The 115,343-nt window shown below is 43.7% G+C and carries 106 protein-coding genes, 2 pseudogenes, 3 riboswitches and 1 other annotated feature (1 of these 112 only partly in view); of the genes and pseudogenes, 89 read left to right on the top strand and 19 right to left on the bottom strand.

Annotated features, from left to right (window positions below):
* The first annotated feature begins 61 nt into the window (after positions 1-61).
* The 5 genes from NYE25_RS11965 (at position 62) to NYE25_RS11945 (ending at position 5,107) form a co-directional block, all read left to right on the top strand.
* Positions 62-295, top strand: a complete 234-nt coding sequence (locus tag NYE25_RS11965; protein WP_188114651.1) for a DUF4227 family protein — start codon at positions 62-64, stop codon at positions 293-295.
* A 158-nt stretch (positions 296-453) separates the two neighbouring features.
* Positions 454-1,347, top strand: coding sequence for a site-specific tyrosine recombinase XerD (gene xerD / locus NYE25_RS11960; protein WP_340971710.1), 894 nt, complete (start codon positions 454-456; stop codon positions 1,345-1,347).
* A 227-nt stretch (positions 1,348-1,574) separates the two neighbouring features.
* Positions 1,575-2,753 carry a phosphopentomutase gene (gene deoB / locus NYE25_RS11955; protein WP_341060026.1) on the top strand — a complete coding sequence of 393 codons (1,179 nt, stop codon included), beginning with the start codon at positions 1,575-1,577 and terminating at the stop codon, positions 2,751-2,753.
* 45 nt (positions 2,754-2,798) lie between these two features.
* The gene (locus NYE25_RS11950; protein ID WP_076284512.1) at positions 2,799-3,623 is read left to right on the top strand and encodes a purine-nucleoside phosphorylase; all 825 of its coding nucleotides are present in this window, start codon (positions 2,799-2,801) and stop codon (positions 3,621-3,623) included.
* Positions 3,624-3,775: 152 nt separating this feature from the next.
* Positions 3,776-5,107: a pyrimidine-nucleoside phosphorylase gene (locus NYE25_RS11945; RefSeq protein WP_340971701.1), complete on the top strand. Its 1,332-nt coding sequence runs from the start codon at positions 3,776-3,778 to the stop codon at positions 5,105-5,107.
* 104 nt (positions 5,108-5,211) lie between these two features.
* Here NYE25_RS11945 and NYE25_RS11940 read toward each other — a convergent pair whose 3' ends face one another.
* Complete coding sequence (locus NYE25_RS11940; RefSeq protein ID WP_341145985.1) at positions 5,212-6,225, bottom strand: serine hydrolase domain-containing protein; 1,014 nt, start codon at positions 6,223-6,225, stop codon at positions 5,212-5,214.
* A 375-nt stretch (positions 6,226-6,600) separates the two neighbouring features.
* On the opposite strand from NYE25_RS11940, the gene NYE25_RS11935 reads away from it, so the two are divergent.
* From NYE25_RS11935 to NYE25_RS11875, 13 genes are all read left to right on the top strand, one after another.
* Positions 6,601-7,737 (top strand): D-alanyl-D-alanine carboxypeptidase family protein, encoded by a 1,137-nt coding sequence (locus tag NYE25_RS11935; RefSeq protein ID WP_231573502.1) that lies wholly within the window; start codon positions 6,601-6,603, stop codon positions 7,735-7,737.
* A gap of 175 nt (positions 7,738-7,912) precedes the next feature.
* The gene (gene spoIIAA / locus NYE25_RS11930; protein ID WP_042129729.1) at positions 7,913-8,266 is read left to right on the top strand and encodes an anti-sigma F factor antagonist; all 354 of its coding nucleotides are present in this window, start codon (positions 7,913-7,915) and stop codon (positions 8,264-8,266) included.
* Positions 8,263-8,718, top strand: a complete 456-nt coding sequence (gene spoIIAB / locus NYE25_RS11925; protein WP_042129726.1) for an anti-sigma F factor — start codon at positions 8,263-8,265, stop codon at positions 8,716-8,718. The genes spoIIAA and spoIIAB overlap by 4 nt, the downstream gene beginning before the upstream one ends.
* 11 nt (positions 8,719-8,729) lie before the next feature.
* Positions 8,730-9,485, top strand: coding sequence for an RNA polymerase sporulation sigma factor SigF (gene sigF, locus NYE25_RS11920; protein ID WP_042129724.1), 756 nt, complete (start codon positions 8,730-8,732; stop codon positions 9,483-9,485).
* A 98-nt stretch (positions 9,486-9,583) separates the two neighbouring features.
* On the top strand, positions 9,584-12,517 hold the full coding sequence (locus NYE25_RS11915; RefSeq protein WP_341145984.1) for a sensor histidine kinase: 2,934 nt from the start codon (positions 9,584-9,586) through the stop codon (positions 12,515-12,517).
* A gap of 40 nt (positions 12,518-12,557) precedes the next feature.
* The gene (locus NYE25_RS11910) at positions 12,558-13,220 is read left to right on the top strand and encodes a response regulator transcription factor (RefSeq protein WP_340971688.1); all 663 of its coding nucleotides are present in this window, start codon (positions 12,558-12,560) and stop codon (positions 13,218-13,220) included.
* Positions 13,221-13,424: 204 nt separating this feature from the next.
* Positions 13,425-15,023, top strand: a complete 1,599-nt coding sequence (locus NYE25_RS11905; protein ID WP_042190353.1) for a HAMP domain-containing methyl-accepting chemotaxis protein — start codon at positions 13,425-13,427, stop codon at positions 15,021-15,023.
* 41 nt (positions 15,024-15,064) lie between these two features.
* Complete coding sequence (cheB, locus tag NYE25_RS11900; protein ID WP_340971684.1) at positions 15,065-16,150, top strand: chemotaxis-specific protein-glutamate methyltransferase CheB; 1,086 nt, start codon at positions 15,065-15,067, stop codon at positions 16,148-16,150.
* A gap of 193 nt (positions 16,151-16,343) precedes the next feature.
* The gene (locus NYE25_RS11895; RefSeq protein WP_341145983.1) at positions 16,344-17,348 is read left to right on the top strand and encodes a helix-turn-helix transcriptional regulator; all 1,005 of its coding nucleotides are present in this window, start codon (positions 16,344-16,346) and stop codon (positions 17,346-17,348) included.
* 191 nt (positions 17,349-17,539) lie between these two features.
* Positions 17,540-18,946 carry an MFS transporter gene (locus NYE25_RS11890; RefSeq protein ID WP_341145982.1) on the top strand — a complete coding sequence of 469 codons (1,407 nt, stop codon included), beginning with the start codon at positions 17,540-17,542 and terminating at the stop codon, positions 18,944-18,946.
* A gap of 136 nt (positions 18,947-19,082) precedes the next feature.
* Positions 19,083-19,850: an ABC transporter ATP-binding protein gene (locus NYE25_RS11885; protein WP_341145981.1), complete on the top strand. Its 768-nt coding sequence runs from the start codon at positions 19,083-19,085 to the stop codon at positions 19,848-19,850.
* Positions 19,840-21,843, top strand: coding sequence for an ABC transporter permease (locus NYE25_RS11880; protein ID WP_341145980.1), 2,004 nt, complete (start codon positions 19,840-19,842; stop codon positions 21,841-21,843). Before NYE25_RS11885 ends, NYE25_RS11880 begins: the two co-directional genes overlap by 11 nt.
* A 19-nt stretch (positions 21,844-21,862) precedes the next feature.
* The gene (locus NYE25_RS11875) at positions 21,863-22,084 is read left to right on the top strand and encodes a hypothetical protein (RefSeq protein ID WP_341145979.1); all 222 of its coding nucleotides are present in this window, start codon (positions 21,863-21,865) and stop codon (positions 22,082-22,084) included.
* Between the two features lie 91 nt (positions 22,085-22,175).
* On the opposite strand, the gene NYE25_RS11870 is transcribed toward NYE25_RS11875, so the two are convergent.
* Entirely contained in the window at positions 22,176-23,183 is a 1,008-nt protein-coding gene (locus tag NYE25_RS11870) for an ABC transporter substrate-binding protein (protein WP_339266250.1), read from the bottom strand.
* A gap of 213 nt (positions 23,184-23,396) precedes the next feature.
* On the opposite strand from NYE25_RS11870, the gene NYE25_RS11865 reads away from it, so the two are divergent.
* The 6 genes from NYE25_RS11865 (at position 23,397) to NYE25_RS11840 (ending at position 31,259) form a co-directional block, all read left to right on the top strand.
* Positions 23,397-24,455: a FecCD family ABC transporter permease gene (locus NYE25_RS11865; RefSeq protein ID WP_042190334.1), complete on the top strand. Its 1,059-nt coding sequence runs from the start codon at positions 23,397-23,399 to the stop codon at positions 24,453-24,455.
* A 2-nt stretch (positions 24,456-24,457) separates the two neighbouring features.
* Entirely contained in the window at positions 24,458-25,492 is a 1,035-nt protein-coding gene (locus tag NYE25_RS11860; RefSeq protein WP_445667175.1) for a FecCD family ABC transporter permease, read from the top strand.
* A 43-nt stretch (positions 25,493-25,535) separates the two neighbouring features.
* On the top strand, positions 25,536-27,251 hold the full coding sequence (locus NYE25_RS11855; protein WP_341145977.1) for an ABC transporter ATP-binding protein: 1,716 nt from the start codon (positions 25,536-25,538) through the stop codon (positions 27,249-27,251).
* A gap of 42 nt (positions 27,252-27,293) precedes the next feature.
* The gene (locus NYE25_RS11850; protein ID WP_042190330.1) at positions 27,294-28,334 is read left to right on the top strand and encodes an NAD(P)/FAD-dependent oxidoreductase; all 1,041 of its coding nucleotides are present in this window, start codon (positions 27,294-27,296) and stop codon (positions 28,332-28,334) included.
* A gap of 141 nt (positions 28,335-28,475) precedes the next feature.
* On the top strand, positions 28,476-30,101 hold the full coding sequence (locus NYE25_RS11845) for a helix-turn-helix domain-containing protein (RefSeq protein WP_341145976.1): 1,626 nt from the start codon (positions 28,476-28,478) through the stop codon (positions 30,099-30,101).
* A 132-nt stretch (positions 30,102-30,233) separates the two neighbouring features.
* Positions 30,234-31,259 (top strand): iron-hydroxamate ABC transporter substrate-binding protein, encoded by a 1,026-nt coding sequence (locus NYE25_RS11840; RefSeq protein WP_341145975.1) that lies wholly within the window; start codon positions 30,234-30,236, stop codon positions 31,257-31,259.
* 143 nt (positions 31,260-31,402) lie between these two features.
* Here NYE25_RS11840 and NYE25_RS11835 read toward each other — a convergent pair whose 3' ends face one another.
* Positions 31,403-32,431, bottom strand: coding sequence for an ABC transporter substrate-binding protein (locus NYE25_RS11835; protein ID WP_256716301.1), 1,029 nt, complete (start codon positions 32,429-32,431; stop codon positions 31,403-31,405).
* Positions 32,432-32,534: 103 nt separating this feature from the next.
* Positions 32,535-34,121 (bottom strand): ABC transporter substrate-binding protein, encoded by a 1,587-nt coding sequence (locus NYE25_RS11830; RefSeq protein ID WP_341145974.1) that lies wholly within the window; start codon positions 34,119-34,121, stop codon positions 32,535-32,537.
* A 146-nt stretch (positions 34,122-34,267) separates the two neighbouring features.
* Between NYE25_RS11830 and NYE25_RS11825 the strand changes: the two genes are divergently transcribed.
* From NYE25_RS11825 to NYE25_RS11805, 5 genes are all read left to right on the top strand, one after another.
* On the top strand, positions 34,268-34,627 hold the full coding sequence (locus tag NYE25_RS11825) for a (2Fe-2S) ferredoxin domain-containing protein (protein WP_042190321.1): 360 nt from the start codon (positions 34,268-34,270) through the stop codon (positions 34,625-34,627).
* A gap of 167 nt (positions 34,628-34,794) precedes the next feature.
* Entirely contained in the window at positions 34,795-34,944 is a 150-nt protein-coding gene (locus NYE25_RS11820) for a hypothetical protein (protein ID WP_188114656.1), read from the top strand.
* A 168-nt stretch (positions 34,945-35,112) separates the two neighbouring features.
* Positions 35,113-36,267: an AI-2E family transporter gene (locus NYE25_RS11815; RefSeq protein WP_042190319.1), complete on the top strand. Its 1,155-nt coding sequence runs from the start codon at positions 35,113-35,115 to the stop codon at positions 36,265-36,267.
* A gap of 19 nt (positions 36,268-36,286) precedes the next feature.
* Positions 36,287-37,759, top strand: coding sequence for a carboxylesterase/lipase family protein (locus tag NYE25_RS11810; protein WP_341145973.1), 1,473 nt, complete (start codon positions 36,287-36,289; stop codon positions 37,757-37,759).
* 23 nt (positions 37,760-37,782) lie between these two features.
* Positions 37,783-38,187, top strand: coding sequence for a VOC family protein (locus NYE25_RS11805; RefSeq protein WP_339242789.1), 405 nt, complete (start codon positions 37,783-37,785; stop codon positions 38,185-38,187).
* 50 nt (positions 38,188-38,237) lie between these two features.
* On the opposite strand, the gene NYE25_RS11800 is transcribed toward NYE25_RS11805, so the two are convergent.
* Positions 38,238-39,734: an N-acetylmuramoyl-L-alanine amidase family protein gene (locus tag NYE25_RS11800; protein ID WP_341147720.1), complete on the bottom strand. Its 1,497-nt coding sequence runs from the start codon at positions 39,732-39,734 to the stop codon at positions 38,238-38,240.
* A gap of 207 nt (positions 39,735-39,941) precedes the next feature.
* Positions 39,942-41,006 (bottom strand): annotated as a pseudogene (locus NYE25_RS11795) (PstS family phosphate ABC transporter substrate-binding protein).
* A 335-nt stretch (positions 41,007-41,341) separates the two neighbouring features.
* A riboswitch (FMN riboswitch) is annotated at positions 41,342-41,490 on the top strand.
* Positions 41,491-41,616: 126 nt separating this feature from the next.
* Between NYE25_RS11795 and NYE25_RS11790 the strand changes: the two are divergent.
* The 7 genes from NYE25_RS11790 to NYE25_RS11760 all read left to right on the top strand — a co-directional run bounded on the left by NYE25_RS11790 (position 41,617) and on the right by NYE25_RS11760 (position 51,186).
* Positions 41,617-42,576, top strand: a complete 960-nt coding sequence (locus NYE25_RS11790; protein ID WP_076284531.1) for a DMT family transporter — start codon at positions 41,617-41,619, stop codon at positions 42,574-42,576.
* A gap of 303 nt (positions 42,577-42,879) precedes the next feature.
* The gene (locus tag NYE25_RS11785; RefSeq protein ID WP_341145972.1) at positions 42,880-44,631 is read left to right on the top strand and encodes a sensor histidine kinase; all 1,752 of its coding nucleotides are present in this window, start codon (positions 42,880-42,882) and stop codon (positions 44,629-44,631) included.
* 11 nt (positions 44,632-44,642) lie between these two features.
* On the top strand, positions 44,643-46,283 hold the full coding sequence (locus tag NYE25_RS11780; RefSeq protein ID WP_149647061.1) for a response regulator transcription factor: 1,641 nt from the start codon (positions 44,643-44,645) through the stop codon (positions 46,281-46,283).
* A gap of 109 nt (positions 46,284-46,392) precedes the next feature.
* Positions 46,393-48,096, top strand: coding sequence for a sugar ABC transporter (locus NYE25_RS11775; protein WP_341145971.1), 1,704 nt, complete (start codon positions 46,393-46,395; stop codon positions 48,094-48,096).
* Positions 48,097-48,343: 247 nt separating this feature from the next.
* Positions 48,344-49,234, top strand: a complete 891-nt coding sequence (locus NYE25_RS11770) for an ABC transporter permease (RefSeq protein ID WP_042129685.1) — start codon at positions 48,344-48,346, stop codon at positions 49,232-49,234.
* Between the two features lie 24 nt (positions 49,235-49,258).
* On the top strand, positions 49,259-50,137 hold the full coding sequence (locus NYE25_RS11765) for a carbohydrate ABC transporter permease (RefSeq protein WP_042190304.1): 879 nt from the start codon (positions 49,259-49,261) through the stop codon (positions 50,135-50,137).
* A gap of 2 nt (positions 50,138-50,139) precedes the next feature.
* Entirely contained in the window at positions 50,140-51,186 is a 1,047-nt protein-coding gene (locus tag NYE25_RS11760; RefSeq protein WP_341145970.1) for a glycoside hydrolase family 53 protein, read from the top strand.
* A 59-nt stretch (positions 51,187-51,245) separates the two neighbouring features.
* Here the strand turns inward: NYE25_RS11760 and NYE25_RS11755 are convergent, their stop codons facing one another.
* Positions 51,246-52,217: a glycoside hydrolase family 53 protein gene (locus NYE25_RS11755; protein WP_445667174.1), complete on the bottom strand. Its 972-nt coding sequence runs from the start codon at positions 52,215-52,217 to the stop codon at positions 51,246-51,248.
* A 295-nt stretch (positions 52,218-52,512) separates the two neighbouring features.
* Here NYE25_RS11755 and NYE25_RS11750 point away from each other — a divergent pair, with 295 nt between their 5' ends.
* From NYE25_RS11750 to NYE25_RS11730, 5 genes are all read left to right on the top strand, one after another.
* Positions 52,513-53,175 (top strand): stage V sporulation protein AA, encoded by a 663-nt coding sequence (locus NYE25_RS11750; RefSeq protein ID WP_341145968.1) that lies wholly within the window; start codon positions 52,513-52,515, stop codon positions 53,173-53,175.
* Positions 53,172-53,594: a stage V sporulation protein AB gene (locus tag NYE25_RS11745; RefSeq protein WP_341145967.1), complete on the top strand. Its 423-nt coding sequence runs from the start codon at positions 53,172-53,174 to the stop codon at positions 53,592-53,594. The genes NYE25_RS11750 and NYE25_RS11745 overlap by 4 nt, the downstream gene beginning before the upstream one ends.
* Before the next feature lie 671 nt (positions 53,595-54,265).
* Complete coding sequence (locus tag NYE25_RS11740) at positions 54,266-55,879, top strand: spore germination protein (RefSeq protein WP_341147719.1); 1,614 nt, start codon at positions 54,266-54,268, stop codon at positions 55,877-55,879.
* 127 nt (positions 55,880-56,006) lie between these two features.
* On the top strand, positions 56,007-57,341 hold the full coding sequence (gene lysA, locus NYE25_RS11735) for a diaminopimelate decarboxylase (protein ID WP_076284538.1): 1,335 nt from the start codon (positions 56,007-56,009) through the stop codon (positions 57,339-57,341).
* 145 nt (positions 57,342-57,486) lie between these two features.
* A complete protein-coding gene (locus NYE25_RS11730) occupies positions 57,487-57,918 on the top strand; it encodes a peptidylprolyl isomerase (RefSeq protein WP_042190291.1) in 432 nt (143 codons plus the stop codon).
* Between the two features lie 57 nt (positions 57,919-57,975).
* Here the strand turns inward: NYE25_RS11730 and NYE25_RS11725 are convergent, their stop codons facing one another.
* Complete coding sequence (locus NYE25_RS11725; protein ID WP_341145966.1) at positions 57,976-58,734, bottom strand: YwaF family protein; 759 nt, start codon at positions 58,732-58,734, stop codon at positions 57,976-57,978.
* 280 nt (positions 58,735-59,014) lie between these two features.
* Between NYE25_RS11725 and NYE25_RS11720 the strand changes: the two genes are divergently transcribed.
* Positions 59,015-62,458 carry a collagen binding domain-containing protein gene (locus NYE25_RS11720; RefSeq protein WP_341145965.1) on the top strand — a complete coding sequence of 1,148 codons (3,444 nt, stop codon included), beginning with the start codon at positions 59,015-59,017 and terminating at the stop codon, positions 62,456-62,458.
* Positions 62,459-62,539: 81 nt separating this feature from the next.
* Here NYE25_RS11720 and NYE25_RS11715 read toward each other — a convergent pair whose 3' ends face one another.
* Together NYE25_RS11715 and NYE25_RS11710 are read right to left on the bottom strand one after the other, a co-directional pair.
* A complete protein-coding gene (locus NYE25_RS11715) occupies positions 62,540-63,643 on the bottom strand; it encodes a sensor histidine kinase (RefSeq protein ID WP_341145964.1) in 1,104 nt (367 codons plus the stop codon).
* Between the two features lie 38 nt (positions 63,644-63,681).
* Positions 63,682-63,765, bottom strand: a pseudogene (locus tag NYE25_RS11710) (DNA-binding response regulator); the annotation flags it as partial.
* A 358-nt stretch (positions 63,766-64,123) separates the two neighbouring features.
* Between NYE25_RS11710 and mscL the strand changes: the two are divergent.
* From mscL to NYE25_RS11605, 21 genes are all read left to right on the top strand, one after another.
* Complete coding sequence (gene mscL / locus NYE25_RS11705) at positions 64,124-64,528, top strand: large-conductance mechanosensitive channel protein MscL (protein WP_076299560.1); 405 nt, start codon at positions 64,124-64,126, stop codon at positions 64,526-64,528.
* Between the two features lie 248 nt (positions 64,529-64,776).
* Positions 64,777-64,952, top strand: a riboswitch (FMN riboswitch).
* 216 nt (positions 64,953-65,168) lie between these two features.
* Positions 65,169-66,269 carry a bifunctional diaminohydroxyphosphoribosylaminopyrimidine deaminase/5-amino-6-(5-phosphoribosylamino)uracil reductase RibD gene (gene ribD / locus NYE25_RS11700; protein ID WP_341145963.1) on the top strand — a complete coding sequence of 367 codons (1,101 nt, stop codon included), beginning with the start codon at positions 65,169-65,171 and terminating at the stop codon, positions 66,267-66,269.
* 101 nt (positions 66,270-66,370) lie between these two features.
* On the top strand, positions 66,371-67,039 hold the full coding sequence (gene ribE, locus NYE25_RS11695; protein WP_341145962.1) for a riboflavin synthase: 669 nt from the start codon (positions 66,371-66,373) through the stop codon (positions 67,037-67,039).
* A gap of 62 nt (positions 67,040-67,101) precedes the next feature.
* Positions 67,102-68,355: a bifunctional 3,4-dihydroxy-2-butanone-4-phosphate synthase/GTP cyclohydrolase II gene (locus NYE25_RS11690; protein ID WP_076284543.1), complete on the top strand. Its 1,254-nt coding sequence runs from the start codon at positions 67,102-67,104 to the stop codon at positions 68,353-68,355.
* 36 nt (positions 68,356-68,391) lie between these two features.
* Positions 68,392-68,859 (top strand): 6,7-dimethyl-8-ribityllumazine synthase, encoded by a 468-nt coding sequence (gene ribH, locus NYE25_RS11685; protein WP_042194286.1) that lies wholly within the window; start codon positions 68,392-68,394, stop codon positions 68,857-68,859.
* Between the two features lie 135 nt (positions 68,860-68,994).
* Complete coding sequence (locus NYE25_RS11680) at positions 68,995-69,786, top strand: segregation and condensation protein A (RefSeq protein ID WP_042190275.1); 792 nt, start codon at positions 68,995-68,997, stop codon at positions 69,784-69,786.
* Positions 69,755-70,357, top strand: coding sequence for an SMC-Scp complex subunit ScpB (gene scpB, locus NYE25_RS11675; RefSeq protein ID WP_042190273.1), 603 nt, complete (start codon positions 69,755-69,757; stop codon positions 70,355-70,357). Before NYE25_RS11680 ends, scpB begins: the two co-directional genes overlap by 32 nt.
* Positions 70,358-70,543: 186 nt before the next feature.
* Positions 70,544-71,257: a DUF2953 domain-containing protein gene (locus tag NYE25_RS11670; protein ID WP_076284544.1), complete on the top strand. Its 714-nt coding sequence runs from the start codon at positions 70,544-70,546 to the stop codon at positions 71,255-71,257.
* 83 nt (positions 71,258-71,340) lie between these two features.
* On the top strand, positions 71,341-71,844 hold the full coding sequence (gene ytfJ / locus NYE25_RS11665) for a GerW family sporulation protein (protein ID WP_076284545.1): 504 nt from the start codon (positions 71,341-71,343) through the stop codon (positions 71,842-71,844).
* A gap of 166 nt (positions 71,845-72,010) precedes the next feature.
* Positions 72,011-73,210 (top strand): D-alanyl-D-alanine carboxypeptidase family protein, encoded by a 1,200-nt coding sequence (locus NYE25_RS11660; RefSeq protein ID WP_341052694.1) that lies wholly within the window; start codon positions 72,011-72,013, stop codon positions 73,208-73,210.
* Positions 73,211-73,245: 35 nt separating this feature from the next.
* Positions 73,246-73,911 (top strand): nucleoside recognition domain-containing protein, encoded by a 666-nt coding sequence (locus tag NYE25_RS11655; RefSeq protein WP_341145961.1) that lies wholly within the window; start codon positions 73,246-73,248, stop codon positions 73,909-73,911.
* 52 nt (positions 73,912-73,963) lie between these two features.
* Positions 73,964-74,452, top strand: a complete 489-nt coding sequence (locus tag NYE25_RS11650) for a spore maturation protein (protein ID WP_042190265.1) — start codon at positions 73,964-73,966, stop codon at positions 74,450-74,452.
* 66 nt (positions 74,453-74,518) lie between these two features.
* Positions 74,519-74,863 carry a peptidoglycan recognition protein family protein gene (locus tag NYE25_RS11645; protein ID WP_341052695.1) on the top strand — a complete coding sequence of 115 codons (345 nt, stop codon included), beginning with the start codon at positions 74,519-74,521 and terminating at the stop codon, positions 74,861-74,863.
* 20 nt (positions 74,864-74,883) lie between these two features.
* Positions 74,884-75,642, top strand: a complete 759-nt coding sequence (locus NYE25_RS11640; RefSeq protein WP_036676166.1) for a pseudouridine synthase — start codon at positions 74,884-74,886, stop codon at positions 75,640-75,642.
* Positions 75,643-75,762: 120 nt separating this feature from the next.
* Positions 75,763-76,284, top strand: coding sequence for a redoxin domain-containing protein (locus tag NYE25_RS11635; protein ID WP_042190261.1), 522 nt, complete (start codon positions 75,763-75,765; stop codon positions 76,282-76,284).
* The gene (gene resB, locus NYE25_RS11630) at positions 76,284-77,969 is read left to right on the top strand and encodes a cytochrome c biogenesis protein ResB (RefSeq protein WP_341145960.1); all 1,686 of its coding nucleotides are present in this window, start codon (positions 76,284-76,286) and stop codon (positions 77,967-77,969) included. The genes NYE25_RS11635 and resB overlap by 1 nt, the downstream gene beginning before the upstream one ends.
* Positions 77,966-79,228, top strand: a complete 1,263-nt coding sequence (ccsA, locus tag NYE25_RS11625; protein WP_042190256.1) for a cytochrome c biogenesis protein CcsA — start codon at positions 77,966-77,968, stop codon at positions 79,226-79,228. The genes resB and ccsA overlap by 4 nt, the downstream gene beginning before the upstream one ends.
* Before the next feature lie 77 nt (positions 79,229-79,305).
* On the top strand, positions 79,306-80,022 hold the full coding sequence (locus NYE25_RS11620) for a response regulator transcription factor (protein ID WP_036676174.1): 717 nt from the start codon (positions 79,306-79,308) through the stop codon (positions 80,020-80,022).
* Complete coding sequence (locus NYE25_RS11615) at positions 80,023-81,459, top strand: ATP-binding protein (RefSeq protein WP_341145959.1); 1,437 nt, start codon at positions 80,023-80,025, stop codon at positions 81,457-81,459.
* A 118-nt stretch (positions 81,460-81,577) separates the two neighbouring features.
* Positions 81,578-83,071, top strand: a complete 1,494-nt coding sequence (gene glpK / locus NYE25_RS11610) for a glycerol kinase GlpK (RefSeq protein ID WP_341145958.1) — start codon at positions 81,578-81,580, stop codon at positions 83,069-83,071.
* A 14-nt stretch (positions 83,072-83,085) separates the two neighbouring features.
* On the top strand, positions 83,086-83,301 hold the full coding sequence (locus tag NYE25_RS11605; RefSeq protein ID WP_188114657.1) for a DNA-binding protein: 216 nt from the start codon (positions 83,086-83,088) through the stop codon (positions 83,299-83,301).
* Between the two features lie 70 nt (positions 83,302-83,371).
* Here NYE25_RS11605 and NYE25_RS11600 read toward each other — a convergent pair whose 3' ends face one another.
* The 6 genes from NYE25_RS11600 to NYE25_RS11575 form a co-directional block, all read right to left on the bottom strand.
* A complete protein-coding gene (locus tag NYE25_RS11600) occupies positions 83,372-84,364 on the bottom strand; it encodes a 3-oxoacyl-[acyl-carrier-protein] synthase III C-terminal domain-containing protein (protein ID WP_042190247.1) in 993 nt (330 codons plus the stop codon).
* A 51-nt stretch (positions 84,365-84,415) separates the two neighbouring features.
* Positions 84,416-84,766 carry a hypothetical protein gene (locus NYE25_RS11595; protein WP_042190245.1) on the bottom strand — a complete coding sequence of 117 codons (351 nt, stop codon included), beginning with the start codon at positions 84,764-84,766 and terminating at the stop codon, positions 84,416-84,418.
* Positions 84,767-84,804: 38 nt separating this feature from the next.
* The gene (locus tag NYE25_RS11590; RefSeq protein ID WP_042129622.1) at positions 84,805-85,173 is read right to left on the bottom strand and encodes a carboxymuconolactone decarboxylase family protein; all 369 of its coding nucleotides are present in this window, start codon (positions 85,171-85,173) and stop codon (positions 84,805-84,807) included.
* A 10-nt stretch (positions 85,174-85,183) separates the two neighbouring features.
* Positions 85,184-86,827 (bottom strand): thiamine pyrophosphate-binding protein, encoded by a 1,644-nt coding sequence (locus tag NYE25_RS11585; protein ID WP_052404378.1) that lies wholly within the window; start codon positions 86,825-86,827, stop codon positions 85,184-85,186.
* A 118-nt stretch (positions 86,828-86,945) separates the two neighbouring features.
* Positions 86,946-87,041, bottom strand: a riboswitch (cyclic di-GMP riboswitch).
* A 192-nt stretch (positions 87,042-87,233) separates the two neighbouring features.
* A complete protein-coding gene (locus tag NYE25_RS11580; protein ID WP_042190241.1) occupies positions 87,234-88,484 on the bottom strand; it encodes a methyl-accepting chemotaxis protein in 1,251 nt (416 codons plus the stop codon).
* A 122-nt stretch (positions 88,485-88,606) separates the two neighbouring features.
* Positions 88,607-89,563 carry a helix-turn-helix transcriptional regulator gene (locus NYE25_RS11575; protein ID WP_341145957.1) on the bottom strand — a complete coding sequence of 319 codons (957 nt, stop codon included), beginning with the start codon at positions 89,561-89,563 and terminating at the stop codon, positions 88,607-88,609.
* Between the two features lie 344 nt (positions 89,564-89,907).
* Here NYE25_RS11575 and NYE25_RS11570 point away from each other — a divergent pair, with 344 nt between their 5' ends.
* The gene (locus NYE25_RS11570) at positions 89,908-90,570 is read left to right on the top strand and encodes an SDR family oxidoreductase (RefSeq protein ID WP_341147718.1); all 663 of its coding nucleotides are present in this window, start codon (positions 89,908-89,910) and stop codon (positions 90,568-90,570) included.
* A 72-nt stretch (positions 90,571-90,642) separates the two neighbouring features.
* Here the strand turns inward: NYE25_RS11570 and serA are convergent, their stop codons facing one another.
* Complete coding sequence (gene serA, locus NYE25_RS11565) at positions 90,643-92,235, bottom strand: phosphoglycerate dehydrogenase (protein ID WP_076284555.1); 1,593 nt, start codon at positions 92,233-92,235, stop codon at positions 90,643-90,645.
* Between the two features lie 246 nt (positions 92,236-92,481).
* Positions 92,482-92,712: a binding site (T-box leader), on the bottom strand.
* A 110-nt stretch (positions 92,713-92,822) separates the two neighbouring features.
* Positions 92,823-93,734: a hypothetical protein gene (locus NYE25_RS11560; protein WP_042190235.1), complete on the bottom strand. Its 912-nt coding sequence runs from the start codon at positions 93,732-93,734 to the stop codon at positions 92,823-92,825.
* A 115-nt stretch (positions 93,735-93,849) separates the two neighbouring features.
* Between NYE25_RS11560 and NYE25_RS11555 the strand changes: the two genes are divergently transcribed.
* Genes NYE25_RS11555 through NYE25_RS11545 form a run of 3 tightly spaced genes read left to right on the top strand, consistent with a single transcriptional unit; the run spans position 93,850 to position 95,647 of the window.
* Positions 93,850-94,443: a CPBP family intramembrane glutamic endopeptidase gene (locus NYE25_RS11555; protein ID WP_042190233.1), complete on the top strand. Its 594-nt coding sequence runs from the start codon at positions 93,850-93,852 to the stop codon at positions 94,441-94,443.
* Positions 94,440-94,808 (top strand): hypothetical protein, encoded by a 369-nt coding sequence (locus tag NYE25_RS11550; RefSeq protein WP_341145956.1) that lies wholly within the window; start codon positions 94,440-94,442, stop codon positions 94,806-94,808. The genes NYE25_RS11555 and NYE25_RS11550 overlap by 4 nt, the downstream gene beginning before the upstream one ends.
* The gene (locus NYE25_RS11545; protein ID WP_341145955.1) at positions 94,802-95,647 is read left to right on the top strand and encodes a metallophosphoesterase; all 846 of its coding nucleotides are present in this window, start codon (positions 94,802-94,804) and stop codon (positions 95,645-95,647) included. Before NYE25_RS11550 ends, NYE25_RS11545 begins: the two co-directional genes overlap by 7 nt.
* Before the next feature lie 97 nt (positions 95,648-95,744).
* Here the strand turns inward: NYE25_RS11545 and NYE25_RS11540 are convergent, their stop codons facing one another.
* Positions 95,745-96,653: a polysaccharide deacetylase family protein gene (locus NYE25_RS11540; protein ID WP_445667127.1), complete on the bottom strand. Its 909-nt coding sequence runs from the start codon at positions 96,651-96,653 to the stop codon at positions 95,745-95,747.
* 85 nt (positions 96,654-96,738) lie between these two features.
* Between NYE25_RS11540 and NYE25_RS11535 the strand changes: the two genes are divergently transcribed.
* The 22 genes from NYE25_RS11535 to NYE25_RS11430 form a co-directional block, all read left to right on the top strand.
* Positions 96,739-97,134 (top strand): hypothetical protein, encoded by a 396-nt coding sequence (locus NYE25_RS11535; protein ID WP_341145954.1) that lies wholly within the window; start codon positions 96,739-96,741, stop codon positions 97,132-97,134.
* A 263-nt stretch (positions 97,135-97,397) separates the two neighbouring features.
* Positions 97,398-98,012 (top strand): genetic competence negative regulator, encoded by a 615-nt coding sequence (locus NYE25_RS11530; protein WP_042190227.1) that lies wholly within the window; start codon positions 97,398-97,400, stop codon positions 98,010-98,012.
* 152 nt (positions 98,013-98,164) lie between these two features.
* Positions 98,165-98,860: a glutamic-type intramembrane protease PrsW gene (gene prsW / locus NYE25_RS11525; protein ID WP_042129603.1), complete on the top strand. Its 696-nt coding sequence runs from the start codon at positions 98,165-98,167 to the stop codon at positions 98,858-98,860.
* Between the two features lie 360 nt (positions 98,861-99,220).
* Positions 99,221-100,579: a germination protein YpeB gene (gene ypeB, locus NYE25_RS11520; protein ID WP_076284556.1), complete on the top strand. Its 1,359-nt coding sequence runs from the start codon at positions 99,221-99,223 to the stop codon at positions 100,577-100,579.
* 129 nt (positions 100,580-100,708) lie between these two features.
* Complete coding sequence (locus tag NYE25_RS11515) at positions 100,709-101,362, top strand: flagellar brake protein (RefSeq protein WP_341145953.1); 654 nt, start codon at positions 100,709-100,711, stop codon at positions 101,360-101,362.
* 207 nt (positions 101,363-101,569) lie between these two features.
* Positions 101,570-102,280, top strand: coding sequence for a (d)CMP kinase (gene cmk / locus NYE25_RS11510; protein WP_341145952.1), 711 nt, complete (start codon positions 101,570-101,572; stop codon positions 102,278-102,280).
* Positions 102,277-102,864 (top strand): lysophospholipid acyltransferase family protein, encoded by a 588-nt coding sequence (locus NYE25_RS11505; protein ID WP_042190219.1) that lies wholly within the window; start codon positions 102,277-102,279, stop codon positions 102,862-102,864. Before cmk ends, NYE25_RS11505 begins: the two co-directional genes overlap by 4 nt.
* Before the next feature lie 175 nt (positions 102,865-103,039).
* Positions 103,040-104,362, top strand: coding sequence for a 30S ribosomal protein S1 (gene rpsA, locus NYE25_RS11500; protein ID WP_256716304.1), 1,323 nt, complete (start codon positions 103,040-103,042; stop codon positions 104,360-104,362).
* 169 nt (positions 104,363-104,531) lie between these two features.
* Positions 104,532-105,857, top strand: coding sequence for a ribosome biogenesis GTPase Der (der, locus tag NYE25_RS11495; RefSeq protein WP_042190218.1), 1,326 nt, complete (start codon positions 104,532-104,534; stop codon positions 105,855-105,857).
* A gap of 12 nt (positions 105,858-105,869) precedes the next feature.
* Positions 105,870-106,487, top strand: a complete 618-nt coding sequence (plsY, locus tag NYE25_RS11490; RefSeq protein WP_042129592.1) for a glycerol-3-phosphate 1-O-acyltransferase PlsY — start codon at positions 105,870-105,872, stop codon at positions 106,485-106,487.
* Positions 106,480-107,520, top strand: a complete 1,041-nt coding sequence (locus tag NYE25_RS11485) for an NAD(P)H-dependent glycerol-3-phosphate dehydrogenase (RefSeq protein ID WP_341145951.1) — start codon at positions 106,480-106,482, stop codon at positions 107,518-107,520. The genes plsY and NYE25_RS11485 overlap by 8 nt, the downstream gene beginning before the upstream one ends.
* Positions 107,521-107,586: 66 nt before the next feature.
* Entirely contained in the window at positions 107,587-107,862 is a 276-nt protein-coding gene (locus NYE25_RS11480) for a stage VI sporulation protein F (RefSeq protein ID WP_042190213.1), read from the top strand.
* Between the two features lie 195 nt (positions 107,863-108,057).
* Positions 108,058-108,237 (top strand): DUF2768 family protein, encoded by a 180-nt coding sequence (locus NYE25_RS11475; RefSeq protein WP_042129589.1) that lies wholly within the window; start codon positions 108,058-108,060, stop codon positions 108,235-108,237.
* Between the two features lie 34 nt (positions 108,238-108,271).
* Positions 108,272-108,640 carry a 2Fe-2S iron-sulfur cluster-binding protein gene (locus tag NYE25_RS11470; protein WP_341052725.1) on the top strand — a complete coding sequence of 123 codons (369 nt, stop codon included), beginning with the start codon at positions 108,272-108,274 and terminating at the stop codon, positions 108,638-108,640.
* A gap of 30 nt (positions 108,641-108,670) precedes the next feature.
* A complete protein-coding gene (locus NYE25_RS11465; protein WP_341145950.1) occupies positions 108,671-109,417 on the top strand; it encodes a hypothetical protein in 747 nt (248 codons plus the stop codon).
* 635 nt (positions 109,418-110,052) lie between these two features.
* On the top strand, positions 110,053-111,531 hold the full coding sequence (gene spoIVA / locus NYE25_RS11460; protein ID WP_042129583.1) for a stage IV sporulation protein A: 1,479 nt from the start codon (positions 110,053-110,055) through the stop codon (positions 111,529-111,531).
* A gap of 376 nt (positions 111,532-111,907) precedes the next feature.
* A complete protein-coding gene (locus NYE25_RS11455) occupies positions 111,908-112,180 on the top strand; it encodes an HU family DNA-binding protein (RefSeq protein ID WP_036676223.1) in 273 nt (90 codons plus the stop codon).
* A 117-nt stretch (positions 112,181-112,297) separates the two neighbouring features.
* Positions 112,298-112,546, top strand: a complete 249-nt coding sequence (mtrB, locus tag NYE25_RS11450; protein WP_042190204.1) for a trp RNA-binding attenuation protein MtrB — start codon at positions 112,298-112,300, stop codon at positions 112,544-112,546.
* A gap of 94 nt (positions 112,547-112,640) precedes the next feature.
* Entirely contained in the window at positions 112,641-113,183 is a 543-nt protein-coding gene (locus tag NYE25_RS11445) for a hypothetical protein (RefSeq protein ID WP_341052729.1), read from the top strand.
* Between the two features lie 30 nt (positions 113,184-113,213).
* Positions 113,214-114,167, top strand: coding sequence for a heptaprenyl diphosphate synthase component 1 (locus tag NYE25_RS11440; protein ID WP_231573320.1), 954 nt, complete (start codon positions 113,214-113,216; stop codon positions 114,165-114,167).
* A gap of 3 nt (positions 114,168-114,170) precedes the next feature.
* Positions 114,171-114,923 (top strand): demethylmenaquinone methyltransferase, encoded by a 753-nt coding sequence (locus tag NYE25_RS11435; protein WP_341145949.1) that lies wholly within the window; start codon positions 114,171-114,173, stop codon positions 114,921-114,923.
* Positions 114,916-115,343 carry the 5' end (the start) of a UbiA-like polyprenyltransferase gene (locus tag NYE25_RS11430; protein WP_042190197.1) on the top strand. Its footprint extends 448 nt past the window's final position, so only the first 428 of its 876 coding nucleotides appear in the window; it begins with the start codon at positions 114,916-114,918; the stop codon falls past the right edge of the window. The genes NYE25_RS11435 and NYE25_RS11430 overlap by 8 nt, the downstream gene beginning before the upstream one ends.

Below are 115,343 nucleotides of genomic sequence, written 5' to 3'. Positions count from 1 at the left end.
TTTTGGTGCATAAGGTGAAGGACGAGCAGATCTTAACTGTATGTTAGAGGGAGGCGTCCATATGATCGTTTCTGTGCCCAAAACAGTTCGAAAGCTGTATTTTATGATCATGTTTGTGGCTCTAAGCTATTTGCTCTACAGTGCTATGAGCTGGCTTGGTGAATGGATCAGTCCGATAGAGAATTATGGAATTCCTGAAGGCTCCGCTGTTCGGGCTTTTGATCATGCCGATCGTGGTGATGATGGTCTGGATACAAGACAGCGTTTGCGCTTCTATTACTGGTATGGAGAATGAAAGCTTCGCAGGAAGCAGGAACAAGCGAGAAGAATGTCGAAGAAAACAAGGTGGATTCATGCAGCGTATACTAAATGTACACATCTGCAGAACCCTCATGCTGAATGTGCTGCAGGAAGTCACTATGAGTAGCTGCGCCAGGACAGGAGCGTGAAATAATGAAGTCACACTTGCAGCCGTTTTTACATTATTTGTCCGGAGATAAAGGCTTGTCCCCGAATACACTGGAATCTTACGGTAGGGATGTATCGCAGTTTCTGGAGTTCGCTGAAGAGCGGGGGGCTAGTCAGCCTGATGAGATCCGAAGATCACATGTGATATTATATCTTGGCTCATTACGCGGAGCTGGTCGAGCAACAGCAACGTTGAACAGGAGCGCAGTGTCCCTCCGTGCTTTTTTTCATTATTTACTGAAGGAACGTTTGATTGAGCAGGATCCAACACTGGACATGGAGACCATGAAGCCTGATAAGAAACCTCCTATGGTGCTTACCATTTCGGAAATAGAGCAGTTATTGGCTGCGCCGGATGTAAGTACGCCACAAGGGATGCGCGATAAGGCTATGCTGGAATTACTCTATGCAACAGGCATTAAGGTCTCTGAATTAATCTCACTTAACGTGGATGATGTGCACACGGATATGAAATTTGCGCGTTGTACAGGAACTTCTGGCAAGGAGCGGGTAGTTCCCATTGGAACCCTTGCAGCTGAGAGTGTAGCGGCTTACACTTCACTTATGCGGGACAAGCTGCTTCGTGATCACCAGGAGGAAACAGCCATGTTCCTGAATAGTCTAGGGGGAAGATTAACCCGGCAAGGCTTTTGGAAAATCATAAAAAAATATGCACGGGAAGCAAACATTGAGCAGGATATTACCCCGCATACACTTAGGCATTCCTTCGCAGCCCATTTACTGGAAGGCGGAGCAGATTTGCGTTCCGTACAACAAATGCTGGGTCATGCCGATATTTCGACGACTCAGATTTATAACGGTATAGCCCGTAAGAATATGAAGGAAGTATATGAGAGCCACCATCCTAGAGCTCGATAATTCTGCTTTAAAGATGCTTTTTGTGAGTAAGATGGTTATGATGGAATCATACTGAAAGGATAGACTGGGGAATGATCCGCAGGTTATCTTTTAGCAGAAACGGATACCTGATAAGCGGTACATTGTATCGCTGACTTCGGAAGCGTATGTCTTCTGGAAGACGGTACAGCCGTTTCTTCTTGTTGGTACGAAAGAATATCTATATTAAAAAAGGAGTGAAGACAACTATGTCCTCATTTAAACGAATTGGTTTTATTGTTCTAGATAGTGTTGGTATCGGTGAAGCGCCAGATGCTGCGAATTTCGGTGATGCTGGGTCGCACACGCTTGGTCATATATTGGATCGTGTTCCTGGTTTGAAGCTTCCTAATCTCCAGAAGCTCGGGTTAGCTAATATTGCTTCGCTGCCACCGCTAGAGCCTGTAGCTTCACCAACAGGGTACTACGGCAAAATGCAGGAAGTATCTGTAGGAAAGGATACGATGACCGGACACTGGGAGCTAATGGGGCTGAAGATTGAGGTTCCTTTCAATACGTATCCTGACGGTTTTCCAGCAGAATTGATTGAGAAGTTCGAAGCGGCAACTGGTCGTAAGGTAATCGGGAATAAACCGGCTTCCGGTACGGAGATTCTTGTTGAATACGGCGAAGAACAAATGAAAACCGGTGCTTGGATTGTCTATACCTCTGCGGACAGCGTATTCCAGCTTGCTGCACATGAAGATATCATTCCACTCGAAGAGCTGTACAGCGCTTGTAAAATAGCCCGTGAGCTGACGATGGCTCCAGAATTCTCGGTTGGTCGCGTGATTGCTCGTCCATATGTTGGCGAACCAGGGAAATTCGTTCGGACGCCAAACCGGCATGACTATGCTGTGAAGCCGCCAGAACCAACGGTAATGAACGCGCTGACTGATATCGGTAAGGATGTTATCGCAGTTGGTAAGATCAACGATATCTTTACAGGAGAAGGAGTTACGGCTTCTTATCCAACGAAGAGCAATGAACATGGAATCGAAGTTACTATTGAGCAGCTTCGTCAACCGTTTGACGGTTTCCTGTTTACGAATTTGGTGGATTTTGATTCTTTGTATGGACATCGTCGTGACCCAGAAGGATACGGCCGTGCACTGGAAGTGTTCGATCAGGCCCTGCCTGAAATTCTATCTACGCTCGGTGAAGATGATCTATTGATTATTTCTGCAGACCATGGTAACGATCCGATCCATAGTGGAACTGACCATACCCGTGAATATGTACCGCTCTTAATCTATAGCCCGCGGTTTAAACATCCAGAAAGTTTGGGCATTCGTGAAACCTTCTCTGATGTAGCTGCAACCATTGCTGATAACTTTGGTGCGAAGGCGCCGCAGTATGGGACAAGCTTTTTAGCGAAACTGCAATAAAAGGGTTGTGGGTTGCTCCACAACATCAATGAAGGAGGATCATCCATGAGCGCATTAACTCAAAAAGAAATTCAAGAAGCAGCTATTTATATAAAAGACAAATGTCCGGTGGCTCCGGAAATTGGATTGATCCTTGGTTCAGGCCTCGGTGTGCTTGCAGACCTTATTACTGATGGAGTAAGCATTCCATATGATGAGATTCCTCACTTTCCTGTGTCTACTGTAGAAGGACATGAGGGCGAGCTATTAATTGGTATGATCGAAGGCCGCCGAGTCGTGATGATGAAGGGCCGCTTTCATATGTATGAGGGTTATGGACCGGAGGTAACGGCATTCCCTGTACGGGTTATGAAAGAGCTTGGTATAGCGAGTTTACTAGTAACGAATGCAGCTGGTGGAGTGAACACAGATTTCACGCCGGGTGATCTTATGCTTCTTACGGATCATCTTAATATGACTGGGCGGAATCCTTTAATAGGACCTAATGATCCTGCACTTGGTGTGCGCTTCCCAGATATGTCGACCGCCTACAGTCGCCGCCTGATCCAGGTAGCCAAGGAAACGGCAGCTCAGCAGAATTTCGAGTTCAAAGAAGGCGTATATGCAGGTCTATTGGGACCTTGCTACGAAACGCCTGCTGAAATCGTAATGCTTCGTACGCTAGGTGCCGATGCTGTGGGCATGTCTACTGTATCGGAGACCATTGTTGCTCGTCATGCAGGTATTGAGGTTTTGGGCATCTCCTGTATTACTAACATGGCCGCGGGAATCCTGGATCAACCTCTCAATCATGAAGAGGTGATGGAAACTGCAGAACGTGTGCGTGAACGTTTCTTGAAACTGGTCTTAGGCTTTATTCCGAAAATGTAATTTCGGGCACTGCATTTTGAATTACTGGGAGGTCATAATTATGACACAAGTGATTAAATTTAAGCCATTGACGCATGAACAGGTAGTTAATTTAACTAAACCAAAATATATCGGATTTGCTCGCGCAAATGTCCGTGAAATGCAGGTGTAAAATGAGAGCTGTCGACATTATTCAGAAAAAAAGAGACGGTGGAGAGCTGAGCCGTGAGGAAATATCCTTTCTAATTCAAGGCTATAGTAAAGGTGAAGTTCCTGATTATCAACTTTCCGCTTGGGCCATGGCGGTTTATTTTCAAGGCATGAACGCACGGGAGACCGGTGATCTAACGATGGAAATGGCGATGTCCGGTGATCAAGTGGATCTGAGCCCAATCGCAGGCATTAAGGTTGATAAGCACTCCACAGGTGGAGTGGGAGATAAAACCACCGTGGTGCTTGCACCGTTGGTAGCCTCTGCTGGAGTACCGGTAGCGAAGATGTCCGGCCGCGGACTTGGGCATACAGGAGGTACACTTGATAAGCTGGAGTCGATCACTGGCTTTTCTATAGAGATGGATCGCGAGCGTTTCTTTGATCAAGTAGGGGAGATCGGAGCTGCCGTGATCGGCCAGTCGGGCAACATTACACCCGCTGACAAAAAGCTGTATGCCCTTCGGGATGTAACAGCAACTGTTGAATCCATCCCTCTTATTGCAAGCTCAGTGATGAGCAAGAAGATTGCAGCGGGTGCAGACGCCATTGTACTGGATGTCAAAACCGGCAGCGGTGCTTTTATGAAGACGCTTGATGATTCAATTGCGCTTGCCCAGGCTATGGTGGATATCGGCACCCATTTGGGTCGTAATACTGTTGCCATCATCAGTGATATGGATCAGCCACTGGGTTACGGGATCGGAAATGCGCTGGAAATTAAGGAAGGAATCGAGACCTTGAAGGGTCACGGTCCTAAAGATTTGCAGGAAGTCTGCCTTATTCTGGGCAGTCAGATGCTTGTTCTTGGCGGTAAAGCCAAGGATGAAGCGGAGGCTCGTTCGATTCTGATGACACATATTGAAGATGGCACAGCGCTGGAGAAATTCAAACAGATCGTGAGTGCGCAAGGCGGAGATGTTTCACAAATCGATGATCCGGAGAAACTCCCTGCTGCTAAACGATTCATTGAAGTGAAAGCGAAGACTAAGGGTTTCATTGAGGGGATTCAAGCAGAAGAAATCGGCATTGCTGCTATGCTGCTTGGTGCAGGACGTGAAACCAAGGAATCTGTAATAGATTTGGCTGTAGGTATTCAACTCTCTAAAAAAGTTGGAGATGCTGTAGAGATTGGTGATACACTTGCAGTATTGCATATCAATGATGCCAGTGATAAGAAAGTAGAGGAAGCTGAGGGTAAGGTGTTAGAAGCTTACCGTATTACTTCTGAATCGGTTCCACCATTGCCATTGGTGTTCGCGCTTGTTACGAAGGATGGAGTAACACGGTACTAGCCAAGGAAATGTAATTATTGTCATGACAAAGACCTGAAATAGACAGTACAATAGCGAGCCTCCCGTATTAGGAGGCTTGCTGTTTTACGTTTTTGACGAAGCAGCTACAAATGCTTATCGATAAGATTGAAAATCTGAGAAGCCCCGCTGCTTGTATTACATAATACGACCACAGTCTCTCCACTAGCCGGATAGATAGCCGATCGGAAGGAAACACCGGGATCGTATCCCATAATGTGAAACTTGAACACTTTTTCTTCTCGGAGGGTGATCCATACACCATAACCATAATAGCCTTCACCATTCACATGTATGTGGGGAGTAAGCAACAATGAAGTGAGTACTGGACTCAAAAGGGTATGGTTCATTAGCCCGTTCCAGAATAACTGCATGTCGGGAGCAGTTACGAAAGCTCCACCGTCAGCGCCTCCTTTTACCGGGATTGAATAGATGTTGCTTCTCCAGCTACCGTTCTCTTCCTCTATGTATCCTAGTGCACAGTTGGCTGGTAAGGCATCTAACGTAAAGTAACCGGATTGCTCCATTCCGCAAGGCTTAAAGATGTGAAGCTCCACATAATCGGAAAAGGACATTCCACTCAATTCCTCCACCAGAAGACCTAGCACGATATATCCGGCATTGTTGTAGTGAAAACGTTCACCAGGGGTCCACATCATGGGGAGGTTTCTAAACATCGGTACAAAGTCTTCCAGTTGCCGTAAAGTGTACATAGGTTGTGTCTTCCACAGTTCTTCGAAGTCATCCATGATTGTTTCATCAAAATAATCTGGAATCCCAGAGCTATGCGTAAGTAACTGATGTATGGTGATTTCAGAACTAAAGAGAGGGAACTCTACCTTCTTCAGATAGTCTGATAATCTGCTTTCGAAAGAAATCAATCCCCTTTCGACCAGTTGACAGACGGCAATTGCTGTGAATATTTTACACCCGGAAGCGATCCCGAACCGAGTATGAATATTATTTTCGCGCTTATCCGACTTATTGGCATAACCGTGACAGCTGCTGGCGATTTCTTTATCATATTGTTTTGCTAGTACTACGCCTGAGAAATCGTTCTGTTTTGCTTCTGTCTCAATATAAGTTTCAAGTGGGTTCATTCGTATATTCACTCCTCTGTAAGACAGTATAGGTTCTTAGTTAACATTCGTGAAAGTCTACGATTTACCTTTAAAAGTCCTAAAATGAGAGCTAAAAAAATGGAAATACTTTAAATTTGAAATATTATTTAATCTCCCCTATAATAAAAATGCTCTGCAACTGCTGCTGGGCTTTTTTTAATTGATGACATCCTTACTTCTTGAGATAAATAATTGTGGTTATTTCCTTAAAAATGGAATAATTTTCACCCTTTCTGACGAAACTGGAACACAGTACCTGTGATATGAAGGTTAACGTTCAGGAGGGGAACCATTGTGAGAAAAATGCGTTTTGCTGTGCTTGTGCTCTGTATCGCTGTATCGGTTCTAGGACCTATGTCAGGCGCTTATGCAGAAGAAAAAACCAAGGACTCTGGCAGTAATGCTGCCGCTGTAGACCTCGCACCGGGAGCACGTTCTGCTATTTTGATGGACGCTGGTACCGGAACTGTTATTTATGAGAAGAACAGCCATGATAAGCTGCCTCCCGCAAGTATTACGAAGATTATGACGATGTTACTAACGGTGGAAGCGCTGGATGAAGGAAGGCTGCAGCTGACTGATAAGGTGCGAACAAGTGAATATGCGGCTTCTATGGGCGGATCGCAGATTTTTCTGGAGCCTGGTGAAGAAATGTCGGTAGACGATATGCTTAAAGGTATCGCTATGGCTTCTGGTAATGATGCTTCTGTGGCGATGGCGGAGAAAATAGCTGGTTCAGAGAGTGCTTTTGTCGATCTGATGAATAAACGTGCAGAGGAACTGGGTCTAAAAGATACCCATTTTGCCAACTGCAACGGTCTTCCAGCCGCCAATCACTATTCCTCAGCTTACGATATTGCGGTCATCAGTCGTGAGCTTTTGAAGCATGATCAAATTATCAAATATACCGGTTCCTATCAGGATTACTTACGTAAGGATTCAACCAAACCGTTCTGGTTGGTGAACACGAACAAGCTAGTGCGTTTCTACACTGGTGCTGATGGTTTGAAGACAGGTTATACTGCTGAGGCAAAATTCTGTCTGTCCGCTACAGCAGCAAGAGATGGCTTACGTGCTGTCGCTGTTGTGCTAGGCGAGCCGAACACAAAGACGCGCAATAGTGAAGTGTCAGGCATGTTCGATTACCTGTTCTCGCAATATAAAGTACACACGATCCACAAAGAAGGGGATGCCATAGGCACCCTAAAGATTGAAAAGGGCGTAAAATCCGAGTTGCCGATAACGGCCAAAGAGACGTACAGTGTTCTTTTGAAAAAAGGTGTGACTCAAGAAGGCATTCGCCACGAACTAGTATTGCCGGAAAGCGTGAAGGCTCCAGTAGCTGAAGGTCAATCTGTGGGCAAGCTAGTGGTCTACCAAGGAACCCAAGTGATTAAGGAGTATGAATTAAAAGCAGGGGAAGCTGTGCCGAAAGCAGGCTGGTGGAAGCTCTTTAAGCGCACAACAGGCTCGATGTTCGGTGTAGATTAAAAACAGTTTTTTTGTAGATTACCCCCATGTACTCTGTAGATTCATAGGGGTTTTCTTCTAGTTTTGTCGTGAGGCAGGATTCCTGATTTGCCGCGTAGAAAACCTTGTCCTTGAAGGGAATAGGTACTGTCTTTCAAGGTCAGTTTTCAAAGCAACGAAGAGGAGAGTGGCAAGCATGAATTCTCATGTGGAGATGGAGCATCACAGGGGTGTGTTGATTGTCCGTTTATCAGGGGAGTTGGATCATCACGCAGCCGATTTTGTAAGAATGGATATGGATGAAGCGATTATGCGTGGTCAAGTATCGCATTTGGTTCTTAGTCTTAAGCATCTGCAGTTTATGGACAGTTCAGGCCTAGGCGTGATTCTGGGAAGGTATAAACTGATCCACAGTAAAGGTGGAAAAATGGTTGTGTGTGATGCAACGGCACCTGTGAAGCGGCTGCTGGAAATGTCAGGCCTGTTCAAAATCATGCCCCTATATGACGACGAGAGTACTGCACTCTCGGATTTGGAGGTTGCGTTATGACAAATAGTAAGGCTGGTAACTTCATGAACGTGCAGTTCGCTGCACGCTCGGAGAACGAATCGTTCGCACGTGTAGTCGTAGCGGCGTTCGTTTCCCGGCTTGATCCTACGATGGACGAGCTGAATGATCTGAAGACAGTCGTGTCGGAAGCGGTCACCAACTGTATTATTCATGGGTATGATAGTGATCCGGAAGGTATTGTGACCATTTCGGCATCGCTGGACAACGAAACGGTACATCTAACCATTGAGGATCAAGGACGGGGCATTGAGGATTTGGAGCTGGCGCAACAGCCGCTGTATACCTCTAAGCCAGAGCTGGAGCGGTCGGGCATGGGCTTTACTATTATGGAGAATTTCATGGATGAATTTGAAGTCACTAGTGAACCGGGACACGGTACTTCTATCTCAATGAAGAAAACCATCGTCTCGAAAAAAGCTTTATACAATTAGGGGTTGGAGCCATGGATGCAGAGTCAAAAAAAGCTCCGCCGACCTATTTGGACGATGCGGAGGTCAAACGTCTTATCGCGCTCAGTCAGGCCGGAGATAGTCTTGCCCGCGACACGCTTGTAAGCTGTAATATCCGACTGGTCTGGTCGGTAGTACAGCGGTTTATGAACCGCGGGTATGAGCCTGACGATTTGTTCCAGATCGGTTGCATTGGACTCCTGAAGTCCGTTGATAAATTTGACCTCAGCTATGAGGTCAAGTTCTCCACTTATGCGGTGCCGATGATTATCGGTGAGATTCAGCGTTTCCTTCGTGACGATGGCACCTTGAAGGTCAGTCGTTCCCTTAAGGAAATGGCTAATAAAGTTCGTAAGATGAAGGACGAAATGTCTAAAACGCTTGATCGTCTGCCTACGATTGGTGAAGTTGCGGAAGCGTTAGGGGTTACACCCGAAGAAGTGGTATTCGCGCAAGAAGCCAATAAACCACCGACCTCTATCCATGAGACGGTGTTTGAGAATGATGGAGATCCGATCACGCTGATTGATCAAATCGCTGACGAATCACAGGAGCGTTGGTTCGATAAGCTGGCATTAAATGAAGCTATCGGAGGCCTCAGTGAACGTGAACGTCTGATTGTTTATCTTCGCTACTATCGTGATCAAACGCAGTCGGAGGTCGCCAGTCGCCTAGGGATCTCTCAAGTACAGGTATCCCGGCTGGAGAAGAAAATATTGCAGAATATCCGTGAGCAGATTGCTCAGTAGGATAAAGTTATTCATGTAATGACGCTTGTAAAATAGCGAATTAGAACAAAAAGCCGCCCCGAAAAAGGGGGGGCTTTTTATGTGGAGGTGATCTCAATATGCATTCACTCGGCGACGAGAATGTGATCACATGGTCTATGGATATGGAAGAAAATCTACTGACGATGTCGAGAATTTTAGAGGAATGGGTTGGTTGCACAAGTAAGACTAAACCGCACAGCCCTAGTTTTTTACGGGAACTTGTGAATGTAGTGGATCGTGATCGATATGATGCTTACATGGAAAGATTAAATGCTGGTCATATCAGTAGTCTTGAGTATCGGATGCAATTACCTACTGCAGGACTGAAGTGGGTTCAAAATATCGGCACGCCTATCCTAAATAAGGAGAACAAGGTCTGCCGAATAGATGGGGTTATGCTGGACATTACTGAACAAAAAACGGCACAAATTCAATTAGAAAGCACATTTTCTTTGTATCAACAGATGTTCTCTAATCTAGATGTGGCGGTTTGGTCTTACGATTACGTATCTAAGAAAGTGTTATTTATATCGGATGCCATTCTCAATATCACCGGTTATTCCGTTGAGCAGGCGAAAGAGGATGACTTTTGGCTTCGTATTGCACATAAGGAAGAAAATCCCTTGTTTCATGAGATCATATCATCGGTTGGTCAAGGGATTCCACAACTTAGTGAATATCGAATCATCCACGCAAGTGGTGAGCCTCGATGGCTACAGGTCAGAATCATACCTAGTCTAGATGAATCCCAAGCGGTGGTTCGGCTAGACGGGATCTTGGCAGATATCACTGAAAGAAAGTTAATGAAGGAGGCATTACTCAAAAGTGAACAGCGCTATAAATCCTTATTTGACTATAACTCAGACGTCGTATGCGAGGTGAATCTGCAAGGTAATATTTTGGCAATCAATTCTGCAGCAGAGCAAATTACTGGAGAAGCTTTAAATATGGTCGGAGAGAACTTGTCCATCATGAATCTATTTGGAGTAGAAAATATACCGAGGATGTCGGATTTTTTTGAAAGAACAGTACGGGGATCTGCTCAGCACTATGTTGTTGCCTCTTCGCGTAAGGATGGATCAGTGAGCCACTGGACTATGAAAAATATCCCTATTTATGTGAATAGTCGTATTGTGGGTGCTTTTGTGGTCGCTAAAGATATAACATCAACAGTAGAAGTAGAACATAAGCTGGCACAGCGTGAAGCAGAGTACAGACTTATTATTAATAACATGAAGGATATGATGGGGGTTCTGGATCAGAAAGGAAATTTTATTGTAGCTTCGCCTTCCTGCGAAACTCTAATCGGTATTCCTGTAGGTCTAATCAAAGACACTACGATACTTAAGTATATTGATCCAGATGAGCAAGAAAGCTTGCGAGAACAAATATCAAATATTTTTCGGACAAAAGCAAGCAAGATGTTTTACAATCGTTTTATTCACACAAAAGGTTATATCTTAAATTTAGAATGTCTTGCTACTCCCGTTCTAGGTGAGGATGGAGAAGTAATGAGTATCGTAATTGTAGCAAGAGACATTACTAAGAGAGTCCAAATGGAAAATGAATTAAGGGAAAGCGAGGAGTTCAATCAGCAGCTGATCAAGATGTCGCCTGAAGCGGTTGTTCTGCATAGCGATTATAAGTTTGTTTATGTAAATTTCTCTTGTCTTGGATTATTTGGAGTTAGCGATGAGAATCAACTGATCGGTAAAAATATTTTCAAGTGGGCGCATCCAGAGTATCTGACGCTAACGAAAGAACGCATGCGAGAGATCTATAAAGAACCCTATAAGATCTTAGTTCCTATTGAACAAAAGGTCGTACGTTCAGATGGGACGATTATCGATGTAGAGGTAACAGCTAGCTCCATTTTGTACAAAGGAAAAGTCGCATGTATCTCTATATTTAGGGATATTAGTGATCGAAAAAAAGCAGATGAGGATAGACAACATACAGAGCAGATTATTCGAGAGAGTGAGGAACGGTATTTTCGCCTGCAAACGAGTCTCGATCAGTTCTCCGAAGATCTTTTTGGTGTGATGAAGATTAGTCATATGGAACAGCGGTTACTTAGAGAAGTCAGAGAAACTCTGCAGATAACAAATATAAAATTTATCGCAGTTGAATCCAACCATGATAAATTATGTGAAATTATCGAGACGGAGCAAGGGTATTCACTCAAGATCGGGGAGTCCCGAGGAAAGAGCTACTTGCTATCGATTAACGAGAAGACGCTTTTACTAGAAATCAGTTCTATTCGAGTGTGGCTGGAGACGATTACCCGTTATGTCAGTGTTCTCTTTGATCATTTTTTGCTTATCGAAGATTTAACGAAGGATCTTGAGCTAGCGGCTTCTAAGCAAGTGGCCCCTACATGGCTTCTTCGCTTTATGTTTAATTTATCAGAGAATGAGCGAAAACGGCTTGCTCAGGATTTACATGACTCAGCGCTCCAAGAACAGATTATCTGGTATCGTAAGCTGGATTTTCTTTTAGGTGAAAGGTCCATTAATGGGGAACTTAGAGAACAACTAGAACAGATCTCAGAAGGTTTACTTGATGTTATTTATCAACTGCGGATTATTTGTAACGAGCTCCGACCTCCTGCATTAATCAATGAAGGTCTTATCTCCTCGCTGGAGACGTTGTTTGAATTTACGCAGCTACGTACCAACTATCAGATTTATTTCGAGTCTGAAGGATTCACGCATAAGTTAGATGATGAAGTGCTTATAGGTCTGTACCGTATTGTGCAAGAGCTTTTAGCTAATGCAGCAAAGCACTCTTTTGCGACAGAAGTCCACATCACCTTAGTTAGTGAAGACAATCATATTCATTTGGATTATAAAGATAACGGAATCGGAATGAATTTATTTGGTGAGGATTCACTTACAAGTATGGGGATTTATGGGATGAAGGAAAGGGTTCGAAGTATGGATGGGTCAATAGTATTCCGATCGCCAGATAAAAAGGGATTAGCGGTCAATATATCTATACCTACAGATTAATCATGCGGCATAACAATTGGATAGAGGGGTAGTCATAGGCATGATTCAAATATTGTTAGTGGATGATCATCCATCTGTTATGGAAGGGACTAAAATGATATTAGAGCAAGAGGGAGACATGAAGGTTACTCTAGCTAATTCAGCGGATGAAGTGCTTGAAATGGTGAGTAGTCATTCCTTTGACGTAATGTTATTTGATCTTCATATCGCGGATGTGAATGGGATTGATTTGGCGAAGCAAGTATTAACAATGAACGCGGATGCGATTATCTTAATCTACACCGGATATGAATTTACTAACAAATTTAACCTGATGATCGAATCGGGGATCTTTGGTTTTATCTCAAAAACAACCAATAGAGAGCAGTTGATTACAGCGGTAAGATGTGCATTAAGAGGGGAAGTCATTCTACCGCGGACCTTAGTCAAGCAGTTAAGAAAAGTACCGCCTAAAGGATTAGAAATCAATGATGAACAAACAACCTCCATGATTAGCAAAAGGGAACATGAAATGCTGACGGAAATCGCAAAAGGAAAAAGTAATAAGGAAATAGCGGAGATTGTGCTTATGAGTCAGCGGTCACTAGAATATAGTTTAACGAATTTGTTCCAAAAGCTAAATGTGAAATCTAGAATTGAAGCGGCTATTAAAGCTAAACGGCTCGGAATATTGAAGGAATCAGATTTTACTAATTCATTGTGAAAATACGTAACAACCCTATAGATTGAAATCCCGATCACTAGATAGTGAGGCGGGATTTTTTGTTTTGCGCGTCATTGCGGAGGTACGCAATAATTTTGCGTGATCACGCTATTTATTTTCGGTTACCATATTCTTCTTACCGTTTATGATGAAATAGTTCCTAAGAATTACTAAAAATTGACTAACGTAATGAGGTGCAGAAGGATGAAATGGTTTTATAATTTGAGAACAGCAGTGAAGCTAATCTCAGCATTTGTGTTGGTATCAGTCATTTTATGCTTTGTAGGATTCTATGGAATAAGTAATTTGAGTAAGATGGATGAGTCCATCGAGGATATGTATAAAAATCGCTTAACACCGATTGCCTATCTCGGTGAAGCGAATGAACTTTTTTTAACGAATAGAATAAACATCCGGGATATAAATACGATGGCCCAAACCGAGGTGAAGAAAAAAGAATATCGGGATAAATTACATAAGAATGTCCAAAGCATTGAAGACATCATGAGTAAATATAGTAAGACAAGATTGAGAGAAGAAGAATTAGAGAAAATGAAGGATTATCCTGAGATCTGGCAACGCTATACCACCAGCGTGGATCATGCAATTGAATTGGATAAGAAGATCATTAGTAATGAAGAATATACGAATTATTTGCTGACAGGAGATTTACAGCTGGCCACTACGGAGATGACCGATTTCTTGCAAGGTTTAATTGACATCAATATGAAGCAGGCACAGGAATCCAGTGATAACGCCAATGAATTATATCAATCCTCTCGGTTGATTACCTTTAGTGTTACTATCATTGCACTTTTAATCAGCGTGGGTTTTGGCTATCTAATCTCGCAAATTATAGCACGGCCTCTTAATCAAGTGATGCGCCTGCTAGGTAAAGTAGCCAACGGAGACTTAAGCGAAACTTCGAATCTAAATTCTAAGGATGAGATCGGAAAACTTGCGAATTCTGTGAATGAAATGGTTCTGAACTTAAGGCATACTGTGGGGGGGATTTTGTCCTCTGCGGAAAGTGTCTCGGCGGCAGCACAGCAAATATCAGCAAGTACTGAGGAAGTAGCTAGCGGCAGTATGAGTCAAGCCACTGCAGCGCAAACGATGAATGAGTTGTTCCGAGAATTGTCTGAAGCGATTAATTCAGTAGCTCAGAGTGCAGAGCAAGCCTCAGAGCTGTCAGATCATACGATGCGTATTGCTCAGGATGGAGGTGCGGTGGTTACTGACTCCATTCAAGGGATGACGTTACTTAACAACCAAATGTCTAGACTAGAAGAAGGCTCAGATAAAATTGGCGAGATCATTGCGGTCATTGATGATATTGCAAAACAGACCAATCTGCTGGCTCTTAACGCAGCTATAGAAGCGGCTCGTGCAGGTGAACAGGGCCGAGGTTTTGCCGTTGTAGCGAATGAAGTAAGAAAGCTAGCAGAGCGGAGCAGTGAGGCTACTAAGCAAGTCACGGACATAATTAAAGAAATGCAAAAAAATACACACCAAAGTGTGAATGCGGTAGTCGAAGGCGTAGCTTTTTCACAAAAAAATGGGGAAGCCTTTGATCATATTCTCTCTATGGTGAACGATACCGCTCATAAAGTAACAGAAATCGCTGCTGCCAGTGAAGAACAGGCCGCGCAGTCATCAGAGGTGTTGTACTCGATTGAGAGCATATCGGCAGCAACGGAAGAAATGGCGGCAAGCAGTAGTGAAACGGCAACAACGGCTAATGCATTAGCACAGCTTGCGGAGGAACTAAATGCACTCGTATCTATTTTTAAAGTTAAATAAACAGTGTCATGGGGATCATCATTGATAGGAGAGGAGAAGTAGTGCAAAAGTTAAAGGTGCTCGTTGTAGCTACTTCAGTAATGATGCGTAAACAGATCTCGAACCTTATTGCGGAGGATTCAATTATCGAGGTCATTGGAGCAGCTCGAAATGCATCCGAAGCGGTTAGTATGGTTCAAGAATTCAAGCCTGATGTCGTGACGATTGATATAGAAGTGCCAGAATTGAATAGTTTAGTAGCGCTCTCTAGTATTATGTCGCAACGTCCAACCCCTATCCTTATCCTAAGCTCGGGATCAAAGGATGGAATAACAGCAACTATCACAGGTCTACAGAACGGAGCTGTAGATTTTATATCCAAGCCCACTCAAATCCATGGACCTGATTTATCCCAAATAAAAGACGAGCTAATATTCAAAATTAAACAAGCTGCTCAAATTCCTTTGAGAACCCTTATCCTTAACAATATTACTGTTTCGAAAGTGATGACAGGACTACAGGCAGAAGACAATTCCAAGAACGGATGTACGGAAGAATTCGATCAAATCGTAGCCATAGGATGTGGAGTTGGTGGTCCGAAGGCGCTTGAAATCGTAATTAGCTCGCTCCCGGCAAACTTCCCATATCCTTTATTAATCGTTCAGCATATGCCACCCAAGTATACGAAAGTATTAGCAGAACGATTGAATCGATTCTCAAGTGTACGGGTGGTTGAGGCGAAAGATGATCAATTGGTACATGGTGGAACGGCATATATCGCACCTGGTAATTGTCATATGACCGTAGTTCAGCAAGGGCAAGTATGTAGAATCAAACTTCACAAGAAAGCTTCAGTGAACGGATACCGTCCATCCATTGATGTATTGTTCGAATCGATTTCTGGACTGAAAATCTTGAAGCAGCATTTGATTCTAATGACCGGAAGGGGAAACGATGGCGCGAGAGGCATGCTGAATGCCAAACAAGCTGGCGCCCAATCTACCCTTGTAGAGTCGCAAGAGACTTCGATTGTAAATGAAATGCCTGAAGCGGCGGTTGAGCTCAAGTGCGTGGATTATGAAGTTCCTTCATTTTTGTTAGCCTCGAAGATTATGGAGGTTACGGGGATGTTGGACGAACAAATTTGATGAATAATCATTACCATAGGCGTTGGTAGGAGGAAAATCCACCAACGCTTTTTTTATGTAAACCTAGGGTTTCATCCCAAGTGGGGATAAAATTCCTATAGATCTATTCCATGTTGACACTTCCAAATGATAACGATTATCATTTGAGTTGTGAATGGCTTTATTTGTATTGGCGAAGAAGGAGAGGCTTTCGATGGCTTTAAAAATATTGAATTTGGAGATTCATGATCTTTTTGAACAATTTACAGAGCGGATAGAAGGGCATGTTGAGCACAACCAGTGGGAACAACGTCTTACCATACCCTCGCATATCGGTCAGGGAAGCATTACACGTACGCGGATTCGTCCAGGTATGGAGATCATGTATACGGATATAACTTACGAACAAGATATGAAGCTCTACATTCAGGAAGCTTGTCCGTTATTCGAACTAAGCTATAACGTGAGTGGAGAAATCTATTGCGAATGGAACGGCAAGGAAAGTCACACGGAGAAACAAACAGGCAATGTTCTTTTTTTAGAGGATGTTCAGGTGTATGAAGAGAAAAAAGCTGGTGTCTCCAATCAATTGTTAGAAATACGGCTAGCTCCTAGCGAACTGCTGTATTATGCCGGAGATCTAACGGAGAAACAACAGATGGAGACCTGGCTTAAACATCATCGTGGAAATATTGACCGTTATCCTGACACTGCGGCGATTCGAAAATGTGTCTTTGAAATGATCCATTGTACTTATCATGGAACATTGAGACGATTATATATGGAGAGCAAAGCGCTTGAATTTATCGCTTTATTTGGGGAGTCCGATGGTTACGGCTCTATGAGCGGGAGTATGACGTTCCGGCCTGATGATATTATAAATCTAAAGCGGGTACATGAGTTGGTGCAAATCCATTTCGAACAACCGCTGTCCATACGTGAGTTAGCCAAGCGGGTAGGCATCAATGAATTCAAGCTAAAAAAGGGTTTCCGTGAGTTATTTGGCATGACGATCTTCGAGCTTGTTCGTATAAAGCGGATGGAGAAGGCACTTTGGTACATGGAGGTAGAAGGTTTGAATATAGGAAAAACAGCCGTTTCGGTCGGATATAGTAATGTCAGCAATTTCACGACAACCTTCCGTAAGCACTATGGCTACAATCCAAGCGAGTACTTAAAACGTATCGAACAACAGAATTTGGAGCGAAATAGGATCTAGAAGGATTTGTACTTACAGATGGCTTCATGCAGTAGAACATAGGGTTCGGAATCGAACACTATATTCTGCCTGTTTGAGGTTTTTTTGTGTTTGCTCCCTTATCAAGGAGTAAACCTCCCTTAACAGGTAGAGAAAAAGACTATTCTAATTGATAATCATTATCATAGATTTCATGAAGAGGTGGTCATACAATGCAAGAAGTTGATTCGCGACGTTGGTATGCGCTATGGGTTATTCTACTTCCAACATTACTCATTTCATTGAATACTTATATGATTCAAGTCGCTCTTCCATTAATGCAAAATCGCTTGAATGCGAGCTTCTCTGAAGCACAGCTTATCGTCACCGGATTTTCGCTAGGATTAGCTGTGGCGTTGATCATTAGTGGTAAACTTGGGGATATACACGGCAGAAAACGGATGCTGATTATCGGAGTGAGTGGATTTACGATTATGGCAGTATTGGGTGGTTTGACCTCAGATCCGACACTTCTGATTGTTATTCGCATCATACAAGGTATGGCAGCTGCGCTTATCCAGCCTCAGGTTTTGTCTACACTTCAGGTCAGCTTTCTGCCAAAGGAAAAGGGGCTTGTTTTCGGTATTTATGGTGCAATGATTGGCATTGGATTCGCTTTCGGATTTATTCTCGGAGGCACTATTGTGAATTGGAATACGTTCGATCTTGGTTGGCGAACGGTATTTTTTTTCAATGTGCCCTTCGGACTTCTCGTCCTGCTGTTAATGCCGATTGTTCCTGAAACAAGAGCCGAGCAGACGCACAATATTGATTGGACGGGAAGCTTCCTACTGCTGATCGGTTTGTTTCTGCTGATCTATCCGTTATCTGAGGGACAAAAACAAGGATGGCCCTTGTGGATCTCAGGCTGTCTAATTATAGCTTTATTCGTGTTGTTTACTTTTATCTGGGTTGAAAATCGGAAAGGAAAGCAGGGGAATTGTCCATTAGTCGATCTGTCTATTTTCAGACATAGAACATTTAGTATAGGTCTGGCGACCGTGCTTGTCCTTTATCTAGGCATGTTCTCCTTCTTTTTTGTTTTAAGCTACTATATGCAATTTGGCTTACACTATAATGTTCAAGATACAAGTTTGGTTTTTTTGGCTATAGGTATAGGTTTTTTTCTGACTTCCCTGATATCATCTCGAATGGTCAGAAGATGGAGGATGAGTGTACTTAAAATAGGTGCACTGATAATGGGATGCTCTAGTTTATTACTTATATGGGAGCTAAATGTGGATGCGACGCATCTGCTGGGCGCACGAAATATTTTAATATTATTGATATATGGCTTCGGTCTCGGCATGGCTACTACACCATTAGTCAACGTCACGCTCAGTTCAGTACCAGCAAGGATTACGGGCACAGGATCAGGTCTGATCACTACATTTATGTATTTAGCAAACTCGTTAGGGGTGGCTCTAATCGGTATTTTGTTCTCCACTTCGTTGAAACATTCTCTTTTGGAAGCAGATTTATCGGATTATGTAAGGGCGTTTTCCTTCTCACTGGCAGCTATCGGAGGACTTGCTTTTACTGGTTTTGTTTGTCTTTGTTTCTTGCGAGAGCGGAAATGATAGAGGAGGAATCAAGTTTTCTTGTTTTGTGAGCAATCTAACAACCGTTCTCTTCACTTAGTTTTATAGTATTTACAGGAATAACATAATTCCATTTAATGTTAATCCTCCAAGCTATGAAGGGGACGGTGCGAGCATGCCTATTCTAGAGGTAGAGAGTCTCTCAAAAGAATATAAAGGCAAGGGCAAAATGAATGTGTTTCGGGCGCTAAACGGCATAAGCCTGAGTGTGGATAGCGGAGAGCTTGTAGCGATTATGGGGCCTTCGGGGAGTGGTAAAACGACGCTGCTGAACATCCTTAGCGGGATCGACACGGAATATAGTGGGGTAGTCCGGATTGCAGAGACTAGTATAAGCGAGATGTCTAAGAACGAGCTTGCACTGTTTCGCCGGCAGCGAATGGGGTTCGTTTTTCAAGATTACAATCTGCTGGATAGCCTGACCCTACGGGAAAATATAATGGTGCCCATGGTTCTGGATGACCAAGAGGGAGACGACATCAATACCAAGACAGATGAGACGTTATTGCTCTTTGATCTGGGCGAGGTGAAGGATAAATATCCGTATATGGTTTCAGGAGGACAGCAACAACTAGCGGCGATTAGCAGAGCGATTATTAATGATCCGGAGGTGATCTTTGCGGATGAGCCAACGGGGAATTTGGATTCCAAATCCTCAAGTATAGTGATGAAGACCTTCGCCAAACTGAATGCTCTGAAAGGAGCAACGATTGTGATGGTCACGCATGATCCTTTTGCGGCCAGCTATTGTAATCGCGTGCTCTTTATCAAGGATGGGAAGGCTCTATTAGAGATTACTAGGGACAATAAAGAGCGGAGAGCATTTTTTGATAGGATTCTGGAGAGTCTGGCCTTCATTGGAGGGGGAGAAGATGACCTTTAGGAGAATGGCTATTCAGATTTTTAAGGCGAACCTTAGAAGGTATTTGTTATTTTTCCTATGCAGCAGCTTTACGATTATGGTCTTTTTCGCCTTTTACTCCCTGTACACGAACCCTGATTTTAATGACCCCTATCAAGTAAATGGAATGGTGTCTGGTAATTTATATGCTCCTTTTTTGGTTATGAGAGTGTTTGCTGTTCTATTTATTGTATATGCGCAAATGGCCTTTTTGAAATTTAGAAAAAGCGACTTTGGGCTGTTAATGGTTCTTGGAATGACGAGCCACAATATCCGTAAAATTATTTTGTTAGAAAATAGCTTGATTGCATTAGCTTCGATTCTCACGGGTTTAGGTGCAGGGACGGTCTTCTCCGGTCTTTTCTTCTTCATCATCTCGTTGTTTGTTAATATAGGGGGCAGTTCTTTTTCACTTACGCTGGAAAGTTATCTGTATACCATTAAATTCTTCGGGATTATTTACATAGCTGTGATTGGAATCCAATTAATATTAACGCTGAGATACAACATTGTACGCCTTCTAAAAGAATCCAGAGCCGCAGAACGTAGCCTTCTTCATGGTAAAATCACAGGGATTATCGGAGTCGTATTACTGGGGATCTCCGTTTATGATATGATTACAAATTACAGTCCAGATGATGCCCGTATGATGTTGATCAATCTGGGAGTAAGTATGGTGGGTGTCTATTTGCTGCTGTCAGGTCTTGGTGACTGGATGAAACTTTTTATATCGCGATCAAGCAGAACCTATCACAAGCACCTGCTGTTTAGTTCCAATTTGATCTATACCCTTGGTCGCTCCAAAATAGTGCTTTCTCTTATCACCTTCCTCGTCCTCATCACGATTTCTCTAAGCGGTATTATTTTTTATTTGACCTGGAATGCTGAGGATATTCCTGTTGCAAACAATCCATATGATATTGCCTATGCAGAAGTATTCGGGAAAAATAGTATCTCACCAAAAATACTAAGCGAGATCACGGATCATGGCGCCACGCCGCTGCTTTCACACCAAAAGCTGGAGTATATCGACTTGTTTAATTTCAAAATATTTCTGGACCAGAATATAAATGCATTAATAGGCAGTGATTATCATGTGGAGAAAGATCACTTTTTTAATCTTGCCTTAGTTGCTCGAGGAGAAGAATGGAAGAATCAAAGACCAGAGATGCCCAGCTTCGAAATGAAGCTTTCTTCCGGGAATCATACGTTGTACTCACAAGGACTTATATTTAAAATGCTATTTAACCCTGTGCCGAATCTTATGAATGGTCTTCATGTCATTGTTAACGAAGAGGATTATATGGCGCTGAAAGCGGAAAATAAAAAAGCGATCGGTAACCTTCAGCTCTTGAATTTTAAGGATTGGAAAAAAACTGCGGATATAGATGCTAAGTTAAATGCCGCTTTAGCCAAATATAACAAAGACAATACAGAGTCCTGGTATGGCAATGAGCGGCAAGAGGCGCTCGTATTCTCTACGAAGTCTAGAATAAGTGACTATCTACAGTTACAGGAGTCTGGCCGATTCGGAATCTTCGTAATTTCATTTGTTGGTTTAATATTTTTCGGCGCCTCCGGGATAGTACTGCATTTCAGTATTCAGACCGATTTAGAGCGTGAGAGGATCAAATTCAGGAAGCTGAACAAGATTGGAATTACTTCTAAGGACGTGGATCGCATTATAGGCGGCCCTTTAAAAGTGCTGTTTTTTCTCCCGTATGCATTAGGTATTGCATTGTCTTCTTTTTATGTTGTTAGTTCTTCCAGGGTTGAAATGTCTACAGCTCTGGAGCCGATGTGGTTTTGTTTGTTGGTAGGCGGAGCGTATCTTTTATTTCAAGTCCTCTTTTATCGTATATACACCAAAATATACACTCGCAATATGCTGGCTCATATCGGACTGCTTGATGTTCCCACAACGAATAATACAAGATGTAAATTTAATTCCAATTATGATAATATTAACAAATAAAATCGTGGGGGGATTCCATTTGAAAAAGATTTTTTCCAGAATTGCAGTCGCATTAATGATCTTGATCCTTGTTGCGATAGTCACTTGCTTTTATATTGGTGAATTCACCTATGCGTATGGATTAATTTTGGTGCTGTTTTTCGTATTTGCGGGGATGGGGCAGCTCTATAAGCTTAAAAATGATGAGTATATGTACAAAAAATTAAATAACACTGAAGAGTATAATGAATATACTAGATGATATAAATTTAATAGAAACTTCTTATGTATAACCAAAACACCCCACTTTAGGCGATGCCTAATAAGTGGGGTGTTTCTTTATGTGTCTATTCTTATTTCTTACCGTTGCGCTCAAGAATCATATCAACGAACAGATCGATTTGTGCAGTAATGGCAATAGGATCATAGCGATAAAAAGTATCAAAATCGTTGTAGAACAGATGGTCGTTCTTCGCAGCAGCAAGTCCGTTCCAAACGGGTGATTCCTTCAGCTCTTTCAGCTTATCACCTTTTTTATCAGGATCATAAGTAGTTAGGAACATGTAATCCGCTGCATATTCTGGTAACAGCTCCATGGATAGCTGCAGTGTTTGGTTGTCATTGCTGTTCTTAGTAGGCATTTTCAGCTTAAGTGCATTATAGAGGGCTTGTCCACCACGGCCCGCATTGTTACCGAAGGTCCATAGCTCACCTTTGTCAGTCAGCTCATAAATTCCGAATGTATCATTTTCATTCACGACACCTTTAAGCTTTTCGCGGCCTTCAGCAGCCTTTTTCTCAAAGTCAGCAATGAATTGCTCAGCTTTATCAGGTGCTCCTACAATATCTCCAAACAGTTTTACGGTTTCATAGATGTTCGTAGCAGTTCCGTATGGAATATGAATGGTTGGAGCGATTTTGGATAAAGCATCATAGTTGTCATCGTACATAACTACAATTAGATCAGGTGCAAGTTCTAGTGCTTTCTCAGCATTGACTGGAGCACCAACATCTTGTGTGTTTTTGAGCAGGTCTTTCAAGAAGGGGTTATCAAAAGTACTAGGTTCAACGCCTATGACGTTAGCTCCAACGGAGAGTAATTCCCCACCATAATAATCTGTAACGATCCGCTGAGGTTTAACTGGGATTTGAACAGTACCTTTAGTAGTTTCATAGCTGCGCATTTCGGCAGCGGAAGCATCAGGAACAGCTGTTGCCTCTGCACTCGGGGCTGTTGTTGCTTCAGTTGTCGCTGTTGGTGTATTAGATGAAGCCTTGTTGTTTCCCCCGCAAGCCGTCACAAATACAGACAATAACATTACGAGTGCCAGGATGGGGAAAAGGGTCTTTCTTTTTAGCATGGTAAACCTCCCTAAGTATATGTACCAAATGATAATAATGAGAATCATTATCATCATTATTATCAATTTGAACTGTATCAAAGCTTAGAATTTCTGTCAATGCAATAAATTAAATGGTACCAATTAAATCTATCTATTGCCAAACCTAGGAAATGTAATTTACAATAGTCTAATGATAATGAGAATCAATTTCACAGAAATAGGGTGGCATTCATGAATCAACAGATAACTACCAGGATAGGAGCCGATAAAGGAGTAGTTAAACGAGAATTTCGTTCACGTCCTTGGGCGGCAACATTAATCTTGGTCGGCGGTCTGGCGCTATTATTATTAGGAATCGCTGTTTCCGTCTCCTTCGGTGCAGCAGATATTAAGCTGTCTGTGGTATGGTCAGCTGTGTTTCACTTTGATCCGGAGATCATGGATCATCAGATTATTAGAGAATTAAGATTACCTCGTGTACTTGGCGGAGCAATGATAGGGGCTAGCTTTGCAGTTGCAGGTGCCATTATGCAAGGGATGACGCGAAATCCATTGGCTGATTCAGGTCTGATGGGTATCAACTCAGGCGCAGGATTTGCGCTTGCACTATGTTTTGCTTTTTTTCCAAATTTATCGTTTATGTATTTGATTCTATATTCTTTCGTGGGTGCCGGCGTAGGCGCGGGTGTCGTATACGGAATAGGATCACTTGCTAAGGGAGGATTAACTCCTGCTCGTTTGGTGCTGGCCGGTGCTGCTTTTAGTGCACTTTTGTCTGCGCTGAGTGAAGGGGTAGCTTTATATTTTCACATCGGTCAAGATTTAGCCTTCTGGTACGCGGGAGGTGTGGCTGGAACGAAATGGATCCAACTCAAAATCATGTTCCCTTGGATAGGGGCCGCTTTAATTGGTGCAATGGTAATCTCTCGATCGATCACGATGCTCAGTTTAGGTGACGATGTTGCGAAAGGTCTAGGTCAGCGTACAGGGCTTGTGAAGTTGGCAGGTGCATTAATCGTATTGATTTTGGCTGGATCATCGGTTGCCGTAGTTGGTGCAGTTGGTTTCATTGGACTAATTATTCCGCATTTGACACGATTTTTTGTGGGTGTCGATTACAGATGGATTATTCCTTGTTCAGCGATCCTCGGCAGTCTACTTGCTGTATTTGCAGATTTAACTGCGCGGATGATTAATCCACCTAATGAAACGCCACTTGGAGCTATTATTGCACTGATTGGTGTACCATTCTTCCTTTATCTTGCACGTAAAGAAAGGAGGGAGCTGTAATGATGGAAAAGACGACATTCGGTTCCTTCGAAGCCGCCAAAAATAAACGGGGCTTAATTATCATGATTTCTTTGGCGGTACTAATTGTGATTGCTTTTATTATTAGTATGAATACAGGTTACATACGTTTGACTCCTATGGAGTTGATTAATACATTGTTCGGTAAAGGAACCGACAAGCAGGAGTTAATCTTGTTTCAGTTTCGGCTGCCACGTATTGTGATTTCCGTTCTAATTGGGGCAGGTCTGGCTGTATCCGGTGCTGTGATGCAGGGCGTCTTTCGTAATGCGTTAGCGGACCCTGGTATCTTAGGGATTAATGCTGGTGCAGGAATTATGGTTATGCTGTTAATCTCTTTTTACCCTACGGCAACCGCGGCTCCAGTGTATCTGTTGCCAATGGTAGCGTTCGTCGGTGCGGGGCTTACAGCTGCCTTAATCTATGCTCTAGCTTATAAACGGCATCAAGGAATATCGCCTATGCGTCTACTGTTGACTGGTGTAGCTGTCGCAGCTGGGATGAGTGCAGCTATGATCGTGCTTACGCTAAGGCTTGATCCAGAAAAATACCAATTCGTCGCTACTTGGCTAGCAGGCAGCATTTGGGGAACAAGCTGGAAGTTTGTACTGTCACTCCTACCGTGGATTCTTATTCTGGTGCCTTATGTCATCTATAAGTCAAGGGTGATGAACGTACTGAATCTAGGGGAGCAGACCGCTGTGGGACTTGGTGCCGCAGTAACGAAGGAACAATTTCGGCTTCTTGCGGCTGCGGTAGGATTAGCAGCGGCGAGTGTCGCTGTCAGCGGTGGAATTGGTTTTGTGGGATTGGTCGGACCCCATTTGGCGAGACGGTTAGTTGGGCCGAAGCATCAACTCATGCTTCCGACTTCGGCACTGCTTGGGTCACTACTCGTTATTACAGCGGATACCATTGGACGCTGGATCCTCCAGCCGTCTGAGATTCCTACGGGTATCGTTGTAGCTGTAATTGGAGCACCATACTTTTTGTATTTGTTAGCCCGTACGAAATCTTGATGAAAGTAGGCTGATCTCTCACCAGAAGGAGCGAATTATTAACATGTTGCGTCGTTTTTTTGCTTACTATAGGCCCTATAAGGGATTGTTTATTCTTGATTTTTCTTGTGCTATTGCTGCTGCACTACTTGAACTGGTCTTTCCGTTAGCCGTTAACCGGGTAGTAGATGATATGCTGCCAAGCGGCAATTGGAGATGGATACTCTATTCATGCCTCGGCTTGCTGGGGATATATATTGTCAGTGCCTTTATGCATTTTGTCGTCACTTACTGGGGGCATAAGCTGGGGATTAATATCGAATCGGATATGAGAAAAAAGCTTTTTGACCGAGTTCAGAAGTTATCTTTCAATTTCTTTGACAACAACAAGACCGGCCATCTAGTATCCCGGATGACAAATGATTTGATGGACATCGGTGAGATTGCCCACCACGGTCCAGAGGATCTCTTTATAGCAGTAATGACGCTGCTCGGTGTGTTCGGCATTATGCTCAGTATCAATTGGCAATTAGCTATTCTGACGTTTGTGATCGTTCCGCTTATGATTTATTTATCCATGTACTTCAGCCGGAAAATGTCTAAAGCCTTCCACATTATGTTCGCGGACATTGCTGACTATAACGCACGTGTGGAGAACAATGTAAGCGGGATCCGCGTTGTGCAAGCTTTTGCTAATGAGAATCATGAAATTTCCCGTTTTGCGGTCAATAACGAACGCTTCCGTATAACAAAGCTGATGACCTATCGAATTATGGCTTGGAATTCATCCTTTAGCTTTGTTCTCATGAAACTGGTCTCGTTATTTGTTCTCGTATGCGGAACATATTTTGTAATCCAGAAGCAAATGACCTACGGTGAATTTATTGCTTTTGTGATGTTGTCCAATGTATTTTTAGGACCATTACAACAGATTAACTCGGTCATTGAGACCTATCCCAAAGGCATTGCAGGTTTTAAACGTTATCTCGAACTGCTGGAGACGGAGCCGGATGTTGATGATGCGATTGAGGCTAAGACAGTTCATGATCTTAAGGGGAATATAACCTTCCATGATGTGGCTTTCGCCTACAGCGATAAAGAGAACGTACTCCAAAATGTGAATCTGTCGATTCAAGCAGGAGAGACCGTTGCTCTGGTCGGTCCATCTGGTGCGGGTAAGACAACGCTTTGTAGTCTACTACCTCGCTTCTATGATGTAAGTGAGGGTAACATTAGCATTGATGGAATTGATATTCGTTCCATGAAGCTTGAATCTCTTCGTTCACACATCGGGATTGTACAGCAAGATGTATTTCTGTTTGACGGAACCATCCGTGAGAATATCGCTTACGGGCGGTTGGGTGCCTCCGATGAAGAAATCTGGGAGGCAGCACGGCGCGCCCAACTGGAAGAGCTGATCAAATCCCAGCCTGCTGGGCTGGATACTATGATCGGGGAGCGGGGCGTTAAGCTCTCTGGAGGTCAGAAGCAGCGGCTGTCCATTGCCCGGATGTTCCTGAAGAATCCAACGATTCTCATTCTAGACGAAGCCACATCGGCGTTGGATACCGAGACGGAGTCCGCAATTCAGGAAGCACTTGCGGAGTTGTCACAAGGTCGTACGACGCTTGTTATAGCTCATCGATTGGCAACGATCAAGAATGCCGACCGTATTGTTGTTGTTGCGGAAGGTGGTATCGCTGAACAAGGCAGACATGAAGAACTGTTACAGACTACCGGAATTTACAGTCGACTACATGAGGCACAATTTGGAGCGTAAGAAGCTAAGGGCATCAATAGAATATACTTTTGGAGGGACATAATGAACAATCAACTGGAATTATACGATGTAACGATTATTGGCGGCGGACCTGCTGGGATGTATACAGCTTTTTATAGTGGAATGAGAGACCTCAAGACGAAGTTGATTGAAGCGAAGGATGAGCTCGGAGGAAGAATGCTTATTTATCCTGAAAAAATGATCTGGGACGTAGGCGGAGTAACGCCGACTCTCTGTCATCAGCTGATCGGGCAGCTCAAGGAGCAGGCGCAGACCTTTGAACCCACCATTGTGCTGGGACAGCAAATCATGAATCAAGAGAGACAGGAAGACGGGACATATATTTTAACCTCGTCTACCGGGGAACAACACTGGACACGAACCGTTATTCTGGCAATTGGCTACGGAATCCTACAAATGGCTAAGCTCGAAATCGAAGGTGCGGATCGCTATGAGGTGACGAATCTTCATTATACCGTTCAGGAGCTAGAGCCATTCCGTGGCAAAAGAGTGCTGATCTCCGGCGGAGGAGACTCTGCAGTAGATTGGGCAAATGAACTGGAGTCCATTGCAGCAAGTGTAACGATTGTGCACCGTCGTGAACAGTTTGGAGGTCATGAGAAAAATATTGTGCGGATGAAGGAATCTTCGGTCAATGTCCGCGTGCCCTATGCAGTAAGCCAATTACACAGCAGTAATGGGGAAACGATAGATCAGGTGACGATCAACCACATAGAGACAGGTGAATCAGAGCAATTTGAAGTGGATGCAGTGATCGTAAACCATGGTCTTAAGAGCGATTTTGGTCCGTTAAAAGAGTGGGGCCTTGATATGGGCGAATGGTGTGCGAATGTATCTGATAAGCTGGAGACCAATCTCCCAGGCATATTTGCAGCTGGTGACTTTGTGGATTATACAAGTAAGGTACGTTTAATTGCCGGTGCTTTCACCGATGCAGTTCTGGCGCTTAATAGTGCCAAGCTGTTCATAGATCCAACTGCGGCTAAAGTTGCTTATGTTTCTTCTCACAATGAGCGGTTCAAAGAGAAGAATAAGGCGCTTGGTGTCGTTGACGACCATTAATAGCGGTAAATTCTTAAGGAATAGGTTTGATTTTAATGTTGAGCGTATAGGGCTTCTTATCCATTTCGAGCGGAGAGAAGCCTTATGCGCCTTCTTTATATTTCAAGGTTTAATAGCCTGATGATCTGGAAGGGAGCAGGAATGAAACTATCTAATAATAACCCGGTTCACAGAATTTATATGTTAAAAGAGGCTGGGAAACGCCAATGCGGCGGTGGTCACTTCAGTAATCTCCAGATTGCCCAGTCCCCACTCTTCCTGACACCAATAGAAGCTACTGTTCTAATAATCATTGAAGGAGAGACAGTAGCTCTTAAAATAGGTGAAATTCTTTTTTTAAGCGCAGGTGCGACTTATCATATTAATGCTCCATTAGAGTCCGTTATCTCTGTTCTAGCAATCTCCTATGAGGTATATGGGCTAAGCAATAGCACGGAGCAAGAATTGGTCTATGGACTTTGCCGTGAATTTTTTCCGGTCAATGGGATCTTACCAGTACGTACGACGAATAAAATAACCCGCTTATTCAGCGAATTGGAAGACGTTGCTGCCAATAATTTAGAAGCACAGGCAGATAGAATTCAATCCTTGCTGCATCAGCTGCATCAACTGGTTGTAGAGGCTGATACTGAAGCAGACATTACGGATAGTTCATATTTCAGAATGCTCTCTTATATTCACCAGAACATCCAAAAGGAGATTACGCGAGAGATGATGTCTAGAATGATGGGATTTAATCCTCGCTATTTCTCAGTATGGTTCCGCAAGCAGACGGGGTGGAGCTTCACCGAATATGTAGCTCATTTAAGAGTGAATAAAGCGAAAAAATATTTGATGTCCAGCCAAGCAACAATCCAGCAAATTTCTCAAAAAGTAGGCTATTCAGATGGACTATATCTGAGCCGGAAATTCAAGCAAGTCACCGGGATGACTCCAACAGATTTCCGTTTGCGTCCCAAACCGAAGCGGATTGTAGCGTTGCAATTTTTCGGGGATTTACTTGCGCTGGGTGTGAAGCCTGTCGCGGTTGAAAAAGATGTGATGAACTACTCATTGCTTTTACAGCCGGAACTGGCGGATGTACGATCGTTTGAGTTGCAGGGATGTCCGGCGGAAGCGGACTTGTCTGGACTGGAAGCTGATATAGTCATTGCACCGACCTATCTGAGCCCCCGTCAGCTTAAATGGATGGAAAAGTTGGGTCCATTAGTTACGGTGGAATGTGATGAAATGGACCGCTTAGAACAGATTCGTTTATTCGGCAGACTGCTGGGAGAAGAGGAGAGGGCAGAAGCATGGATAAGACACTATCATTTGAAAATAGATTTGGCCAAGCAGCGCTTGTCCTCACTAATTGAATCTGGTGAAACGGTAGCGGTGTATGAGATTAGGCAAGATAACAGTATTTATATCTGGAATCATACAGCCCGAGGTGTGTACAATCTGTATCCAATGCTAGGGTTAGCTCCGCCGGACAAGGTAAGGTCAGATGTTCTGGAGCGGAATGATCATCTATGCATCTCACTGTCGGAATTGCCAATATACGCGGCTGACCATATGTTTGTGGTTGTATCAGGACGAGAGGACTGGATGTCGAGAACACGTAAACGCATTAGCAAGAGTGTGGTTTGGCGCAATCTTCCAGCATTCAGGAATGAACGCATATATTACCTCAAGCTTGAGGAATTTTGGGGCAGCGAAGGGCTTGCACTCGAACGTCAGTTGGAGATACAGACAGATTTGTTAATCGGCCATAAGTTAAGCTGACAATCGTCCATAGCCAAATTGATGTATTAGCGTGTATATATGTTTTCCCACGGAGACGTTATATTAAACATGGATCTAAATGATATTGATTATCAATATCACAAAAATATAAAGTCTCAAGGGGGATTTACATTGTACAGAGTAATATCGTTAAGAAAAACAAGTATGATAGCCGTTGTACTTACGCTGGTGCTAATGTTGAGCGCATGCGGACAAGCTGCTAATCAGGGGAATGCTCCAGCTAGCACGTCTGCTGAAGTGGCTAAAAGCACTAATGATTCTGTAGTTGCCAGCACGGAGACGGCTGCTGATGCAGAGTACTGGACATACGAAAGCGACAAAGGTCCGGTGCAGATCCCACGCAATCCACAAAGAATTGTAATTCCGGTACAAGACTTTATCGGTGATCTTCTGACGCTGGGGGTGACGCCCATTGCCGTAGCTGGGAATGACATCTTGAACCATCCATATTTCAAAGAGGCGCTTACAGGTGTAGAAGTAGTGGGCGATGACATGACGGTGTCCCTGGAGAAAATAACGAGCCTGGAACCGGATTTGATTATCACTTATCAGGAAGATACCTATGAGCAAATCTCCAAGATTGCTCCGACTGTCTTTATTCCTTGGGGCAAATACGACTATAAGGAACGATTGATCGAGATCGGGAAAATCTTGAACAAGGAGCAGCAGGCTGTAAAATGGGTGGCGGATTTCAATCAGAAGCTGGAAGCGAAGAAAGCGGAATTGGCCGATCTGATCGCAGCTGACAAAAAGGTGGCAATCTTTGAAATTGCCGGTAAAGAGCTGTATCTATACGGTTCGTCATATGGGCGTGGTGGAGAGATTATATACAACGGATTGGGGCTGCATGCACCTGATCTTGTCGAAGAGGTAGCCTTTAAGGAAGGCTGGGCTTCCCTTTCTCTCGAAACGCTGCCCGAGTATCTAGGAGAAGCTGATTATATATTCCAAGGCTTCAGCCGTGGTGTGGAGCAGGACAAGCTGGACATTCTGGACAGTGTCTTCTGGCAAAGTCTACCTGCTGTTAAGGCGGGTCATGTGTTCACTTACGATCTCAAAACTTATTATCTCTCTGATGCTTATGCGCTGGACAAGCAGCTGGATGAGATAGTCACGTTGTTGAAGTCCCTACAATAAGTTAAATTTGAAGCGTGAGATAAAAACACTCACAGATAAAACGCATTTAGATGCTTATAAGTTATCTTAGTAGGAATTTTGTACAACAATAAAGGGATGTCCGCTTAGCCGCTATGGCTTCGGACATCCCTTTTCCTCATGCATTATTTATTATTTATTAGCCAATCGGCCAGCTCTTCGGTCTGGGTTAATACCGCGATAGGGTCATAATACCAGGAACGTTCTTCTTTCCAAACATAGAGGTGTCCATTTTTGACTGCAGGAAGGTTGCCCCAAAATGAATCAGCCTTGTAATCAGCTTCTGTAAGGTTATTTGAGGTTAAGATAATATAATCTCCGGCATACTTAGTTAACGCTTCTTTAGATATTTCCGCCCATTGCTTCTCCATAATCTCCGCTGCTACTTCTGTAGGCGGCTTGCGACCAAGCGCTTGATAGATGGGCTGTCCGCCTCGGCCAAAGTTATCGCCATAGACCCAGATAGATTTTCCACCGTCTTCCATGATGGAGAAGGTTGCATCCGCCGGGAGGACCTTGTCCACTTTTGCTTTAGCTTCGGCTATCCGTTTGTCATAATCTGCAAGCCAATTCTTTGCTTCTTGTTCCTTTCCAAGGAGTTCTCCGAAATAGGTTAATTCTGCATGAGCATCTTTTAAATCCCCGTAAGGCACAATGATGGTAGGAGCAATTTTGCTAAGCGTTTCATAGCTTTCTGCTTGTCCCGAAATAATCAAGTCAGGATTTAGTGCGATGATTTTTTCAGGTGACATTTTACCGTACGCTCCTGTGTCTGTAACACCGGTAAGAGCCTCCTTATAATACATATTCTCTAAGGTCAAGCCTGGAGCTCCGATAGGAATGGTATCAAGAGCTATTAGACTTCCCAAGTATTCCTCAGCGACAATTCGTTTAGGATGAACAGGGATTTCAACATCACCTTTTACGGTATTTACTGTCTTGACAGCAGGGGTTTCAGCACTTTCTGCTTCTTGACTAGTTTCGGTTGGTGCTTGTGTTGCTGCTGTTGTATTACTGGTGTTACTGGTACCACCTGTATTCTCCACCGTAGTATTGGAATTTCCACAAGCTGATAGGACTAGAATTAACGTCAGCATGAAGGGAAATAGAAGCCAATGATTCTGTTTCGAAGTATTCTTTTGTAGATTATGCAATTTGTTGTTCCTCCTATGGTAATTGATTATCATTCTCAATAAGAACTTTACAATCTTCTCTGGTTATTTACTATGGACGAATATGATCTTCGTTTGTGCATATTTATGATGTCATCACACGCAGCAATTCTTTAAGCTGTGCTTGAGAAGACAGCGGATCAAATCCATAGAACATGTCACCCTGGTTCAAGATGTATACCCGATTGTTACGGACTGCATCTAACTGCTTCCAATCACGAGAACGCAGAAGGCGAGAGAGGCGTTTTCTTCCCTCAGAAGATGATGGGATGCTAGTGATAATAATATAGTCTGCAGGATAGGTTCCGATTTCCTCAATAGAAGACACTAGATACCCTGAATCCATGATTCCGTTCTCCATAATGATAGATGGTGGCTTGAATCCAAGATCTCCGTACAAAATCTGACACCCCCTACCGTAACTGCTACTGAAACAATAAGCTGCTCGGGAACTAAGCTCCCAAACGATAGCTGTCCCTCTTTCCGATCCTATCGAATGGTTCAGTTTCTTATTGGCAGCATGGCAGAGCCCATCGTAATGACCTAACCATTCTTCTGCTCGCTGTCGCCGGTTGACTACATCAGCGATCAAACCAAATTGCTCTCGCCAGCTCATTTGCATAAAGGGTAATTCAATGACCGGAGCAACTGGAGTCAGAATCTTATTCTCAGGAATATTGTAGCTGATAATGATATCTGGTTCTGCTAAAGCTATCGAATCAAATAGAAGGGAAGAGTTCCCTTCGTTCATCGTAAGTTGTTTGGAGGCTGGCACTTGCTCTAAGCTCCGATGCCAATCCGAATAAACACCGAGTTGAGGCATAATTTCCAGTACCCGTAGGATAGCTGTGTGATTGTAGTTTAAAGCAACAATTTTTTTGTTCTTATTCTGATAGGCTGTAGGTGAAAGACCCACAAGCTGCTTGAATTTACGGCTCAGATAAGTTCCTTCTTCATAACCAACCTCATGCGCCAGCGTTGTTAGATTTGGGGAACTGGTGAGGATTCGCTGCTGTGCTCTGCGGATTCTTAACAGTGTAATATAAGCGCTGAAAGTTTGACCCATAATTTTACGAAAGGTACGTGAGAAGTGTTCAGGGCTTACCCCAGCTAACGTAGCCATCTGCTCCCGAGTAATATCTTCGTTGTAATGAGCTTCTATGTATTCAAACACATTTTCAATCCAGCTTCCTGACGTCTCCTTTTTAGCAGCCAGTTCATGATGAAGATCCACGATGAATTGAGTGAATAATTGCTGGACCTTAAACGGTTTCCGATCATCGGGTTCTATCCAAGCACTGTAAAGCTCACCAGATAGTGCGATCAATTGTGTGGAGGCGTGGTGTAAGGCTGGGCTGCCATTTAGAAAATTTTGCTCTTGCCTATGGTTGGGCATACTGGTGTACTCTATCCACATCCCCTGTAACTGTTGCTCAGTCTTTAGCTTCAATTTTGAAGTTGCAGCAAAGGTCATGATGCTTCCGGATTCGAGGCTATGAAGTTCGCCATCTATCTCAAGCTGACCTTTACCTTCCCAGACAAACATAATACAGGAATTCGTAGCTGGGATGTTATCGGTTGCGTAGTGGGAAAGACTTGTTAGGCTACTAATCTTAACAGGCATATAAAAAGGATGGGAATGATGTGGCATCCCGCCGGATTGGATGGGCATGGTAAAATCGCTTCCTTTTTTCAATGATAATCATTCTCAATTATAGTATACCAGTCTTTCTTTCTATTGACTATAATGGCTCTTATGATAGTGTTTAGAATAATCCGCTAACGAATATTTTTAGGTATGAAAGGAATGGGGATTTCATGACAACTTGGAATTTACAAGGAACCGTAAGTCACTTGTTGATATGTAATGGTAGCAGCTGCAAGAAACACAAAGGTGAAGAGGTAGCTGAAGCGATAGAAGATGAGATTGAAAAGCAAGGTGCACAGAGTCTTATACATACAACGGTAACCCGTTGTAATGGTAGATGTTCAGATTCCTGCGTCGTGATCGCGTACCCTGAAGGTGTGTGGTATAAAGAGATCACACCTAAATCAGCGAAATCGCTAGTACGGAAGCATTTACAGGGCGAGAGACTTGAAGATCATCTGCTGTATACATATGATGGTCAGCTGATGGCTGCAAATGACAAGGGGGCTAAAGGGAAGAAGAAAAAATAGCTGTCTACTGATCGAAGCTTCGCAGCTAAGTGAAATCAAAGTAGAAATGATTGAAGTACCGTCAATGCGCTGGCGGTATTTTTTGTCTTTTCAGGAAAGCAACTTCGTTTCTTTTTGTTTAGTAGAGGATTATGATTGAATGAAAGGAAGATCTAGGGGGAATAGACATGTTTAAGAGGTTTACAGTGGATGATCATGCAGAAACGGCGCAGTTGTTTGCGGAATCTTTTTGTGAATTACATGAAGAAACTTTTCATACATATATGATGCTTGCGACTGAAGAATACAGTACTACGATTGCAGAATTCATGGCGTAGCAGATGCCGAAAACCCGGATTCTAACAAAGTATATCAATCGATGGATTTGTGGAGGCGGGCAGAATTGCGGATATCAAATTTGACTTGCGCCCCTAACGTTGACTATGCTATTAAAAAGTGAATAAAATAACACTTCATATAAGGTGGCGCATGGGGGAGAGGGTTCGATGGAGAGGCTGCAGGTGTGGCCGGGGAAGTTTAAAAAGTTTTTTCTAAACAATAAATTTGTGGTAACCTTACTTATTTTATTGTTAACTGGGGTAACTATCCTGGTGTTCTCAAAGATACCGTTTATTTTTACGCCTATATCTGTATTGCTGCACACGGTGGCTGCACCATTGTTACTATCCGGTATCGCTTATTACTTGCTTAATCCGTTAGTAGACCTAATGGGAAAAAGATTCAGGATGAAACGTGTGTATGCAATCATCATTCTTTATCTGTTAATTGCGGGTATTATTACGTTGATTCTGGTGATGGTGATTCCGATTCTTCGAACGCAATTATCTGGTTTGATTGACGATTTTCCAAGGTATAGTGACTTGATCCAGGAACGATTTATGAATCTAACGGGAAGCGAATTTTTTGGTCAAGTTCAAGATAGTATAGGAACCAACCTAAGTGAAATCACCAGTAAAATTACGGCTTGGGGCACTTCTTTTCTGAATAATGCGCTAACAGGTGTAGGGAGCTTCGTCGGAGCCGTTACGGAGATTGTGCTGGCGGTGGTGACGACACCGTTTATTCTATTCTACTTGCTTCGTGATGGAAAAAGATTGCCAGATTACATTTTGAAATTTGTACCTACCGCGCTCCAGCCGCAGACTCGGATGGTAATGTCGGAAATGAACGCCCAGGTATCTTCCTATATTCGAGGGCAAATTATAGTAAGCTGCTGCATTGGTGCGCTGCTCTATATTGGCTACTTGATTATTGGTCTGGAGTATTCACTTGTCCTTGCCATTGCCGCTGCTTGTACAGCAGTTGTTCCCTATTTGGGTCCGGCAATTGCTATTACACCAGCCTTAATTGTGGCCATGGTCACTTCACCATTTATGCTGCTGAAGATGATCATCGTTTGGACGGCTGTACAGCTGATTGAAGGAAAGTTTATCTCTCCGCAGATTATGGGCAAGACACTGAAGATTCATCCGATCACGATCATTTTTGTGATTATTTTTGCCGGTAAAATGTTTGGCGTTCTTGGCATTATCCTTGCAGTTCCTGGTTACGCGGTGCTCAAGGTTGTATTTACACATATTTTTCAATGGTTCCGGTTCCAGTCCGGATTGTATAAGCAGATTGAAGAGAATAAGGAATAATGTGGAAGGGTGAAATGTAATGGTAGGACCGATAGCAGTAACCTCTTATGGTAAGCTTCAAGGACGAGAGGAGGATGGCGTGAACGTTTGGCGTGGAATCCCTTTTGCCGCTCCACCAGTTGGAGAGCTTCGATTTCGTGCGCCGCAGCCACCAGAAGCTTGGAGCGGAATTAGAGATGCTTCTGATTTTGGTCCAGTTAGCCATCAGCCAGCGGATACGAGAGGTACGCGTTTCGGTGGCTTAACACCTCGTCATTCTGAAGATTGTTTATATTTAAATGTATGGTCACCTGCATCCCCAGGCGAGGCACTCCCTGTAATGTTTTGGATTCACGGGGGTACATTTGTGACTGGTGCTGGAAGTCAGCCACAGTTTGATGGCACTAGTTTCGCGAAGAATGGTAATGTAGTCTTGGTGACGATTAATTATCGACTGGGACCATTTGGTTTTATGCATCTGTCTTCGCTTGGTGATGGATTTGCGTCTAATCAAGGCTTGCTGGATCAAATTGCCGCGCTGGAATGGGTAAAGCTTAATATTGCCGCCTTTGGAGGCGACCCTCAGCGAGTTACGGTATTTGGAGAATCAGCTGGCAGCATGAGTATCGCTGCCCTTCTGGCTATGCCTGCTGCAAAGGGATTATTTACTGGAGCGATCATGCAAAGTGGGGCTGCTCAAACCTTGCCAAATCAGCAAGGGAAAGCTATTGCTGTAGCATTACTTACTGAACTAGGCATTTCTCCTGAAGGAGATACCAGCCTACTTAATACGTTCTCAGTGGAACAAATTATAGAAGCAGCCACAAGAATGACCATTAAATTAACGGGTGGTTCAATAGGCATGTTATTTCAGCCTGTCATTGATGGGGATACGCTTCCTGTAGATCCTGCACAGGCTGTGGCAGAAGGATCGGCCCAGGGGATTCCTTTGTTGATTGGAACCAATCGAGATGAGGGGAATTTGTTTTTCAGGGGAGAAACACCAGGTGCAGACTTTGATGAATCGCTCAAGGCGCTGGAGCAGATGATGGGAACTGGAAGTCTGGCGGAGGTTGCCAGCCACTATTCTTCTACATGGGAAGGACAGGCGGAGATTCTAACGGATCTATATTTCTGGGGAACCTCTATATCCTTAGCTGAGAATCAATTGGCCTATGCGCCTGTTTGGATGTATCGTTTTGATGGGACGGTCCCTGGCCATCCATTGTTAAATAAAGCTGTACATGGTGCGGAAATTGTCTATGCTTTTAACAATCTGTCTCATGTAACTCGCTTGGGTGCGGAAATTACACCGGCGATGCAAAAATTGGCTGAAAGTATGCATACGGCATGGATTGCCTTTGCTCATCGAGGAAACCCAGCTACATCTGAGTTATCATGGCCTGAGTATAATCTGGAAGAACGTCCTACACTGATCTTTGATGAAGAGATGCGAGTAACTCAAGATCCCGATTCAGAGAAACGCAAGAGAATTGTCTCTATTCTGGTTTGAGAAGTCTGAGGAGATGAACGGGGATGAAGGTCCAAGGATTTAATCATGTGACGGTAAATGTGAGTGATTTATCACGTTCATTGAATTTTTATACTGGTATTTTGGGTCTTCAGCTAATACACAAAGGGAATACAGATGCCTATCTGGAATGGGGAAGCGCATGGATTTGCCTCATTGAAAAGCCAGAATACACTGAATTAATGGGCAGTGTAATTGGTATAGACCATATTGCCTTTAGTATAGCGGAAGAACATTTCGAGGAGGCTGTACAGGTACTCCGTACCCACGAAGTACGAATCATTAGAGGACCTGTTAAAAGGGGAGTAGGCTGGACCGTCAACTTTCTCGATCCAGATGGGATTCAGTTAGAGCTACACACCTCTAATCTAAGAGAAAGAATGAGTGTTTGGAATAACAAACAAGAATAAAATAGAAAGGGGAGCTTCTTAGCCAATTGGCTAAGAAGCTCCCCTTTTTTCTATCGACCTAAATATTCCTTAATCCCTAGAACTACTGCTTCGGCTATCCTATTCTGAACATCTACCGTGAAGAGTAATGCTTCGTCCTTGGTATTACTTAAGTAACCACATTCTAATAAAATGGCTGGCATTTTAGTTTCTCTTGTTACATGATAATTTGCTTGACGAACCCCTCGATCCTGAAGACCTGTAGCAACAGTAAGATATTTATGAACGGTTTGCGCGAATAATAAACTATCTTTACGTGTGTAATAAGTCTCTGTGCCACTAGGATTGCTCTTACTGCCCACAGGGATACTATTGGCATGAACAGAGATGAACAGATCTGCTTTTACCTTATTGGCGAGGTTAGATCTGTCCTGTAGGGTCGGGTATGTATCATCACTTCGAGTGAGCACAACCTCGATATTTGGCTCTTTCTTTAGTAATTCTGCAATTTTTAGAGCTGTTGGCAAGGTGAAATCCTTCTCTTTCAGGTTACTTCCAGTTCCAGGATCTTTCCCACCATGCCCTGCATCAATAACGATTATCTTCTTGTCTGTGTTGCCGGTAGAAGGTGGAGGCGTTGTGACTGGTACTTCAGGTACAGTGGTTGCAGGAGGCGTGGTGCTTGTCCCATTTAGATCCACTATAATAAGTCCATCGTTAGCATTCGTCACACTGTAGTTATTCGCGCTGTTCAGATCAATAACGATCCGGATCGTAGATGGAGAACTACTGAATAATGAATAACGAATGGTTGAGACGTTAGGATATTCGGTAATCGTCAACTGTCCATTTTGGTTTTTTCCGACTGAAAGGTTCTGATGAAAGCTGTCGCCGAAGCTGGCGTTTGGTAAATCTACGACAATTCGGTCTTTATCTGTCATTGTGAATACATTTGGTGTTATACTGCCGTTCACCGCGATGATGAGCTTGTTATCAACGAAGCTAAGATTTGTGACTGCTGCCGTCGAGGTGTTTCCATCAGTTGTTGTGTTACCCTTCGATCCATTATCAGAGGGTGCGGTTACAGATGTGTCTGGAACATTAATTTCTGGATCGCTTCCGCCAATCTCCGGTACTGGAGAAGTTAAGTATACCGTTTTGGTCACATTATCCCAACCGACAGTAGTTCCTGTCTGTTCTCCAACAAATCTTAAAGGGACGAGGGTCGTGTTGCCACTGAGAAAAGGAGGGTTGTCCAGTTTTACCTGTTTCCCCGAAGCCTCTGCCATCGCATTATTCACGATAAGCTTTAATGTCGTTCCCTTTTGCTCAATGGTTGCAGTCTTGGTCACATTATCCCATTTCACGGTATAACCAAGCTGCTCCGTAACGAGGCGAAGTGGAACCATCACGCTTCCATTTACAATTTGAACCTGTGCTTCTTTTGAAATCTTAAGATCATTGCCATCTAGATTGATGTGTGTTTCTGCAGAGCCGGCATAACCAGTTCCTGGATGAACTAGCACCAACAAAAGCAGCAGTAACGCCAAAAAACCAAACTTCTTCATCTGCAATCCCTACCATCCCCGTTTCTTGGTTTCTAGCAATTCTTACTTTTTCTTCCTTTGATGCAGTTTCAGCGTATATAAATCTTAAACGACAATAGTTTCCAAAAGTTGCGCTCTTTTAGTGTGAAAAAGGAAAAATTTCGGTATGAAAAGCGAAAAGAGAGCTTTCCCAAACATTTGGGTTAGCTCTCTTTCCCTAACAATATTTTATTGCAAAGAAGTATAACCCGTTTTTTCTACCAATTCCTGACCTTGAGCAGATTGCATCCAATCTAGAAAGGGCTGAATATTGGGGTTGTCACTTCCAGCAGTCACAGCATAAAATTCTGTAGCCAAAGGGTACTGTCCACTGCGAATACTCTCTTTGTCGGGCTTAACACCATCGATGGCGAGTAGTGCAATTTCCCCACTTTGATTCATTTCTGAGGCGTAAAATAAGAAGCTGTACCCGAGTGCATTTTTATAATTGCGATAACTGGAGGTTTGCTTAATAATTCCGCTCATAATATCCGCCACGTCTTCCTTAGGAGGTGTCATAAGTGTAGTGTCTCCCATAAACTTTTGCAGCATCGTCTGGCTCCCACTATCCTCTGGGCGTTGAAAAGCGCGAATACGGTTATTAGCTCCGCCTACATCTTTCCAATTGGTGATCTTGCCTGCCTAGATATCTTTAAGCTGGGCGGTGGAAAGTCCAGTTACTTCGTTTCGTTTATTCACAAAAAATACGAAAGCCTCGCGGCCGATGGGTGTGAGCTTCAGCTCGACGCCTTTTCGCTTCGCATGTTTCTGCTGAGCAAGAGAAGGAGCAGCGACAAAAATAATATCAGTTTCACCTTCGATTAGTCTTTTGTAAGCTTCCGGTGTGCTACTGCAAATCACTTGACTTGTTTGAAAATCATATGGATTATAACTACCCACAGGATAAGCAGATTGCACGAAAGCTGAATACAGTGGGTAAAGTGCGGTTGCGCCATCCAATTTTGGTAAGTTATTATCGATATGATATGAAGAAGGTTTATCCAAATTCACTGCTTTGGTATTCTCAGCAAAAGGTTCGTATTGTACCAAATTAACTTCCCGATCATCGACCGTGGCAATGCTGTTGATATATGCTTGTTTGATCTCATATCCTGCGGTTACGAGCACACTAAGTCCGAGGATGGATAGCAATATAATATTGCTTGTTTTTCGGGACAATACATTAAATATAAGGAGTACAGCATAAATAGCTATCACAACAGATAAACTCGCCACAAGTGGAGTATAAAACATTAGTCCCCCGTAAAGGGCGGTAATTATCGAACCTATGAATCCTAAAAAAGCTATGACTCCGACAGCAAAAAAGGAGAACAATAACTTCGTCCAGAATGACTCCTTCATCCAAAATGATTCTTTCATAACAACCTCCTCAGATAAGTTCCTAAACTATGGAAAAATAAACATAATTTCATTATACAGATTTTTTTGGATGAGACAGTAGAACAATAACGAATAAAATATGTAATAAAAAGCTGTAATACATGAAAGTTGTATGTATATTTTCATAAAGTACTGGACGAATGGCAAGAAGAGGTTTATTCTGAGATTGTGAAAAAAACAACGGAATACAAGATTCTCGGGGTAGGGTGAAATTCCCAACCGGCGGTAATGTTCAAAGCGAACTGAGCCCGCGACTCACTTGTTCTGCTTGCAGAGAAGTGACTGATCTGGTGTGAATCCAGAGCCGACGGTAAAGTCCGGATGGGAGAGGATCATAAGATAAAGGCGCTAGGAGTCTATCCTGTACGTCTTTATTGATAATGCCCCCGAGTCGACCTTTTATGGTGATTCGGGGGTTTTTGGTCTCTTATCGAGGGTTTGTATCGACAAGGAGAATGGAATTATGAGTAATGTAACAGCTTCATCATCAGCTAATAAGGTAAGCAGCACGTCGCCGTTACGCAGTGGGTTTTGGCTCGTTGTGTTCGGTGCAGCACTATGGGGTGTTGATCCGCTCTTTCGTATTATCCTCTTAAAATCTTTGACCTCATCGCAAATTGTTCTTTTGGAGCATGTGGTGCTTTTCTTGGCTGCTTCCCCTGTTCTTTGGCGTCACCGGGCGGAGCTAAAAGGTATTGGATTTCGCCAGATTGGAGCTTTGCTAATTGTTTCCTGGGGAGGTTCTGCCGGGGCGACAATTCTATTTACGATGGCACTCTCCAGTGGGGATTTAAATGCTGTGCTGTTGCTGCAAAAGCTTCAGCCAATATTCGCTATCGGTCTTGCAGCCTTAATTCTTAAAGAACGTCTGCCTAAAAATTTCGGAATCCTCATTTTTGTGGCACTGGTAGGAACCTATCTGCTGACCTTTGGCTGGAGTATTCCATTCGGACATGTGAACAACTTTATCGGTGTTAGCAGTCTGATGGCCTTAGGAGCGGCCGCATTATGGGGTGGCTCAACAGTAATGGGACGTTATCTGCTTGGGTCTATGAAATATGAGACAGTGACTTCCCTAAGATTTATATTGGCGCTGCCGTTGCTTTTCGTTATCACAACACTAGAAGGAGCTCCTTGGCAGATTAATGGTGGATTTGGTGCATCTGCTGCTATTGCTATTAATTTGTTGCTACAGGCTTTGCTGCCAGGACTACTCAGTATGCTTATGTATTATAAAGGGCTTAGCACAACCAAAGCTTCCTTCGCTACATTGGCTGAACTAAGCTTTCCTATGACGGGAGTAATCATTAACTGGATCGTATTCCAACAGCTCGTCACCCTACCGCAAATTATCGGGTTCGCGTTGATCTGGACCGCTTTATTCTTCATATCGAGTCAACAATCTAAAGCACAAACGCTCTGAGCAGACACTGATTGTATAGATTGAACTAAATAAAGTATAAAGGGATGACTGGAATGCCTAGCGGCTTTCGGATCATCCCTTTTTGTATGTCTCTACAATACATTAGACTGCAAAAACTGCAGAAATGTTTCGTACGTAGCATATAGCGTAATAATTTAAGCCTTTACAATAGAGAGGACGATAACAGTGCTTGAACAAGCTATCACTTGTCTACCACATTTTGCAGGCAGAAATTATCTATGCGTTAATGAAGATTATTTGTACAATAGAGGCTATGACATTTGAGTCGGAGTGTGAAGGAAAGTGTATAGATATAATTTATTTACCAAAATCGTAAGTATCATGGTCATCATGCTGATTCCTATTACGATCCTCTATTTCTATTCCAATAAGACGACCACGGATGTGCTACGTACGGAGTTAAATACTTCGAACAGCAATCAGCTCAGTTTTTTTCAGAATCAAGTAGAGAGCAATATGGAGCTGTTGTCCTCCTGGCCGATCCTGCTCATTCATGATCCTGATATTTTGAGCTTAAAGGATACTTATTTGAAGGGAACACATTTGAACCTGGATGCGATAAACCTGATTAAGCGGATTCAGACCAAAATCAGTATTCAGGAAAGCTCCTCCAACTGGAAGAGTAAGTTGTACCTATATTCACCGTCCATCCACCGAATGGTGTCAGAGAATGATGCTAAACCGTATTCGGATGAGGATTTGAAGCGGGAAGTAAAGTCAGGCTGGCATGTAGAAAAGATCATTGAGCAGGATGGCGATCATTTTGTGTTCTCTTGGTTTTCTTTTACCCCCTTCATGTCAGAGTTCACTCCTGAAAAGGTCAATACGATTATGAAAGTGGAGTTTGACAGCCGAAACATTGAAGATATGCTGGATAAATTCAAAAGTGATGGCAGGAGAGATCCTTTTTATTATAAACAGGGTACTGGACTTATCTTTAACCGTAGTGCTGACAAGCTGCTAGCTAATGAATTGGTAAAAAGGCTGGAGCAAGAGCAGCTAAAGCAAAGTGAAAATCGTACAGTGAACATTAATGGTGAGTCCTACAGTGTAAACATAGTCTATTCGGATAAAATGGGCTGGTATTTGATCGACTATATGCCGCTGTCAGAAATACTGCATCCGATCCAAACCTCCAATCGCTTATTTTATTTTGCTATTGGTGCATTGTTATTAATGAGCTGTCTCGTAGCCTATCTACTATATGTTCAGGTGCAGGTGCCTGTTAGATTATTGGTTGGAGGCTTCCAGAGGTTGAAGCAAGGAGACTACTCTGCACGGGTGGAGATCAAAGGTAAGAATGAGTTCAGCTTCCTGTCCGGAAGGTTTAATAGCATGGTGGAACAGATTCAGAAGCTGATTGAGAATGTGTTAATGGAAAAAATCCATGTTCGAGAAGCTAGATTAAAGCAGCTTCAATCCCAGATCAATCCGCATTTCTTCTATAATTGCTTCTCGTTTATTACGAGTATGGCGAAGCTCGATAATATGGGTGCTGTCGTCGGTATGTCGCATAATCTATCCCGGTATTACAGATATACGACCCGCCAAGAACGCGATCTTGTCGCTTTATCTGAAGAAACGGAATTTGTGACTCACTATCTGGAGATCCAAAAAATGAGGATGAGCAGACTTCAATATGAAGTTCTTATCCCGCCGCAAATGCGGAAAAGAGATCTTCCTCCGTTGGTTCTTCAGCCTTTGGTCGAGAATGCGGTTATCCATGGGATTGAGCCTGTCTCTAAAGAGGGGCTGGTGCGAATTACGGGCACATGCAACGGAAGAGTTATGACATTAACGGTTGAGGATGACGGAAAAGGCATGACCCCGGAGGAAATTATCGTATTGGACAATAAGCTAGGCAAAGCGATGGATGAAGAAATGGGCTGCGGGCTTTGGAATGTGCATCAGAGAATGCGGCTGCGTTTTGGTGAGGATGCAGGATTGACGATTGCACCATCATCACTCGGAGGATTGCAGGTTAAACTTCAGTGGTTGTTACCGCTAACTGACAATAATATGGATGACATCTAGGAGGGAATATGATGATAGAGATATTGTTAGTCGATGATGAGCCTTATGTAACAGAAAGTCTGGCTCGCACGATTCCGTGGGACGAGATTGGCGTAAAGCAAGTGCATCAGGCGGCATCGGGTGCCGAGGCTCTGGAAATATTGGAACAGCAGGACATAGATATCATGGTTACTGATATTTCGATGCCTGGAATGTCAGGTTTGCAACTAATTGAAACGGTGAGCGAGAGATGGCCGGATATCCGGTCGATTCTGCTGACAGGTTATTCTGATTTTCAGTACGCTAAGAAGGCGATTCAGCTACAGGCTTTTGATTATATTTTGAAGCCAGTAAGTGATGAGGAATTTATCAATAGTATCTCCGGAGCGATAGAGTCTCTAAAAGACGAATGGGAAGCACATGATAAATATCATTTACTACTCTATAATCGCAAAGCCGATTACAGTGTTTTACGGGCCAACTTGATGCATGAGTTACTACTTGGTAGAGTGCTGTCTGAGCGGACACTTGCATTAAAGCTTAAGGAATATGAAATCTCTTTCGAATCAGATGTTGAAGCGGCGATGTTATTGATTCAGCTGGGTAAACATTATGCCGCAATGGATCATCATTCGGTTTCCCTAATGGAATATGCCATCGGCAATATTGCCGAGGAGCTCTTTAAGGAGCAGTTCCATGTCTGGTTTTGCAAAGCACCCCATGATTGTTTAATTTTGCTTGTGGAACTGAAGCCGGTCATCCAGCGAGAGTTAGAGAAGTCGAATAATTACGATGCTGCGAGACAACAAATCCTTAAGTCAGCCATTGCTAACTTCAGAATTAGTGTGAGTAACTACCTGAAGGGTGAGATATCTCTTATCGTAACGGAGTGGTTTGCTTTTCCCGAAGGGATGACGGCTGCCTATCGAAGTGGCTTAAGTTCAATGTATTTGACAACACATAATGAAACAGGCTCGGTACTTTATCTGGGGGATCGTCATCTTCAGGAGATGATGAGCATCAAATCACTCGAAAGCCTTTATCGTCCGCCAACGCTCATTCATTTGCTGGAATCTAAGCAATGGGATACAGCCCGCCAGAAGATAGCTGATGTGTTCCGAGATATGGAGAATGCACGCTTTTCAAGTGAGCATCTGTATGAAGTCTTTCTGTCCATTACTAATGCATTCATGTACATTGCCCACAAAGGGGGGCAGTTCATCTCACAAATCGACCAATATGCATTCGATCCGATGTTGACTCAGAGCATAATTGTTTCTTTTGACAAACTGAAGGACTGGGCGTTCGATATGCTAAACAAGCTTCAGAAGGAACTCTCAGAAAGTGATCAGAACACGAAAAGTTATATTATTAAGCAGGTACATGAGCTGGTAGGGAACCATTCTGGGCATGATCTGTCGGTCAAGACGATAGCGGATCATGTGTATCTGCACCCCGTATACTTATCTAAAATATATAAGGCAGAGACAGGAGAAGGGCTCGGAGACTATATTATCCGCATGCGGATGGAACGTGCACTTTATTTACTTAAGAATACGAATAAAAAAATCTATGAAATCACTACCGAACTCGGATATCAGAATCCGCAATATTTCAGCAAAATGTTCAAAAAGCATTACAATATGACACCAAATGAATTTCGTGACGGATAGAGAGGTTGAGAAAGGTGCAGAAACCTTGTTTAAATGACGTATTCGACATCATCTTCGTTCCCTATAATTAAGTTATAACCAACACATAAGGAATCTAAGGGGGAACAAAATGAGCGCGATGAAGAGAAAAAAATGGCTGCCGCTCCTGTGTATGAGTATGCTTTTGGTAGGTAGTCTCGCAGGTTGTTCGGGCAATAATGCCGCTGATGGAAAGAATACAGCCGGTGATACGACTACCAATACAACATCTAATTCTGAAAACGCCTACAAGGATAAATATGATCCTGAGGTAACCATTACAACGGTATGGGGTGTTGACCCTGAGCTTAAATTCAAGAATGGGGAAAGCATTGAGAATAACGTAGCTACGAAGTGGACAAAAGAAAAGTTCGGCATCAATATTAAATCACTTTGGTCCATCACAGATACGAATGGTGCTTTTGGAACCAAACTGCGCCTGTCGATGTCATCTGGTCAGGAAATGCCCGATGTTGTAACGATCGGTACGGGTGATAGCACGATTGCTCAGGATTTAATCGATTCCGGTATGTATGCTGAAGTGGGAACACTATTTGATAAATACGCTTCAGCTACTTGGAAAGAAGCCATGGCACAGGATCCGAACGTATGGAACCAATACAGCCGTGATGGCAAAAGAATGGGTCTGCCTGTACTCGATTACGCGTACAACCATGATTACATTCTTTGGATCCGCCAAGATTGGCTGGACAAGCTAAATATGCAAGCACCTAAAACGATAGATGAGCTAGAAAAAGTTATGGATGCATTCAAGAATCAGAACCCTGATGGCTTGGCACCAGACAAGGTAACTCCGCTTAGTATCGGCTTTAAGACATCGATGAACACTTGGATGGGCGATCCTTCTTGGATCTTCGGTGCTTATGGAACGCTTCCGCAGCAATGGAATCTTGATGCTGATGGTAAATTGGAATACGGCTCTGTAAATGCAGGTATGAAGCAAGGGCTGGAAAAAATGAAGGAATGGCTCACAAAAGGTTACATTCCTCAAGAAGCAGCGCTTTGGGATGAGAACAAAACAGCTGAGCCAGCAGTGGCGGGTACAGCAGGTATTCTCCCAGGACCTTACTGGATGAGCGGTTGGCCGCTTCAAGATACTGTGAAGAATGCTCCGGATGCTGTATGGGCTCCAATTGAAATTCCAGCGGGACCAGATGGTAAAGTTATGCGTCATGGAACACAGTTCACCAACGGTGTAACTCTGATTAGCACTAAGATGAAAAATCCAGAAGCATTCTTCACCTATCAAAACTATCTGTTCGATAACTTCGCTGATCCTAAGCCGGGTAGCGAGCTGGATAATGGCCTCTTCGCAGGATATGACTATGAACTAGATGCAAACGGTAAGATGATTGAAAATGATAAAATTGCTGGTGGTTATGTGAACAGCGTTCGTTATATGCTGGTTCGTGACGGTGCCCGGATTCCGGATGCCCAAATGAAAGCTCTTCTTAATCTTGCAGATGGTGCTGAACCAACCACTCGTTTAGAGAAGGATGTAGCTGTGAACTATGGTAAGGATACCCCTGCAGCTGCAAAGGTTCTACTGGCACAAGAGGATAAATCCTTCAAAAATATGTTCACCGGTCCTACTACTGAAACTATGAAATCGAAGATGGATTATCTGAACAAAATCGAGAACCAAACGTTTAATGAGATCATCTATGGCAACAAGCCACTAGAAGCTTTCGATACCTTCGTAGCGACCTGGAAATCAGGCGGCGGCGACCAAATCACTAAAGAAGTAAATGAATGGTATGACAGCGTAAAATAATGCTCTGTTAAGGGTATAAGTAGCACAATTAGGGACTGTTTCCTCAGCTGTTTATTTAGCTGTGGGAACGGTCTCTTTTTGCGTTAGCGGTTATCTGAATTCGTATAAATTAGCTTCTGTTTCTATACGGTAAAGAGATTGGTTTTGTACCATATATATTGGTTTTGCTCGCTATTTGGGGAATCCTGTCGTTGCTATAATTTGAGTATGGTTACAGAAGAACTTGACACGATATGGGGGACCAAGGATGAGAACACTTAAAAAAACATGGCCATTTCACTTAATGTTGCTGCCGGCGATGATCTTCCTGATCATCTTCAGCTTTATACCGATGGGCGGAATTGTGATGGCGTTTCAGGATTATAAGCCATGGCTAAAAATTTCGGGATCAGCGTGGGTTGGATTAGATAATTTCCGCTATCTATTTGAACGTAATGACAGCATGCAGGTCATTTGGAACACATTGATTATTGCCGTTCTGAAGATGATCTTCAATCTGGCTGTGCCGTTTGTGTTCGCCATTCTATTGAATGAGATTCGTAAGGTTTATATACAGCGTACAATTCAGACATTGGTTTATTTACCTCACTTCTTGTCTTGGGTCATCCTTGGCGGGATCTTGCTAGATTTGCTTGCTACAGATGGCTTCGTCAATCAGATCCTCGGCAGTATGGGAATTAAACCCATCTTTTTCTTAGGAGATAATAACTGGTTCAGGTTCACGGTCATTCTCACGGATGTATGGAAGGAATTTGGTTATAACACGATCGTCTTCCTGGCTGCTCTAGCAGGAATTAACCCTTCATTATATGAAGCTGCTGAAATAGATGGTGCAACCCGCTGGAAACAGACACGTTTTATCACAATGCCTTCTCTACTGCCAATGGTTGTTGTGGTAGGTACTCTGGCTCTCGGAAATGTATTGAATGCAGGGTTTGACCAGATCTTTAACCTCTACAATCCGCTGGTCTATCAGAAAGGCGATATTATCGACACCTTCGTATACCGGACAGCTATTCTGAATGGTGAGATGGGCTTTGGTACAGCAATTGGACTGTTCAAGTCAGCCATTAGTATGGTCCTAATCCTTGTATCGTACAGTCTGGCTAAAAAATGGGCAGGATATCGCATTTTCTAAACTACCAAAGGAAGAGGGAGACCTATGTATTACAAAACTAGAGGTTATCGTATTTTCAACATATTCAATACTTGTTTTCTGATCATACTCGCACTCATGTGTATTGTTCCTCTGATTCACGTATTAGCTGTATCTTTCAGTGCCAAGTCTGCGGCTGACGCCAATCTGGTGGGCTTGTGGCCAAAGCAGTTCTCTCTGGAAGCTTATAAAAAGACAATGAATAATCCGATATTCCTACACTCTATATGGGTATCCGTACAAAGAACTGTACTCGGAACCGGACTTACGCTTCTGATTACTTTTCTGGCAGCTTATCCGCTATCTAAGGAAAACTCAGCCTTCAAAGGCCGGAATGTTTATTCCTGGTTGTTCGTGTTCAGCATGGTGTTTAATGGTGGTCTGATTCCATTCTATATTGTTATTCAAAAGATTGGCTTAATGGATTCCTTCTGGGTACTCGTTCTGCCAGGTGCGGTGAATACATTCTTGGTAATTCTAATGCTGAACTTCTTCCGCGGTATTCCTAAAGATTTGGAGGAAGCTTCGCTAATTGACGGCGCAGGACATTTCCGTACCTTGTTCAGCATTTACTTACCGATTTCATTACCATCGATTGCGACAATTGCACTGTTTAGTATGGTGTTCCACTGGAACTCCTGGTTCGATGGACTATTGTATTTGAACAATTCTAAGCAGTTTCCGCTGGCGACCTTTCTGCAGACCGTTATCATTCAACGGGATATGAGCTCCATGAGCATTAATCCGAAGGAGATGGAATTAATCTCGCAGACAACGGTTAGAGCCGCGCAAATCTTTATCGGGGCTGCTCCTATTCTAATCGTATATCCATTCTTGCAGAAGTATTTTGTTAAAGGAATGACACTTGGTTCTGTAAAGGAGTAGGGATGATGATAACGACATTTATCAATGGAATGGACATCTCATTTTTGGATGAAATAGAGCAGGGCGGAGGCAAATTCCATAGTCGCTCTGTTCGGACTGCTGAGGAAGGTGAGGAATTACTCCACATCCTTAAGGACAATGGAGTAAATGCCATACGGCTGCGGATTTGGAATGACCCTCCAGGCGTCTTTTGCAATTTGGAACGGACACTGGTTATGGCAAAGCGGATCAAAGAAGCAGGGCTGGATTTTCTACTGGATTTTCATTATTCAGATAAATGGGCGGATCCAGCTAACCAATGGAAGCCAAAAGCTTGGGAGGCACTTGACTTCAGTGGTTTGACATCCGCCGTGTATGATTATACACGCGAGACACTTGAAGCTTTACAGTCCCAAGGCACACTGCCCGATATGGTGCAGATCGGTAATGAAATTACGCCAGGCATGTTATGGGGAGAAGGCAAGGTTGATGGAGATTGTGATACTCCGGAGCAGTGGGAGCAGTTCACTACGCTAGTTAAAGCAGGTATAGCGGGCGCGAAATCCGTCGATTCTGACTTGTCTATCATGATCCACATTGACCGGGGTGCTGATCATCCGGCGAGCCGTAACTTTTTTGATCGTTTCTTAGAACATGGTGTAAATTATGATGTTATCGGATTATCATTCTACTCTTGGTGGCATGGTACTTTGGACGACTTGCAGCTTAACCTGAACGAATTAGCGCTGCGTTATAACAAGGATATCATTGTGGTGGAAACAGCCTATCCATGGACACTGAATGCACCAGAAGGATTTCCATTAATTGTTAATGAGGAAGCCCAGCTCCATGATGGTTATCCAGCCACAGAAGAGGGTCAAGCTAAGTATATGAAGGATTTCATAAACGTAATTGAGAATACACCTAACGGAAAAGGAATCGGTTTTTATTACTGGGAGCCTGCTTGGATTCCTTCGCAAAAGGAATGGTCTGTTGGGCATGAGAATGGGTGGTCCAATTTAGCTCTGTTTGATTTTGAAGGTAAGAAACTGGATTCGCTCCATTTCTAAAGATTATTAGGATAGAAAAGAAGACAGCCAATGGTTAAGCACCGTGGCTGTCTTCTTTTTTAATTCAAAAAGGCATCTAAAGCCACCGTAGGCTTACCAGAAGAATCAAAGGCACCTTTTGTGTAAGCGTACCATGTACCATAACTCTCCGGCTCCCAATAGAACACGCCAAGCCCTTTACCGCCACTTACCGATTTTGTTTTGCTAATGATGTCGGTAAGAAAAGCTTTCGCCGTTGTTGGAGCACTAACGTCCATGCCGACCTCTGAAATGATCACCTCTTTACCATACCGGGCAACCATATCATTCATATTCGTTAATGTCTGAGCATTCAGTGTAGACCAGTTGCTTGTAGTGGGATAGAGTGACATGCCGATCACATCATAGTTGGCACCGTTAGACTTCAGACCATCAAACATCCAGCGGAATAAGGAATTGTCGTAGCCGTTAGAGAGGTGGACGATGACTTTTGAACTACTACTGACCGCTTTTACTGCACTATATCCTGAATTGATCAACGCGGCAAAATTACTCATACTTACAGAAGCCTTTCCATCCTCCCAAAGCATTCCATTATTCGTCTCGTTCCCTACCTGTACCCATTCTGGCGTAACACCGCTAGCTTTGAGTGTATTCATAACATCATACGTGTGGTCATATACCGCTGTCTTTAGAGCTGTAAAGTTCTTGCTGGTCCAGGCAGTAGGTTTCTTCTGATTGCCAGGATCTGCCCATGTATCACTGTAATGAAAGTCAATCATGATTCGGAACCCCATTTTCTTGGCCCGAACGGCCTGTTTCACAACATCGGCTTTGTTAGAGAAATTAATGGAAGGGTTAACCCAGACCCGTAGTCTAATGGAGTTCATTCCGTGATCTTTGAGAATTTGCAGTAGGTCTTGTTTCACACCGTTATCATTGTAAAAAGACCAATTATAGTACTCCATCTCCGATAGCCAGCCTACATCAGCCCCTTTTGCAAAAGTCGTAGCAGCTTCCGCTGGTTTGTTATTCCCAAAGTTGAAACACATACTAAACACGAGAGACAGGCAAACGAACAATTTGAACGTAGTTTTTGAGTTCTGTTTGTTCAACAGGCGCCCTTAGCATAGCGATGTTTGTATCCGTTTACCTTAAACTCCTCCCTTTCTCTTTTATAACAAGATTGTAAGGTGGGGTAAGCATTCCCGATACCAATAAAAATTCAACATTTCAGCATCTTTCGAAATTGATTCAGGGCTACAAGAGTAAAAATAAGGCTTTACTCCCATACTACCGTTATCTTGCACCGGAGCTACTTGACCACAACCTTTAGGAGGAATGCGGATGAAACAACATTCTGCTCCCGCCATCTATATACAGCTTAAGAACCGGGTGACGGTGCCCAAAGGTAAAGGTGTCACATTGGGTGATATTGCATTTTTGATCGCGGAGCCAGAGCTGAAAGAGTCGTTGGAATCGATTCTGCTAATGAAGCCAGAGCAAAGTGACGGTAATCTAATTTTGATTGACCTTCTGATGGTTATTCCCCGCATTTATGAGCTGGTGCCCGAAGCCGACATTGAGCCGATTGGTGAAGGCAGAACGATTGTGCAGATTGAAAGTTCGGTGGAGAGGCGGAAGCCTTCAGTAGCGATGTTTGTCTTAGTGTGGCTGCTGCTGTTCTTCGGATCTGCGCTGACAATCATGAATTTTCATGCGGATGTAAACATGCAGGAGGTTCATATCCGAATCGTGGAGATGATAACCGGCCATCGGGATGAACATCCGGTTGTATTTCAGATTGCGTATTCTGTAGGAATCGGCTTTGGGATGGTCATTTTTTTCAACCATTTATTTAAGAAAAAGTGGAATGAAGAGCCTACACCGCTAGAAGTGGAAATGTACCTTTATCAGAAAAATATCGACCAATACGTCATCAATGAGGAGTATAGCAAAATGAGGCGCCGTGGAGAAAATCAACCAGAGAACGTGGAGGACGGAAGATGACGGCACCTATAACACTAGGGTTGAATTTGCTGCTGGGTATTGCAGGGGGGATCGCTGTAGGTGGCGGTGTGATCGCTTTATTTGTGGTTCTCGACATGGTGCCCCGTCTGGCTCAATTAACTTCTTCTTACGATAAAGTACATTGGTACGAGGGTGCGATGGTAGTTGGATCATTGCTAGGAACCGTAAGTGATTTTTGGAATTGGAAAATATCCTCAGGTCCTTTAGTTGAACTTGGTATAGGACTTTTTGACGGGATTTTTGTCGGGATGCTCGCTGCAGCATTGACCGAGGTATTAAATGTGCTGCCGATACTCGCTAAACGCTTGAACATGACACATTATCTGTTCGGGCTGTTAATGGCGATGGTAAGCGGGAAGGTCGCGGGTTCTTTGTTCGACTGGTTTGTATACCGATAGTAAACGGGGGTTATGGAATGAGCAAATTTATTCACAGCGGTGATTCTGTGCCAGAAGAGGATCATCAGGAAGAAAACGCTGCGGCTGCAGCAGCAATGAAGAATACCGCAGAGGATCTAGTTGATGATCATACCGAGGTTAACGGAGCTTCTATGACCAGTGATGACGCAGATCCGGCGGAAAATATTACAGCAGCTGATCCGAGTCAAGAACAGCAGGATGCAGAAGCATCTGCGGAGCTAGGGGCAGAAGAGCAGAGTACCAAAGCATCAGCTCAGCCGAATTCCGGGCAACAGGATGCAGAAGCATCAGATGAGCTAGGGGCAGAAGAGCAGAGCACCGAAGCGTCAGCAGAGATAGGGGCAAAAGAGCAGAGCACCGAAGCGTCAGCACAGCCGGATTCCGGGCAGCAGAGTGCAGAGGCATCGGATGAGCTTGGGGCAGAAGAGCAAAGCGCTGAAGCTGCACAGCCGGATTCCGGGCAGCAGGATGCAGAGGCGTCAGATGAGCTCGGGAATCAGGAGCAGAATGAGCCTAGTAAAGGATTTTTTGCCAGGTTATTCGGCTTAGATTCAGACTCGGAATCCGAAGATGAGGTACAAGATCAAAATACCCAACAAGCAGGCGGATCAGAGTCCGCAACAGAGTCAGGGGAAGAATCTCAAGCCAAAGTGACGCCAAAGTCCAAACAATCTAAGAAGCAAGCGCAACAAGAGTCACAAGACAGCAATCAAAAGGGAAGCAGCAAGCTACAGAAGAAACGAGATCGCGAGCACTCCAACTCGTTAAAAGAATCCGTCATTTACTGGCAAGGTAATGATGAAATCCCAATGTCCTTGCAAGATACGAAACAAACACTTACAGAGGTAATGGGACTGGGCACAAGCTTTGATGTAACGTTCAGACAGATGTCCTTTGGCGGACATAAGACAGCTCTACTCTGTTTAAGTGGATTTACCAACACAGATGTGACCGATGATATTCTAAAACGTCTGACCTATCTCACCTCTGAGAATCTGTCTACGGGTGTGCTGTCTAGCTTTATGAATGAATATGTCCCTCACATCCAGGTGGAAGAGGGGAATTCTTTAAGCGAAAGTATCGAGAAGGTACTAGAAGGTTTGAGCGTGCTATTCGTCGAAGGTGAGAACAAAGTTATCATCATGGATACTCGTTCTTACCCTAGTCGCAGTCCAGCCGAGCCTTCGATTGATCGGGTGGTGCGCGGTGCGCGCGACGGTTTTACAGAGACTTTACTGAGCAATATCTCGCTTGTGAGAAGACGGGTTCGTGATCCAGGGCTGAAATATGAGCTATTTCGGGTTGGACGACGGACACAGACAGATGTATGCGTGGCTTACATTGATGATATCGTTGATAAAACACAGGTTAAGTCTGTTATCGAAAAAATCAAAAGCATTGATATTGATGGTATTCCTCTGGCAGATAAACAATTAGAGGAGGCGATTATCGGCGGTGGATGGAATCCATATCCTATGGTGCGTTATTCTGAACGCCCTGACGTCGTAGCTTCCAATTTATTGGAGGGACGGGTAATACTGTTTGTAGATACCTCACCAATTGTTATTGTTCTTCCGACTACTTTTTTTGATCTTTGTCAGCATGCAGAGGAGAATCGTCAGACTCCTTTTATGGGAACGTACTTGCGGTGGGTCCGTTTCATCGGTATATTTGCGTCCATGTTCCTGCTGCCGCTATGGATGTTGCTTGTCATTCATCCTGAACTAAAGCCGGCTATGCTGGATTTCATTGGACCTCAAAAGACCGCCAGAATTCCAATACTCGCCCAGTTTCTAATTGTGGAGCTTGGGGTTGATTTACTGCGGATGGCTGCAGTACACACACCAACGCCTTTAGGTTCAGCGATGGGTCTGATTGCAGCTATATTGATTGGCGACATAGCGGTTCAGAGTGGTTTGTTTGTAAACGAGGTAGTCCTGTATATGGCTGTAGCCTCCATTGGTATGTTTGCAACCCCGAGTTATGAGCTGGGTCTTGCGAATCGAATCGTCAGGCTTGCGTTGCTAGTTGCCGTAGCTGCATTTCAGGTGCCAGGATTTATGATTGGCACGACGCTACTGACTATTTTCCTAACTACCCATCGCTCCTATAACTCGTCTTATATGTGGCCGTTTATACCTTTTAATGCAAAGGCAATGAGTGAAATTCTAGTGCGTAAGCCAGTCTTAAGCTCGAAGACAAGGCCGTCTTTCAACAAAACTAGAGACAATACAAGGGTGCCGCCTACTCAAAAGAATGATTAACAATCGTAGGAAAATACAAAACTACTGCAAATTAGTCCATTCAATGGAGTTCCCACTGTCTGTTATACTGAATACACTAAAGACAGGGTGGAACCTTGATATTCCACAGAAATTGGAGGACTAAAGAATGTTTCTACACGGTACTAGCCGAATTAACGATGCTGGGCATTTGGAGATCGGCGGATGTGATGTAACTGAATTGAAGGCGGAATATGGAACCCCGCTATATATATTGGACGAGCAATTGGTGAGACAACGTTGCCGGGAATATATGGATGCTTTTAAATCCTCTGGACTTGGGTTCCAAGTAGCTTACGCAAGTAAGGCGTTCTCAGTAATGGCTATGGTTCGTTTGGCTGATGAAGAAGGCTTGTCGCTTGATGTTGTATCTGATGGCGAACTTTATACTGCTTTGCAAGCTGGCTTTCCTGCAGAACGCATTCATTTTCATGGCAACAATAAGACGTCTGAAGAGATCGAAATGGCGATTGATGCCGGGATCGGCTGTTTTGTAGTCGATAATCTGGTAGAGCTTAATCTTTTGCAGTCGATTGCATCACGTAAAGAAGTTAAGGTTAACATCTTGTTACGTGTGACACCAGGTGTCGAAGCTCATACGCATGAGTATATAACAACAGGTCAGACCGATTCCAAATTTGGATTTGATATCGGTAATGGATCGGCTTATGAAGCAGTTAAAGCGGCAGTCAGCAAAAAGAATTTAGTGCTGCTTGGCGTACATTCCCATATTGGTTCTCAAATTTTTGAAACGGATGGATTCCAGCTTGCTGTTGAACGTGTAGCGAGTTTTGCTCGTAGTGTTAAAGAAGGTTTGGAAGTGGACTTCCGTGTAGTAAACCTAGGTGGAGGTTTCGGTATTCGTTATGTTGAGGGGGATACCCCATTACATGTTTCTGAATATGTAACTGCAATTACGGATGCCGTGAAGACTCATTTTGCTGGAATCTATAATGCTTTGCCTGAAATTTGGGTGGAGCCGGGCCGTAGTATTGTTGGAGATGCAGGTACTACACTTTATACAGTAGGTACGAACAAGGATATCCCAGGCGTGCGTAAGTACGTTGCCGTTGACGGTGGGATGACTGATAATCCACGTCCTGCATTGTACCAATCTAAATATGAGGCATTACTTGCTAATCGTGCGAATGAAGAGGCTACAGAAACTGTTTCCATCGCTGGAAAATGCTGCGAGAGCGGAGATATGCTGATCTGGGATGTAGAGCTGCCTGAGGCTGAAAGCGGCGATCTGTTGGCTGTAGCCTGCACAGGCGCTTACAATTACTCCATGGCGAGCAACTACAACCGGCTTCGTCGTCCGGCTTTAGTGTTCGTTCAGAACGGACACAGCGATCTTGTAGTGCGCCGCGAAAGCTATAATGATCTTATTGCCAACGATATTGTTCCTGAGCGTATCGCTAAACAAGCTGCTGTTGCTAAGTAACAGCCGTTAATGTTAGGTAGGGAAAACTGGTAAGGCATAAAGAGCAAGCAGGAATTACTCCTGCTTGCTTTGCTTTGTGCGTAGTTTCATAGTAATATAATTGAGGTATTCTAAATTTGTTAATTTTGAAAGGGGTCATTTACATATGGCAAAGCAAGCGAAAATTACTCTTGAAAATGGCGGCGTAGTGCTGATTGACTTGTTCGATCAAGATGCACCAAACACTGTAGCTAACTTTGAAAAGCTAGCAAAAGATGGTTTCTACAATGGATTGACATTCCACCGTGTTATCCCTGGTTTTGTAGCTCAAGGCGGATGTCCTAACGGAACTGGATCTGGTGGTCCAGGATACACAATCAACTGCGAAATCAACCCAAACAAACACGAGCGCGGAACACTTGCTATGGCACATGCGGGTAAGAACACAGGCGGAAGCCAGTTCTACATCTGCTATGCACCGCAACCACACTTGGATGGAGTTCACACTGTATTCGGTAAAGTAGTTGAAGGTATGGATCTTGTTGATACTTTCAAAGGACGCGACAAAATGACTTCGGTAGAAATCATCGAAGCTTAAGAATTCTTAATTTAAAAAGGCTAGTCTCCGGATTATCGGAGGCTGGCCTTTTCTTATTTAATAAGGAATCCGGCTTGTTCGTTTACGTCTCGATTTACGCTGCTCTGGCATCCAGAAGAATACCAAATACATGAGCAGAAACACAATGAAGGCAAATAACTCTTCAACAAGCAGGTAATAAGGATAAGGCCCGAAATAATCCAATACAGAATAAGTGCTGGGCTTATGAGATAGGAACATGTAGTTAGATCCTAGGATGTAATTGGCGATCCACACACAAGCGGCCACAATGTTTAGTCCAAGCATGGTGAACAGGAGAGATTTCCAAGTGGGCTTATAGCCCTCAATCCAGGTCATATAAAGAGAAGCGAGAACAATACCACCATGTGCTATAAAGAACAGTAGAAATCGGAAATGAGGGAATGGATAGACCAGATTTGGTGTGAGTAAAGCAATGAATGCTCCACCAATCCCAGCAAAATACAGAAAGGAATATAGTGCTCGGCTGCGAGTGATCAGCATGATAACGGATAGTAGTAAAGTAATTCCGCATAGTTCGAGCGGGAGTGAGCTGCTGGACTGCCATACGCCTTGAGAGAGGTACCATATTTGAAGTCCTGTTTCTGAGAACAAAAGAATAATAATCAGCAGCAAGCGCACACTTTGCCGAAGTCTCACATCAGTCCGAATCTCGAATCTTAAACTGTAAAACAGTATACAGACCAATGTAATGATAGACAGAGCAATCCAATGTGAAGGGGAGAACATAATGAAATCCTCCGTACGCTGTAGATCAAAATAAGATGAAAGATGCATGAACCAACCTCCTTCGTACCTAAAAAGCACTTCAAAAAACAACTTTGTAAATTTTTGATATTTTCTGTTTCGTAACATCCATAAAATGGTTATATATGTATGCGTTCTGTCAGCTAACCCACAAAAGGATGGCTTTTCATTATTTTAACATAAGATGGGGCAATGGGCGCGGAATTACATAAGAAGCATTCGAGCATGAGGAATGGCAGAGATTACGCTTCAAGAGGAGATACAAACACAGAAAAATCAAATTGGAGAAGGAATTGGAGGCTTTAGGATAATGTTAAAGAAAAGAATAAGTGTGATGATCGTTATTCTGATGCTTGTAGCGCAATATGCCTATGGCATCGGGTTCACTCCACAAGTACAAGCAGCGGCAATCGATCAAGAGCGGAATATCATCACCAGTGTCTCAATGGCTGTATATGGTGAAGACGGGCAGACGGTTACGGATAGCGTCTATGAGCAAGAAGCTAATGTAACATTAGATTATATGTGGTCTCTTCCTAAAGCTCATCCGTACAAGCAAGGTGACACCTTTACCTTTCAGCTTCCAGAGCAGTTTCAGCTTTTTAATGATATTAGCGGCTTGTTAGTCTCGGAGGATGGAGATGTAGGAACTTTTACAGTTGAGCAGTTATCACACCAAGTAACAATGACCTTTAACGACTACATAGAAACGCATGATGATGTGCAAGGAACGCTTCGGATCAATACTAAGTTTGATAAACAAACAATCTCAGGAAGTACTGTTCAGCAGATTTTATTTCCGGTGAGCGGTGGTGTTCAGACGGTTACTGTGAATTTTAGACCGAATGTAGGATCGACCATTGAGAAGAGGGGGATTCCTCAGGGTTATAATGCAGACCATATTCTATGGTCTGTTGACGTAAATAAATCATTAAAAACTGTTGGGAATGCAGTCGTAACGGACGCTATACCAATAGGGTTGTCACTTAGCACTCCGGTTACTGTGAGTGTGTATCAACTGAGTATCCAGTTGGACGGTTCGGTAACACAAGGTGCACTACTCGATACCAGTAAATATTCTACAGAGTTCACTGGAGGATCGTTAAATGTTCGTTTCACTGATCCTGCGATTTCGAGTGCTTACCGTATTGAATACTCCACAGCTATTACTGATGAGGATCGGCTAAGCTTCACGAATACAGCGACTTTTACAGGAGATGGGCAAGTTCCTGCAAGTTCTTCTGCTACTGTTCAAGTAGAACGAGGAGGAAGTTTGAACAAATACTCTAGCGGATATGACTGGAGCAATCAAATCATTTCCTGGGCAATCGAATATAACTATAATAAAAAAACGATTCCGCAAGGAAATGCTGTACTAAAGGATTTGTTTAATGATTCTCAAGCGTTAGTAGCCAATTCTATAAAGGTATACACGGTGCAACTGGATTCAGCGGGTACAGCAACGTTGAGTAATCTTTTGACCAAGGATATTGATTACACTGTAGTTGCAGCTTCAGACGTGAATAAGTCAGGGTTCACCTTGCAATTTAAACAAGATGTAACATCTCCTTATCGAATCGAATATAAGACCAAAGCTATAAAGCGTGTGTTTGAAGATACCATAATCACTAATACAGTTACGGACAGTACCTATACTGGAGAAGCTACACGCTTAATACGGTCAGCCATTTTGTATAAGAACTTATCAGGCGTAGATTATCAGAATAAAACGGTTGGATGGAAAGTCACATTAAACAGTGATAACTATCCAATGGGTCAGGTTGAAGTTACGGAGTCATTCCCGTTTGGCGGACTGAAGTTTATTCCGGAATCACTCGTAATTAGAAATTCTAATGGGAATGTATTGAATCCTTCCAAATATAGTTTGGTTTACAATGCTCCTGTTCAGGCTAATAAAGGATTCAAGGTTGTCTTTAATTCGCAGATTACTGGTCTTTATACGATTAGCTATACAACGGAATTTAATAAGGATTGGATTTGGTCTAATACTGAAAATTTCAATAACAAGGTTAGGATGGACTGGTTAGACACTTCCGAAATTCCTCGCACAACAGAAGCAGAAGGGCTATTTATTCCAAGAACTGAAGCGAAAAGCAATGGTTTGAAGTTTGGTTCTTATAATGCTTCAACTAAAGAATTAGCTTGGACATTAGGGGTCAATTATAATAGCAAAACGGTTGCAGAGCCAGAAGTCGTGGATATTTTGAAATCGGGTCAAACCCTGGTTCCTGGATCGCTGAAAGTATACACCATGAATGTTGCTAAGAATGGAGACCCAACGAAAGGTGTCGAGGTAAACAGTAGCAAATACACTTACGGTGTTAATGGTAATAATGAGCTGAAGCTCTCTTTTACAGATGCTATTCAATCCGCTTATTATATAGAATTTCATACAAGTCTTGAAGGCAAAGTCATTGGCACTTCTATTGATAATAAAGCCAATCTCTATGATGGGGCAAAAAAGGTATCCAAGGATTTGAACGCTACCGTAAAGATTCCTTATGGAGACGAATATCTCTTGAAAAATGGTGTTCAGAATGGCGAAAAAATCGATTGGAGCATTCAAATTAATCGTAGTCAGTCTACTGTGAAGAATGCGTTAATCAACGATACTCCTAGCGCTAATCAGATTCTGCTGCAGGATTCATTCTACCTGTATCCTACAATCGTAGCTGAAAACGGGGATGTAACAAAAAGCGGACCTGAATTGATTCAGGGTATCGATTACAGCTTAGAAATAAAAACGGATGTAGACGGCAAGCAGTCGTTTGATTTAAGCTTCGCCAAGGAGATTAGTAAACCTTATATTCTCGACTATCAATCCCTGATTATGGCGAATACAGGAGACAAAGTTATTAATTCTGTTCGTTTCAGTGGATTTAATGTTATCGAAATAAGCAAAGATTCTTCTAAAGAAATTATCATCGGTGTGTCGAGTGGATCAGGATCAGGCAGCGGGGTTAGAGGTTCCTTGATGATCAAGAAGCTGGATGCAGAGGACAACTTGAAGACGCTGGCAAATGCAACTTTTGCACTCTATCGCCTTAACGGCTCAGACCGGGTATTTATTAATAGCTTAACCACAGATTCCGCTGGTACAGCAACATTCAATAAATTATGGTTGGGTAACTACGTATTGATTGAGACGACAGCTCCTAGTGGCTATGTACTTGATCCTAAAGAGCATCCAGTGTCCATTCATTCTTCATCAACGAATCAACTCGTAATTACGAATCAAAAAGCAGTGGAGCCTACACCTACTGCAACGCCAGAACCAACTATAGTCCCAACCGCAACACCATCAGCTTCATCGGAACCGACGGCTACTCCGTCAACAGAGCCGACATCAGGACCTGCGTCTACACCAACCTCAGGAACCCCAGGAGGTCCGTTGACACCTACACCTACGAGTTCGCTGGTGCCAGGAGTAATCATCAATGATCCGGCAGTACCTGCTGGCCCTGGGAATACGAGCGATCTGGAATCCGCGACATCAGAAGAAGTAGGAACTCCTGATTTAGTTATTACAGATGAAAATGTTCCTTTGGGTGAAGTCGACATTGTTGATGAGGAAGTTCCGAAAGGTACAGTCAACAACAGCACTTCAAGTGCCCCTCAGCTTCCAAAGACGGGAGAAAGTAGCCCTGCGATGCTCTACATGACAGGTATTGGATTAATAGCCATAGGCTATATTCTAAACCGTGTGTTTAGACGTGGAGGAAACTTAAAGTAAGTGAATAAGTATGATTTGAAATTGAACTGAAAGAAGCACCCGGCGTGATTATAGTCGGGTGCTTTTGTTTATGTTCAGAACCTATTCACTTGCAGGGAAGGAAGTCTCAAATTCGGTTTGTTTACGTGAGCTTTTGGCTGAAATCGTTCCACCGTGGAGCTCTGTGATGCTCTTGGCAATCGCGAGTCCTAAGCCGCTTCCGCCAGTCTCTCTGGAAAGTGACTTATCTACACGATAAAATCGCTTGAATAAGTGGGGGAGAACCGTGGCAGGGATCGGGTTACCGTAATTCGTGCATGTAGCAATCACTCTGCCGTCTTTTCTATAAACGGAAATATCTAGAATCTTACCTTCTTTACCGTATCTAACCGCATTGGTAAATAGATTCTCATATAATCGTACTAACTCGTCCGCATCACCATGGATAATCAAAGGGCTCATATCCGTATGAATACGGCAGGTCATATCCGCTTGCTCCAATACGGGAGCGAATTCCTCGACAAGCTTTTCGAGCAGCTTGCCGAGATCTACAGGCTCCATATTAAGGGGAAGCCCGTTGCTGCTAACACGTGTATAATCAAATAAATCGTCGATTAGCTTTTTAAGAGTCAGGGATTTCTCATAGGCGATATTCACATAATAACGCAGCTCAACCTCGTTCTTATAACGATCCTTCTCCACATATTCCAGGAATCCCAGTACAGAAATTAGAGGGGTTCGAAGATCATGGGATACACCAGTGATTAGGTCATTTTTTTCTTTCGCTGCTGCTCGTTCTTCATCTATAGCGGATTTTAGCTTGCCCGCCATGAGGTTCATATTTTCCGCGAGTTTACCGAGTTCATCCGTTCCTGTTACTGGTACCTTGAAAGATAAGTTGCCGTCAGCAATCGCTTGAACCCCGCTTGAAATGTTATGAAGATGGCTTGTTGTATTTCTGGATAGCTTCAGGATGAAAAAAATAAACAAAGGAACCCCAATAAGAATCACTATAGGAGTAGAACCGATGTTATTGGTCACCCAGCGGATGAGTTTAACGCCCCAGAAGGAATGAGAAGGATTGAGCCATAGCAAAAGGGATGTCCCATAATAGCCGACCAATAAAATTGCTGCTGTAAGAGCTAGACTCGTTAGGCTAAAGCCAACTATTTTCCAAGATAAGGTATCGAATCTTTTAAAGTTCATCTAGAAGAACCTCCTTTTTCCAGTTTGTAGCCAACGCCCTATACCGTCTTTAAATACTGTGATTTTCTTGAATTAGCTTCAATTTTTTCTCTGATTTTTCGAATGTGTACGATGAGTGTATTACTGAGTCCAGTGATTTTATCTAGTTCCTGACCCTTGGCAGATCGGGAATTTTTGTGTTTCCCGAATTTTTATACAGGCCTCTATACCGTCCGTACTACAAGAAGTATACAATATTCTCGATTGAAATCCTTATTTGAAGGCTGGCGAGGATCGATGGGAAACAGTTTGTTTAGCTCTTTGAAAAACTTAAGGCTATTATAAAACCGTCCACATACCAAAGATGAAACAGGCGAACTTCCCAATGGCGGCATGTAAAAGTAAAAAGTAAACTTAATAGTTTCTTAACAAGCCTTAAGATTTGGGAAGCGGCTATGCTATAATAATTTCAAATTCAATAGGTTGGAGGAGAATTGGAAGATGTGGAAAGAGTTTAAAGCTTTTGCCCTGAAAGGAAATGTACTAGATTTAGCCATTGCTGTCGTTATCGGAGCAGCTTTTGGTAAGATTGTGACTTCATTAGTATCTGACATCATTATGCCAATTGTTGGCTTGATAACAGGTGGTATAGATCTGAAGGATCGGGCTCTAAGTGTTATGGTTATGCATAATGAACTGCTTATCCCTTATGGGCAATTTTTGCAGGCGGTAGTTGATTTCTTTATTATTTCCTTCTCAATCTTTATGGTGATTAAACTGGCTAATAAATTCCAGCGCAAAGAAGCCGTTAAAGTTGAAGTGGTGGAGACGCCAGCACCCGCAGAAGATATCGTGTTGCTAACGGAAATTCGTGATTTGTTGAAACAACAAGAACGCGGATTGTAATTGGAAAAAGAAAAAGCGCCTGGAGATACAGTCCAGGCGCTTTTTCTTTTGTTATGTAAATGTATGGAATGGGTTTTAACTGTACATTTGCAGGCTATATATAACCATGTCGTTTCTTCTAGTAATCACCATACCTCTCAGAATTAAGTTACAAATTTTAAGTAAATATATAAAACGCACTTGCATTTCGAAGGTGTAAGTGATAATTTTGTTAGTAAGGAAAACTTGAACCTCAATTAAATAAAGGATCAATCCTTCAGGGCAGGGTGCAATTCCCTACCGGCGGTGATGTTGTTGTAGAGTGCTTATTTATTAAGTTTATCTACCACACTTAGTCCGCTACCCGGCTCGCGTTGTTGACGCGAACGGTGGACCCGGTGAAATTCCGGGACCGACAGTATAGTCTGGATGGAAGAAGGAGAGGTTAACCGCTTGTCTGTAATAGACAGGTGGACTGCAGTGTTTTCATTTATTATGTGCGATATTTCACAATTGCCGTCGATTGACGGTTATTTACGCACACTTTTATTTGGACTGCCGATAAACTCTCGCATAACCCATCTTTACTCCTCCTGGAGAATGAGATGGGTTTTTCTGTTTTTACGCATCAGATAGACAGTAAGTGGATAGGAGGAACGAGATGGATAATATGAATGACGAGTTTTATATGTCGTTAGCGCTAGATATGGCAGAACGGGCCCAAGGACAGACGGGAATTAACCCTGTTGTTGGCTGTGTTGTTGTAAAGAATGGAGCGATGATTGGACTTGGGACTCATTTGCAGCGCGGAACAGGTCATGCTGAGGTTCATGCCTTGAATATGGCGGCTGGCCAAGCACAGGGCAGCACTGCCTACGTAACACTGGAACCATGCAGTCACTATGGCAAGACTCCGCCCTGCAGCCAAAGGCTGATCGACGAGGGAGTAGCCAGAGTGGTAGTCGCTTGTGAAGACCCTAACCCTCAGGTTGCGGGTCGCGGCGTTCAAATGCTGCGTGAGCATGGCATTGAAGTAGAAGTAGGGTTGCTGCGTGAACGTGCGCTGCGGTTGAATGAGCGTTTTATCAAGTATATTTTGACAAAACAGCCTTTTGTTACGCTCAAGAGTGCCAGCACGCTGGATGGTAACCTAGCTACTAAATCTGGTGACAGTAAATGGATTTCAAATGGTGAAGCGCGGGAGATCGTACATACGCTGCGGCATCGGCATCAGGGAATAATGGTCGGTGTGAACACAGTGATTGCAGATAATCCTTCACTGACGACAAGAACGGAAGTGCCGGGTATTCATCCGATACGGATTGTGATTGATTCTGGACTACGTATTCCTTTGGATTCAGCAGTTGTAAGTGACGGTCTAGCGCCTACTATCATCGTGACAACTGAAGCCGCAGATGATGAAAAGAAAGCAGCACTTCTTCAAGCAGGTGTGCAAATCATTGTTAGCGGAGCAGGACCACGGGTGGATTTGAAGGCTGCTATGGTAACACTCGGTGAAATGGAAATCGGATCGATTTTACTTGAAGGCGGAGGCACGCTAAATGGTGCGATGCTGGAGAGTGGGCTAGTTGACCGAGTGATTCTCTTTTTCGCTCCAAAGATTGTTGGCGGTGGTGCTGAAGCGAAAGGGACGTTCGTATTTCCTGGTGTAGAGCTAATGAAGGATGCGATTTCTCTGGAGGGATTGGAAGTAAAAGTGCTCGGAGATAATGTATGTATCAGCGGTACTCCGGTACGCTAAAGTAAATGATTACAAAACTTAATCGTGTGCTTCCGGAGCAAGTTTTGTTCGGAGAGATAGCGGAGAAGTGTTACTCACACAAAACTCCTAGGAGGGAAAACATGTTCACTGGATTAGTCGAAGAAGTTGGCACTCTGAGAAGTGTCTCCACCGGTGGAGAAATGATGGTGCTGAACATTGCCGCTTCCGTCATCATGGATGATTTGAAGATTGGTGATAGCGTATCGGTTAATGGCGTCTGTCTTACAGCGACAACTTTAGGCGAGAACTATTTTACAGTAGATGTCATGCCTCAGACCTATCGAAACAGTAATCTGAAGGAGCTACGTCCTGGCAGTCGGATGAATTTGGAGCGAGCAATGGCAGCCGGTGGTCGATTTGGAGGTCATATTGTTCAGGGACATGTAGATGGCACTGCTGTCATCAAAAGCGTAAAACGTGATCATAATGCAGTAGTCTATGAGATTGCGCCGGATCGCAAATCGCTGTTTAAATATATCATCCCTAAAGGGTCGATCACGATTGATGGCATTAGCTTAACAGTAGTAAAGACGACGGCTTCATCGCTTACTGTATCCATTATTCCGCATACGTTAGGGGAAACTGTGCTAACTTATAAGCGGGCAGGAGATAGTGTGAATATTGAGTGTGATGTCCTGGGCAAATATGTAGATCATCTTCTTCATTATGGCTCAGCTGCACAGGATGAAGAAAGAGATAGCAGTTCCGGGATTAGCCGTGATTTCTTGGCGGCAAACGGATTTGTTTAAATAATGAGTAAGCTTACGAAGAAGGAAATAATCCTTCGTAAAGCTATTAGGAGGATAGGATCATGAGCGAACAATCGAAGAAGGATAGTGTCTTGGATCCGATTGAAGAAGCGATATATGATTTAATGCGCGGCAAAGTCATCATCGTGGTGGATGATGAAGATCGTGAGAATGAAGGGGATTTTATAGCTCTTGCTGAACGGGCGACACCAGAAGTCATCAATTTTATGATCACTGAGGGGCGTGGTTTGGTCTGCATGCCAATTACCGCTGAGCGTGCGGAAGAGCTTGAACTACAGGCTATGGTCAGTCACAATACAGATAATCACGGCACAGCCTTTACTGTATCGGTTGACCATATAGATACAACTACTGGTATATCAGCAGGGGAAAGATCCTTGACTGTAAAGGCCATGATTGACCCTAAAGCGAAGCCGTCTGATTTCCGTAGACCTGGCCATATGTTCCCGCTGATTGCGAAAAAAGGCGGTGTACTGCGCCGTTCCGGACATACAGAGGCTGCTGTTGATTTAGCCCGTATGTGTGGTGCATATCCAGCCAGTGTGATTTGTGAAATCATCAAAGAAGATGGCTCGATGGCCCGGTTGCCTGATCTGGTTGAGATTGCTAAGAAGCATGATCTTAAGTTGATCAGCATCAAAGACCTCATTCACTATCGGAACGAGAAGGAACAGCTCGTCAATCGCGAGGTGTCTGTACGTCTGCCTACCGATTTCGGTGAGTTTCAGACCATTGCCTATACAAATGAAGTGGATGATAAAGAACATGTAGCATTGGTGAAGGGCGATATTTCCGGTGATGAGCCAGTGTTAGTACGAGTACATTCCGAATGCTTGACGGGTGACGTATTCCACTCCCATCGCTGCGATTGTGGTCCCCAGTTTGAAGCAGCGCTTCGGCAGATCGAAGCTGCTGGTAGAGGCGTATTGCTCTATATGCGTCAAGAAGGCAGGGGCATTGGTCTTATTAATAAGCTTAAAGCCTACAAGCTTCAAGAAGAAGGACTCGATACTGTAGATGCCAATCTAAAGCTTGGTTTTCCAGCAGATTTGCGTGATTACGGGATTGGAGCACAAATTCTGAAGGATCTAGGTATAAGTCAAATTCGTCTCTTAACGAACAATCCTCGAAAGATCAAAGGGTTGGAAGGTTATGGATTGGAAGTTGTTGAGCGAGTGCCAATTCAAATGCCGGAGAATAAGGATAATACTAATTATCTCCATACGAAGCAGGCGAAACTTGGGCATTTGCTGTCTTTTGACGACATTGAACAAAATGAGGATTCGAAAGTATAATCACACACAATAAAAAACGAAGGGTAGATGAATGATATGCCGAAATATTTAGAAGGACATTTAGTTTCCGAGGGGTTAAAATACGGAGTCGTAGTAGGACGTTTTAATGAATTTATTACTAGCAAGCTTTTGTCAGGTGCACTTGATGCATTTAAACGCCATGGTGCTAACGATGATGAAGTAGATGTTGCTTGGGTTCCAGGCGTGTTTGAAATTCCGTTAATCGCTCAAAAAATGGCGGAAAGCGGTAAATACGACGCTGTAATCACTTTAGGAACTGTTATCCGTGGCTCTACAACGCACTATGATTATGTATGTAATGAAGTCGCTAAAGGGGTAGCAGCAATCAATCTTAAAACCGGCGTACCGACGATTTTTGGGGTTGTTACTACTGAGAATATTGAACAAGCCATTGAACGTTCAGGAACCAAAGCAGGGAATAAAGGCTGGGATGCTGCAACTGCTGCGATTGAAATGGCGAATCTTAACAAACTGTTTAAGTAAGACAGCTATTGACGAATCAGTCGAATTCGTGCTTATTTATAGTATAAGAAGAAAGCATGGATTATAGAGCCCTTTCTACTTGTGTAGCGTCCATTAGGGCGCTGCACTTTACTTTTTTAGGCGGGAGGATGCTTCGTGACTGTATTGTACAAGCTGGAAACGTTTGAAGGTCCGCTGGATCTGCTTTTGCATTTAATCGATAAGGCGGAAATCGACATCCAGGACATTCCGGTCGCCGAGATCACCGAACAGTATATGGAATACCTGCGAAGTATGCAGGAGCTTGAACTGGATATTACGAGTGAATTTCTCGTGATGGCCGCAACCCTATTATCTATAAAGAGCAAGCTATTGCTGCCCAAACCACCGGTCATTGAGATCGATGATTTTGAATATTACGAAGAAGATGAATTTGATCCACGAGCTGAACTTGTTCAGCGACTGATTGAGTATCGTAAATTCAAGAGTATTGCTGTTCATTTAATGGATATGGAGAGCGAGCGGAGCTTGATTTTTACGAAGGAGCCGGAGGATCTGGGTCCATACGTGCCTGAAGAGATTGACCATACGCTAAAAGGACTACATACTTCCGACCTTATAGCTGCTTTCCGTAAGGCACTTAGTAAGGCGGCAAGAAGGTCATCTTACCAGCGGATCACCCGGGACGAAATATCGGTAAAAGATCGTATACGTGATGTATCGGATGCGCTGCAGCGCAGAGGAAAAGGCGGAAGGCTCCATTTCTCAGCACTGCTTCACGATGAAATGGCGCGACACGAAATCGTAGTTACTTTTCTTGCGATTCTGGAACTGATGAAAATGAAGGCGATTTTTTGCTATCAAGAGAAATTGTTTGAGGACATCGTAATGGAGTGGAGAGGAGGAGAACACTTCAATGGATTACAAAACGCTGAAATCGATTATTGAGGGCCTGTTGTTTCTATCAGGTGATGAAGGGATCTCCGTACGGCAAGTCGCCGAGATTACGGAGCAGCGGCCAGAGCTTGCAGCTGGGGCATTAGAAGAACTGAAAGAGGATTATGTAACACAGGAGCGGGGATTGCAGGTAGTCCAAATTGCCGGAAACTATCGGCTGGCTACATTACCTGAGCATGCCCATTATTTTGAACGCTTGGCTTATTCCCCATCCAGATCAACCTTGTCTCAGGCCGCATTAGAGACATTGGCGATCGTGGCCTATCGTCAGCCCATTACACGGGTGGAGATCGAAGAGATTCGAGGCGTGAAATCCGAACGTGCTATTCATACGCTGAATAACAAGGATTTGATCCATGAGGTAGGTCGTGCGGAGGCCGTAGGGCGTCCAATCTTATATGGGACGACTAAATCATTCTTGGAGAGCTTTGGCCTAGCAAGTCTGAATGAGCTGCCAGAACCATCTAACTTCGAATCCACTGATAATTTGGAAGAGGAGACACAGCTATTGTTCAATAAGCTGGATACTCAAATGACGTTCGAGGATATAGAGCAACCTTAGTTTTTTTTGTTATTCCGCAATGATTTGTATTGCTGGGACTGCCCATAAACCATTCATAATGGTTTATGGGCAGTCCCTATTTTTTTGTAGAGCCACATTTTTTAGCCAAACCCCGAATTTTTTCCAGATTAAATTGCCATACTAAACCAAAGGTTCCCATTATTAAGGTTTCTTGGAGGTAAACACGTGACGTTATGGCTTGGAATTCCCCTCGGATTGCTGGTACTGGCAATGATCCTGGTTCTGTCTTCATCTATCGATTTCCGCATCCGGTGCTATAAACATGACAAAAATGATCTGATCGAGTTAGATGTTAAGACACTTTTTGGTCTGATCAAACTGCACTATGAACTGCCTCGATTGGTCTTTAAGGGATTGGAGCAAGGCGTGCTTGGGAAGTTTAAAGAGACGGGTACCGCGACTACAGGTGTTGACACTGTAAAGGAAGAACAATTCGATAAAGAAAGAATTGAGCGCTGGCGGGACAATGTACAGCTAGCAGTGAAATCCACACGTGGATTGAAGAAGTGGTTCAAGGAAACTGTATCACATGTCAAAATATCAAAGCTCGACTGGTCCACAGACTTCTCACTAGGTGATGCGGCAGACACTGCCATAGTATCAGGAGCCGTCTGGGGATTGAAATGGAGCATCGTTGGATTTATTTCGCAGAGGGTCAAATTGAAACACAATCCACGAGTGTTTGTGAAGCCTGTTTTTCAAGATGAGCATTCTTTTTCAATGGAGTTCGTATGTGAGGGTAAATTGTCCGTTTCCTATGCCGTATACGCATCATTGCAGCTTATTCTTCGTGTCTTGAGGGAGGCGGGGGGAATCAGTAAGTGGAGAAAAATACTAAAACGGATGCGTAGGGAGTCTCATGGGCAAAGTTTAGAATGAAAGTTACATACAAATGCGTGGATGTGGGGATGATAAGCGCTGTAGAAGCAAGAGAAATCGTACTCAATTAAGGAGGAAACAATATGAGCGACCATCCTATTCAGGGTCTAATGCAAACAGCGATGGAAAATATCAAGGGCATGGTAGATGTTAATACGATTGTTGGAGATCCAGTACAAACACCTGACGGTAGTATTATTCTGCCGATTAGTAAGGTGGCCTTTGGGTTTGCTGCAGGGGGTAGTGATTATCGAGTAGAGGATTCTATAAGTGGATCAAGCTCCCAAGGCGGTGTCAAAATGCTTCCTTTTGGTGGCGGTAGTGGGGGCGGTGTCTCCATCAGACCGATCGCTTTTCTAGTGGTTGGTAAGGATGGGGTAAACATTGTGCCACTCGACAATCAAACGCATTTGTTCGAAAAAATTATCGATGCCACGCCTGGGCTCATCGACAAAATCCAGACCATGTTCCAAAGCAGCAGTTCTTCAGGTCAAGCTGGGTCAACTGCTACACAAGCACCACAAGCACAAGCACCACAAGCACCTGCTAAACCCGATCCAAGTACATCCCAATCTTCAACACATTAGGTACACATAATTCAACAAATAGCCTCGGGGATATCGCCTTACATCAGGCGGTGTCCCTTTTTGTGTGGAGAGGACATACCCTAAGGCTGGTCCGCATACACTTGTACAACATAAGCATGAAATGAATGATTTTACTTAAGAACCGATAAGAATCCGGAGGATAAATATGAAGACAATAACCCGTAAATTTCCAATCGCCTTATTACTGAGCATTTTGCTGCTGTTTCTGACACCGCTAACTTTGATTCATGCGGAGAACAGCTCCATATCTACGCATGCAAGGGCAGCGGCGCTGATTGATGTGGAATCCGGGCGTATTTTGTATAGCAGTCGAGGAGATGAGCCGATGCTTATTGCCAGCCTGACTAAAATAATGACCGCCCTCGTCGCTATTGAGAATGGTGATTTAGCATCCAAAGTCAAAGTTGGTAAAAATGCTTTCGCCAAAGAAGGCTCCTCTATTTATTTACAGCAAGGTGAAGAGATGACGCTGGAAAATATGCTGTATGGTCTAATGCTGCGCTCTGGGAATGATGCGGCAACAGCGATCGCTGAACATATCGGCGGTTCTGAAGAAGGGTTTGTATACCTGATGAACAATAAGGCTGAAGAGCTCGGATTAAAAAATACTCATTTTGCTAATCCGCATGGTCTAGATGCTGAAGGCCATTATTCGAGTGCTAACGACTTAGCTGAACTGACGGCGTATGCTCTTCATAATCCTGTATTTAAACAAATTGTGAAGACACAGGAGAAAACTGCGGACAATCCAAATGAGAAATGGGATTACAAGTGGAGAAACAAGAATAAAATGCTGTACTTATATGAGGGCGCAGATGGTGTGAAGACAGGATATACCAAAAAAGCGCTACGCTGCCTGGTCAGCTCAGCGACCAGAAACGGCCAGCAGCTTGTCGCAGTGACTATAAATGATGGGGATGACTGGAATGATCATGCCTCACTGCTAAACTTCGGGTTTAATCATTATCCACTAAAAACAATGATCGAACGCGGGGATCCCGTTAGTGGTTATGACTTCGTGACAGCCAAAAAATTTGCCTATCCGCTCGGACAAGGCGAGCAGGATAGAGTGACCACTAAACTTGTCTTGAATCAGATCCCTGCGGCGTCAGTCAAAGCTGCAAGATCAAACTTTGGATTGCAAGGGGTTCTCGTTCTAGATCTAGGTGGCAAGGAGATAGGCCGGGTTCCAGTGTATACACGAGAGTCCTTACCTCCTGAGGAATCCGCTTATACTAAAAAATATAGTACAACGCAAGCACACACTTATCCTGCTGATAATTGGTTTCAGGCTATAGGGAGTGCACTGAAGGCGTTATTTAAATTGGGCGAAAGTTCCAAGTAAGCAGATAGCTGAATAATGAAGAGGGAGGCGTATCCATGATTAACGGGATCTGGCTAGGAATGATCATCATCGGTTTTCTGTTCGCCGCCGTTAACGGCAGAATGGATGAATTTACAGCCGCCGTATTCGACGGAGCCAAGAGTGGGGTTACAGTAAGTTTCGGCTTAATAAGTGTGCTTGTATTCTGGCTAGGAATCATGAGGATCGCAGAGGATGCTGGTTTGCTTAAAAAAATAGCCAAAATTCTTGGACCAATCGTAGCCTTCCTCTTTCCAGATGTGCCGAAGGGCCATCCTGCAATCGGATATATTCTCTCCAACATGAGCGCTAATTTGCTTGGACTTGGCAATGCGGCTACACCTATGGGGATCAAGGCGATGCAGGAGCTGCAGAAGCTCAACCCGGATAAAGAAACGGCCACACCAGCCATGTGTACCTTACTGGCGCTTAACACAGCAAGCATTACGCTAATTCCCGCGACGCTAATTGCGATCCGATTGAATTACAATTCGGTAGATCCTGCGGGAATAGTAGGCACAACCCTCGCCGCAACGGCTGTGGCGACTCTTGCGGCTATAGTGGCTGACCGGTTTTTCCGAAGGATGACGTTGCTGCGCAAACCTCCAAAGCCGCCGTCAGCAAAGTCTGGTTCTGCTCCATTGGCCAAGACGTCGCTGCCTAATTCTTCATTGAAAGGGTGAGCATGACTTGTACCAGTTAATCAGTCTCCTATCGGCATGGGCGATTCCGGTCATGATTACGTTCATCCCGCTCTATGCTTTTACGCGTAAAGTCCCGGTGTATGAGTCATTTGTCGAAGGGGCGAAGGATGGATTTGGAACGGCAATCGCGATTATTCCTCATCTTGTGGGAATGCTTGTGGCGATCAGCGTCTTTCGCGCATCGGGCGCACTCGACTTCCTAATGGGATTCATATCTCCTGCTCTGCGGGGACTTGGCGTACCTCCAGAAGTACTGCCGCTCGGCCTTCTGCGGCCCCTCACTGGGACAGGCTCGCTTGCTTATACCACGGATCTGATTCGCGTTCATGGTCCGGATTCTCTAATCGGCATGATTGCCTCCACCATACAAGGCAGCACGGACACAACGCTCTATGTATTAACGGTTTATTTTGGAGCCGTTGGTGTGCGTAACGGACGTTATGCACTTAAGGTAGGTTTATTCTCCGATGTTGTTGGCTTCGTCGCCGCGATCGCGGTCTGCCTCCTGCTTTTTGGGTAGGAGGCGTCACCCCCTTTCCTTCCTCGACATATGCTATTGCAGCAATGTGGAGGGAGGCAATCCGCTATGAACTACAAAGGTTTTATTCTGCATCAGTCTCGCTGTACTTCCATCAATGGCAAAGGCTTTGATTTCTGGGTTGGTGTGGACGGAGCCATTTATGCAGCACCGCTGCTGACCGATCCGGAGTATATTCACATTTGCTTGGAAGGTGATTTCAGCTGGGAAGATGGTATTCCTCCATTATCTGGAAGGAAGGATCAGCTATTTGCCACAGGTAAACTCATTTTAGAACTGGTAGAGCGCTACCAAATCTCCCCTTTAATCATCGAACCCCACAATAATTACTGCCCAGGCGCATTTTTTCCATGGAATGAACTTGTGATTTATCCCTCTGATGGTTATCATTAATCTGAGGTGACTAGTCGAAAATGGAAAGATTACAGAAAATTTTGGCGCAGGCAGGTGTGGCGTCCAGACGTAAGTGTGAAGAAATGATTTTGGCCGGTAAAGTGGAAGTCAACGGGGAACTCGTAACTACGCTTGGCACGAAGGTGGACCCCGCAACAGATATTATTAAAGTCTCCGGTAGACTGATCCGGGGCGAGAACAAAATCTATATTATGTTCAACAAACCTAAAGGAGTCATTACAAGTGCTTCCGATCCAAAGGGTCGCAAGGTTGTAACAGACTACCTTAAAGGAATTACAGAACGGGTTTACCCTGTAGGCCGTCTGGATTATGATACGGAAGGACTGCTGCTGTTAACGAATGATGGAGATTTCGCTAACTTGCTTACCCATCCTAAGCATCATGTACCTAAGACGTATCACGCTACGGTCAAGGGTATCCCGCACGGTACTGCACTGGACAAGCTAAAGGCTGGGATCAAGCTGGAAGATGGTATGACAGCGCCTGCCGAAGTAGAGTACAAAGATATTGATGAAGCGAATAAAGAAGCAGTAATCAGTATTACGATTCACGAGGGACGTAACCGTCAGGTACGACGCATGTTTGATGCGATTTCACACCCCGTTCTCCGTCTGAAGCGGATTTCATTCGGGGATATTATGCTGCAAAATCTTAAACGTGGATCCTACCGTCATTTGACAAAAGATGAAATTAACCATCTGCAGCAAATTGCCAAAGCAGGATTACTCAAAGAAAGAACTCCACGTAAAGAGTCATAAAGACACACAATATTCACAATTAAACCCCCTAATACTGTGACGAAATTCGTTATAATGTTCATAGGATGTTCACACCTTACAACATAAGTATGAGTTGCGTCACAGAAGGGGGCTTTACATGTGGGTAAAGCGAGAAAACCAATTCAAATCGTAATTCTGTTTCTAATCGTTCTAGTGGGTGGTTATGCAATTGGTTCCTCTGTATTTGGTGGAAGCGGAAAACCAGAGGAAGGTAGTAAAGCGCCTGCCATTGATTTGCTGGGTCTTGATGGACTTGGGCATACGTTAGACGAGTATAAGGGTAAGGCTATTGTGCTGAATTTCTGGGGCTCATGGTGCACGCCATGTGTAAAAGAAATGCCGGCTCTCCAAGCACAATGGGAAAAATGGAAGGACAAAGATGTAGTCGTTATTGGAATCAACGTAGGTGAAGATCAGATGACTGTCGAGAATTTTGTGAAGCAAGTCAATATTGATTTTCCGATTTTGATGGACACGGGACGAGACGCTGTACGAAGTTATGGTATTTCTCCACTCCCCACTACTTTTTTTATTAATGCAAAGGGTAAAATTGACAGCATTCATATTGGCCAGCTTGATTTAGATTCACTAGATGATCAAATTGGGAAGCTGGTGGATTGATGAGTGAACGCGAGGCTTTTATAACCAATACCAAATGTGAATGTGGCCATCAGAACCCTGTAGGCACTGTTCTATGTGAAGCATGCGGAAAGCCGCTTGGCAAAGAATCGGACTGGGGCGAGAATCTGGAAATGCGTTATGATGGTGTAGCCCGTCGTTCGCAGCGTGTTAATCCAAGCATTATTGATCGAGTTTGGAACTTTTTTTCATCTGTCAAAATAGCGATATATCTAATCGTTTTGACACTGTTAGGCTCTATGCTGGGAACCATTTTCCCTCAGGAGAGTACTTTCCTTAATATTGATGCATCGAGTTATTATAAGCAGGAGTACGGAACAGCTGGGGACATCTACTATAAGCTTGGACTTTCACATACATACGAATCCTGGTGGTTTGTGACTCTACTCGTAATGATTGGTGCTTCACTAGTCATTTGTAGTTTGGACAGAGTACTTCCGCTATATAAGGCATTAACTAGGCAGAAAATTCGGAAACATCGTCAGTTCTTAACTCGGCAAAAGGCTGTGCTAGTTACTGAAGTGCAAGAAGAACCAGAAGCTTGGGTTGCTCGGGTGGTTCAGCCTATGCGTAAAAAGGGCTACCGAGTCAAGACGGATGGAGGAGCTCTGCTGGCAGAGAAACACCGCTTCAGCCGCTGGGGGCCTTACGTAATACATATTGGTTTGATTATTTTTTTACTTGCTGTACTGGCAAGAGGATTGCCGGGTCTCAACATGGATCAGCATCTTGCTTTCCCGCAAGGGGAGATTACACAGATTCCGGATACTACCTATTATTTAAAAAACGAGAAATTCACCGTAGAGTTCTACACCGATGAAGAGATGCCAGAGGAGTTTCGAGGCAAAAAGATCCTTCCAAAATTATTCCAAACTAAAGCAGTGCTATATAAATGTACCGCGGATTGCGCAGATCCTACTAAGGAACCGCAGCTTACCGAGGTGACAACGCATAATATCCAAGTAAACTCACCTTTGGATTATAAAGGATTGAAAGCGTATCAGTTTGATTATGATCTAACACCTGTACTGCGTTCTGTACAGCCTGTGCTTAAAAATTCCGCCACTGGGGAGTCGTACGGTAAATTCAAACTGGATATGAAGAATCCGCAGCGTACAATTACAGCGGGACCCTATACGATGACTTTAAAAGAGAAGTATATGGATTTTGGACTGAATGAGGATGGTCAGCCGATATCTAAGTCGCCTTATCCGAATGCACCAGCATTCTTATTCTTGATTCAAGGACCGAATTTGCCAGCGGTAGGGCAGCAGTACTTCTATTTTCCTAAGCAGGTAGATAAGTCTCAGTTTCAGCAGGTGGCTATTAACGATAAGCTTGGTGGCAGCAATAGATTTCTTGAGCTTGAAGTGGACAACATGAGCGATGTTGATTTTTCGGAATCGACTACATACTTGAATATACGTATTGATCGTGCAATGCCTTTTGTATGGTTAGGTGCAGCAATCGTGATGCTGGGTTTAATCCTTGGATTTTACTGGCAGCATAGACGCATCTGGCTTACCGTTGTAAACGGAGAGCTAATACTCGGAGGACATACGAACAAGAATTGGTTCGGTTTCCGTCGTGAGATCGTTTCTATTTTAGAAAAAGTAGATATGGTAGTCGATGAAAAATCAATAGATAATGGAGGAGGCCTTACATGAGCTTGCTCGATATCAGCAGTGCCGTCTTTATTGCCGCATTCTTATTATACAGCGGGTCGTTTATGTTATTCACTATCGCTATCATGGGTCGTAAGTGGTCGGGCCGCAAGCCAGAGGAACATACTGCTCGATGGGGTAAAATAGCTTTTATTGTTTCTTCTATAGGTCTTATCTTTCATCTTATTTATTTCTTTACACGTTGGTTTGGTGCAGGACATATTCCGGTCAGCAATATGTATGAGTTCATGACTTTCTTATCCATGATGGTTATGGTAGCCTTTACAGTGATGTACGCGATCTATCGCAAAGTTATTCTCGGTCTGTTTGCAGTTCCAATTAGCATTATTGTGATGGCGTACGCAGCTGTATTTCCTCAGGAGGTTCAGCCGTTAATTCCATCCCTGCAATCGAACTATCTCAAGATTCACGTAACACTGGCAGCACTAGGTGAATCCTTTTTCGCGGTAGGTTTTGCGGCAGGACTGATGTATCTGCTACGGACTGTTAATTTTTCCAGTAAAGAGAAGGCGGATCGTAAGCAACAGAGACTGATTGAATTTACTCTCTTTTCAATCATTGTTATAATTGGGTTTCTGGGTTCAGTTTTTGCTTTCCGCGGAGCAGGTTATGAGACTGTTTTTGTCCGTCCCAACGTTACGATTGACAGCGCAGGGCAGGAAAATAGTACAATAGAGAAAGTGAGTTATCGAATGCCGCCGATTGTTGCTCCTCACAATAGCGAAATTGAAAGCTTCCAGTCGTTTCTTGGCATGAAAGAACCTCTCTTTGAAGCTCCTTCATGGATGAATGGTGTGAATGCTGGCCGGAAGTTTAATACTGTAATCTGGTCGATTCTTTCCGGATTACTCCTTTACGGAATTCTTCGCTTGATCGTACGCAAGCCACTAGGCGCAGCGATTCACCCGGTTATGGAGGGGATTGATGAAGGCGATCTAGATGAGATAACGTATAGGGCGATAGCCATTGGCTTTCCTATTTTCACATTAGGCGCTTTGATTTTTGCAATGATATGGGCGCAAATAGCCTGGGGAAGATTCTGGGGATGGGATCCCAAAGAAGTCTGGGCACTCGTTACTTGGCTCTTCTATAGTGCTTATCTTCATTTACGATTGGCTCGTGGATGGCAAGGGCGAAAATCTGCCTGGCTTGCCGTTCTAGGCTTTTTGGTCGTAATGTTTACCTTAGTTGGCGTTAATCTAGTCATCGCCGGACTTCATTCTTATGCGGGGACGGACTGAGCATAGTTTACCTGCTAACACAGCACAATGGATTTAAGGTTACGTTCTACTGTATTTGATGAAGGGGTTGTTGTGAAATGGCAGATCATTTAAACAGAATTCTGGTAGTGGATGATGAGGAACGCATTCGCCGCCTGCTAAAGATGTATCTTGAAAAAGAAGGTTATGAAATCGACGAAGCTGAAGATGGCGAAATCGCTCTTCGCAAAGCAACAGCAAATGACTACGGTCTAATTTTGCTGGATGTTATGCTGCCTGGCATTGATGGAATGGAAGTGCTGACCCGACTCAGAGGGGTCAAATCAACACCTGTCTTAATGCTTACAGCTAAAGGCGAAGAGATTAATCGTGTACAGGGCTTTGAAATGGGCGCGGATGATTATGTCGTGAAGCCATTTAGTCCTCGCGAAGTGATTTATCGCGTGAAGGCCATTATGCGCCGTTCTTCAGCAACAGCATTTTTGTCCAAAGAGAGCAACTCCAGTAATAACATTGTATTCACTCATCTTATTATTGAGCATGACGCACACCGAGTAACTGCTGGCGGTGAAGAAGTGAGTCTGACACCGAAAGAATACGAACTGCTGCATTATTTGGCGATTTCACCGGATAAAGTGTTCTCTCGTGAAGAACTCCTTAAAGATGTTTGGAATTATGAGTTTTTCGGAGATTTGCGTACAGTCGATACCCATGTTAAGCGTCTTCGTGAAAAACTGAATAAAGTATCACCGGAATCCGCGGCGATGATTACAACTGTATGGGGTGTAGGCTACAAACTTGAGGTACCTAAATAAGTGAACTTCTGGAGAAGTCTTGTCGGCAAGCTGTGGGTCACGATCATCTGCCTGGTCGCTGTCGTGCTTATTACACTCGGGTTGTTTCTACTTCCCTATATCGACAGCAACTTTGCTAATTCCGGCGATATCAAACGTTTATTTATGTATACGTGCATGATCGGATTTTCTTTGACGACATTCTTCGCGTTGTTCTTGTTTACCAAGATCACTCAACCGATGCAACGTGTCATCGAGGCTGCAAACAACATTCGACGTGGTGAATACGGAACAAGGCTGACGCTGGTCACAAGTGACGAGATTGGCCAATTGGCGACTTCCTTCAACCATATGGCTGAGGAGTTGGAAGAGAATATTCGCAGTCTGCACCATGAGAAGGGCCATCTATCCAGTGTATTACGCAGCATGAGTGATGCTGTAATCACCTTTGACATCGAAGGCCAGATTATTCTGACCAATCCGCATGGTCAATCGCTACTTGAGAGCTGGAGCGATTTAGAGTGGGAACAAGAGAGTGACATTGAACCTCATACGGAAACGGCTGAGAGTAATGTTCCACCTCCCCTGTGTCCTTTATTTTTGAGCACGTTGAAACAAGGCGGCGATGAGCGTTCTAATGTACATGTCCGGCAGGGCGTGTGGTCCGTCCATATGGCACCTTTATATTCTGAGGGGAGCATTCGTGGAGTGGTTGCTGTTCTGCGTGATGTGACTGAAGAAGTGCGACTCGAAAAAATGCGCCGTGACTTCGTGGCAAACGTCTCTCATGAGATTCGGACGCCATTATCGATGATGCAAGGTTATAGTGAGGCTTTACTTGACGGCATGGCTTCTTCACCAGAGGAAAGCAGTGAACTGATTCAGGTCATTCATGATGAATCGCTCCGTATGGGACGTCTTGTAAAGGATCTGCTCGACCTTGCGCGAATGGAAGCTGGACATACGGATATGCTGAAGGCAGAAGTAGATGTGAACGAACTGCTGGAACGAGTGTATCGTAAATTTTCCGTACGTGCGAAAGAGCGTGATATTCATCTGCAGCTAAATAAAGAGAGCGATGTCCTTGTTCTTAAGGCAGCGGATGAAGATAAGCTTGAGCAGGTCTTAACCAATTTGCTCGATAATGCTTTTCGTCATACGCAGGGTGGCAAGAAGATCACAGTTCATACAGGAACTTGTGTCTTAGAAGGGCGTCGCTATTTTGAAATTAAAATTCAGGATGAAGGCGTCGGCATTCCGCAGGAAGATCTGCCTTATATATTTGATCGTTTCTACAAAGCCGATAAGGCACGTGTACGGGGAGAATCAGGTGGAACGGGACTCGGGCTTGCGATTGTTAAAAATATTGTTGAATCGCATCACGGAACCATTTCAGCTTCCAGTAAGTTGGGCGAAAGTACAACCTTTACCCTAAGACTTCCTGTCGAAAAACAGTAATTCCAAACACAATGTGTGATAGCGCCTCTGACAGCAGAGGTGCTTTTTGTTGAAACAAACACATTAATCTTGTTCATCGTGGAACATATCTCATTGTTTATGCTTGGGAGGCCATCAAATGATTTTATCTTTAGACCAAGGGACTACCAGTTCACGAGCCATAGTGTTCGATGAGGACGCTAGAATCGTCTCACAAGGGCAATATGAGGTTAAACAATCTTTCCCACACCCTGGCTGGGTGGAGCATGACCCAGAGCAAATTTGGGCGTCACAGCTTGCAGCTGCAAGAGATGCGATTACTCAGGGCGGGATAACGCCTCAGGAAATATATTCCATTGGAATTACAAATCAGAGGGAAACGGCCCTGATCTGGGATAGAGCAACAGGTAAGCCGATTTATCCTGCGATTGTGTGGCAGGACAGACGTACTGCAGAGCTGTGTGAAGAGATCAAGAGTAAGGGGTTAGAGGTACTCATTGCTAGCAAGACGGGACTCGTTGTGGATGCTTATTTTTCTGCAACTAAATTCTCCTGGATTCTTGATCATGTAGAAGGCGCACGAGAGCGGGCGAATAATGGCGAGTTACTAGCTGGGACAGTAGACAGCTGGCTAATCTGGAAGCTTACTGGCGGGGCTGTACATGCTACTGATGTAACTAATGCATCGCGTACGATGCTATATAATCTACATGAACGCTGCTGGGACGAAGAGCTAATGGAGGAGCTTCGTGTACCACGCACCATCCTGCCAGAAGTGAGGATGTCCGGTAGTGAATTTGGAGCAGCAGACGCGCAGTGGTTCGGGACAGAAATACCTATTCACTCTGTATTGGGGGATCAACAAGCTGCTTTGTTTGGACATACTTGTCTTGAACCCGGCAGTGCCAAAAACACATATGGAACTGGATGCTTTATTCTGATGAATACAGGTACAGAAGCTGTAGTCTCCAGTCATGGGTTGTTGACCACTGTAGCTTGGGGAATGGGGGATGAACTCTATTATGCACTCGAGGGCAGTGTGTTTGTAGCCGGAGCGGCTGTACAATGGCTTCAGGAGGGGTTAGGACTCATAACGGAGCCGGCAGGCTCGGAAGACAAAGCACGGGAAGTAGAGGACAGTGAAGGGGTTGTCGTCGTACCTGCTTTTACTGGACTAGGTGCCCCTTATTGGGATATGTATGCACGTGGAGCAGTCTTCGGTCTAACTAGAGGAACCACCTCGGGGCATTTGGTAAGAGCAACGTTAGAGGCATTAGCATTTCAGTCTAGAGATGTAATTGGGGCGATGGAAAAAGATGCAGGCATGCCATTGACCGGACTTCGTGTAGATGGTGGAGCGGTTCGTAATGATTTGCTGATGCAGTTCCAGTCTGATATCCTCGGTAGTGAAGTTACTCGAACTACATATGCGGAGACGACTGCGCTGGGAGCAGCACTTCTGGCTGGATTAACCTCAGGAGTCTGGACAAGAGAGCAGCTAGAAAGCTTTAACAAAGCTGAGAGGATCTTTTCACCTGTAATGGGTATAGATGAGCGTGAACGACGTTACAACGCCTGGAAAGACGCTGTAGCGCGTACCATGGGCTGGGAAAAACATGAAAGATATCAGTGATCAGGGAGATGCATATGTCTATGTTTAATGGAACAGAATCTGATCTACCGAGTGGACTATCTAAGCCTGCACTTCGAGCACTTCATGGTGCTGGGTATACACAGATTCACCAAATCAGTAAGCTCACTGTGTCAGAGCTTCTGCAGCTCCATGGGATGGGACCAAAAGGGATTGATGTACTACGGCGTGCGCTCACTGAAAAGGGGTTATCCTTTGCCAGCGAGTCCTAAAGAACAGATCAACCTAAAAAGCGGCAAGCTAAGGATAATCCTTGGCCTGCCGCTTTTTAGGTTGTAACGCTTAATATTCAATAACAAATGCAACGTTTTGCCATCCAGCGCCCACTGTCCAGAACAGAACTTTATCTCCGCGTTCGATCTTTCCTGTAGTAATAGCTTTGTGTAGAGCGATAAACGGGCTACTGGTTGAGGTGTATCCGAATTCATCACCTATGTAAACCGCAACCTCACGATCAATACCCACTTTTTCACAAACACCAACGATATTAGGTAGTGAAAGCTGTGAGAAACAGGCCGCTTTTATAGATTCAGGCGCTATGTTGTTATCAGATAGAAGCGTGCGAATCGATTCAGAAGCAGCATCTACGCAAATGGAATCATCAAATGGAATGAACTTCACATTGAATTCTCCAGCCGCGACGCCTTTTCTACCCAGATTAGCCAAGCCTTCAGCCGGGAACATGGAGTTGCCATAAACGCATGTGTCTGTTTGATAGACAGAATCAATGAAGCCTACCGCATTATCATCGCGCACAAGAAGGACTGCCGCAGCTGCATCACCGAAGTTAGCATAATAGACAGGATCATTCTTATCTGCATGAGGTGCTACATAATCGGATCCGATGACCAAAGCACGTTTAATTCTAGGATTGGCTTGCATTTGACGGCTCACCTGTTCTACGGAAGCAGTCATACCTGCACAGTTAGCGTTGCTATCTATACAAATTGTATGGGATGCGCCGTTAATTAAACGGTGAATCATTAAAGAGTTAGTAGGAAAGATATATTCAGGAGTTTGACTTGCATAGGCAATAAGATCGATATCAGCGCCAGTGAGACCATTTTTATCCAACACATTACTGGCAGCCTCAAAAGCCATCGTAAGAGAATTTTCTTCCTCATTCTTAATGCTATAGCGCGTATCACGACCTAAAGTGGTCAGTAGACCTCGGATATCAATACCCTTTTCGTCAAAATGCTTAATAAAAAAGTCGTTACCAACTTTATTACTAGGATGATAGATATCAATGTCTTGAATACGAATTCCGGTCATATGAATGAATCCTCCTGAAAAACTCTATAGTTTTTTTAGTTATAAGAAGAATTAAGCTGTAACGGTGGAAATGATCTCGATGTTATCTAGTCCTGCTTTACGACCCAGACGAGCAAGCTGCATTTTAAGAATTGGGTTATTCTCAAGGGTTAGATTTACTTTTACAAATCCATCATTCTTAAACATTACGAAGCAACCTTCCAAAAGAGGCACAACATCAGGAGCAGTTACGTTTAGCTTTCTGCAGTCGATTTGTAATTCATAGTCAGCTGGAGTGATAGGATTAATAGTTTGTTGATAAGCTTGGATAGATTTCAGACCATCTTCTTCAGAAAATGTTCCTTCCAGCTCAATATTGATCACTTTTTTAGTAGTGTCTGTCTTTAAAATAAACTGTCCCACGTTAACATCTCCCGATATTTTAATTTTACTGAAAATAGTTACTTTATTTCTTCAATCGTTTCGAGAAGAATATTAAAAGCGGTGATGATTCTAGGTGCCCCTATAGCGGGTACTAAGTGTAATAGAATACCTTTGAGTTGTTCTACAGTAACTCCCACACGAAGAGCCATGACATAATGAACACCCAATTGATCAAACTGACCCATCGAAATCAGGGCAGAGATAACTGCGATTTCCTTCCAGTCAGCTTCGATTGTGTTGCGTTGAAAAATATCGCCGTAGGCATTCCCCATAATAAATTCAGCCAAATCGGGGAAATGTTCTTTAATCGGAGCCAGTGCTTTAGCTCCGTAGTCTCCAGAGAGATTCGTGAAGTGGTTCAGACCACTGTTTACATTGTCTTTCATAAGTGACCTCCTAATTTAGGTTCAAAGTACGGTGAGCAGTCGGAGGGACCTCATCACGGTCTGTTAGCAGTTCAATGACGGCAACACGGTTGATGGCAACAGCATCCTTGATGGCTGTTTCGAACTCCTCCGCTGTCTCACATTTGTAACCCTTAGCGCCTAGTGATTCTGCGAATTTCACAGCATCCATAGGGACTTCGTAGATAGTTCCGTCAATACGTCCTGTAGTTTTTTCCATACCTTTTAGAGCCATATCTAGCTGTTTATTATTCACAACAATGAATATGACAGGAATATCCTTGCAGACAGCAGCGTTAATCTCTGCGCCTAGCATCATAAAGCAGCCATCTCCTGTAATGCAGAAGATCGTTTCTTCTGGAGCAGCAACCTTTGCACCAATCGCCATTCCGATGGAATTACCCATACAAGCAAAGTAAGCATCGAAAACAAAACTGCCCGGTTTCTTAACCTTGTACCATTTCGCAGCATGGAAACCGTGACTTCCATCATCAACAAAGACTGTGCTGTTATAAGGAATCAAATCACTCATCGTACTCAAGACCGATGCAAGTGAAAGGTTTGGTAAAATCGGAGGCTCTTCGGTATAATCGGAATTTGTCGGTGCTTCGCGTTTTGTGATGTTGTTCGTGTCAATATTATTGAGATAGTAAACTAGATTGTCCCGTAGATCTCCAGTCACTGGAATCGTTTTAGAGAACAATATTTTTCCGACAAAAGTCGGATCGCTATCAAACTGAATTAATGTTGCAGGATGATTTTCCCTTTTAAGATTACAAATAGTCATATCACTTAAACGTGACCCGAGAACGATAAATAGATCACTTTGATTCAGCAAGTCATCCCCATGGGTACAACCGCCTACTCCAATTGGACCGTGATAGAGTGGATGATCCCAAGCTATAGCCCCTTTACCACCTGGAGATGTAACTACAGGAATATTAAATGTTTCCGCTAATTGAATTAGCTCACTATGTGCTCCTGAGCGGTTAACGCCTTTACCCGCGATAATTATTGGATTCTTAGAGTTATTTATAGCATCAAGTACACGGTCGATATTAGCATGGCTAACCAGTGATTCGCGTTCAGGGATTACAATATTACATTCCTCTAGCAATTCCGTTTGTACATCAAAGGGAATACAAAGGTGAACTGGACCACGATTACCGCTCAAAGCAATGGATATGGCATGATTAAAGATTGTGTTAAAGTGATCTCCACGTTCAATAAGCTTGCTATATAAGGTGGCAGGTCTAAACATATCAGCTAAATCAGCTAGAAAAGAAGTAGAGTCCTGACATTGGGGAATTCCAAGCTCTTTAATAGATTGATGGCCAGTAATAAATAGGACAGGTAGGTTGTTAGCCTTAGCATGTGCTGCTGCAGTTAATAGGTTTGTTCCACCAGGACCTGAAGTACCAAAAGCTACACCTAGTTTTCCAGTTTTAAGCGCATACCCGGCTGCTTCGAAGCCGGAACTGGACTCATGTCTCCCAGGAATAAATTCAATACCGTAATCTACCATTTTAAGAACAATAGGACAAATGGATTTCCCAATAATACCAAAGGAATGGGTAACACCTAGGTTCCGTAGTGCTTCCGACATGTAATCTGCGACTGTCTTCAAAAAATACACCTCACAAGTTGATTGTTATTTTAAAATCAAACATTAGAAAACCTGTGCTCTGAATTAGGGCACAGGTTGGTGGCATAAATCGCCATAGAGACTGAACAATTGTTCAGTCGTCTTGGTTTTCTGCAACCTGGCAGTCATGGCCTCTGATTAAAAATGAGGCTGTAGATCCATGGTTTTGCGTCATCCTCTTTCGAAGATTTTGCCAATATTAATTTTAAAATTTATAAGAATAATTTTCCTTTACAATATATTCCTAGAGAACCTTTGTCAATATATTTTCGCAAATTAACTCGAATTTTGACGAAAGTCTTGTCCAACCTATGAAATAATAGATATAAAAAAAACTCCCCCTAAGTCAAAACTTAGGAGGAGTTTTTGGACTTGTTTATATATTTTTGCAAGTGACTTAAAACTTGAAAATATGGATAGTCTTCTGTAGATTAAACACAGCCTGTGTCATTTTCTCAGTTTCTTCAGCAACAGACTGCAGGGCATTAATTTGTTCATTCATAGCGGCGGATACTTCCTCGGTGCCGGCAGCGGTTTGCTGTGTGATTGCAGAGATATTCTCTATTGCACTTGAGATTTTCAAGGCACTTTCCAACATCAGATCACTTTCAGCAGAGAAGGAAGAGATTTGCTCGGTAATATACTGCACACTTTGCACAATTTGAGCAAAGATATGAGCAGATTGAGTGATCATCTCATTCTGTACCTGTACGACTTCTTCGTTGATAGCGATATTGTCAATCGCTTGTTTGATATCAGTTTCGATGCTCCGAACTAAGCCAAAGACTTCCTTCGTTGAAGCCGTTGATTCCTCGGCAAGTTTACGAACCTCCTGTGCGACTACAGCAAATCCTCGACCATGCTCTCCGGCGCGTGCTGCTTCGATGGAGGCATTCAGCGATAAGAGGTTGGTCTGCTCAGCGATCTCTGTGATGGTTTTTGTAATCATCGTAATTCCGCGAGCATTATGAGACAGGGCTTCGATAGTATCAGCTACTTTTTGAGTAGCCTGGATGTTTTTGCGCATGCCTTCAGCTTGAGTATCAACGGACTGCCGTCCTTGTTCAACTAGTTCTAATGTATGTATTGAACGTCTGTTCATTTCTTTCGTTGAGTTCGTATAATTGGATACTTTATTCTCAATATCTTTAATGGATTCTGTCATTTCAGCGATATCCGTAGATATTTCATTTGCACCAAGAGCTAGCTCGTTAGACGAAGAGGCTACCTGTGCCATGACAATTTTCAAATTTTGATTCTTATCTTCGATTCCACGGCTTGCATCCATAACTTGACGAGTGATTTGTGATGCTTCTGTCAAAATCTTCTTGAGCTTGTCAATCATAGTATTAAAGGAACGACTTACGTCCCCCATAGACCCGTTCTCATCGGCTCTACTAGTAAAATCCCCTTTTGAAATACTATGAGATACATTCGCGATGTCATCAAAAGAAGATGTAAGCGTTCTCTCGATAAAGCGGGCCACGGGGAAAGTTAGAGCAGCAAGAACTACGATTAGAACAATACCCAAAATAATGTTGCCTAAGATCATAAAAGTAACTAAAACAGGAATAGCAAATAGTGCGGCAACGAGGTAACATCCGGCAACAATTCTTTGTTTTAACGGAAGTTTATGCATCCAGTTCATTGGTATAATGTCCTCCTTATTAATATTATGTATTGGTGTTATTATATGGGATTTAAAGGTGATTGGTCTATAGTAAGAACTGACATAAATCTTCTTTTCGGAGTAGTTCTTTAGATTTCGTGTCAAAAATCCTCATAAATAGCGGAAATTTTTGCGATAGCAGACTTTACCATCTCTAAAAGTTCTTGCGGTGAAAGTACAATAACCGAGGGACTAAAAGAAAGGATTATCCGGCAGGCCGACTCGATCGTATTAAATTCGGCATCTACGTTTACCCACTCTGCTTTGCTAGTTGGCTCTATCAATTGGACAGAGACGAATCTTTCTCGCTGTAATTCTTTTAAGATAGATGTTCTAACCCTTAGCTTTACTTGATACTTTGGCAGTGCTGCTTTAAAGGCAGTGGTGGACTCTTCCCAGTACTGTTTTAAATCAAAGTCATCAGGTCTTTTAAACCACTCATGAGTCTCCTCAACGTTAACTAATCTGGACACACGAAAGGTCCGTAGTTCATCTTTGCTTTTGGCTACGACATACCATACTCCGCGTTTTGCAACTAACCCAAGAGGTTCAATGAAACGGACCGTTGTCTCGTTGCTCCGGAGATAAGTGATTTTTACTTTGCGGTCCTCCCAAAGTGCTCTCTGCAGTACAGAAAGGAACGGATAAGTCTCATCCGAAGGATGCCAACTGGCGCCATCAATATGAATACGCTCGCTTAGGTAATTTGCTGGGTTACTAAGTCGATGTGAGGATGCAGCCTCTAGTTTGAGAAGAGCGGAAGAGTAGTCGTCTTGTATCCCCAGATCCTTCATTATTGATGCGTCAGCGGACAGAAGCAGTGAACCAATCTCTTGTGGCTTCATTCCCGTTAGGGAGGTTCGGTACCCTTCAGTAAGCATCCAGCCTCCTTCACGACCACGTTCAGCTAAAATGGGTATTCCTGAAGCACTTAATGCTTCCATATCACGAAACACAGTTCGTTCTGATACCTCGAGTGTTTGGGCCAATTCTCTAGAAGTCATTTTTCCACGATTTTGCAACAGAAGTAATATTGATAACAAACGGTCGGCTCTCATTAGGCTATTGTACCTCCTCGAATTATTGATTAGACGATCACCATTAATCATTTCTAAATCATGATTATATTATATATGTCAGTTGATGTCATATATACGGGCTATACTTATAAAACGTAAGGAATGTTCACAGAATATTGAAATCCGAATTCATGTGGAAAGGGTTGAGGGCTATGACATTGAAAGGGAAAGTTGCATTGGTTACCGGGAGCAGCAGAGGTGCCGGGAGGGGAATCGCTTTAGAATTAGCAAGAAGAGGCGCTTTTGTCTATATTACAGGGAGGACCACAGATGTATCCGTCACAGAACATATTAAGGGGAGCATAGATAGCGTACTTTGAGAAATAAAAGAGAGTGGAGGCTCTGGTGCGGTAATACGATGTGACCATACGAAGGATCAAGAAACAGAAGCAGTGATCCGTCAGATCGCTGAAGAGCAGGGGAGGCTCGATATCTTAGTTAACAACGTATGGGGAGGCAATGATTTAGCTATCGAGCAGAAGCCTTTTTGGGAGCTGCCTACAGCTCATTGGGACAATATGTTTAATGCCGGTGTGAGAGCACAGATGATCACAAATTATTACGCAATTCCCTTCATGCGCAAGGCTAAAACTGGTGGTCTAATTATCCATACAACCTTCTGGGATCATTATAAATATTTAGGCAACTTTTATTATGATCTTTCTAAAAATGCACTTTTACGTATGGCTTTCGGATTGTCGAAGGAGTTAAAGGATGACGGCATTGCGGTTATTCCACTTTCACCTGGATGGATGAGAACAGAAGCGGTTCTAGAAGCCATGAATACAGATGAGGAACATTGGCATGGAGTTGAGGAACTGAAAATGAGTGAATCGACGACATATATTGGTCGAGCAGTGACTGCACTAGCCGCTGATCCAGAGGTTATGTCTATGTCCGGTGAGCCGCAGCAGGTTGGAAAGCTTGCTGAAAAGTATGGTTTTACTGATATTGATGGAAGGATAATCTCTTCGTTCATAATATAGGAAGAAAAAGATGCGTAAAATATAAGAAAGGCCACTCCAGTACATTCTGGAATGGCCTTTCTATATTATAGATTAAAGAAGGATGATTTCTTCAGCAGTGTTAATTTCTGGTAAACCAGCAAGTTTAACAAGGACTTGCTTAGGAACGGCTTTGTCAACGGTCAGCAGCATGATTGCAGCGCCCCCAACAATTTTACGTCCCACTTGCATGGATGCGATGTTTACATCGTTCTCACCAAGCAATGTACCTACGAGTCCGATAATCCCTACTTTGTCGTTATGGGATACAAAGATTTGATGACCTTCAGGAGCAATATCAACTGGGAACTTATTCACTTGAACAATCCGTTCTCCGTAACCTTGCAGCAGGGTGCCGGCAACAAGATACTCTTGGTCACGATCAGCTTTTAGAGTAACAGTAATCAGGTTGGTAAAGCCTTTAGTTTTAGAAGCTTTAGTTATTACTACGTTCACGTCGCGTGTTTTCGCTAAATGCATGGAGTTTACGATATTAACGTCCTCCGCAAAGTGGCGGGAGAGTACACCTTTTACAATGTAGCGGGTTAGTGGTTGGGTATCTACATCCGAAAGATCACCAGCGTATTCAACATGGATTTCACGGATAGCAGCAGCCGCAATTTGGGTAACAAAGCTGCCTAGTTTTTCCCCAAGCGTGAAGTAAGGTTGAAGCTTATTCATTACACTTGGAGCAACTGGAGGAATGTTGACCGCGTTAATGAACGGTTCATTACGCAGAATATGCAACACTTGCTCCGAAACATCGATCGCCACATTTTCTTGAGCTTCAATCGTAGAAGCGCCAAGGTGAGGAGTCACGATGATTTTTGGATGAGACAGGAAAGGATGATCTGCTTGCGGCGGCTCTTTCTCGAATACGTCGAACGCAGCGCCAGCAACAATACCGCTATCTATAGCTTCTACTAATGCCATTTCATCAATTACACCACCACGTGCACAGTTGATGATGCGCATTCCCTTTTTCATCACTTCGAATTGTGGGCGAGAAATCATATGGCGTGTTTCCGGAGTAAGTGGAGTGTGCACAGTAATGAAGTCTGCTCCGCGAACAACATCGTCTACGGAAGCCAATTTAACTTCCATCTTTTCAGCACGTTCAGCTGTTAGGAAAGGATCAAAAGCAAGAATTTCCATACCGAAAGCTTTAGCACGTTTAGCCACTTCGCTACCGATTCTGCCCATTCCGAGTACACCTAAAGTTTTGCCACGAAGCTCTACACCTACGAATGTTTTTCTATCCCAGGTTCCACCGATTGTTTTTGCATAAGCTTGTGGAATATGACGGGCCAGAGCCATCATCATTGCGAAAGCATGCTCACAAGTCGTAATTGTATTTCCATCAGGAGCATTGATTACAACAATACCACGCTTTGTTGCAGCATCCAGTTTGATATTATCTACACCAACACCTGCACGACCAATTACTTTTAGATTTTTTCCTGCTTCGATGATTTTGTCTGTTACAGTAGTTTGACTGCGGACAAGGAGGCCATCGTATTCACCGATAATTGCAATGAGTTCGTCTTCGCTGAGTCCTGTTTTTTTGTCAACAACTACATCTTCTGCGTCCATCAATTGCTGAATGCCCAAATCACTGATTGGATCCGATACTAATACTTTAAACATGGTTTCTTATCCCCCTTAAAGTTGAAAAGCTTTATATGTCGAGGACGCCTTTTTGGGCAATCCACAATACCTGAAGATTCACGAACTAGTAGAGAAAAAACATGTGATAATAGTAGATCAACGCGGTGTCGCATAAAAGAAGCTGCGTGCAGAAATGCCGCGGAATCGGTAACTTTGGGCAAAAGGATAGTATAGATTAGGTATTTAGAAATTAAAAAAACTCCCGACCCCCATACTACTGCCGTAGTAAGGGACGAGAGTTATCTTCGTGGTACCACCCTAATTCACTGCAACTTGGAAGAAGCAGCCTCATTGGCCTGCAAAGGCCACACTGGTAACGGAGTTGATCCGATTGCACCTACTTTAAGGTTCGATACAATATCTCAGGAGCGCTAAAGACATCTGTTTGTCACCGGTTTGCACCAACCACCGGCTCTCTGAAGACTTCCAGAATCTTTGTTCCATCATCGTTTTTGATTGATTAATTTTTTCATAATGTAACACGGTAATGTAGATGTGTCAATAGGCTTTGAAAGTAAGCTTTCTTGAAGTGAACTTCATTTTTCGTTATGATTCAATGACTGGTTCTATTCATAAAAAAACGGGAGCTGTGGAATCGTCTCCTTGCTATAGTACTGCTCTCGCCACTTCATAAAATCCTCTACCTGTATAGCACCTGTGGAAATAAGCAGGGTTACTGAGGACTGAACATCCGTAAGATTCAATGAACTGGCTGTACCAGAATGTATCAAATCGTCTATTTTTGCAGTAATGTCCTGAGGATCGTAGGCTGCAAAAATTCCGCGATTTAACATCATATCAGCGATGGATGCGTTCTTTTGAAGAAGAGGCATTTTTTTCCACTGGATAAAGGACATGGTCTTTAGCTCACCAGCAACAGAAGGGATTTTCTGGTTTGTCTTAGAGCCCCACTTTAGCATAGAATCATAAAAGTTCTTTTGTGCGAGCAATCCGAATTTAACCGCACCGGCAGTATAAGGATCATTTTTCAGCAATTTTGCCGTCTCTGCACCAGATGCACTTGCACTTATTTCACCAGAAGCTTTTGAGAATAAAGTTAAGCTTTTGAGTATGTTTAGCTGTGATTGATGTAATAAGGGAGAGTCGGAAAAGATAGAGTCCTGGTTAACTCTTTCATATTGTTTATCTGCTAGAAGGCTAAGATTCTTCATAGCTGCTGCATTTACACGGGCATCTGTACTGCGTGCCAACTTGTCCACTTGTGTGTTCCAATTCTGCTTGAATTCCCGATAAGGCAAAAATACGTTATGATAGAAAGTAACAAGATCCTTCTGTTGGTAAGAGCCCGTGAATTCTTCTAATCCATATCCATTACTGCTCTTTTGTTGCTCATATTTAGCTTCCGTTTTGTCTGCGCCAACCTTGACGCCTGTGAAAAATGCGGCGAAGGCGCAAATAAGGAAAAACAAAAAAAATAGAGTGTACAACATTTGTGTACGGGAGTTACGTTGGCTCATAATAAGTGCTCCTTTTTCTGGGGGAATTATCCTATGTATTATGTATTGATAGCAACATTATGGACGGTTTCTCTTTCGGAGCTGCCCCAAAAAATTAAAGAACAGGCAGGTCACGATGAAAAAATTCAAATTTGGCGAGATTAAGATAAAAAAAGTAGAGCCAGGTCAGTTAACAGACCGTCTTCTGCTCCTCAATCTCTACATTACTCAGGGGCTTACATTAATTATCGGTTTGATATGGATATTATTTCAGAAAAGAAATCCTTTTCAGCTATTAATTTTTCCAGAAAACGTACATTTTGTGGCATGGGGTCTTGGACTTGCTGCTGTAATGCTGGTAGTTGATTATTTATTGACTCATATTGTACCTGAAGAAAGTATGGATGACGGGGGAATAAACGACCTTTTATTTCGAAATCGGCCCGTATGGCACATTGTTGTAATTGCAGCTATGGTATCGATCTGTGAAGAGCTTCTGTTCAGAGGAGCCATTCAGTATTCCATTGGTCCTTATTGGACGAGTATTTTGTTTGCTCTTATTCATGTTCGCTATTTGCGCCACTTTGTACCTACCGGATGGGTGTTCTTAAGCAGCTATGGTCTTGGATATATATACATTCAATCAGGAAGCCTATGGGCACCTATACTATGTCATTTCTTCATCGACCTTTTCTCTGGTCTGGTGATCCGCTACAGGAGGGAATCATGAGTGAGGAATTGAGCCGGTTGAAGTCTCGTCAGAAAAAGCGCAGTGGCGAAGGCAAAACTTCTGGCAAAAGTAAAAAAATGAATCCGCGATCGGAGGGGGCTCCTAGAAAGAGCAATCATTCCCGGACAACAACGGCAACTTTATCAAGGAAAGCGCGCCGTCCTGCGGCTTCTGCGAAGGGATCTAACGCTGGAAACAAAGAGCAGGAAGAATCTGTTCCATCACGTTCGAGTACGTATTCATCAGAACGGGTTCGGCTTAGTAAAATGTTTGTTAACTCTCTGATTTTCATTTTTGTAATATTGCTGGTAGCGCTCCTCTGGTGGGGAATTGAAGGGGCGCCGCCTTTGAGTACTTTATGGTGATTTTTTGGGTTTGGGGATTGGTTGTGGTTGTGCTTTTGATCGCGCTAATCATTGCAGTGATTATGGTGAGTAACGCCTTTAGAAACAGAATTATTACCGAGGAAATAATTTTGAAGTCGCTCCCAGATGAGTTTGATGGATTTCGTCTCTTATTTATAACTGATATCCATCGCCGCCGCCTTCCAACAGCACTGCTGACTCCGTTAAAGGGAAAGGTGGGTGCTGTTTTATTAGGCGGTGATCTAACGGAAAAAAACAGTCCTCTGGATCGACTGACTGATAATATGACTTTAGTGACTTCTATTGCTCCTACCTATGTAGTACATGGAAATCATGATTATCGAGCTGATATTTCACTAATTGATCAGATTATCCGGGGCAGTGGTGCAAAGCTGTTAATGGATGAGAATGTGCGTATTGAACGTGAGGGAGCTTCTCTTTGGTTAACGGGAGTGGATTTTCCGAAAAAGGGTGGTAACACTTCTTATCAACCATTACCTGGATTAACGTCACATGCTTCTTCAATAAATAACACTTGTCGTATCATTCTTGTTCACGATCCGCTCTGGTTGTCCAAACGTCAAAGTGTGCCAGCGGATCTGATATTAGCAGGCCACACGCATGGAGGGCAGGTCATTCTTCCCTTTTTGGGTCAAAGGCATGTGGAAAATTTCTATCATAAATATGATGCAGGAATGTTTCAATGGCCCAGAAGAGATGGGACAGGAAGGGATGCGAAGCTGCTGATTAGCAGAGGGTTTGGAACCTCTCACTTGCCGATCCGCTGGGGAAGTCCTGCTGAGATGCACGTGCTAACGCTCCGTAAAGAGAAACATTAGAAAACTGTCTTTGTACTGATTGAACGGGTGGACAAAAAAACAGGTAATCTCCTTTCCATCAAGGGGATTACCTGTTTTTATTTATCCTAATTAGGAATTAGCGCATCTTAAGCTCAATACTGCGAGGGTCTACAAAGCTATAGCCCTTGCCTTCAAGAGTAGTAAGCAGTTTATCCAACGCTTCAACTGTCCATGGTAGCTCATGCATCAGAATATTACTGCCGGAATGCAATTGATCCGTCACATTTTTGATTAACTTATCTGTTTTCTCGGTTTCTTTCTCTTTCATTTCCCAGTCCAGTGATCCATTGGACCAGGTCATATACAACATCCCATTCTCAGCGGAAATCTTCTTCCCTACATCTCCGCCAGCACCATGTGGGGGACGGAAAAACTGAGGGGCTTCACCAATAATCTCCTTGACCGCATTTTGAACGTCTTCGATTTGCTTTTTGACCTCAGTGTAAGACTTGTCCTTCAACACAATATGATCCCAGCTATGGTTGCCGATAATTCCTCCGCGGTTATGAATTAACTCTAGAAGCTCGGGATGCGCTTTAACGCGGTATCCATTCACAAAGAAGATCGCTTTGGCCTGATGTTTGTCCAGAACATCCATTAACGGATTAATCATTTCCGCATCTTTGGGACCGTCATCAAAAGTGAGCAACACGACTTTTTTATTTGTAGTTTCCTCATTTGGGACGATGTCGTAATTTTTGTTCATATGGTACAGCAGTGGAATTTCAGCGGAGGCTTCATCCTTACTGGCTGTATTATTACTACCTGTAGTTCCTCCATCTGCTGTCGCTTCAGGGGTAGGGCTGGCTGTAACTTCAGGGGAAGGCGCTGTAGTTTCTGCGCTCTGTGTAGCTACCGCCGTAGGCGTATTGTTTGTGGTGTTTGTATCCTCGGCTGTCTTTCCATTCGCACCGCTGTTACCACAGGCTGTCAGCAGTAAGGTAGCCAGTAGGAGCACTGATGTCATTTTACCCACTTTTTTCAACTCGCTTTCTTCTTATTAGGTTGCATGAGCGGCAATCTTTCCGCGAACACTAAACATGATTTTACCATACAAGGAGGCTGGAAATATGAATACTTCGTCATTTTTATGTGGGGTGCTGATGGGCGTCGCAGCCAGTATGATTATGTCCAAAAAGCGGAATTCTCTAATGTCTTCGCTGGGGCAATCGGGCGGTTCCATGAGTGGAGCAGCAGATAAAGCAAAAGAAAAAATAATTGGTATGGCTACGACAGGATTTGGAAACACTGCTGCTTCAAGCAGCAATGCAAGCAGTAATACAAGCAACAATGCTCAAAGTAATGGTTCGAACAGCGGAACCTCTGAGCATAAAACGGAATCACCGGCAAAATCAAAAGAATCCAATCTCAAATTACTGAAGGATTTCATTCGCAACAATCCTGAAGTGAAGAGCGAAGTGGAGCAAATTCTTAAAGAAACGCATACTGCCATACCGGGATTGTAACCGTAAAGGACTCCTTCAGAATCATTTTGAGGATGAAATATTCCGCAGAATGATTCTTTTTTATATTCAAGGGCTTGAAAATGGTTTATGAATTAGAATAAGCTCTTCAGTAGTGGCAATGCTTTAAGAGGATTTTATATATTTATTTTCGTGCATTTATCTCTGCAAAATGATAACATACATACATAGTAACCATTTTTGGCTCATTACTCGGGACTCATCATACATTATAATAAATGAGCTTGCAAAAGGAGGATCCTGTCATGAGAATAGAGCGATTAAGTCAAGATAAGATACGGATTTTCCTCACTTTTGACGACCTGAGCGAGCGGGGCATCCAGAAGGAAGACATGTGGCAGGAAGTTCCCAAGGTTCATGACCTGTTTACGGAGATGATGGACCAAGCATATAGTGAACTAGGCTTTGATGCTACCGGTCCGCTTGCCGTAGAAGTTTTCGCATTGCCCGCCCAAGGCATGGTCGTTATAGTGACCCGAGGAAAATATGATCACCATCAGTACGGTGCGTCCGGGGAAGAAGAATTGCCAGAAGAGATTTACGAAATGGAAGTTACTCTTGAACAAAGCGACTCCATTGTATATGCATTCCGCGATTTCGAGGTTCTTGTTGAAGCGGCCCATGTGCTCATTGGTAATATTACTTCCCAGGGGAAACTGTATTCTTATAACAATAAATGGTATCTGTACTTCGATCCTAAGGAATTTGAAGAAACAGCGTTGTCAGGTCTTGTTGGCGTACTAGCTGAATTTGGAGATTCCTCACCGGTTACTGAAGCTGTCCTCGATGAATACGGGAAGACAGTAATGCCGGAGAATGCAGTCCAGTTATTGTGCACTCATTTTAAGCGTCAGGATTAAATAGCATGATAGGGCTGATAAGCATTATTTTAGCTGATTAGCCCTATTCTTGTTCTTGATGGTATGGCGGTCAGTCATTCTTGAATTAAAGCTGTTATCTGCCTTGCTGTAATCAGCAGAATAAGGCGCTAGGGATATAGGGAGGTTATTCGGTGCTCGTGTTATCGGTTATTTCGTCGGCAGTAGCGCCGGGACTTGCTCTACTGACCTTTTTTTATTTGAAAGATAAGTATGATCAAGAACCGCTTCATATCGTTATTAAGGTGTTCCTGCTAGGCCTTCTGATTGTATTCCCTGTTATGATCATTCAGAGAGGACTAATGCTGGGGCTGAATGGCGGTCCTTATGTGGAGTCGTTTCTCATATCCGCTGGCGTGGAAGAATGTCTAAAATGGTTTGTGCTTTACCATATGATTTATAATCACACCGAATTTGACGAGCCATATGATGGGATACTATACGCCGTAGCGATTTCGCTCGGCTTCGCAACAATAGAAAATATAATGTACGCTTGGTATAGCAATGCATCAATCGGTTCCATGTTCCTGAGAGCACTGCTTCCGGTTTCTGGACACGCTATGTTTGGTGTAATCATGGGCTATCATTTAGGGAGAGCCAAGTTCTCAAAAGGAGCTAAAACAAAAGGGATTCTGTTAATCTCTATCTTGCTGCCATGGTTGTGGCATGGGATTTATGACTTTATTTTGAGTACGACAGCTAACTACTGGATATGGTTTATTGTTCCTCTGATGGCTATTCTATGGTACGGAGGGATGGGGAAAGTGGATAGGGCAAATAGCCGGTCCCCTTTCCGCTTTCTGAAACGAGAAGAAGAGGTTAACCTATAATCGAGATGGACACACTTATATTCAAAGGATTGTTCCTTAGCGGGAGATTCCAGAGAGGAGAGAGGTGTCTTTTTTTGCGTATAAAAGTACGTATACTTTGCAAACAATGCGGTGAGACCTACATATTAAGAGGGATAAAAGAGCAGGGTGTGATTCAAACCGGCTTTAAGCAATGCCTTTGCAGTAATAGCAGTGGCTTTGAAATTGAAGAGAGAGCATAAGCGCTATGCTATGCAAATTTGGAGTGAATCCCCTCTATTCAAACACTTTAGTCATAATGTGTTACAGAAGGGTGCATAAGACTCCTAGTTTATTGTCAAACTAACGCCAATAAGCTATCGAAAGGAGTCTTGTAGCCTTATGTACAAAAGATTAAGTGCTGTAATGTTCCCGCTGACTGCGCTGCTGTTAATTGGAGCGCTCGTGTGGGGTTATCAGGAGAATCAGGAGAAGAATGCGATCCTAATTAAGGCGGAGAACCAATATCAGCGTGCCTTTCATGATTTGTCTTACCACGTGGAGCGTCTTCATGGAGAGCTGGGAAACACACTAGCTGTTAACTCCGCTTCTAACGGGATGCACCGCAAAGGACTTGTTAATGTATGGCGGATGACCAGTGAGGCGCAAAATGAAATTAATCAGTTGCCACTCACATTACTGCCATTTAGCAAAACGGAGGAGTTTCTGTCCAAAATCTCAAACTTTTCTTATAAAGCTGGGATTCGTGATTTCGCTAAGAAGCCTTTGACAGATGGTGAATTGAGCAATTTAAAAGCATTGTATAAGAGCTCTGGAGAAATCTCAAAAGATTTGCAAGATGTTCAGAATAAAGTGATTGGTAGCCGTTTGCGCTGGATGGATGTTGAAACCGCATTGGCTACAGAGAATAAGGCAGAAGATAATTCGATTATTGACGGCTTTAAGTCGGTGGACAAACGTGTCGAAGGTTACCCTGACTTGGATTGGGGTCCTTCAGTTGCAAGCATTTACGATAAACGCTCTGTAAAAATGCTTGGAGGTACCCCTGTTTCAGTTGAAGATATCAAACGTAAAGCCATTAAGTTTGCTAATGCAGGCTCGAATGCTAAGGTAGACGTTAAAGAAAACGGCAAAAATACAAAGTGGCCTTCTTATACGGCTACAGTCAGTGGTTCGAATAATAAGCAGATTATCAGTATGGATTTCACCAAAAATGGTGGTTTACTGATCTCTTATTACGATAACCGTGAGATAGGACCTGCTAAGGTGACCCTGGAAGAAGCAGTTACCAAGGCGGAGCAGTTTCTTAAGAAAAAAGGATATCCTCATATGACTGCGGTTAATGCTGACCGTTATGATAATATCGGGAATTTAACCTTTGTAACGAGCCAAAATGATGTCTTGATTTATCCTGAAAAAATGACGATCCGAATTGGACTTGATACTGGGACGGCGGTTGGATTTGAGGCTAGCGAATATGTCAATGAGCATAAGGACAATCGTAAAATTCCAAAGCCAAAGCTGACTTTGGCGGAAGCGAAGAAATTTCTGAATTCGGATTTCAATGAGAATTACCATCGCATGGCTTGGATTAAAAATGATGACTCCGTAGAAGTCTTGACTTACGAATTTGGCGGAGAGGTAAATGGTACTCAGTATCGTATTTATCTTAATGCGGACGACGGCATCGAAGAGTCCGTGGAAGAAATCAGGCCTTCTTCAGGGGTAGAACAAAAGTGAAAAAACAGGGCACATCCATTATTTGGATGGGCCCTTCTTTATTTTTGAAATTCAAATAATATTTATCTCATTGGGTGATATTCCCATGCTATAATCATTGTTAACTATACTGATTTGGCGGTGACATCTTTGTATCCTAAAATTAATGAATATCTATACATACAGGTTGCTTCCAGTGACGCTGCTGAAGCAGAAGTTGAATATAGATCGAGAATTGCAGAGACAGAGGACGACGCATTCCTGATTGAAATTCCTATGCAGGAGAGTGACGGTCGTCTGAAACGACTTTTTATGGGGGACGAGCTTTCGGTTTATTTTATTACTGAGGGTGGCATTAAAAATTACTTTAATACTCATGTTCTCGGGTTTAAAGAAGATGTAATTCGTATGGTCCGGATACAAAAACCAGAGGCGGATTCGATTTTCAAAATTCAGAGACGAAGCTTTTTTCGGGTGAATGCAGATCTTGAATTAGCTGTGAAGGATAGCTTTGGCAAAAGATTCCTTGTACGTACAGATGATATCGGTGGCGGAGGAACGTCTTTCTTGGTGGATCACCAAGTGAAGCTCGAGGTGGGAGCGAGATTATCCTGCTGGGTTCTAGTGCCTTATCGAAATGGTAGCATTGAGCATGTGGATTTTGAAGGTGAAGTGGTTCGGATTAAAAAGCTTGAAAACGGGCGCCAATTGGCCATGCTGAAATTTGTGGCTATTACGGATAATGAGCGTCAGAAAATAATACGTTACTGCTTTGAACGACAGTTTGATTTCCGCAACCGATAGGCATTTTTCTTAGCTCTATTAAGTGTTCTGATTTTGCACTGAAGTATAAACTGTGGTATAATTTTATAAGTCGCAGGCAATGCCTGCTTTTTTCTTGATAATATCATCAAGCATATCCATTTGTATGTGCTCCTTGATATTGCAGGAACGAACTTGACATCGCTAGATGCTTTTCTTATGAAAGAGTGTTTGAGGAGGAATGCCCCGTTGGATAGGCAGGGTACACATACTTACGACAGAATTAACGTCGCCATCGACGGACCTGCCGGGGCAGGCAAGAGTACTGTAGCCCGATTGGTAGCCCAGAAGTTGTCTTATATTTATGTCGATACAGGCGCAATGTACCGGGCAATCACCTGGTATATGATCCGAGAAGGCATAGAACCGGAAGATCAGAATCAAGTGAACCAGAAAGTTCACGATATGGTTATTGAGCTTATTCCGGAAAAAGAGATCCAGAAGGTGCTGATTAATGGGGAAGACGTAACGCCGCATATTCGGAGTCTTCAGGTTAGCGGCCTTGTGTCGCAGTATTCGAAGATCGAAGGTGTAAGGTCCAGACTGAGTCATTTGCAGCGTCAGATGGCGCTTCGCAAAGGCGTTGTAATGGATGGCCGCGATATCGGTACGACCGTGCTGCCCGATGCCGAAGTAAAGATTTTTATGACGGCAAGTGTGGAAGAAAGAGCTCTCCGTCGTTATAAGGAATTGAGAGACGCGGAATCGGTGACGCTTCAGCAGCTTGAACATGATATTGCACAGCGGGATCGTCTGGATGAAGGACGGGAGATTTCACCGCTGCGACGTGCGGAAGATGCGATTCTTCTCGACACGACCTTTATGGATATCGATCAAGTTGTGGAGGCCATTGTATCCCATTGTAGATCTCATGTTGACGGGGAGAGAAATCATTTATGATTTATGTATTTTGCCGAGGATTGCTTCGCTTGATTTACGCAATTGTTTTCCCGCTTAAGATTGTGGGGGAAGAGAATGTGCCAAAGGAGGGCGGGGTGCTGCTCTGTGCCAACCATATTAGTTTGCTGGATCCGATGACTATCGGGATTAAGTTAGACCGTCAAGTAAAGTATATGGCTAAGGCAGAACTTTTTGAGGTTCCTGTGCTTGGCTGGCTCATTAACAAATTGGGTGCTTTTCCGGTCAAACGTGGTGGTGTAAGCAAAGAATCCATTAAAACGGCCCTTAACACACTTCGCGGTGGTAATGTCATGGGTATCTTCCCGGAGGGTACGCGTAACTCTGACGCCGGAGTTGCCAAGAAAGGTGCTGCAAGCTTTGCACTTCGAAGCGGTGCTGCAGTTGTTCCAGCCGCTATTGTCGGTGAGTACAAACCCTTTCGACGGATGGTTGTAGTCTATGGGGCTCCTATAGATCTCAGTCAATTTGCCGGTGCAGGAAGTGAATCTCTCGAGGCTGTTACCGATGTCATTATGGAACGCATCAATGAGATGAAGAAGTCGGGTATACCAACTGTTGGTTAAGGGATAAACGGAATCACAAATTTCGTCCTGTGCTATGATTAAATAACGGCATAGTCGCTATTTTTTGGAACATACTATCTTCAAGTGTAATTTGTAATACCAAGCAATGCTTGTTTTGAACTCTGCTATACGCAGGTTTAAATAAATGGGGTTTTGAATCGAGGAGGCTAATCACATGTCTGAAGAAATTAAAAATCAGGAAACTACGGAGAGCAATGAAACCGTAGAAGCGGTGGAATCCGCTGTGACAGAAAATAACGGAGCTGTAGAAGAAGTTGCTGCCGTTAACGAAGAAGAAGTGACTAACCAAGCTGACTTGGAAATCATTTCTCTGAAAAAAGGCGATACCGTGAAAGGAACAATCGTCAAAATTGAAGATAACCAAGCTTATGTAAGCATTGGATATAAATACGACGGTGTGATTCCGATTCGCGAATTGTCCGCAGTACAACTGGACAACGCTGCTGCAGCAGTAGAAGTTGGACAGGAAGTAGAATGTAAAGTTGTTAGCATCAACGACAACAAGGAAAGCCTTGTTCTTTCCAAACGTGCTGTTGATAGCGAAAAATCATGGGAAGATCTTGAGAAGTACTTTGCTTCCCAAGAAGCTTTCGAAGTTACTGTGGCTGACGTTGTTAAAGGCGGTCTAGTAGCTGATGTTGGAGCACGTGGATTTATCCCAGCTTCCATGGTTGAGCGTCACTTCGTTGAAGATTTCAGCGATTACAAAGGCCGTACCCTTCGCGTTAAAGTGAAAGAACTTGACCGTGAGAACAGCAAAGTAATTCTGTCCGCTAAAGAAGTTCTTGAAGAAGAGTTCGAAGCTAACAAGCTTAAAATTATGGCTGAACTGTCTGAAGGTCAAATCATTGAAGGTACCGTACAACGTCTGACCCAATTCGGCGCATTTGTTGATGTTGGCGGAGTTGACGGTCTTGTACACGTATCCGAAATCGCTTGGAATCACGTAGAGAAGCCTTCTGATGTAGTTTCTGAAGGTGATAAAGTACGTGTTAAAGTACTTAAGGTTGATCCTGAAAAAGGAAAAATCAGCCTGAGCATTAAAGCTGCTGCTCCAGGTCCTTGGGACTCTGCTGCTGGCGAAATCAACATCGGTGATGTTGTAACAGGCGTTGTAAAACGTCTTGTGAACTTCGGAGCATTCGTTGAATTGCTTCCAGGTGTGGAAGGTCTTGTGCACATTTCACAAATCTCCCACAAACACATTGCTACTCCACACGAAGTATTGAAAGAAGGACAAGAAGTACAAGTGAAAGTACTGGACTTCAATCCATCCGAGAAACGTGTTAGCCTGAGCATCAAAGAAACTGAAGAAGCTCCAGCACCAACTGCTAGACCTGAACGCAGCAACAGCAGAGACAGAGCTCCTAAAGAAGTATTGAATAACCCTAACGTTTCTCTAAGCAACGAAGGCCTTAGCTTCACGCTTGCTGAACGTTTTGGAGACAAGTTGGACAAATTCAAAGGTAATAACTAATCCTGCTTTTTGAATATACGGGTAAAGTAATCGGCGAGCCCTCGATACGGGGGTTCGCCGATTCTCTTTTTCCAGTGACAGAAAGATTTATTGGAACTAACATGAGTGTTAGCCAATTTTAATGTTTTTTGCTATGATGAGTATCGTAAGGATGACAGGAGGAATGAATATGGCAAGACCCGTTGTGGCAATCGTTGGGAGGCCTAACGTCGGGAAATCGACGATTTTTAATCGGCTGATTGGCGATAGATTGGCCATTGTAGAAGACAAACCGGGGATTACACGTGACCGGATTTATGGTATTTCAGATTGGAACGGTAAGTCGTTCAGTGTGATTGATACCGGAGGTATTGAAATTGATGGAGATGACACGATTCTGAAATCTATCCGCGTTCAAGCGGAGCTGGCGATTGAAGAAGCGGATGTTATTGTATTTATGTGTGAGGCGAAGAGTGGTGTGACGAATTCAGATGAAGAGGTAGCTCAGATTCTGTTCCGTTCAGGTAAACCGATCGTTCTTGCCATCAATAAAGTGGATAATATGAAGCGTGCAGATGATATTTATGAGTTCTATAGCCTAGGTTTTGGAGATCCAATCGGAATTTCCGGTAGTCATGGTACAGGACTCGGTGACTTATTGGACGCTGTCGTAGAACGTCTGCCAGAGAAAATAGATGATGAATATGATGACGATGTCATTCGTGTAGCTTTGATTGGCCGTCCGAATGTAGGTAAATCCTCTTTGGTTAACGCAATTCTGGGTGAAGAACGCGTTATCGTTAGTGATATTGCAGGTACTACTCGCGATGCTATTGATACGCCTTTTGAACGTGATGGACAACGTTATGTGCTTATCGATACTGCAGGTATGCGCAAAAAAGGCAAGGTATATGAGAACATTGAGAAATACAGTGTTATGCGTGCGATGCGTGCGATTGAACGGGCTGATGTGGTTCTCGTTGTAATTAACGGTGAAGAGGGCATTATCGACCAGGACAAGCATATCGCTGGTTATGCACATGAAGCTGGTAAAGCGTCTATTTTTGTTGTAAACAAATGGGATGCCATTGAGAAAGACGACAAGACTATGCAGAACTTCGAGTCTAAGATTCGTGACCACTTCTTGTTTATGAGTTACGCACCGGTTGTCTTCTTGTCGGCTTTAACTAAACAGCGCCTGCAAAAACTGCTGCCAGTGGTGCAGCATGTATCTCAACAGCATGCACTACGCATTACTACGCATCTGGTGAACGATGTTGTATCGGATGCCATTGCGATTAACCCTCCTCCAACTGACAAAGGCCGTCGCTTACGTATTAACTACGTAACGCAGGTTGCGGTGAAGCCACCGACGATCGTGGTGTTCGTAAATGACCCATCGCTGATGCACTTCTCCTATGAACGTTACTTGGAGAATAAAATCCGCGCGGCGTTTAATTTCGAGGGAACGCCAATCCGTCTCTTTACACGGCGCAAATCCGAAAACGAAGGTTAGGGGAGAAGAAGTGTGGCGCTTGAACTTCTGGTTATCGTTGTAAGCTATTTGCTTGGTTCTGTCAGCTTTAGTGTGCTGTTCGCCAAGCTACTAAAGGGAATTGATATCCGTCAATATGGGAGCGGCAATGCGGGGGCTACCAATACACTGCGTGTACTGGGAAAAGGTCCTGCGATATCTGTGCTAGTGCTGGATGTACTGAAGGGTGTTGCCGCAGTTTGGTTAGGAACTTGGGTAGGCGGCTGGGGAACCTGGGTTGCTGCTCTTTGCGGAATCGCTGCCATTGTCGGACATAACTGGCCGCTTTACTTTCGTTTCCGTGGGGGAAAGGGCATCGCTACTACGATCGGTGTTATGGCCACACTGTGTTTATGGCCTGCACTGCTCGCTGGTGTTATCGCCATAGGATCTATCTTTATCACTCGTTACGTGTCACTTGGCTCGTTAATTTTTGTCGCGCTGACACCGGTCTTTCTATTGTTGACAGGATTTACACAGCCTGTGCTCTGGACCAGTATTATCATTGCGGTTTTTGCCTTCTGGCGGCACCGGACGAACATTGTTAAGATTGTAGAGGGCCGTGAGAACAAGATAGGCTCAAAAGTAAAAGGAGGGAATCGTGTTGTCTGATAAAGTAACCGTACTAGTAGCGGGGAGCTGGGGAACTGCGCTGGCAAGTGTGCTGGCTGCGAATCACTCGGAAGTTTATCTGTGGACACGTAACTCTGATCAAGCTGCCGAGATCAATGGTTCTCATATCAATAATAAGTATTTACCGGGGATTTCTCTGCCCGCAAACATCATTGCAACCACCGATCTGGAGACCGCAGTTTCCGGTTCTAAAGCGGTTGTTATTGTAGCCCCATCTTCAGGTATGCGACAGGTTGCTCGCAGTCTGAAGCCGTTCTGGAAGGATGAAATGCTATGCGTTCATGCTACGAAGGGCTTTGAGACTGAAAGCAAGAAACGGATGTCGATCGTTATTGCTGAAGAACTAGGCTGTGACGAAGGGCAGATTGTCGTTCTCTCCGGACCGAGTCATGCAGAGGAAGTAGTGCGCCTGTGTCCTACTACAGTTGTTGTGGCTTCACCTGATGATAAGCGTACTGCTGAAGCACAGGAAATGTTCATAAACAATGATTTTCGTGTATATACGAACCGTGATCAGGTAGGAGTAGAACTTGCCGGCGCACTAAAGAATATTATTGCACTCGGTGCAGGTCTATCCGATGGTCTAGGATTTGGGGATAATGCTAAGGCGGCGCTTCTGACACGTGGACTGGCCGAGATTTCTCGGGTGGGCGTCGAGCTTGGAGCGAATCCTTTGACCTTTGCAGGGCTTGCAGGTGTTGGCGATCTTGTAGTGACTGCTACGAGCCAGCACAGCCGTAACTGGCGTGCTGGCTTTATGCTCGGGCAAGGGAAACCACTGGATGAGGTGCTGGAGTCGATGGGAATGGTTGTCGAAGGTATTCGTACCACGGAGGCAGCTTATGCCATTTCCATCAAGCTAGGGGTCCAAATGCCCATTACAGATCAAATTTATCATGTCCTTTTTAAAGGTAGAAGTCCACGTAGTGCTGTTGAAGCTCTGATGGGCCGTGATCGTAAACCTGAGCTTGAGGCAATATCTCAGGAAACTTGGGAGCAGTGGCATTCCTGATCCTGTTCACCTTTTTCCGCAAATTCTCATATGTTGTATTGGGGATTGACGGAGGAGGGATGAAAAGTGAGCAGAGATTTTTCCAAGGATGCATTGAACGCCATTAACAAAAAGGCGGGCAAGAACATTACGGAAAGTGCCGTCAAAAAGCTAGCCAGTACGGTCAAACCAGGAACTACGCAGAATGAAGCCCAGCTCCGCCAGTTAATTAAGCAGGTGTCATCGATGGCGAAAGTGCCGGTCAGTGAAGCTACTGTGCAGGAAATTATTAATGCCGTCAAAAAAGGCGGCGCAGGTTCCGGCACAATGGAGTCTTTAATGAAAATGATGCTTAAAAAATAGCTTTAGGTTGGGTGAGCAAAAGATTCAGAATCCATGAGATTCTGTTATCTTTTGCTCTTTTTTTATTTATTGTAAATCTCTCTCAGCTAAAATATCTTAATAATAATATATAAAAAATGATGTTTTTTTACAGAATAGGATAAGGTCATGATATAATAATCCCTAATATATTACAGGCGAATGGGGGCTTTGACCTTGGATCCGATGACAAAAATGTGGTTGTCCCTGATTGCAATGCTGATTATGGGACTGTCTGTATTTCTAATAACTTTTGCTCGGAGTAAAACAAAGGGACTGCTTAAAGCACTGCTATCTATCCTTGCGTTTGTCATCATGTTAGTTGGCCTATTGGGCGGAGTTGTTTCGATTATGTAAGCAGTTACATAATGTTGAGGAAGGAAGTAACATCATGAAATCGCAAAATGGCGTCACCGTTATGTTTCAACCTGAAGGTCGTAAAGCTGTGGTGAATCGCGGTATCTCGTTACTGGAGGCAGCTCGTAAAGCCGGAGTGACGATTACCACTCGCTGTGGAGGCAAAGCAGGCTGTCTGATGTGCAAGGTTAAAATTGCGACTGAAGAGGCCACAGCGCTGAGACCGCCAGGGGATATTGAACGACGTAAGCTTGGAACTACGTTAGAAGAAGGAGTGCGTCTGGCTTGTCAGGCTGCCGTATGGAGCGATGTGACCGTTCAGGTGCCAGAAGATCCACTTAAGGCTGCTGTACGCCGTAAGCTTGAAGCTGCACGGCGTGGGGAAGAAGATGAGCTGTGGTAGTGTTAGATTGTCACCGTGGGAGGGACTCGGTTGGAGTTTATACGAAGAAAGAAGAAGCTAAAGGCAGGAGCAAGACTTTTTCTGGTAGTGATGTCAATCGCTCTTACTCTTTCCGGATGTCTGTATCCTGGAGAAGAAAAGCGTGCTAGCGTTAATTATCGAGAAAGTGTTAAACGGATACAAGCAGCCGTTGATGATTTTCAACAAGAGGAAGGTGTGCTTCCGATCCTTAATGCGGATGAAGCTACTCCAAGATATGAGAAGTTCCGGATAGACCTAGGCAAGCTGAACAATAATGGATATTTGGATGATATTCCGGCTACGGCTTTTGAACAGGGCGGAAGCGCTTATTTTCTTATTTTGAATGAGGAAAGCGATCCAGTTGTTAAGGTGATGGACCTTGTTACCGTTCAAAAGGTGAATGATGTGCAGCGTCAGATTAATCGTTATAAATCAGCTCATGACGGCTCTTTGCCCGTACTAGATGAGCTATATCCTGGACTTTACACCATTGATCATAAGAAAGCAGGAACAAGCTCCATATCATTAACTAGCGTCTATTCCGGGCAGGTTCTTGATTTCATCATGGATAAGGCTGGAACGGTCTATGTAGATTATGTCTTTGATATTATAGCTGCCATCGAAAAGAATGGTGGAGAACATGACGAGAAAAAAGATTTGCGACTAGATCTGGAGGAAGCTTCCTATTACGTGCCCGTGAAGTCTTTGCCGTATCTATGGATTAACAATCAGCCTGTCCCGCAGTCTCCTAGTTGAAGTGAAAGTTAAAGCTTAAGAGCGTCTAAGCTTCGGTTATATCCGAAGGATTAGGCGTTTTTGTGTTGTTCAGATATTGCCTTAACTGAAGCTTAATTGTCTTACATAAATCGTAGATGGAATTAAGGTTCAGTTTCATAGCGCGTAAGACTGGATTGCTAGAAATGATGGTAAGAAAGGAGATTCAGCTCAGCTAGAAATAAATCATGAAATAATCGTAACCGTATAAAATTAGAGGCAAAAGGATGTAGATGACATACGCTAAAATTTCCTTCATGCATATCCACTAAAATAGTTCTATCAATAAATCCTATCTCATATGATGGATGAGTAAGCTTCCGGGCGTCAGACGCCTTGCGGCGCGCACAACTAATTTTTAGAAATTACATTGCAAAATGCGCGATTATGGGTCATAAATTCGTTCCGGATACATATGATGATACTAGTCCAAATGCATGTCCGAGCATTCGGAGTTTAGCGCGGGGCCAGTACGTCCCGGTCGAAAGCAGCTAGGCTTCGGGCGGGCATACGATAAGTCCGGTTGATGTCCTGCAAGGGTCAGATTACCGGCGGAACGCGAAGTCGATGCTCTTCAGGCATTTTTTCTTCGGAGTAATATGAGGAGGGGATCTCTTTTGGAAAAAGTGGATATTTTCAAGGACATTGCCGAGCGTACCGGCGGAGACATTTATCTTGGCGTCGTCGGCGCGGTTCGCACGGGGAAATCGACATTTATCAAGCGCTTCATGGAAACAATTGTCCTGCCTAACATCACGAATGAGGCAGATCGGGTAAGAGCTGTGGATGAGCTTCCGCAAAGCGCAGCAGGCAAAACAATTATGACCACTGAACCTAAGTTCGTGCCTAACAACGCAGTCCAAATCAAGGTTGCGGAAGGGCTTGAGGTTAACGTTCGACTGGTAGACTGTGTGGGTTACGCTGTAGAAGGCGCTAAAGGCTACGAGGATGAGAATGGACCACGAATGATCTCTACACCTTGGTTTGAGGAGCCAATTCCTTTTCAGGAAGCGGCAGAAATCGGGACCCGTAAGGTCATCCAGGAGCATTCAACGCTTGGTGTTGTAGTAACAACAGATGGTACGATTGCAGAAATTCCGCGGAACTCGTACGTGGACTCTGAAGAGCGCGTCATTGCAGAGCTGAAGGAAGTGGGTAAGCCATTTGTGCTTGTCATTAACTCCACTCGCCCACGCAGTGAGGAAGCACAGCAGCTCCGTAGCGAGCTAGCCATCAAATACGATATCCCTGTCATGACACTCAGCGCAGCAAACATGACCGAAGAGGATGTAACAGGTGTACTGCGTGAAGTATTGTACGAATTCCCTGTTCATGAAGTAAATGTGAACTTGCCAAGCTGGGTCATGGTGCTTGGAGAGAATCACTGGCTGCGTAGTAGCTATGAGAACTCCGTTCGCGATACGGTAAAAGACATTCGCCGCTTGCGGGATGTTGACCGGCTCGTATCTCAGTTCACAGAGTATGATTTTATCGATAAAGCAGGCCTAAGTGGTATGAACATGGGTCAAGGTGTAGCAGAGATCGATCTGTATGCCCCAGAAGAGCTGTATGATCAGGTTCTGATGGAGGTAGTAGGGGTTGAAATCCGCGGTAAAGATCACTTGCTCCAGCTGATGCAGGAATTCTCACACGCGAAAAGAGAGTACGACCGTTTCTCTGAAGCTTTAGAAATGGTCAAGACTACCGGTTATGGTATTGCTGCTCCTTCACTAGCTGAAATGGCGCTAGATGAACCAGAGCTGATTCGTCAAGGCTCTCGCTTTGGAGTTCGCTTAAAGGCCACCGCACCATCTATTCATATGATTCGTGTTGATGTTGAATCTGAGTTCTCACCAATCATTGGTACAGAGAAACAAAGTGAAGAGTTGGTCCGTTATTTGATGCAGGATTTCGAGAACGACCCGATTAAGATTTGGGAATCCGATATTTTTGGGCGCTCCTTGCATTCCATTGTGAGGGAAGGTATTCAAGGCAAGATCGCGATGATGCCGGATAATGCGCGCTACAAATTGCAAGAAACGCTTGGCCGGATCATCAATGAAGGCTCAGGCGGGCTTATTGCAATTATTCTCTAACTTAAATTTAAGCAGATTGGAAGAGTGGGAGAGATCCCACTCTTTTTATGCGTAAAAATAACGAAACTTGATTCCTAGTTCCTATAATAACGGTGAATCTGACTCAATTTTTTTTCTGAAAAGAAGAATTAACCTGGTCTTATAGGTCTATAAAATTAGATGGCAATTGGATGTTTATGCAAGCATAGATGATAATTTCTACTCCTTTTTTGTCTAACTGCTTGAATTTATGGATGGGCTGTATTACTATAAGTTTGTTGCGCTTCAAGGTCTATGGGCGCCAGTGTTCAGTAATAAACGGGATTATCACGTATATTTTACGTTTAAACGGAAACAGTGTATGATACCGGAAATTTACTCAGGGAGGTGAGAAAACATGAATAAATCTGATTTGATCAATGTAGTTACAGAAGCAACTGAACTTCCCAAGAAGGATGCTACTAAAGCTGTAGATGCGGTTTTCGAAGCAATTACAGAAGCGCTGCAAAGCGGTGATAAAGTACAACTGGTTGGATTCGGAAACTTTGAAGTGCGCGAACGTTCCGCACGTAAAGGCCGTAACCCACAAACTGGTGAAGAAATCGAAATTCCTGCAAGCAAGGTACCGGCATTCAAACCTGGTAAGGCGCTGAAAGACGGAATCAAATAAAGATTTCTACATATCAATCCCATAGTCTTTTTAAGTAACAACTATGCCGCCCTCCAAGGCGGCATTTGTTTTTTGGAATAGCATGGGCTGTACATTAGGTTTAGAGGAGGATCAGCGATGACGGATAAAAATACGAGCGAAAATCCGCTTCCGACAGGTAGCGACTATATTGTGGTTAAGGCCAAAGAAAATGGCGTTCAAGTCATTGGGCTAACTAGAGGTACGGATACACGCTTTCATCATACAGAGAAGCTAGACAAGGGTGAGGTGTTGATTGCCCAATTTACCGATCATACCTCAGCAATGAAAATCCGCGGAAAAGCTGAAATTTTAACGAAACACGGACAATTGGAAAGTGAAAGCTGAAAAGCAGGCATAGCCTGCTTTTTTTCAAAATATAGTAAGGGTGAATGATCATATCCACAAAAAAAGTGGGTACTATGGATAAGGGGGCGTGTCCATGAACAAAGCCTGGTTGATCGGTGCCGTATTACTCTTGACTGCGACCTCTGCTGTTATTTTGCCGAAACTGGCAGACTTAGACTCATCCGTACAGCAGAAAAATGGGACAGTGGAGACTTTTACTGGCAGCCATAACACAGTGCTGGGCAATGACAATCTTGTTGATGTTCTGGGCGCTCTTCCGTTGACCTTATCCATAGATAGCGTTGGCTGGGAAGATCATGTTCTGTCACTGGATCTGAAAGTGAGCGGGAACGATCATGAACCTGAGGAACTCTATCAAAATATGGCTCAGGCCATTTCCTTTGCTATTCAGGAAACCTCGAATGTGGATCAACTTCTACTTCGCATTGTGGTAGAAGATAAATGGCTTGGTAGCCGCCGACTGCTGTTAGCTGGAGATATCAGACGTTCTGAGTGGTCTTATACGCTGCAAGATGAACTTCAGTCTGCGGGTAATCTTCCTATATCGGATCGTCTCAAAACGGGCTTCCGCATTAGTGAAACCGAGCTCTGGAAGAAACAGTTCATTTATCCTTGAATGGATTAAAAGAAACTCAGGCGTACCACAGTGCGTGACAAAAAAACATGTGATATAATAGACAAGATTGTGAACAAACGAATTATTATTATGTCAATGGCTTCGGAGGCTGAAATGAAACCGTACTGCATACCGCAACTGGCTAAACCCTACACCGACTACGACATGATTCAGAAGCATACGGATTTGCCGCCGTTTTCTGATGGCCGGGGTCATTTGTTATATATTTTTCTAAATCATGCTTCTTCTGCAAAAGGAAGTGCCGGAGAGTTGTACACGCTTGTGACAGCGCTTGTTCAACTAGGTCTGGACACGCATGAGGTTATTGACCGTTCGAATGATAGACGGGGGGGAGACCCTATGCGTTCCCGTCAATTGAAGGTTCTAGCTGGCGATTACTTCAGCAGCTGGTTTTACCATTTGCTTGCAAAGAGTGATCAGATCGAGATGATTGGAATCTTGAGTAAGGCGATTGCAGATTTCAATGTCTTGAAAGCGAATCTCTACGTGAAGATGAGAGGCATACGCCTTTCGGCTGAACAATACTTGCGGCACATGGTACAGCTGAATATGCGGCTGTTCCTTTCTTTTACGCCTATGATTGAGAACTCCTTAGTGGAGCTGTGGGAAAAACTGCTGGCAGAATTCAGTCAGTGCGAGACCGTTGCTATTGAGCTTCTTCGTAGTGATGATCCTGCGAATGCAGGGAATGGCTATTGCTACTGGAAGATGATGGAGACTGCAACGGAGGAAGAACGCAAGCAACTTCAAGACCTGAACCTTGATCAGAAGGAATGGAAGATGCTAAAAATGAAATATAAATGTGATTCGCAACTGACGGACAAGCTTCATCAATCGCTTCAGTCTATTCAGGGGCTATTGCAAAGCGTTAAAGACGAGAGTTTACTTAGAGAGCTAGAGATCGCGCTGGATCGTTTTCTCCTGCAGATGAAGGTCACAGGACAAGCAGCCGTGGAGGGTTAAGGGATGACTATGGAAAAGACGACAACTGCTGTGGGTGATAACAGCAAACCAAAAGAGCAGTTTGTACATTCCGTATTTGAGAGTATTGCTGGAAAATACGATTTGATGAATGACATCCTAAGCTTTCGCCGCCACAAGGCATGGCGTAAATTCACGATGAAGAAGATGGGGATGAAGCGCGGGGATTCGGCCGTTGACCTATGTTGCGGAACCTGTGATTGGAGCATCGCTTTGGCGGAAGCCTCGCAGACTGGCAATGTAATCGGACTGGATTTCAGTGCAGGTATGCTTGAGGTAGGTCGCCGCAAAGTGGAAGAGCGCAAGCTTCAGGACCGTATTTCGCTGGTGCAGGGCAATGCTATGGAGCTGCCTTTTGAAGACAATGCATTTGAATATGCAACGATTGGATTCGGTCTACGCAATGTGCCAGATCCTGTTCAAGTGCTTAACGAAATGAAGCGGGTAGTAAAACCTGGTGGAATGGTTGTATGTTTGGAGCTATCCAAGCCGATGAAACAGCCGTTTAAAGGTGTATATTTCTTTTATTTCCAGCGTGTGCTTCCATTGCTGGGTAAGTTATTCGCGAAAAGGTACGAGCAATACAAATGGCTGCCAGAATCATTGGCAATGTTCCCAGACCGGGAGCAACTGGCCACTATTTTCCGTGAAACCGGACTTCAAAAAGTGGAATCCTTCCCCTTGACCGGAGGCATCGCGGCATTACATATTGGGCTCAAGGAGAACAGGAATGTTTAAGAAAATCGGTATCTTTTTACAAATGATTAAGTTTGAACATACGGTATTTGCTTTACCCTTTGCCTTTATGGGTGCTTTACTGGGATCCGTTGTCATGAATGATAGCCTCCCATCCTGGAGTCAAATTGGCTGGATTGTAATCGCTATGTTTGGAGCACGAAGTGCAGCTATGGGATTGAATCGATTGATAGACCGAATCAGTGATGCCAAGAATCCACGCACAGCGGGAAGAGCGATTCCTGCAGGTTTACTTAAGATCGGTGAAGTTGTCATTTTTATAGGCATTTCGTTTTTCTTGCTCTTTTGGGCAGCCTTTAAATTGAATCCTTTGTCAGCTAAGCTGTTACCTATCGCTGTATTCCTTCTTGTTATTTATTCATTCACTAAGCGCTTTACATGGGCATGCCATCTTATCCTCGG

Source organism: Paenibacillus sp. FSL E2-8871, assembly GCF_038000345.1.
Classification (GTDB): domain Bacteria; phylum Bacillota; class Bacilli; order Paenibacillales; family Paenibacillaceae; genus Paenibacillus_AQ.
The sequence above is the reverse complement of the archived record's forward strand: the minus strand, read 5'-3'. Positions and strand labels throughout refer to the sequence as shown.

Coding starts and splice junctions, on each gene's coding strand:
- NYE25_RS11965 (WP_188114651.1), top strand. CDS start 62: ATGATCGTTTCTGTGCCCAAAACAGTTCGAAAGCTGTATTTTATGATC.
- xerD (WP_340971710.1), top strand. CDS start 454: ATGAAGTCACACTTGCAGCCGTTTTTACATTATTTGTCCGGAGATAAA.
- deoB (WP_341060026.1), top strand. CDS start 1,575: ATGTCCTCATTTAAACGAATTGGTTTTATTGTTCTAGATAGTGTTGGT.
- NYE25_RS11950 (WP_076284512.1), top strand. CDS start 2,799: ATGAGCGCATTAACTCAAAAAGAAATTCAAGAAGCAGCTATTTATATA.
- NYE25_RS11945 (WP_340971701.1), top strand. CDS start 3,776: ATGAGAGCTGTCGACATTATTCAGAAAAAAAGAGACGGTGGAGAGCTG.
- NYE25_RS11940 (WP_341145985.1), bottom strand. CDS start 6,225: ATGAACCCACTTGAAACTTATATTGAGACAGAAGCAAAACAGAACGAT.
- NYE25_RS11935 (WP_231573502.1), top strand. CDS start 6,601: ATGTCAGGCGCTTATGCAGAAGAAAAAACCAAGGACTCTGGCAGTAAT.
- spoIIAA (WP_042129729.1), top strand. CDS start 7,913: ATGAATTCTCATGTGGAGATGGAGCATCACAGGGGTGTGTTGATTGTC.
- spoIIAB (WP_042129726.1), top strand. CDS start 8,263: ATGACAAATAGTAAGGCTGGTAACTTCATGAACGTGCAGTTCGCTGCA.
- sigF (WP_042129724.1), top strand. CDS start 8,730: ATGGATGCAGAGTCAAAAAAAGCTCCGCCGACCTATTTGGACGATGCG.
- NYE25_RS11915 (WP_341145984.1), top strand. CDS start 9,584: ATGCATTCACTCGGCGACGAGAATGTGATCACATGGTCTATGGATATG.
- NYE25_RS11910 (WP_340971688.1), top strand. CDS start 12,558: ATGATTCAAATATTGTTAGTGGATGATCATCCATCTGTTATGGAAGGG.
- NYE25_RS11905 (WP_042190353.1), top strand. CDS start 13,425: ATGAAATGGTTTTATAATTTGAGAACAGCAGTGAAGCTAATCTCAGCA.
- NYE25_RS11895 (WP_341145983.1), top strand. CDS start 16,344: ATGGCTTTAAAAATATTGAATTTGGAGATTCATGATCTTTTTGAACAA.
- NYE25_RS11890 (WP_341145982.1), top strand. CDS start 17,540: ATGCAAGAAGTTGATTCGCGACGTTGGTATGCGCTATGGGTTATTCTA.
- NYE25_RS11885 (WP_341145981.1), top strand. CDS start 19,083: ATGCCTATTCTAGAGGTAGAGAGTCTCTCAAAAGAATATAAAGGCAAG.
- NYE25_RS11880 (WP_341145980.1), top strand. CDS start 19,840: ATGACCTTTAGGAGAATGGCTATTCAGATTTTTAAGGCGAACCTTAGA.
- NYE25_RS11870 (WP_339266250.1), bottom strand. CDS start 23,183: ATGCTAAAAAGAAAGACCCTTTTCCCCATCCTGGCACTCGTAATGTTA.
- NYE25_RS11865 (WP_042190334.1), top strand. CDS start 23,397: ATGAATCAACAGATAACTACCAGGATAGGAGCCGATAAAGGAGTAGTT.
- NYE25_RS11860 (WP_445667175.1), top strand. CDS start 24,458: ATGGAAAAGACGACATTCGGTTCCTTCGAAGCCGCCAAAAATAAACGG.
- NYE25_RS11855 (WP_341145977.1), top strand. CDS start 25,536: ATGTTGCGTCGTTTTTTTGCTTACTATAGGCCCTATAAGGGATTGTTT.
- NYE25_RS11850 (WP_042190330.1), top strand. CDS start 27,294: ATGAACAATCAACTGGAATTATACGATGTAACGATTATTGGCGGCGGA.
- NYE25_RS11845 (WP_341145976.1), top strand. CDS start 28,476: ATGAAACTATCTAATAATAACCCGGTTCACAGAATTTATATGTTAAAA.
- NYE25_RS11830 (WP_341145974.1), bottom strand. CDS start 34,121: ATGCCCATCCAATCCGGCGGGATGCCACATCATTCCCATCCTTTTTAT.
- NYE25_RS11825 (WP_042190321.1), top strand. CDS start 34,268: ATGACAACTTGGAATTTACAAGGAACCGTAAGTCACTTGTTGATATGT.
- NYE25_RS11820 (WP_188114656.1), top strand. CDS start 34,795: ATGTTTAAGAGGTTTACAGTGGATGATCATGCAGAAACGGCGCAGTTG.
- NYE25_RS11815 (WP_042190319.1), top strand. CDS start 35,113: ATGGAGAGGCTGCAGGTGTGGCCGGGGAAGTTTAAAAAGTTTTTTCTA.
- NYE25_RS11810 (WP_341145973.1), top strand. CDS start 36,287: ATGGTAGGACCGATAGCAGTAACCTCTTATGGTAAGCTTCAAGGACGA.
- NYE25_RS11805 (WP_339242789.1), top strand. CDS start 37,783: ATGAAGGTCCAAGGATTTAATCATGTGACGGTAAATGTGAGTGATTTA.
- NYE25_RS11800 (WP_341147720.1), bottom strand. CDS start 39,734: ATGAAGAAGTTTGGTTTTTTGGCGTTACTGCTGCTTTTGTTGGTGCTA.
- NYE25_RS11790 (WP_076284531.1), top strand. CDS start 41,617: ATGAGTAATGTAACAGCTTCATCATCAGCTAATAAGGTAAGCAGCACG.
- NYE25_RS11780 (WP_149647061.1), top strand. CDS start 44,643: ATGATAGAGATATTGTTAGTCGATGATGAGCCTTATGTAACAGAAAGT.
- NYE25_RS11775 (WP_341145971.1), top strand. CDS start 46,393: ATGAGCGCGATGAAGAGAAAAAAATGGCTGCCGCTCCTGTGTATGAGT.
- NYE25_RS11770 (WP_042129685.1), top strand. CDS start 48,344: ATGAGAACACTTAAAAAAACATGGCCATTTCACTTAATGTTGCTGCCG.
- NYE25_RS11765 (WP_042190304.1), top strand. CDS start 49,259: ATGTATTACAAAACTAGAGGTTATCGTATTTTCAACATATTCAATACT.
- NYE25_RS11760 (WP_341145970.1), top strand. CDS start 50,140: ATGATGATAACGACATTTATCAATGGAATGGACATCTCATTTTTGGAT.
- NYE25_RS11755 (WP_445667174.1), bottom strand. CDS start 52,217: ATGTGTTTCAACTTTGGGAATAACAAACCAGCGGAAGCTGCTACGACT.
- NYE25_RS11750 (WP_341145968.1), top strand. CDS start 52,513: ATGAAACAACATTCTGCTCCCGCCATCTATATACAGCTTAAGAACCGG.
- NYE25_RS11745 (WP_341145967.1), top strand. CDS start 53,172: ATGACGGCACCTATAACACTAGGGTTGAATTTGCTGCTGGGTATTGCA.
- lysA (WP_076284538.1), top strand. CDS start 56,007: ATGTTTCTACACGGTACTAGCCGAATTAACGATGCTGGGCATTTGGAG.
- NYE25_RS11730 (WP_042190291.1), top strand. CDS start 57,487: ATGGCAAAGCAAGCGAAAATTACTCTTGAAAATGGCGGCGTAGTGCTG.
- NYE25_RS11725 (WP_341145966.1), bottom strand. CDS start 58,734: ATGCATCTTTCATCTTATTTTGATCTACAGCGTACGGAGGATTTCATT.
- NYE25_RS11720 (WP_341145965.1), top strand. CDS start 59,015: ATGTTAAAGAAAAGAATAAGTGTGATGATCGTTATTCTGATGCTTGTA.
- NYE25_RS11715 (WP_341145964.1), bottom strand. CDS start 63,643: ATGAACTTTAAAAGATTCGATACCTTATCTTGGAAAATAGTTGGCTTT.
- mscL (WP_076299560.1), top strand. CDS start 64,124: ATGTGGAAAGAGTTTAAAGCTTTTGCCCTGAAAGGAAATGTACTAGAT.
- ribD (WP_341145963.1), top strand. CDS start 65,169: ATGGATAATATGAATGACGAGTTTTATATGTCGTTAGCGCTAGATATG.
- ribE (WP_341145962.1), top strand. CDS start 66,371: ATGTTCACTGGATTAGTCGAAGAAGTTGGCACTCTGAGAAGTGTCTCC.
- NYE25_RS11690 (WP_076284543.1), top strand. CDS start 67,102: ATGAGCGAACAATCGAAGAAGGATAGTGTCTTGGATCCGATTGAAGAA.
- ribH (WP_042194286.1), top strand. CDS start 68,392: ATGCCGAAATATTTAGAAGGACATTTAGTTTCCGAGGGGTTAAAATAC.
- scpB (WP_042190273.1), top strand. CDS start 69,755: ATGGATTACAAAACGCTGAAATCGATTATTGAGGGCCTGTTGTTTCTA.
- ytfJ (WP_076284545.1), top strand. CDS start 71,341: ATGAGCGACCATCCTATTCAGGGTCTAATGCAAACAGCGATGGAAAAT.
- NYE25_RS11660 (WP_341052694.1), top strand. CDS start 72,011: ATGAAGACAATAACCCGTAAATTTCCAATCGCCTTATTACTGAGCATT.
- NYE25_RS11655 (WP_341145961.1), top strand. CDS start 73,246: ATGATTAACGGGATCTGGCTAGGAATGATCATCATCGGTTTTCTGTTC.
- NYE25_RS11650 (WP_042190265.1), top strand. CDS start 73,964: ATGATTACGTTCATCCCGCTCTATGCTTTTACGCGTAAAGTCCCGGTG.
- NYE25_RS11645 (WP_341052695.1), top strand. CDS start 74,519: ATGAACTACAAAGGTTTTATTCTGCATCAGTCTCGCTGTACTTCCATC.
- NYE25_RS11640 (WP_036676166.1), top strand. CDS start 74,884: ATGGAAAGATTACAGAAAATTTTGGCGCAGGCAGGTGTGGCGTCCAGA.
- resB (WP_341145960.1), top strand. CDS start 76,284: ATGAGTGAACGCGAGGCTTTTATAACCAATACCAAATGTGAATGTGGC.
- ccsA (WP_042190256.1), top strand. CDS start 77,966: ATGAGCTTGCTCGATATCAGCAGTGCCGTCTTTATTGCCGCATTCTTA.
- NYE25_RS11620 (WP_036676174.1), top strand. CDS start 79,306: ATGGCAGATCATTTAAACAGAATTCTGGTAGTGGATGATGAGGAACGC.
- glpK (WP_341145958.1), top strand. CDS start 81,578: ATGATTTTATCTTTAGACCAAGGGACTACCAGTTCACGAGCCATAGTG.
- NYE25_RS11605 (WP_188114657.1), top strand. CDS start 83,086: ATGTCTATGTTTAATGGAACAGAATCTGATCTACCGAGTGGACTATCT.
- NYE25_RS11600 (WP_042190247.1), bottom strand. CDS start 84,364: ATGACCGGAATTCGTATTCAAGACATTGATATCTATCATCCTAGTAAT.
- NYE25_RS11590 (WP_042129622.1), bottom strand. CDS start 85,173: ATGAAAGACAATGTAAACAGTGGTCTGAACCACTTCACGAATCTCTCT.
- NYE25_RS11580 (WP_042190241.1), bottom strand. CDS start 88,484: ATGAACTGGATGCATAAACTTCCGTTAAAACAAAGAATTGTTGCCGGA.
- NYE25_RS11575 (WP_341145957.1), bottom strand. CDS start 89,563: ATGAGAGCCGACCGTTTGTTATCAATATTACTTCTGTTGCAAAATCGT.
- serA (WP_076284555.1), bottom strand. CDS start 92,235: ATGTTTAAAGTATTAGTATCGGATCCAATCAGTGATTTGGGCATTCAG.
- NYE25_RS11560 (WP_042190235.1), bottom strand. CDS start 93,734: ATGAGCCAACGTAACTCCCGTACACAAATGTTGTACACTCTATTTTTT.
- NYE25_RS11555 (WP_042190233.1), top strand. CDS start 93,850: ATGAAAAAATTCAAATTTGGCGAGATTAAGATAAAAAAAGTAGAGCCA.
- NYE25_RS11550 (WP_341145956.1), top strand. CDS start 94,440: ATGAGTGAGGAATTGAGCCGGTTGAAGTCTCGTCAGAAAAAGCGCAGT.
- NYE25_RS11545 (WP_341145955.1), top strand. CDS start 94,802: ATGGTGATTTTTTGGGTTTGGGGATTGGTTGTGGTTGTGCTTTTGATC.
- NYE25_RS11535 (WP_341145954.1), top strand. CDS start 96,739: ATGAATACTTCGTCATTTTTATGTGGGGTGCTGATGGGCGTCGCAGCC.
- NYE25_RS11530 (WP_042190227.1), top strand. CDS start 97,398: ATGAGAATAGAGCGATTAAGTCAAGATAAGATACGGATTTTCCTCACT.
- ypeB (WP_076284556.1), top strand. CDS start 99,221: ATGTACAAAAGATTAAGTGCTGTAATGTTCCCGCTGACTGCGCTGCTG.
- NYE25_RS11505 (WP_042190219.1), top strand. CDS start 102,277: ATGATTTATGTATTTTGCCGAGGATTGCTTCGCTTGATTTACGCAATT.
- rpsA (WP_256716304.1), top strand. CDS start 103,040: ATGTCTGAAGAAATTAAAAATCAGGAAACTACGGAGAGCAATGAAACC.
- der (WP_042190218.1), top strand. CDS start 104,532: ATGGCAAGACCCGTTGTGGCAATCGTTGGGAGGCCTAACGTCGGGAAA.
- NYE25_RS11470 (WP_341052725.1), top strand. CDS start 108,272: ATGAAATCGCAAAATGGCGTCACCGTTATGTTTCAACCTGAAGGTCGT.
- NYE25_RS11455 (WP_036676223.1), top strand. CDS start 111,908: ATGAATAAATCTGATTTGATCAATGTAGTTACAGAAGCAACTGAACTT.
- mtrB (WP_042190204.1), top strand. CDS start 112,298: ATGACGGATAAAAATACGAGCGAAAATCCGCTTCCGACAGGTAGCGAC.
- NYE25_RS11445 (WP_341052729.1), top strand. CDS start 112,641: ATGAACAAAGCCTGGTTGATCGGTGCCGTATTACTCTTGACTGCGACC.
- NYE25_RS11435 (WP_341145949.1), top strand. CDS start 114,171: ATGACTATGGAAAAGACGACAACTGCTGTGGGTGATAACAGCAAACCA.